The sequence below is a fragment of the Dyadobacter sp. BE31 genome (assembly GCF_031457695.1).
GTDB lineage: Bacteria > Bacteroidota > Bacteroidia > Cytophagales > Spirosomataceae > Dyadobacter.
On sequence record NZ_JAVDXA010000008.1, the window covers coordinates 115,344 to 230,686 of the forward strand.

The 115,343-nt window shown below is 50.6% G+C and carries 95 protein-coding genes and 1 tRNA gene (2 of these 96 cut by a window edge); 52 read left to right on the plus strand and 44 right to left on the minus strand.

Features of this window, described 5'->3' with window-relative positions; all coding sequences use genetic code 11:
• The 5 genes from J2Y43_RS30430 to J2Y43_RS30450 form a co-directional block, all read right to left on the minus strand.
• Positions 1-2, minus strand: a 2-nt sliver of a protein-coding gene (locus J2Y43_RS30430; protein WP_309992427.1) for a fumarylacetoacetate hydrolase family protein. It extends 862 nt beyond the left edge of the window; only 2 of the gene's 864 nt are visible here; the start codon is cut by the window's left edge — 2 of its three bases fall inside, at positions 1-2; its stop codon lies off the left edge, out of view.
• Positions 3-259: 257 nt separating this feature from the next.
• Positions 260-1,045 carry a luciferase family protein gene (locus J2Y43_RS30435; protein WP_309991642.1) on the minus strand — a complete coding sequence of 262 codons (786 nt, stop codon included), beginning with the start codon at positions 1,043-1,045 and terminating at the stop codon, positions 260-262.
• A gap of 89 nt (positions 1,046-1,134) precedes the next feature.
• A complete protein-coding gene (locus J2Y43_RS30440) occupies positions 1,135-2,121 on the minus strand; it encodes a helix-turn-helix domain-containing protein (protein WP_310226723.1) in 987 nt (328 codons plus the stop codon).
• A gap of 377 nt (positions 2,122-2,498) precedes the next feature.
• Positions 2,499-2,582: transfer RNA gene (locus tag J2Y43_RS30445), tRNA-Leu, on the minus strand.
• A 115-nt stretch (positions 2,583-2,697) separates the two neighbouring features.
• Entirely contained in the window at positions 2,698-3,942 is a 1,245-nt protein-coding gene (locus tag J2Y43_RS30450) for an ABC transporter permease (protein WP_309991650.1), read from the minus strand.
• A gap of 180 nt (positions 3,943-4,122) precedes the next feature.
• Between J2Y43_RS30450 and J2Y43_RS30455 the strand changes: the two genes are divergently transcribed.
• From J2Y43_RS30455 to J2Y43_RS30490, 8 genes are all read left to right on the plus strand, one after another.
• Positions 4,123-5,409, plus strand: a complete 1,287-nt coding sequence (locus J2Y43_RS30455; RefSeq protein WP_309991654.1) for an asparagine synthetase B — start codon at positions 4,123-4,125, stop codon at positions 5,407-5,409.
• A 188-nt stretch (positions 5,410-5,597) separates the two neighbouring features.
• Positions 5,598-6,842 carry an efflux RND transporter periplasmic adaptor subunit gene (locus J2Y43_RS30460; RefSeq protein ID WP_309991657.1) on the plus strand — a complete coding sequence of 415 codons (1,245 nt, stop codon included), beginning with the start codon at positions 5,598-5,600 and terminating at the stop codon, positions 6,840-6,842.
• Positions 6,843-6,844: 2 nt separating this feature from the next.
• Positions 6,845-8,287, plus strand: coding sequence for a TolC family protein (locus J2Y43_RS30465; RefSeq protein ID WP_309991661.1), 1,443 nt, complete (start codon positions 6,845-6,847; stop codon positions 8,285-8,287).
• Between the two features lie 183 nt (positions 8,288-8,470).
• A complete protein-coding gene (locus J2Y43_RS30470) occupies positions 8,471-9,133 on the plus strand; it encodes an ABC transporter ATP-binding protein (RefSeq protein WP_309991664.1) in 663 nt (220 codons plus the stop codon).
• Positions 9,134-9,299: 166 nt separating this feature from the next.
• Positions 9,300-10,544: an ABC transporter permease gene (locus J2Y43_RS30475; RefSeq protein ID WP_309991667.1), complete on the plus strand. Its 1,245-nt coding sequence runs from the start codon at positions 9,300-9,302 to the stop codon at positions 10,542-10,544.
• Positions 10,545-10,648: 104 nt separating this feature from the next.
• Positions 10,649-11,815: an FtsX-like permease family protein gene (locus tag J2Y43_RS30480; RefSeq protein ID WP_309991669.1), complete on the plus strand. Its 1,167-nt coding sequence runs from the start codon at positions 10,649-10,651 to the stop codon at positions 11,813-11,815.
• A 188-nt stretch (positions 11,816-12,003) separates the two neighbouring features.
• On the plus strand, positions 12,004-13,377 hold the full coding sequence (locus J2Y43_RS30485) for a sigma-54 dependent transcriptional regulator (protein ID WP_309991672.1): 1,374 nt from the start codon (positions 12,004-12,006) through the stop codon (positions 13,375-13,377).
• Positions 13,374-14,660 carry an ATP-binding protein gene (locus J2Y43_RS30490; protein WP_309991675.1) on the plus strand — a complete coding sequence of 429 codons (1,287 nt, stop codon included), beginning with the start codon at positions 13,374-13,376 and terminating at the stop codon, positions 14,658-14,660. The genes J2Y43_RS30485 and J2Y43_RS30490 overlap by 4 nt, the downstream gene beginning before the upstream one ends.
• A gap of 5 nt (positions 14,661-14,665) precedes the next feature.
• Here J2Y43_RS30490 and J2Y43_RS30495 read toward each other — a convergent pair whose 3' ends face one another.
• Genes J2Y43_RS30495 through J2Y43_RS30515 form a run of 5 tightly spaced genes read right to left on the minus strand, consistent with a single transcriptional unit; the run spans position 14,666 to position 19,981 of the window.
• Positions 14,666-15,679: a phosphotriesterase gene (locus J2Y43_RS30495; protein ID WP_309991678.1), complete on the minus strand. Its 1,014-nt coding sequence runs from the start codon at positions 15,677-15,679 to the stop codon at positions 14,666-14,668.
• A 51-nt stretch (positions 15,680-15,730) separates the two neighbouring features.
• The gene (locus J2Y43_RS30500) at positions 15,731-16,930 is read right to left on the minus strand and encodes a site-2 protease family protein (protein ID WP_309991679.1); all 1,200 of its coding nucleotides are present in this window, start codon (positions 16,928-16,930) and stop codon (positions 15,731-15,733) included.
• The gene (locus tag J2Y43_RS30505; protein ID WP_309991683.1) at positions 16,920-17,555 is read right to left on the minus strand and encodes an HAD family phosphatase; all 636 of its coding nucleotides are present in this window, start codon (positions 17,553-17,555) and stop codon (positions 16,920-16,922) included. Before J2Y43_RS30505 ends, J2Y43_RS30500 begins: the two co-directional genes overlap by 11 nt.
• An 8-nt stretch (positions 17,556-17,563) precedes the next feature.
• Positions 17,564-18,520, minus strand: a complete 957-nt coding sequence (locus tag J2Y43_RS30510; RefSeq protein ID WP_106599223.1) for an acetyl-CoA carboxylase carboxyltransferase subunit alpha — start codon at positions 18,518-18,520, stop codon at positions 17,564-17,566.
• 39 nt (positions 18,521-18,559) lie between these two features.
• Positions 18,560-19,981 (minus strand): MBL fold metallo-hydrolase, encoded by a 1,422-nt coding sequence (locus J2Y43_RS30515; RefSeq protein WP_309991691.1) that lies wholly within the window; start codon positions 19,979-19,981, stop codon positions 18,560-18,562.
• A 199-nt stretch (positions 19,982-20,180) separates the two neighbouring features.
• On the opposite strand from J2Y43_RS30515, the gene dacB reads away from it, so the two are divergent.
• Together dacB and J2Y43_RS30525 are read left to right on the plus strand one after the other, a co-directional pair.
• Entirely contained in the window at positions 20,181-21,659 is a 1,479-nt protein-coding gene (gene dacB / locus J2Y43_RS30520; protein WP_309991694.1) for a D-alanyl-D-alanine carboxypeptidase/D-alanyl-D-alanine-endopeptidase, read from the plus strand.
• A 233-nt stretch (positions 21,660-21,892) separates the two neighbouring features.
• A complete protein-coding gene (locus J2Y43_RS30525) occupies positions 21,893-22,759 on the plus strand; it encodes a hypothetical protein (protein WP_309991697.1) in 867 nt (288 codons plus the stop codon).
• Positions 22,760-22,867: 108 nt separating this feature from the next.
• Here the strand turns inward: J2Y43_RS30525 and hslV are convergent, their stop codons facing one another.
• From hslV to J2Y43_RS30580, 11 genes are all read right to left on the minus strand, one after another.
• Positions 22,868-23,410, minus strand: a complete 543-nt coding sequence (hslV, locus tag J2Y43_RS30530; RefSeq protein WP_015815054.1) for an ATP-dependent protease subunit HslV — start codon at positions 23,408-23,410, stop codon at positions 22,868-22,870.
• A 106-nt stretch (positions 23,411-23,516) separates the two neighbouring features.
• Positions 23,517-25,214 carry a pyruvate dehydrogenase complex dihydrolipoamide acetyltransferase gene (locus tag J2Y43_RS30535; protein WP_309991703.1) on the minus strand — a complete coding sequence of 566 codons (1,698 nt, stop codon included), beginning with the start codon at positions 25,212-25,214 and terminating at the stop codon, positions 23,517-23,519.
• Positions 25,215-25,447: 233 nt separating this feature from the next.
• A complete protein-coding gene (locus J2Y43_RS30540; RefSeq protein ID WP_309991706.1) occupies positions 25,448-26,194 on the minus strand; it encodes a glycosyltransferase family 2 protein in 747 nt (248 codons plus the stop codon).
• Positions 26,194-27,138, minus strand: a complete 945-nt coding sequence (locus J2Y43_RS30545; RefSeq protein WP_309991709.1) for a D-2-hydroxyacid dehydrogenase — start codon at positions 27,136-27,138, stop codon at positions 26,194-26,196. Before J2Y43_RS30545 ends, J2Y43_RS30540 begins: the two co-directional genes overlap by 1 nt.
• On the minus strand, positions 27,135-27,953 hold the full coding sequence (locus J2Y43_RS30550) for an aldolase/citrate lyase family protein (RefSeq protein ID WP_309991710.1): 819 nt from the start codon (positions 27,951-27,953) through the stop codon (positions 27,135-27,137). Before J2Y43_RS30550 ends, J2Y43_RS30545 begins: the two co-directional genes overlap by 4 nt.
• Positions 27,950-28,744: a class I SAM-dependent methyltransferase gene (locus J2Y43_RS30555; protein ID WP_309991713.1), complete on the minus strand. Its 795-nt coding sequence runs from the start codon at positions 28,742-28,744 to the stop codon at positions 27,950-27,952. The genes J2Y43_RS30550 and J2Y43_RS30555 overlap by 4 nt, the downstream gene beginning before the upstream one ends.
• Positions 28,741-29,472 carry a class I SAM-dependent methyltransferase gene (locus J2Y43_RS30560; RefSeq protein ID WP_223408625.1) on the minus strand — a complete coding sequence of 244 codons (732 nt, stop codon included), beginning with the start codon at positions 29,470-29,472 and terminating at the stop codon, positions 28,741-28,743. The genes J2Y43_RS30555 and J2Y43_RS30560 overlap by 4 nt, the downstream gene beginning before the upstream one ends.
• Positions 29,473-29,582: 110 nt before the next feature.
• A complete protein-coding gene (locus J2Y43_RS30565) occupies positions 29,583-31,280 on the minus strand; it encodes a DUF6044 family protein (RefSeq protein ID WP_309991717.1) in 1,698 nt (565 codons plus the stop codon).
• A 12-nt stretch (positions 31,281-31,292) separates the two neighbouring features.
• On the minus strand, positions 31,293-33,080 hold the full coding sequence (lepA, locus tag J2Y43_RS30570; RefSeq protein WP_309991721.1) for a translation elongation factor 4: 1,788 nt from the start codon (positions 33,078-33,080) through the stop codon (positions 31,293-31,295).
• 126 nt (positions 33,081-33,206) lie between these two features.
• On the minus strand, positions 33,207-34,232 hold the full coding sequence (locus J2Y43_RS30575; RefSeq protein WP_309991724.1) for an HTTM domain-containing protein: 1,026 nt from the start codon (positions 34,230-34,232) through the stop codon (positions 33,207-33,209).
• 32 nt (positions 34,233-34,264) lie between these two features.
• Positions 34,265-34,621: a hypothetical protein gene (locus J2Y43_RS30580; RefSeq protein WP_309991727.1), complete on the minus strand. Its 357-nt coding sequence runs from the start codon at positions 34,619-34,621 to the stop codon at positions 34,265-34,267.
• A 165-nt stretch (positions 34,622-34,786) separates the two neighbouring features.
• On the opposite strand from J2Y43_RS30580, the gene J2Y43_RS30585 reads away from it, so the two are divergent.
• Genes J2Y43_RS30585 through J2Y43_RS30615 form a run of 7 tightly spaced genes read left to right on the plus strand, consistent with a single transcriptional unit; the run spans position 34,787 to position 41,586 of the window.
• Positions 34,787-35,398 (plus strand): TetR/AcrR family transcriptional regulator, encoded by a 612-nt coding sequence (locus J2Y43_RS30585; protein ID WP_309991730.1) that lies wholly within the window; start codon positions 34,787-34,789, stop codon positions 35,396-35,398.
• Positions 35,399-35,456: 58 nt separating this feature from the next.
• Positions 35,457-36,743, plus strand: coding sequence for a TolC family protein (locus tag J2Y43_RS30590; protein ID WP_309991732.1), 1,287 nt, complete (start codon positions 35,457-35,459; stop codon positions 36,741-36,743).
• Positions 36,744-36,761: 18 nt separating this feature from the next.
• Positions 36,762-37,697 (plus strand): HlyD family efflux transporter periplasmic adaptor subunit, encoded by a 936-nt coding sequence (locus J2Y43_RS30595; RefSeq protein ID WP_309991735.1) that lies wholly within the window; start codon positions 36,762-36,764, stop codon positions 37,695-37,697.
• Positions 37,697-38,608 carry an ABC transporter ATP-binding protein gene (locus tag J2Y43_RS30600; RefSeq protein ID WP_309991738.1) on the plus strand — a complete coding sequence of 304 codons (912 nt, stop codon included), beginning with the start codon at positions 37,697-37,699 and terminating at the stop codon, positions 38,606-38,608. Before J2Y43_RS30595 ends, J2Y43_RS30600 begins: the two co-directional genes overlap by 1 nt.
• Positions 38,609-38,615: 7 nt before the next feature.
• On the plus strand, positions 38,616-39,362 hold the full coding sequence (locus J2Y43_RS30605; protein WP_309991741.1) for an ABC transporter ATP-binding protein: 747 nt from the start codon (positions 38,616-38,618) through the stop codon (positions 39,360-39,362).
• Between the two features lie 2 nt (positions 39,363-39,364).
• Positions 39,365-40,471 (plus strand): ABC transporter permease, encoded by a 1,107-nt coding sequence (locus tag J2Y43_RS30610; protein ID WP_309991743.1) that lies wholly within the window; start codon positions 39,365-39,367, stop codon positions 40,469-40,471.
• Positions 40,468-41,586, plus strand: a complete 1,119-nt coding sequence (locus J2Y43_RS30615; RefSeq protein ID WP_309991746.1) for an ABC transporter permease — start codon at positions 40,468-40,470, stop codon at positions 41,584-41,586. The genes J2Y43_RS30610 and J2Y43_RS30615 overlap by 4 nt, the downstream gene beginning before the upstream one ends.
• Positions 41,587-41,763: 177 nt before the next feature.
• Here the strand turns inward: J2Y43_RS30615 and J2Y43_RS30620 are convergent, their stop codons facing one another.
• From J2Y43_RS30620 to J2Y43_RS30645, 6 genes are all read right to left on the minus strand, one after another.
• Positions 41,764-42,777 (minus strand): zinc-binding alcohol dehydrogenase family protein, encoded by a 1,014-nt coding sequence (locus J2Y43_RS30620; RefSeq protein ID WP_309991749.1) that lies wholly within the window; start codon positions 42,775-42,777, stop codon positions 41,764-41,766.
• 9 nt (positions 42,778-42,786) lie between these two features.
• Complete coding sequence (locus J2Y43_RS30625; RefSeq protein WP_309991752.1) at positions 42,787-43,575, minus strand: SDR family oxidoreductase; 789 nt, start codon at positions 43,573-43,575, stop codon at positions 42,787-42,789.
• Positions 43,576-43,615: 40 nt separating this feature from the next.
• Positions 43,616-44,872, minus strand: coding sequence for an L-fucose:H+ symporter permease (fucP, locus tag J2Y43_RS30630; RefSeq protein WP_309991755.1), 1,257 nt, complete (start codon positions 44,870-44,872; stop codon positions 43,616-43,618).
• A 135-nt stretch (positions 44,873-45,007) separates the two neighbouring features.
• On the minus strand, positions 45,008-45,754 hold the full coding sequence (locus J2Y43_RS30635; protein ID WP_309991758.1) for a LytTR family DNA-binding domain-containing protein: 747 nt from the start codon (positions 45,752-45,754) through the stop codon (positions 45,008-45,010).
• A gap of 175 nt (positions 45,755-45,929) precedes the next feature.
• Positions 45,930-46,955, minus strand: coding sequence for a cytochrome d ubiquinol oxidase subunit II (locus J2Y43_RS30640; protein ID WP_309991761.1), 1,026 nt, complete (start codon positions 46,953-46,955; stop codon positions 45,930-45,932).
• Between the two features lie 225 nt (positions 46,956-47,180).
• Positions 47,181-48,488: a cytochrome ubiquinol oxidase subunit I gene (locus J2Y43_RS30645; RefSeq protein WP_309991764.1), complete on the minus strand. Its 1,308-nt coding sequence runs from the start codon at positions 48,486-48,488 to the stop codon at positions 47,181-47,183.
• 171 nt (positions 48,489-48,659) lie between these two features.
• Between J2Y43_RS30645 and J2Y43_RS30650 the strand changes: the two genes are divergently transcribed.
• Both J2Y43_RS30650 and J2Y43_RS30655 read left to right on the plus strand, forming a co-directional pair.
• Entirely contained in the window at positions 48,660-49,910 is a 1,251-nt protein-coding gene (locus tag J2Y43_RS30650; protein WP_309991766.1) for an alpha/beta fold hydrolase, read from the plus strand.
• 1 nt (position 49,911) lies between these two features.
• Positions 49,912-50,049, plus strand: a complete 138-nt coding sequence (locus J2Y43_RS30655; protein WP_309991769.1) for a hypothetical protein — start codon at positions 49,912-49,914, stop codon at positions 50,047-50,049.
• Here the strand turns inward: J2Y43_RS30655 and J2Y43_RS30660 are convergent.
• From J2Y43_RS30660 to J2Y43_RS30670, 3 genes are all read right to left on the minus strand, one after another.
• On the minus strand, positions 50,037-51,026 hold the full coding sequence (locus tag J2Y43_RS30660; protein WP_309991772.1) for a 3-hydroxyacyl-CoA dehydrogenase family protein: 990 nt from the start codon (positions 51,024-51,026) through the stop codon (positions 50,037-50,039). The two genes, J2Y43_RS30655 and J2Y43_RS30660, sit on opposite strands and share 13 nt — an antisense overlap.
• Positions 51,027-51,151: 125 nt before the next feature.
• On the minus strand, positions 51,152-51,349 hold the full coding sequence (locus J2Y43_RS30665; protein WP_223408664.1) for a CsbD family protein: 198 nt from the start codon (positions 51,347-51,349) through the stop codon (positions 51,152-51,154).
• A 153-nt stretch (positions 51,350-51,502) separates the two neighbouring features.
• Positions 51,503-52,774 carry an AGE family epimerase/isomerase gene (locus J2Y43_RS30670; protein ID WP_309991775.1) on the minus strand — a complete coding sequence of 424 codons (1,272 nt, stop codon included), beginning with the start codon at positions 52,772-52,774 and terminating at the stop codon, positions 51,503-51,505.
• 206 nt (positions 52,775-52,980) lie between these two features.
• Here J2Y43_RS30670 and J2Y43_RS30675 point away from each other — a divergent pair, with 206 nt between their 5' ends.
• Together J2Y43_RS30675 and J2Y43_RS30680 are read left to right on the plus strand one after the other, a co-directional pair.
• Positions 52,981-54,699 carry a PHP domain-containing protein gene (locus tag J2Y43_RS30675; RefSeq protein ID WP_309991777.1) on the plus strand — a complete coding sequence of 573 codons (1,719 nt, stop codon included), beginning with the start codon at positions 52,981-52,983 and terminating at the stop codon, positions 54,697-54,699.
• Positions 54,700-54,800: 101 nt separating this feature from the next.
• A complete protein-coding gene (locus J2Y43_RS30680; protein WP_309991780.1) occupies positions 54,801-55,982 on the plus strand; it encodes an ATP-binding protein in 1,182 nt (393 codons plus the stop codon).
• 15 nt (positions 55,983-55,997) lie between these two features.
• On the opposite strand, the gene J2Y43_RS30685 is transcribed toward J2Y43_RS30680, so the two are convergent.
• The gene (locus tag J2Y43_RS30685) at positions 55,998-56,930 is read right to left on the minus strand and encodes a LysR substrate-binding domain-containing protein (protein WP_309991783.1); all 933 of its coding nucleotides are present in this window, start codon (positions 56,928-56,930) and stop codon (positions 55,998-56,000) included.
• A gap of 49 nt (positions 56,931-56,979) precedes the next feature.
• Complete coding sequence (locus tag J2Y43_RS30690) at positions 56,980-57,819, minus strand: KilA-N domain-containing protein (RefSeq protein WP_309991787.1); 840 nt, start codon at positions 57,817-57,819, stop codon at positions 56,980-56,982.
• A gap of 184 nt (positions 57,820-58,003) precedes the next feature.
• Between J2Y43_RS30690 and J2Y43_RS30695 the strand changes: the two genes are divergently transcribed.
• From J2Y43_RS30695 to J2Y43_RS30710, 4 genes are all read left to right on the plus strand, one after another.
• The gene (locus J2Y43_RS30695) at positions 58,004-58,228 is read left to right on the plus strand and encodes a hypothetical protein (RefSeq protein ID WP_090148710.1); all 225 of its coding nucleotides are present in this window, start codon (positions 58,004-58,006) and stop codon (positions 58,226-58,228) included.
• Between the two features lie 121 nt (positions 58,229-58,349).
• Complete coding sequence (locus tag J2Y43_RS30700; protein WP_309991792.1) at positions 58,350-58,922, plus strand: RNA polymerase sigma-70 factor; 573 nt, start codon at positions 58,350-58,352, stop codon at positions 58,920-58,922.
• Positions 58,923-58,928: 6 nt separating this feature from the next.
• Positions 58,929-59,918 carry a FecR domain-containing protein gene (locus J2Y43_RS30705; protein ID WP_309991794.1) on the plus strand — a complete coding sequence of 330 codons (990 nt, stop codon included), beginning with the start codon at positions 58,929-58,931 and terminating at the stop codon, positions 59,916-59,918.
• 14 nt (positions 59,919-59,932) lie between these two features.
• Positions 59,933-61,753 carry an STN and carboxypeptidase regulatory-like domain-containing protein gene (locus tag J2Y43_RS30710; RefSeq protein WP_309991798.1) on the plus strand — a complete coding sequence of 607 codons (1,821 nt, stop codon included), beginning with the start codon at positions 59,933-59,935 and terminating at the stop codon, positions 61,751-61,753.
• Between the two features lie 77 nt (positions 61,754-61,830).
• On the opposite strand, the gene J2Y43_RS30715 is transcribed toward J2Y43_RS30710, so the two are convergent.
• The 3 genes from J2Y43_RS30715 to J2Y43_RS30725 are packed head-to-tail and all read right to left on the minus strand — an operon-like array spanning position 61,831 to position 64,450.
• A complete protein-coding gene (locus J2Y43_RS30715; RefSeq protein ID WP_309991801.1) occupies positions 61,831-62,616 on the minus strand; it encodes a hypothetical protein in 786 nt (261 codons plus the stop codon).
• Between the two features lie 22 nt (positions 62,617-62,638).
• Positions 62,639-63,466 (minus strand): exosporium glycoprotein BclB-related protein, encoded by an 828-nt coding sequence (locus tag J2Y43_RS30720; RefSeq protein ID WP_309991804.1) that lies wholly within the window; start codon positions 63,464-63,466, stop codon positions 62,639-62,641.
• A gap of 12 nt (positions 63,467-63,478) precedes the next feature.
• Positions 63,479-64,450 (minus strand): T9SS type A sorting domain-containing protein, encoded by a 972-nt coding sequence (locus tag J2Y43_RS30725; RefSeq protein ID WP_309991807.1) that lies wholly within the window; start codon positions 64,448-64,450, stop codon positions 63,479-63,481.
• Between the two features lie 321 nt (positions 64,451-64,771).
• On the opposite strand from J2Y43_RS30725, the gene J2Y43_RS30730 reads away from it, so the two are divergent.
• From J2Y43_RS30730 to J2Y43_RS30740, 3 genes are all read left to right on the plus strand, one after another.
• A complete protein-coding gene (locus J2Y43_RS30730) occupies positions 64,772-65,872 on the plus strand; it encodes a hypothetical protein (RefSeq protein WP_309991810.1) in 1,101 nt (366 codons plus the stop codon).
• Positions 65,872-66,741, plus strand: a complete 870-nt coding sequence (locus J2Y43_RS30735) for a lysophospholipid acyltransferase family protein (protein ID WP_309991813.1) — start codon at positions 65,872-65,874, stop codon at positions 66,739-66,741. Before J2Y43_RS30730 ends, J2Y43_RS30735 begins: the two co-directional genes overlap by 1 nt.
• A 156-nt stretch (positions 66,742-66,897) precedes the next feature.
• The gene (locus tag J2Y43_RS30740) at positions 66,898-67,383 is read left to right on the plus strand and encodes a CHRD domain-containing protein (protein WP_309991815.1); all 486 of its coding nucleotides are present in this window, start codon (positions 66,898-66,900) and stop codon (positions 67,381-67,383) included.
• 92 nt (positions 67,384-67,475) lie between these two features.
• Here the strand turns inward: J2Y43_RS30740 and alaS are convergent, their stop codons facing one another.
• Complete coding sequence (gene alaS / locus J2Y43_RS30745) at positions 67,476-70,136, minus strand: alanine--tRNA ligase (RefSeq protein WP_309991818.1); 2,661 nt, start codon at positions 70,134-70,136, stop codon at positions 67,476-67,478.
• A 282-nt stretch (positions 70,137-70,418) separates the two neighbouring features.
• Between alaS and J2Y43_RS30750 the strand changes: the two genes are divergently transcribed.
• From J2Y43_RS30750 to J2Y43_RS30830, 17 genes are all read left to right on the plus strand, one after another.
• Positions 70,419-70,805 (plus strand): hypothetical protein, encoded by a 387-nt coding sequence (locus tag J2Y43_RS30750; protein WP_309991821.1) that lies wholly within the window; start codon positions 70,419-70,421, stop codon positions 70,803-70,805.
• Between the two features lie 154 nt (positions 70,806-70,959).
• The gene (locus J2Y43_RS30755) at positions 70,960-71,682 is read left to right on the plus strand and encodes a sigma-70 family RNA polymerase sigma factor (protein WP_309991824.1); all 723 of its coding nucleotides are present in this window, start codon (positions 70,960-70,962) and stop codon (positions 71,680-71,682) included.
• A gap of 84 nt (positions 71,683-71,766) precedes the next feature.
• Complete coding sequence (locus J2Y43_RS30760) at positions 71,767-72,825, plus strand: FecR domain-containing protein (RefSeq protein ID WP_309991827.1); 1,059 nt, start codon at positions 71,767-71,769, stop codon at positions 72,823-72,825.
• Positions 72,826-72,984: 159 nt separating this feature from the next.
• Positions 72,985-76,527, plus strand: a complete 3,543-nt coding sequence (locus J2Y43_RS30765) for a TonB-dependent receptor (RefSeq protein ID WP_309991830.1) — start codon at positions 72,985-72,987, stop codon at positions 76,525-76,527.
• A 16-nt stretch (positions 76,528-76,543) separates the two neighbouring features.
• Positions 76,544-78,391, plus strand: a complete 1,848-nt coding sequence (locus J2Y43_RS30770) for a RagB/SusD family nutrient uptake outer membrane protein (RefSeq protein ID WP_309991831.1) — start codon at positions 76,544-76,546, stop codon at positions 78,389-78,391.
• A gap of 17 nt (positions 78,392-78,408) precedes the next feature.
• A complete protein-coding gene (locus tag J2Y43_RS30775) occupies positions 78,409-81,570 on the plus strand; it encodes a SusC/RagA family TonB-linked outer membrane protein (RefSeq protein ID WP_309991833.1) in 3,162 nt (1,053 codons plus the stop codon).
• Between the two features lie 10 nt (positions 81,571-81,580).
• Positions 81,581-83,377, plus strand: coding sequence for a RagB/SusD family nutrient uptake outer membrane protein (locus J2Y43_RS30780; protein WP_309991835.1), 1,797 nt, complete (start codon positions 81,581-81,583; stop codon positions 83,375-83,377).
• Positions 83,378-83,388: 11 nt separating this feature from the next.
• Positions 83,389-84,354, plus strand: coding sequence for a DUF1735 domain-containing protein (locus J2Y43_RS30785; protein WP_309991838.1), 966 nt, complete (start codon positions 83,389-83,391; stop codon positions 84,352-84,354).
• Positions 84,355-84,929: 575 nt separating this feature from the next.
• Positions 84,930-87,983 (plus strand): TonB-dependent receptor, encoded by a 3,054-nt coding sequence (locus tag J2Y43_RS30790; protein ID WP_309992430.1) that lies wholly within the window; start codon positions 84,930-84,932, stop codon positions 87,981-87,983.
• A gap of 36 nt (positions 87,984-88,019) precedes the next feature.
• On the plus strand, positions 88,020-89,687 hold the full coding sequence (locus J2Y43_RS30795; RefSeq protein ID WP_309991841.1) for a RagB/SusD family nutrient uptake outer membrane protein: 1,668 nt from the start codon (positions 88,020-88,022) through the stop codon (positions 89,685-89,687).
• Positions 89,688-89,896: 209 nt separating this feature from the next.
• On the plus strand, positions 89,897-93,094 hold the full coding sequence (locus J2Y43_RS30800) for a TonB-dependent receptor (RefSeq protein WP_309991844.1): 3,198 nt from the start codon (positions 89,897-89,899) through the stop codon (positions 93,092-93,094).
• A gap of 27 nt (positions 93,095-93,121) precedes the next feature.
• A complete protein-coding gene (locus tag J2Y43_RS30805) occupies positions 93,122-94,948 on the plus strand; it encodes a RagB/SusD family nutrient uptake outer membrane protein (protein ID WP_309991846.1) in 1,827 nt (608 codons plus the stop codon).
• An 88-nt stretch (positions 94,949-95,036) separates the two neighbouring features.
• On the plus strand, positions 95,037-95,933 hold the full coding sequence (locus tag J2Y43_RS30810; RefSeq protein ID WP_309991850.1) for a sugar phosphate isomerase/epimerase: 897 nt from the start codon (positions 95,037-95,039) through the stop codon (positions 95,931-95,933).
• 115 nt (positions 95,934-96,048) lie between these two features.
• Positions 96,049-97,416, plus strand: coding sequence for a DUF1080 domain-containing protein (locus tag J2Y43_RS30815; protein ID WP_309991852.1), 1,368 nt, complete (start codon positions 96,049-96,051; stop codon positions 97,414-97,416).
• A 126-nt stretch (positions 97,417-97,542) separates the two neighbouring features.
• Positions 97,543-98,883, plus strand: a complete 1,341-nt coding sequence (locus J2Y43_RS30820) for a Gfo/Idh/MocA family oxidoreductase (RefSeq protein WP_309991857.1) — start codon at positions 97,543-97,545, stop codon at positions 98,881-98,883.
• Positions 98,884-98,902: 19 nt separating this feature from the next.
• Positions 98,903-99,940 (plus strand): PmoA family protein, encoded by a 1,038-nt coding sequence (locus tag J2Y43_RS30825; protein WP_309991860.1) that lies wholly within the window; start codon positions 98,903-98,905, stop codon positions 99,938-99,940.
• A 77-nt stretch (positions 99,941-100,017) separates the two neighbouring features.
• Positions 100,018-100,497 carry a DUF6934 family protein gene (locus J2Y43_RS30830; protein ID WP_309991862.1) on the plus strand — a complete coding sequence of 160 codons (480 nt, stop codon included), beginning with the start codon at positions 100,018-100,020 and terminating at the stop codon, positions 100,495-100,497.
• Between the two features lie 178 nt (positions 100,498-100,675).
• Here the strand turns inward: J2Y43_RS30830 and J2Y43_RS30835 are convergent, their stop codons facing one another.
• Positions 100,676-101,119 carry a cupin domain-containing protein gene (locus J2Y43_RS30835; RefSeq protein ID WP_309991865.1) on the minus strand — a complete coding sequence of 148 codons (444 nt, stop codon included), beginning with the start codon at positions 101,117-101,119 and terminating at the stop codon, positions 100,676-100,678.
• Positions 101,120-101,325: 206 nt separating this feature from the next.
• Here J2Y43_RS30835 and J2Y43_RS30840 point away from each other — a divergent pair, with 206 nt between their 5' ends.
• The 3 genes from J2Y43_RS30840 to J2Y43_RS30850 are packed head-to-tail and all read left to right on the plus strand — an operon-like array spanning position 101,326 to position 103,952.
• Positions 101,326-101,739, plus strand: coding sequence for a Dabb family protein (locus J2Y43_RS30840; protein WP_309991867.1), 414 nt, complete (start codon positions 101,326-101,328; stop codon positions 101,737-101,739).
• Positions 101,740-101,760: 21 nt separating this feature from the next.
• Entirely contained in the window at positions 101,761-102,147 is a 387-nt protein-coding gene (locus J2Y43_RS30845; RefSeq protein ID WP_309991869.1) for a helix-turn-helix domain-containing protein, read from the plus strand.
• Between the two features lie 56 nt (positions 102,148-102,203).
• A complete protein-coding gene (locus J2Y43_RS30850; protein WP_309991871.1) occupies positions 102,204-103,952 on the plus strand; it encodes a glycoside hydrolase family 9 protein in 1,749 nt (582 codons plus the stop codon).
• A 7-nt stretch (positions 103,953-103,959) separates the two neighbouring features.
• Here the strand turns inward: J2Y43_RS30850 and J2Y43_RS30855 are convergent, their stop codons facing one another.
• On the minus strand, positions 103,960-104,166 hold the full coding sequence (locus tag J2Y43_RS30855) for a hypothetical protein (RefSeq protein WP_309991873.1): 207 nt from the start codon (positions 104,164-104,166) through the stop codon (positions 103,960-103,962).
• A 121-nt stretch (positions 104,167-104,287) separates the two neighbouring features.
• Between J2Y43_RS30855 and J2Y43_RS30860 the strand changes: the two genes are divergently transcribed.
• Positions 104,288-105,646 carry an acyl-CoA dehydrogenase family protein gene (locus J2Y43_RS30860; RefSeq protein WP_309991875.1) on the plus strand — a complete coding sequence of 453 codons (1,359 nt, stop codon included), beginning with the start codon at positions 104,288-104,290 and terminating at the stop codon, positions 105,644-105,646.
• A 23-nt stretch (positions 105,647-105,669) separates the two neighbouring features.
• On the opposite strand, the gene J2Y43_RS30865 is transcribed toward J2Y43_RS30860, so the two are convergent.
• The gene (locus J2Y43_RS30865; RefSeq protein ID WP_309991878.1) at positions 105,670-107,052 is read right to left on the minus strand and encodes a hypothetical protein; all 1,383 of its coding nucleotides are present in this window, start codon (positions 107,050-107,052) and stop codon (positions 105,670-105,672) included.
• Positions 107,053-107,217: 165 nt separating this feature from the next.
• Here J2Y43_RS30865 and J2Y43_RS30870 point away from each other — a divergent pair, with 165 nt between their 5' ends.
• Positions 107,218-107,583, plus strand: coding sequence for a hypothetical protein (locus tag J2Y43_RS30870; protein WP_309991881.1), 366 nt, complete (start codon positions 107,218-107,220; stop codon positions 107,581-107,583).
• Positions 107,584-107,648: 65 nt separating this feature from the next.
• Positions 107,649-108,095, plus strand: coding sequence for a GNAT family N-acetyltransferase (locus J2Y43_RS30875; RefSeq protein ID WP_309991884.1), 447 nt, complete (start codon positions 107,649-107,651; stop codon positions 108,093-108,095).
• Positions 108,096-108,164: 69 nt separating this feature from the next.
• On the opposite strand, the gene J2Y43_RS30880 is transcribed toward J2Y43_RS30875, so the two are convergent.
• Together J2Y43_RS30880 and J2Y43_RS30885 are read right to left on the minus strand one after the other, a co-directional pair.
• Positions 108,165-108,557 carry a hypothetical protein gene (locus tag J2Y43_RS30880; RefSeq protein ID WP_106597959.1) on the minus strand — a complete coding sequence of 131 codons (393 nt, stop codon included), beginning with the start codon at positions 108,555-108,557 and terminating at the stop codon, positions 108,165-108,167.
• A 118-nt stretch (positions 108,558-108,675) separates the two neighbouring features.
• On the minus strand, positions 108,676-109,431 hold the full coding sequence (locus J2Y43_RS30885; RefSeq protein ID WP_309991890.1) for a lysophospholipid acyltransferase family protein: 756 nt from the start codon (positions 109,429-109,431) through the stop codon (positions 108,676-108,678).
• A 141-nt stretch (positions 109,432-109,572) separates the two neighbouring features.
• Between J2Y43_RS30885 and J2Y43_RS30890 the strand changes: the two genes are divergently transcribed.
• A complete protein-coding gene (locus tag J2Y43_RS30890; protein WP_309991893.1) occupies positions 109,573-110,562 on the plus strand; it encodes an acyl-ACP desaturase in 990 nt (329 codons plus the stop codon).
• 85 nt (positions 110,563-110,647) lie between these two features.
• Here J2Y43_RS30890 and J2Y43_RS30895 read toward each other — a convergent pair whose 3' ends face one another.
• From J2Y43_RS30895 to iolE, 3 genes are all read right to left on the minus strand, one after another.
• The gene (locus tag J2Y43_RS30895) at positions 110,648-112,639 is read right to left on the minus strand and encodes a gliding motility-associated C-terminal domain-containing protein (protein WP_309991895.1); all 1,992 of its coding nucleotides are present in this window, start codon (positions 112,637-112,639) and stop codon (positions 110,648-110,650) included.
• Positions 112,640-112,804: 165 nt separating this feature from the next.
• Positions 112,805-114,253 (minus strand): S41 family peptidase, encoded by a 1,449-nt coding sequence (locus J2Y43_RS30900; RefSeq protein ID WP_309991898.1) that lies wholly within the window; start codon positions 114,251-114,253, stop codon positions 112,805-112,807.
• A 360-nt stretch (positions 114,254-114,613) separates the two neighbouring features.
• Positions 114,614-115,343, minus strand: the 3' portion of a protein-coding gene (iolE, locus tag J2Y43_RS30905; RefSeq protein ID WP_309991901.1) for a myo-inosose-2 dehydratase. The gene runs 173 nt beyond the window's last position; 730 of the gene's 903 nt are visible here — the last part of the coding sequence; the start codon falls outside the window, past its right edge; the stop codon is at positions 114,614-114,616.

Sequence of the window (115,343 nt, forward strand, 5' to 3'; positions counted from 1 at the left end):
ATCGAAGTCTGAGATTGCGCCCAAATCGATTGGCTCATCAGCAATAGCAGGCAATAAATTGCGATTTGTGTCTTCATACAGTATGGTTTGGTTGATCTATTAATGACAATAAACCCCTCAATGCAGCTTTACTTTCCCAATTTTCCAGGTACCTATGCTATCCCGGCACATACCGGCTACCCAACTTCCTTTTAAATCATATGCAACCGAAAAATGTTGCAGGATCTGTTGATCAGACAAGGTTGAATCGGTCAACGCCTTAGTTGGTGGTGCGCAGGGAAGAATATAAAATAGCGGCTTCCAGTATTTTCTTGATGGTTACTAACTCCCCCTCTGTTCGAGGAGAATACACCATCATATAGGTTGACGGTAATTGGCTTCCAGGCTTATAGATTTGCCCGGCTAACCCGTGCAACTCGCCCCAACCTTTTTCCAGCACTTCTTTGGTATCACTGGGACTCAACGAAAAATGCATCGATCCGTCGGTTGGGTGCAGATGGCCTACTTCGGCATGCGTAGCCGTTACGACGGTCTTATTGCCTTTTGTGCTGTCATTGAGAAACACCGCATCATTATGCCGCTCAAAATAACTCTTCTGGATGTGTACCAATGATTTGTTTTGTGCCACGACTTCATCAAAGAGGGCTTTTTGTTTGTCACGGATGGCCGTGTTATTATGCTGGTCGGTTTGCCGGTGAGGAATGGCAAACGGCGCAATCGTTGGTCTGGCTCCTGTACGCTTAGGCAAGTCCCTCAGCGTTTTTACATCGCCGGTTGCACCCATTTTGCCCACGAGCTGGGAAATATCTAATGGGTTTCTAAGCTTCTTATTCAGGCTTTGCAGTGTACGAAAGCCTTCTACCGTGTGAGGTAGTCCACCTACGCCAAGAGCCACCCAGCTCTGGTATTCTTTAAACTCTTCAGGAGTTAATTGGGCTTTAATCGTGTCCAAGTCAGTTGGGGTGGATTGGCCGTCAGGCTTGCTTTGGGCCACTACACCGTTGACAAATAGCAGGAAAAAGATTGCGGCAAGTTTGCGGATCATGGTTCGATTGTTTTCTGACCACAAATTTCCTTTTAGAAGTTTGCATAGAGCTAACACGATTTACGGTTATGCTTGTCCTTTTTACGGCTTTAGACCTGGTGCCGCGCGCGAAACTCGAGGGGTGTCTGCCCTGTTTGCTTTTTGAAAAATCGATTGAAATAGGATACGTTGTCAAAACCGAATCGGTATGCAATCTGGGCGACCTGGTCATCGGAGTGCAATAAAAGAGCTTTGATTTCCAGCATCATTTTACGTTGTACATGAGCGGATGCCGGTAAACCGCTGACCCGTTTAATTACTTCGTTCAGATAATTGGCACTGATCCCTAGCAAGTCTGCCAGCAAGGAGACCGAAGGCATTACTGACTGCTGGCCGCTGACCAACTGAGTTACATACTCATCCAGAACATTCCTAAATCGATTTAACAGAGCTTGATTGGCTTTCTGCTCAGCGGGCAGTTGCCCCATTTTTTGGGTGTATAGGCGGCGAATTTTATGAAGGTAAACTGCCAGCAGCTTTCTAACCATGCTCAATTTGTCGGGCAGTTCGGAGTACATTTCCCGGATCATTTCCTCGGCCAGCTGCCGGAGCTGGTCAGCCTCTGTTTGATCTAATGACAGGAGGGTATCGCCTGCTAGGGTGAAAAAGGGATATTGGCTGTCAAACCCAGAATGAGTCGAATCGACATCTGCAAATTCCTGAGTAAAATAAATAACGGTTCCATATAATCGACCTTCCCGCTCCCAGGATTCTAATTTCCCGGGATAGCTAAAACTTAAACAGTTCTGCCCAATTGATTGCCTGGTATTCCCGGCAGTGAAGGCTAGCTGAGAGTTGGTAAACAGAATAATCCGATAAAAATTGGATCGGTATAAAGGCATCACTTTCAGCTTGGTATCGGGCTGCTCTTCCAGGCGCATACACATGATCTGCGGATGCAGGGGTCGTCCTAATCCGTAGGCGTTAAAAAAATCTGTGATGGAATAGATAGCAGGGATAGGTACCACTGGCGTATAAAGCTCTTTGCGTTGGTTTCTGGTTAGTCTGTCGAACTTGTTAAGGTAAGAATTAATCATGCACCTTACTAAACGTCCCATTTCTCAACTCAGAGTAAGCTTTGGGAATAGCCTATGAGCGCATGAGGCCTTAATCTCAGTTAGCCATCTCACATTTCAATGGTTCAAAAACTTTCCGTCCGCTGATTTACTGAGACAGGCATTCATGTCGAACCGGAAATGCAACTCAGTTCGTAAGTATATCTGATTGTTATTCAAATGAATATGTGTTTGTGCGCTATCTCGATTTCGGAGTTTTGCGTGAAAAGTCTTGCTTAGTTCCCACAACCGAAGTCGAATCAAAATGGCGACAAAACAATATCTTGCGAAGTTTTAATTGTAATTTTTTGTGCTCGAAAACACAAAAAAGCCCCTCAGCTTGCGCCGAGGGGCTACCGTACCCAGAGCCGGAGTCGAACCGGCACGAGTGTTACCTCATTGGTGTTTGAGACCAACGCGTCTACCAATTCCGCCATCTGGGCATTGATCTGCTGGGTTGGGAGTGCAAAAGTAGGCAGAAAAAGAGATTAAGCAAGTCCTTGATGCAAATTTTTGCAAGATTTTTGTGACAAAATTCAGGGCTCGCTGCTAACCCGCTTATTCATAGCGCAATGCCTCGATCGGGTCCAGGCGAGATGCTTTGATGGCCGGGTAAATACCCGAAAGCACACCTACCATCACGCATATGGCAATACCGACAGCCATCCAGAGCCACGGGACTACGAAGGTGGCGTTTTCACTGATAACGCCCGTAATGGAGTTTCCAACGATGATGCCGAGGATCAAACCGCCGATACCGCCGAGAATACAAACCACAATGGCTTCGATGAGGAACTGCATGCGGATTACGCGCGGCGTAGCGCCAAGGGATTTGCGAATGCCGATTTCACGCGTCCGTTCGGTAACAGATACGAGCATGATGTTCATCAATGCAATGGAGGCACCGAGCAGCGTTACAGTGCCGATCACGAATCCGCCGATGCGCAGATAACCGGTGATGTTCGCGAAATCCTTCACCATCGCGTCAGCACGGTCGATGGTAAACGAATCCTCTTTGCCGAGTTCGTCGTTGCGGATACGGCGCATCATGCCGCGGGCCTCTTCTACGATCATATCGCCGTCGGAAACATTGGGGGCAGAGGCTGTGATGTTGTAGGTGAGCGTGCGGTTGGCGGCGAGGCCGCGGCCGTTTTCCAGCGGGATGAGGATGAGCCGGTCAGAGTTGTTGTTGCCTCCCAGCGAGCCTTTTTTGTCCAATACACCTATTACTTTATACCGGCTGCCCATGAAGGTAATCTCCTTGTTGAGCGGGTCGTTGCGTTCGAAAAGTTTGCGCGCAATTTCCTGGCCCAGTACTGCAACATTCAGGGATTTTTCGAGGTCATTCTTGTCCAGATTACGGCCGAGGCTGATCTTGTAGCCGTTAATGCCCAGGTACTGGTCGTCGGAGCCGACCACGTTGCTGTTCGGGTTGGTTTTGTTGCTCCGGTAGTTGACTTGCACAGCACCGGCAATGTCCGCCGAAAGCGATGCCGTGGCCTGATACGTTGCTTTGAATTTGTCGGCGAAGGTTTTGGCCTGGCGGTAGGTGACTGCGGGATATTGCTTGCTGCGGCGGCCTCCGCTACGGAAATCGTCGTCCACGCGGTTGCGGACGGTGAACGTGTTGGCACCTAGGTCGGCGAAACTGCTGTTAACGGACCCTTGAATGCCGTCGATGGCCGTAAGTATTCCTACGAGGGAGGTAATGCCGATGGCGATGATCATGGCTGTGAGTACAGTCCGGAGGAGGTTACTTTGGATCGAACGCAGGCCTTCTTCGATGTTTTCGCGTATAATCATGGCATGTAAAGGTGGTGCACCAGAAACAGGTTTTGGTCGTTAGTAATAGTGTCTGTATGGAATCCGCACAGGGTTTGAAATGCGGCCGGACGCCGGAAACCGGTACGAGTTTTGTGGCAGATTTCGGAACGTGCCGGATTCTTTATTATATTTAATCTTTACCTGAATGTAAAACTGCGCATGAAAGTCGAAAGAATCAAACCAGTGATACGCCTGTATATCCCGCTCGTCATTTTTTTGATCAGCTCGCTGAATGCTATGGCAAACCGCCTGCTGATCCCGATGGATGAGTCGCAAAAGAACCATTTGAAGGCTTACGGCATATCTTTCTGGATACTGAAAAACTATGAAATGGAAATGGACTGGCTCCTCAATTACCGGGGCGGCAGTTTTATGGTAGCTTACAATCAGCAGTTTGCATCTGAAATGACCGTGCGCGGCGTAAGCTTCGAGGTGATTTCCGAAGGACAAGCCGGGCAGATATTAAACCAGATCAGTTCGCCGGATGTGAATATGGACGCGGTGAAACTGCAAAAAGCACCCCGCATTGCGGTGTATTCTCCCAAATCCAAGCTACCCTGGGACGACGCGGTGACGCTGGTGCTTACCTATGCTGAGATTCCCTACGATGTGGTGTATGATGATGAGGTGTTGAACAATAAATTACCCGAATACGACTGGCTGCATTTGCACCATGAAGATTTCACGGGGCAGTTTGGCAAGTTTTTCCAATACAAAGATTATCCCTGGTACCGTGAGCAGAAAAAGGAAGCAGAAGAGACTGCTACCAAGTTCCAGTTCAACAATGTGCCGCAGATGAAGCTGGCCGTCGCCAAAAAGATCGCCGAGTTTGTGACCGGGGGAGGTTATATGTTCGCCATGTGCAATGCGACGGATACTTTTGATATCGCACTGGCCGCCGACGGCGTGGATATCGTGGATGCCATGTACGACGGCACACCCGCAGATCCGACAGCGAATGGAAAGCTGAACTACAACAATTCATTTGCATTCCAGGACTTCAAAACGATTCCTTATCCGTATGAAATTGAGTTCTCGGACATTGATAACCAGCCCGACGAACGGGGTATGATCGAATCGAACGACTTTTTCTCGCTTTTCCAGTTCTCGGCCAAATGGGACCCGGTACCGAGCATGCTCACTCAAAATCACCAGACCATCATCAAAGGTTTTCTGGGACAAACCACTGCATTCAAAAACCGGTTGATCAAACCGGAGGTAATCATCCTGGCGGAGAACAAAAATGCCAAGGAGGCGCGCTACATTCATAGTACGCATGGCAAGGGCTTTTTTACATTCTACGGCGGCCACGATCCGGAGGACTACCAGCACCGTGTGGGGGAAGAGCCGACCGATTTGAACCTGCATCCGAACTCGGCCGGCTACCGGTTGATCTTGAACAACATTCTTTTTCCGGCTGCGAAAAAGAAAAAATTGAAGACCTGACCGAAAAGTTAACAGCGGAAGAAATAAGTTTGAAATCACACTGACCGTGCGTTATCGCACGGTTTTTTTGTTTTATGATTTGATGTAATTGTCTGATTTGTAATTTGTTATGTATTGGCACGGATTTCGGATAAATGAAAGGGTATTAGCCATGAATTTTTCCATTGAAAACCTCCAACCAGACCTACATGGATCGGGAAATTGCACCGGAATATGTCAAGCAAACCAGGAACCGCCGATGGGTGATCATCGGTGCCGTCGTCATCGGGCTGGCAGTTCTGTTTTACTTTTTTAAGAAATCGCTTTCCAGCACGCTCGAAAGTGACCGCATGAGGACCGGTACCGTCGAAACCGGCGACGTCGAAAACACGCTGACTGCTTCGGGAGAAATCATCCCGGCCTACGAGCAGATCTTCACGAGCCCGATCCGTGCGAGCATTAAGCGCATACTGCTCACGCCCGGAACGCGTGTGAAGCCCGGGCAGCCGATTGTTGAACTCGACAAATCGTTGACGGAGATCGAATTTGAACGGTACAAAGACCAGCTCGAACTGAAAAACAACGGCATCGACCAGCTGCGGATGAAGCTTAACAAGAATTTGTATGATGCAGAGATTAATGACAAGATCAAATCTCTGAATATCAACAAACTGAAAGCGGACTTTGAAGACGCCAAAAGGCTGCAAAAAGTGGGTGGAGGGACTGTCGAGGACATTACTCGCGCCGAGAATGCACTGAAAATCGCGGAACTCGAAAAGAAGCAGCTGGAAAACGACCTTCGGTATAACCGCGAATCGATGGGAGCCAGCTTGCGCGAGACTGAGCTGGGTGCGCAGATAGAAGGCAAAAACTTGCAGGAATTACAGCATAAGCTCAAAATGGCCGACATCATCGCCGATCGCCCGGGCGTGCTTACCTGGGTGAACGAGAATATCGGATCGTCGGTAAATGAAGGGGAAATGCTGGCCAAAGTGGCCGATCTGGGTAGTTTTCGGGTTGAAGGGAGCTGCTCGGATGTATATGCGGATCAGGTGAAAGCAGGGCTCGGGGCCATTATCAAAATCAATGATGTGCAGCTGCGCGGGGTAATCACGCAGGTGAAGCCGGCTGTGAAGGATGGCGTGATTGGCTTCACGATCCAGCTCGACAATGCCCGGAATGAATCGCTCCGGCCCAATATGAAGGTGGAGGTGTATGTGGTTACAAGCAAAAGTGCCCAGACACTGCGCGTGGCGAATGGCCCCGCGTTTACAGGTAAGCGGAAACAATATGTGTACGTTCTCGAAAACGGCAAGGCACACCGGCGGGAAATCGAAACAGGCCTTTCCAATTTTGACTATGTCGAAATCAGAAGTGGCCTGAAAGCGGGGGATAAGGTAATCCTGACCAATATGAATGATTACGAACACCTGGAAGAGCTAACCATTCAGTGATTATGAGAAAACTTTTCCTCTGGATTTTCGTAGTGCTTTCCGGCACCGTTTCGGGGCAAATCCGCAAGTTGACGCTCGAAGAAGTGGTGCAACAGTCGAAGGAGCAATCCATTGCCTCTAAGCAGGCAGTGACGCAAAAAAAGACCAATTACTGGCAGTTTCGTTCGTTTCAGGCCGATTACAAGCCGCAGCTGAGCTTACTGGGCACAGTTCCGGGTTTTACGCGGTCCTATATTCAGGTAGTGCAGCCTGATGGTACAGTCTCTTTCCAGCAGGTTTCGAACAACAATTCGACGCTCAACCTGTCGCTCAGCCAGAGTATCGCGCTTACCGGCGGTACGGTTTATGTGCAGCAGCAAATGCAGCGTTTCGACGATTTCCAGCGTGATGTGACACGTTACAACGGCATTCCGTTTGAAATAGGCATCAAGCAGCCATTGTTTCGATTCAATCCCCTCAAATGGGATCGCAGGATATCGCCTTTGAAATACCAGGAGGGCAACCAGCAATACATCCAATCGCTGGAACAGGTGGCGCTGGATGCAACCGGTTTTTATTTCGACTTGCTGGTCTCGCAGGTGAATTTGCAGATTGCCGAGAAGAACCGGAGCAACAATGATACGTTGTTTAAAATCGCAAAACACAAGTTGGAGCTGGGCAAAATCTCCCAGAATGACCTCTTGCAACTGCAAATGGGGCTGCTTACCGCCCAGAAGGACCTCGCTTCGGCTCAGCAATCGGCGGCCGTGGCCTCGCTTAAATTGAAAATGTACATGGGCTCGCGCGATGAGCGGGAACTGGAACTGGGCATCCCGGCAGAAGCCAGTGAATTTGCGATTGATCCCCGGGTTGCCCTCGACGAGGCATTTGCAAACCGCTCTGCCTCGGTGGCATTCCGGCGAAGGCTGCTCGAAGCCGAGCGCGATGTGCAGCAGGCAAGGAAAGACAACGGACTGAATGCGACGCTGAATGCCACTTTCGGGTTGTCGAACCAGGGTAGCCTCCCGCGCGATGTGTACGTGAGCCCGCAGGACCGCGAGTTTGTGGAGCTTCAACTCACGCTGCCGATCCTCACCTGGGGGCGCAACAAGGCAAGAACCGAGGTAGCCCGCGCTGCTCAGGAATTTGCGCAGCAATCGGTGGAGCAGGATAAGCTTACCTTTGAACAGGAAATATTTACCCAGGTAACCCTTTTACAAATGCTGCAAAAGCAGGTAAAACTCACGCAGGTCGCCGACGGCATCGCCGCCGACCGCTACCAGATCGCCAAGGAGCGTTTCATCCTCAGCGATCTCAGCGTAACCGACCTCGGCATTGCCACGCAGGAAAAGGACATCGCCCGCCGTGACTACATCCTGGCATTGCGGGATTACTGGCAGGCGTATTACAGCCTGCGGCTGCTGACGCTTTATGACTTTGAGCTGAACAGGAAAATTGCGTATTGACCGCCGACCACAGACCACCGACTGCCGATCGCATGCGAGTATCATTGAATTTGATTTTATAATTAAAAGATAAAAAGCAAAACAGCTGGCTTGACCTGCATCGCAACAGACTACCATTCGGCGGTCGGCGGTCGATGGTCGGCGGTCATAAAATAAAACATCCAACATTAAAGTACCAACGCCATGATCAGACTCCAAAACGTAGAAAAAGTTTACCGCACGAGTTCCATTGAGACATTAGCTCTGAACAACATCAACATCGATGTGAAGAAAGGGGAGTTCGTGTCTATCATGGGACCTTCGGGTTGCGGGAAGAGTACCTTGCTGAATATCATCGGGCTGCTCGATGCGCCTTCGAAAGGACAAATCGAGATCGACGGCTCGCCGGTGGAGCGTTATACCGACAAACACCTGGCCGAATTGCGCAACCGCAAGCTGGGCTTTATTTTTCAGAGCTTTCACCTGATCAATGATCTATCGGTGATAGATAACGTCGAAATTCCGCTGCTTTACAGGAATACGTCGGCCAGGCAGCGCCGCGAGCTTGCACAGGCAGCATTGGAAAAAGTGGGGTTGAGCAACCGCATGAAGCATTTTCCCAAACAACTTTCGGGTGGACAGAAGCAGCGCGTCGCCATCGCGCGGGCGATCGTGGGGAACCCCGAAATCATACTTGCCGATGAGCCCACGGGCAACCTCGACAGCGCCATGGGCAACGAAATTCTGGGTATTCTTCAAAAGCTGAATAGTGACGGCGCCACCATCGTAATGGTCACCCACGACGAAGCGATGGCGAAAAAGACCGACAGGCTCATCAGGCTGTTTGACGGCACGCAGGTGAGTTAGGGGCCGCAGGCCCCGACCGCCGACCATTGACGGCCGACGGCCGATCGCAAATATGCGACCACAGGAGGCCACTTATAGCAAGAAAACAGGTAATCGGCGGTCAGCGGTCGGCCGTCAATGGTCGGCGGTCAACCCATCCAATTGCTACTATATAAACATTAACGCCATGCTCTCAAACTACATAAAAATCGCCTGGAAGGTACTGCTGCGGCATCCCTTCTATACTTTCATCACGCTGTTCGGCATCACCCTTACGTTGACGGTGCTGATGGTCGTGACCTCTTTCCTCGACCATCTTTTCGGGGCGCATTATCCGGAAAACAAAAGAAGCCGGTCGCTCTACATTGCCAGCATCGTTCAAACCGATTCTGCGAACACCACCATGTCGTCGGGGCCTGCATCTTTCGAGTTTCTGACCAAGTATGCCAAGTCGATTAAATCGGCTGAGCGCGTCGCAATCATGAGCAATTTCAGCTTTTCGAATGCTTATACCAATGGGAAGCGGATCAAGCTGAACACCAAATACACCGACGTCGATTTCTGGTCGGTGACCGACTTTGAATTCCTCGAAGGCAAGCCTTACGACGAAACGAACATCCGCAATGCCGACCATGTGGCGGTGATTACGGACGCGCTGCGCGACCAGTATTTTGGCAGCGATGCAGAAACGGTGGTGGGAAAAACGATCGATATCGAAAATATCAATTTTCGGGTGATAGGGGTAGTGAAAGGAAGCCCGCCAACGAGGGTTTACACTTATTCGGATGTTTATTTTCCCTATACCGCGCCCAAAAGCAACTATGAGAACAAGGGCATCCGCGGGCGGTTTGCAGCCATTGTATTGACCAAAAACAAGGGTGACCTTCCGGCTGTGCAGGCGGAGTTCGATAGCTACGTGTCCCGTATCCCCCGCTCGGAATATTCGGACAATAATCGGTTCAATGTTCTAATCGTGAAGGCCGATACCTATTTTGACCATTTTCTCAATATGTTCACCAGAAGCGAAAAGGACCGCATTGCATTGTATGCGATCGTGGGGCTGGTGCTGCTGATGATCATGGGACTGCCGGCGGTGAACCTGGTGAATGTCAACATCAGCCGCATTCTCGAACGCGCTTCGGAAATCGGCGTCAGGAAGGCGTTCGGAGCCCCTTCGAAAGCGCTTTTGTGGCAGTTTATCATCGAAAACGTATTCATTACCTTCATCGGCGGTGCATTTGCGCTCATCCTGACGCTCGTGATCATCCATTTCATCAATTCCAGCGGGTGGATTGCCTACGCCGATCTGACGATCAACCTGCCCGTATTCCTGGTCAGTGTGTTGGTATGCCTTGTTTTCGGACTATTGTCGGGCGTTTTACCAGCTTTCAGAATGTCGAAATTGAAAATAGCGGAAGCGCTGAAAGCTTGACTTAACCAGGGCTTTGAATTACAGCGGCTCCAATGCGGCCACTCAACATTCAGTCATCGCTCCGGCGACCCGGTCAATCATTCAATCATTAAAAATTGACTACCATGCTACGACATCTTTTTAAATTAATATGGAATAAAAAAGGCACGCATTCCCTGCTCATTATCGAGGTATGGGCCGCTTTTATGGTGCTTTTCGGCGTACTCACGCTCATTGTTTTCAACCTGCGCAATTATTTACAGCCCATTGGCTTCCAATACGAACAGGTATGGAACCTGGAATTGTCTTCCAACCAGGATACCACCGATGTCGCCGCGAAATTGCAGCGGACGATGCAGCGGGTAAAGTCGTATTCAGAGGTCACCGCTGCCAGCCGCATGAGCAGCAATACGCCCTTTTCGGCCAATCAGATCGGTAATTCGGTAACTTATAACAAGGTCAGCGTAGGCGGAGATTTTTATTACACCGACACCGAACTAGCCAAAGTACTTGATTTACCTCTTAAAAAAGGACGATGGTATGCTGAAAGCGACCTGGCCGGTAAGTTCATTCCGATCGTGATCAACCAGGTAATGGAAGACAAGCTGTTCCAGAACGAGTCGGGCCTGAACAAGGTCATTAAGCGCGACGACAAGACCATGTATAAGGTGGTTGGTATTGTAGACAAGTTCAAGGCGAAGGGGCTGTTTATGTCGGATAATCCCGCACTTTTTCAGATTTTGGAGAAAAACGACCGTTGGAATTCGAATATTCTCATTAAAACCAAACCGGGTACGGACGCGAACTTCGAGGCACGGCTGGTGAAGGACGTTGCGATGATGCTGCCCGGCTGGGGCGTGGAAGTGGGGTATCTCAAAGATTCGCGCAAGAATCGTGAAAATCTGACCCTTGTGCCTGTGCTTATTTTCCTGATTGTGAGTGGATTCTTGCTTACGAATGTCGCATTAGGCCTTTTTGGTGTATTAAATCTGAATATTGCCAAACGCAAGGGCGAAATAGGTCTGCGTCGTGCCATGGGTGCAACGGAGGCCGGGGTAACGGGCCAGTTTCTCGGCGAGATATGGGTGCTGGCGACATTCAGCCTCGTTATCGGCCTTATTTTTGCCGTCCAGTTCCCATTGATGAATGTTTTTGACCTGGATAAGGAAATTTACATCATCGCGATGTTGGCCGCCGTCGCCGTAATTTATATCATTGTAACACTATGTGCCTGGTTCCCCAGCAAGCAAGCCGCCACGATACACCCGGCTGTCGCTTTGCATGAGGAATGACCGCCGACTGCCGACCGCGGACCGCCGAATAGTGGTTTGTGAAAGTCATGTGTTGTCATTTATAGTCAGGTATTGTTATTTGTGATCCGCTGACTACTCGCTGACAACACATGACAATATCTGACAGCAATTCCTTATTCGGCGGTCAGCGGTCCATGGTCAAAATACATCGTTCATAAAACACTACCATGCTCCTTATCGTAGACGACGACCAGGCCATCCGTACCTCCCTGTTGCTTCTTTTGAAAAAGGAGGGCTTTGAAGTTCGTGGGGCTGGGTCGCCGGAGGAAACATTTGAAATACTGAAAGCAGTGACGCCGAAGCTGATATTGCTCGACCTCAATTTCTCGATCGAAACATCGGGACGGGAAGGAATGCATTTGCTGCAACGGATAAAAAAACACAATGCCGCTATTCCGGTGATACTGATTACCGGCTGGGGAACGATCGATCTCGCGGTGCGGGGAATGAAGGAAGGTGCCGCCGATTTCGTGACCAAGCCCTGGCAGAACGATTACCTGGTCCAATCCATCCGAACGATCCTGAACCTGGCCAAACCGGCGCAGCAGGCGGGAAGCCGGCGGAAGTTAGACCAGCAATACCATTTTGAAAACATTGTAGGGGAAGATCCGAAGCTGCTCGCCATCCTCGAAACCATTGGCCGGGTTGCACCCACGGACGCGCCCGTGCTCATTACGGGCGAGAGCGGGACAGGTAAGGAACTCGTTGCCGAGGCCATCCACCTCAACAGCCGCCGCAAAATGCGGCCGTTCGTGAAGGTGAACCTGGGCGGTATTTCTTCCACCTTGTTCGAAAGCGAGCTGTTCGGGCATGTGCGGGGCGCATTTACCGATGCTAAAACGGACAGGATGGGCCGTTTCGAAATGGCGCACCGGGGCACGATTTTCCTGGATGAGATCGGCGAACTGGACTTGTCGAGCCAGGTAAAGCTGCTCCGCGTGTTACAGGAGCGTACATTCGAGCCGCTGGGAAGCAGTAAGAGCCGGACAGTGGACGTGCGGGTAATATGTGCTACCAATCGTAATTTGGAAGAAATGGTGGCGCAGGGCACATTCCGGGAGGATCTCTATTACCGCATTAACCTGATCACCGTAAAATTGCCCGCATTGCGGGAACGGCCCGACGATATTCCGCTGCTCTCCGCGTTTTTCGCCGATAACCTGAAAACCATTTACAACCGGCCGGAACTGAAAATCAGCAATGCGGCTTTGAAATGGCTTAAAACATTACCGCTGCAAGGGAATATCCGCCAGCTCAAAAACCTGGTGGAGCGGACAGTACTCCTTGCCGGTGGCAATATGCTCGATATCGACGATTTCCAGCGTAACCTGCATGCCGGTAATGCGGCGTCCGCACACAAGCATGTGCCCGAAGTTGGCAGTATTACATTGGAGGAAATGGAATACCAGATGATCGTACGGGCCATGCAGCATCATCAGAACAAGGTAAGTAAAGTGGCCCGTTCGCTGGGGATTACCCGCTTTGCATTGTACCGGCGGTTGGAGAAATTCGGTATCTCGTTTGATTCGGAAGAAGTATGAGGTTGTCCACGAAAACGAAATACATTGCCTACATCGCGGCACTGCACCTGGTGCTGGTCCTGCTGGTTTACAAACTGCTATTTGAGAATAAGGCCCTTTTTATTGCCTCGGAAGTGTTTTTGCTGCTGTCGGCAGGCATGTCTATCATTCTCTACAACAATTTTATGCAACCTATCCAATTTGTGAAGTCCGGAATCGAAGCTATTAAGGACAAGGATTTTTCGATCAAATTTGTCCCGACAGGCAAAGGAGAGGTCGATGTACTGATCGAGGTTTATAATATGATGATCGACCAGCTGCGCGAGGAGCGGATCAAGCTGAACGAACAGCATTTTTTTCTGGAAAAACTCATCGAAGCATCGCCGATTTCCATCATTATTCTCGATTACGACGACCGCATCGAGTCGCTCAACAGCAAAGCAAAAAGCCAGTTCGGGCAAGATAATGGTTCATTAATGGGGAAGAAGCCCGAGGAAACCGACCTGCCATTACTCGCTGAACTCGCCGGCCTGCTGGACGGGGAATCCAGGTTGATCAAAACCAATGGCATTGCTACGTTTAAGGCGCAGCGCTCACATTTTATGGACCGCGGCTTCCGGCGGTCGTTTCTGATGATTGAGGAGCTGACTAACGAAATCCTGGAATCGGAGAAGAATGCTTATGGGAAGGTGATCAGGATGATGGCCCATGAAGTGAATAACACCCTTGGCGCCACTGATTCGATTTTGCAGACAACGACGCATTTGTTGCCGGACTCGGATTATGGCGATATCAAGGACGCATTGCAGGTGGCGTCGGAGCGGAATCAGCAGCTCACGCGCTTCATGCGTAACTTTGCGGACGTGGTGCGCCTGCCCGCGCCTGTACACGAACGCACGGATATGGGTGCGCTGACGCGCGACGTGGCTGTATTCATGCAGAATGCGGCTTCTATCCGGAACATAAAAGTGATAAATGAATCGCAGGAAAACGTATTCTGGCAGGTCGATAAGGGGCAGATGGAGCAGGTATTGATCAATGTGATAAAGAATGCCGTAGAAGCCTGCGAGAGCGGGCAGGAAGTGAGGGTCAGCGCGACGAACGAACGCCTGGCCGTCCGCAACAATGGAAAACCGATTGACCCGGATGTGGGCACCCAACTGTTCAACCCGTTTTTCAGTACCAAACGGGATGGGCAGGGCATCGGCCTCACATTAACCCGCGAAATACTGGGCAACCACGGCTTCGATTTTGCATTGGAAACCGGGCCCGATGGCTGGACGGAGTTCCGCATCAACAAATAGGAGTGTCAGGCTTTGCGCACGTTGATTGCGAAGGCCTTGGCCGGGTTAGCGACCATTAATGTGTGAATATCGGCTTCTGTAAATCCATTAGCCTTCAATGCGGGGACCAGCTTGTCGGATATCGTCGTAAAGCCCCGAAACTCGCCTCCATCCGGTTCTCCGGGACGGTACCAGCCCGCATCTTGCGAAATGAGCACCTGGGCGAGGCGTCCTTTGCTTTTCAAAAAAGTAAGCAGGTTCACGTGTTTGCTGATATTCTCCGCATTCACACCGTCGAGGCTGATCCAGCAGCCGCTTTGACCTACATTTTCAAGCTCCTCCGCGCTCCCGCTCGCATGTACCCACACGAATGCGGACGGATGCACACCCGATTTTTTCAGTATTTCAATTGCCTCGCGTGCCGGCAATGCAGGCCCCGTGTGGGAACATATGGTGAGCCCTGTTTTCAAATGCGTGAGTGCCGCGGCCCTGATCAGCTTTTGATGAAGTTCTGACAATGCACCGCTATTGACACCGGTTTTGATGAATCCGGGATGAATGCCGGAGCCTTCGATGCTATCCTCGAACTCGGCAATCCAGCGGCTTGCCAATTGCTCCGCGGTTTCAGTAAACGCCCATTTGGGTAAATACTTATTATCCGAAGCACCATAGTACCCGGTATTGGTCAGGATATTCAGGCCCGATTGTTCAGAGAGTTTTTTCAACAAAACCACATCCCTGCCAATGAATGCAGGGGTGCATTCCACCAGCGTTTGAATGCCGCGTTGTTTGATTTCGAGTAAATAGGGCAGGACTTTGCGGATTACCTCATCATGCTTCCAGCGATCCGGCGAAATCTTTTCCGCGCCGATAAAATCGACCAGCACGTGTTCATGGATCAGCGATTGGCCGAGCGCTGAGGCGGCGATTTTCCCTTTGACAGAATAGGTGTAAGGCTGCTCCGCAACGTCGCCGCTTGCCATGATGGGTGTCGCGGCTAGCGTGGTCAGGAATTGCCTGCGGGAAATGTGATTAGCCATATTACCTTTTGAGAAAGGAAATAAAAGATAACCAACGCGTCGATCTCCTACTTACTCAATAATAATAAACGGCGTAGGACTGAAAGAAATCACGAAAATCACAAAGGCGACGATGCCCAGAATAAACCGCGGAGTGTCGAGCGGCGTGTTGTCCTCAGTGTCGGGATGGCGGATGCCAAGAAAACGGCCCAGGATAAACACGAACGGCAGCAAATTGACGGAGCCTTCCCAATCCGGGCGGACGTAGCTCAGGGCAAACTGGCCGACGACGATCAGCAAGCTGATCATCAGTGCTGTCGACGGGTTATCGAATGCGCGTTTGAAACAGATGTAAAGGAAATAAACGTAAATGGCGAGATAGAAAAGCCGCTCGTAAAATACGGCGTCGCTACCGGTCGCGAAAGACTCGGTGCGGAACACGCCCAGGCCCGCATAAAACGCAAAAATGCCAAACAGAACCGGTGCTACGACATTGAAACGCTTCTTGCCGATCATACCATAGAGAATATGGCCTCCATCGAGCTGGCCGATGGGTATGAGGTTCAGCGAAGTGAAAAACAATGCCAGGTACCCCGCAAAAAGATAGGGGTAGTGGATGATCTCGTACGCGTGCGGCAAGCGTGCCGGGTCGGCCACGTAGTTTTTGAAAAACCAGAACAGGATATTGTCCCCGAGCATCAGGTTGCCGGCCGGATTTTCGTAAGCAAATTGAGGGTAATTCAGTCCGAAACGCTCGTATTCGGGGTGGATCTTGAAAATGTAGTCCGGCGGAGGCAAATGGGTGAAACCATACCAGAGCACTACCAATGCTGCCAGAAAGCCTGCCAGCGGTCCGGCGATGCCGATATCAAAGAACTTGACGCGGGATTTAACCACTTCCTTGATCCGGATGAATGCGCCCAGCGTGCCGATACTCTGCGAGATACCAAACCACAATGGAATGTAATAAGGTAGCGTAACCTTCACTTTATGTGCTTTCGCAACGAAGTAATGGCCAAATTCATGGATCGTAAGGATCAGCAGGAATGGTATCGAGAAATGAAAACCCTGGATGAATTCAGCCCAACCCATCGGTTTGGTGGGAATGGGCACTTCCTTACCGTCCGGTTGGCCAATCAGGAAAAACAGCATGTCGTAAACGAACTCGAATATGTTCCCGAACATCCATTCGGCACCGGCCATCGTCGTGGTGATGATGGTGATGATAAAAAGGGCTGCCTGGATGATGTGGGTTCGTGTGTTAGACTGCATAGTCTTTGAGGTATTCCAGAATAGTAACCGGCTTTTGGACATGGATGGTTTCGATACCGAGCTGCGATGCGCTGCGGATATTGTCCGCATTGTCGTCGAGGAAAAGCGTTTCTTCCGCTTTCAGACCGGCTTTGGCCAGCACTTCCTGGTAAATACGAGGATCGGGTTTCATCAGGCCCATTTCGTAGGAAAGAAAAACGATTTCGAACAAATCTTCCAGCTTTTCAATGCCTGTCGATGCTTCCAGGATCTTGTTGACCTGTGTAATATGGATCGAACTGGTGTTGCTGAGCAGGAACAGCCGGTATTTTTTCGCCAGCTTTTTGAGCAGTTCCACGCGCTCAGGCGGGAGGTCGAGCAGCAGGCTGTTCCAGGCGGTATCGATGGCTTCGTCCGACAAGTCAGGAAAATTCAGGATTTCGCGCACATAGTTCCGAAACGTGGGTTCGTCCATCAGGCCGGTTTCAAACTGGCGGAAAATCTCGCTCTCTTTGAAGATCGTGAGGATCTCGTGCTGTTCCCGCCCGCTCAGATCGGCGAATGACTTGGAAGCAATGGGAACGTCGATGTTGAGAATGACGTCACCGAGGTCGAAAATGATGTTCCTGATTTGGTCGTTTTTCATGGATATGCTTACGCTTCTACTACCACGCCCATTGCACAGAATTTATCGATACGCTGATCGATGCGGTCCTGCTCGCTGATGGCGCCGAGTTCGGCAATGTTTTCGAGAATTGTTCTTTTCAGCTCTTCGGCCATCCATTTGTGGTCGAGGTGGGCACCACCCAGCGGCTCGGCGATAATGCCGTCTACCAGCTTGTAGTTGGTCATATCCTTCGCCGTGATTTTCATCGCTTCGGCAGCCTGTTCCTTGAAATCCCAGCTTCTCCAAAGGATCGCCGAGCAGTTTTCAGGGGAAATTACCGAGTACCAGGTGTTTTCGAGCATCAGCACGCGGTCGCCGATGGCAATACCCAATGCACCGCCGGAAGCGCCTTCGCCGATCACGATACAGATCACGGGCACTTTCAGCATAAACATCTCTTTCAGGTTGCGTGCGATCGCCTCGCCTTGTCCGCGCTCTTCGGCTTCCATGCCCGGGAATGCACCCGGCGTGTCGATCAGCGTCACAATAGGCTTATTGAATTTCTCGGCCAGTTTCATCAGGCGCAAAGCTTTGCGGTAACCTTCCGGGTTCGGCATACCGAAGTTCCGGTGCTGGCGCTGCTTGGTGTTGCGGCCTTTTTGCTGCCCGATGAGCATGAACGACTGCCCTCCGACATTGGCCAGACCACCGATAATGGCCGGATCGTCGCGCACCTGGCGGTCTCCGTGCAATTCGATAAACTCGTCGCAGATCAGTTCGATGTAGTCAAGCGTGTAGGGGCGATCGGGGTGGCGGGAGAGTTGCACACGCTGCCAGCGCGTGAGGTTTTCAAATATTTCTTTTCGAAGGTTGGTGATGTTGCCTTCCAGCAACGCAATGGCGTCCGAAAAATCCACATTGTTTTCATTCGCCAACGCTTTCATTTCTTCGAGCTTGCGTTCGAGCTCGGCCATAGGCTTTTCAAAATCGAGGTATGTTCTCATAATTCAGGTTCTGTGATTAGTGGGCGGGATCAGGTGAGGTCAGAGTTCGTAAGTAGTGCCCCTCAACGGCGTTTCCACCGAATGATAGCCGATTTCCTGGATCTTACTTTGGAACTCAGCCATGCTTTGCTGCTCTCCGTGGACGAGGAAAACACGTTTCAGTTTTTCCGGATCCTGCATTTTTACAAAATTAATTAAGTCGTTTTGGTCTCCGTGGCCGCTAAATACGTCAATTTTTTCAATATTAGCCAAGACCGGATACTGCTTTCCGCGAATAGAGATCGTGTCCTGCCCGTTCAAAAGCCGCCAGCCAAGGGTTCCTTCGGAAGCATAACCGATCATCAGGATCGTCGCATAAGGATTGCCGATATTGGCCTCCACGTGCGCTTCCACGCGCCCGCCCTGCACCATTCCCGACGACGAAATGATAATGCAAGGCTCGTTATAGTTTGAAACGGCACGGCTCGCATCGGCGCTTTCGAGGTAGATCAGGTTTTCGAAATCGAAGAGCATATCGTTCTCCTCCTTAAAGTCGCGCGCCTCCTTGTTCAGCATCCGTGAATGCTTTTGGTAAACCTTCGTGCTGCTATGGGCCAACGGGCTGTCGGAAAATACTTTAATGTACGGAAATGAGCGGTCGAGGTACAGCTTGTTGAGCGTGTAAAGCAATGCCTGCGTCCTGCCGACACTGAATGACGGGATAATGAGCCTGCCCGGGATATCGATACAGGTGCGTTTGATCACATCCGCCAGGGTTTCTACCGTTCCGCGCTTGTCTTCGTGCAGGCGGTTGCCGTAAGTCGATTCGCAAATCAGGTAATCCACCTGCGGGATTTCCTGTGGGTCGATCAGCAGCGGATAGTTTTTGCGGCCGATGTCGCCCGAAAAGCACAGCCGCTTTTTCTCACCATCTTCATAAACCTCCAAAACAATATGTGCCGCACCCAGCAAATGGCCGGCCGCATAATAGGTAACCGTCACATTGTCGGCAATGCGGTAGCGCTGCCCGAATGCCACGGGCACGAAGTTGTCCATCGCCTCGATCACATGTTTTTCAACATAGTAATCCATAGGCACTTCCCGCTTTTTCTTACCGCTTCGTTTTTTGGAGTTAACGCGTGAATTGAGGCGCTTCTGGTGCAGGTTGGCCGCGTCTTTCAGCAAAAGCGACGTCAGGGCCATGGTAGGCTCGGTACAAACCACCCGTCCTTCGAAACCTTCCTTGTACAGGTTCGGAATGTTCCCTGAGTGGTCAATGTGCGCGTGTGTGAGCAGTACGGTGTTGATCAGACTGGGTTCAAACGGGAAAACGCTCTTCTGCTGTTCATATCTTGTTTTCTTACCGATCTCATCCAGATCAAAATCGGAGCCGCAGTCGATCAGGATGCGGTAGTCGTCCGATTCCAAAAGGAACATACTACCTGTGACCTGCTGCGAAGCCCCCCAAAATGTCAATTTCATATAAATAGTATGGGGTGAAAGCTATATTGCATTTTTCATCTGGCGGAAAAATCAATATCACTATTGTCTCATTTCTTTGTAAACTACTAATCGTTTGTCTAATATCTTACAAAAGTACCAAAAAAACAGCCTGAGAAACGGACATTAGTTACTAGATTAGAAGAAGCGGCATAAATTTTGTGCCTGGCGAATATTTAATATGATGAGAACCACCCTTCTTTTTCTTTGCATACTCCTGACAGGCCGCGCGGCGTCGGCGCAGCTCATCGACAGCACCGGACTGATCCGTTTCAGCGATGCCGTGCTCGAACTGCAAAACAGCGAATTCATGCGGAGCGGCTCGCTCGCGGTGAGTATAAAGGCCGTAAAAGAGGGTAATAGCGTATTTGCATTGAATGCGGAGCGTTCGCTGCCTTCGGCGTCCACCCTGAAACTCGTATCGACGGCAACGGTCCTCGCGCTCTTCGGCGGTGATTTCAAATTCCAGACTTTCCTCGAACACGACGGTGTGCTACGCGGCGACACGCTTGCTGGGAACCTCTACATTCACGGAACGGGAGATCCGTCACTCGGAAGTGACCGGTTCAAGGGTTATCCTACGGCATCGGAAATGATCAGCCGGTGGGTCGCGGCGGTGAAAAAGGCGGGCATTAAATACATCAAAGGCAAAGTCATTGCCGATGCTTCTTTTTTCGATAAGGAAGCTGTCGCGAGTACGTGGATATGGGGCGATATGGGAAATTACTATGGTGCAGGCGTCCAGGGGCTCAACTTCAACGAAAACCTGTACCGGGTAAAATTCAAACCCGGCGTAGAACCGGGAGATCCCACGACCGTCGTCGGTACGGAACCTGCGATTCCATATTTGTCTTTTACCAATCAGGTTACAACCGGTGAGCGCGGTTCGGGCGACCAGACGATCATTTACAGCAGCCCGCTCGGAAACAATGTGCTGCTCACTGGCACGGTACCGGCTGGCAATGCGGTTTTTACGGTAAAAGGCTCCATTCCTGATCCGGCGTGGTACACTGCCTACGCATTGAAGAATGCATTGTCGGGCAATGGAGTGGTGGTAGCAGAAGCGGAGCCTGTACCGGGCAATGAAGGGTTGCTTACGCCCAATCCAAAGAAGATTATCGACGAGTACAAATCGCCGCCATTGCGCGAACTGTGCCAACAGGCCAATTTTTGGAGTATTAACCTCTTTGCCGATGTATTTTTCAAGCAATCGGGCAAGCGGCTTTCGGGCAGTTCGGGGTTCGACGACGCGGCAACGGCCATTACCAGCTACTGGTCGGTGAGGGGAGCGGATTTGAGGGGGTTTTATATTAAAGACGGGAGTGGGTTATCGCCTTCCGGCTCCATCACCGCCGGTAGCCTGACGGACATTCTCAAGCTGGCCAACAAGGATGTAAGTTTTAAGGATTTTTACCAAAGTATCGCCATTCTGGGACAAAACGGAACGGTGCGTAATCTCGGAAAGGGCTCGCGCGCGGCGGGTAATATGCATGCGAAGAGCGGGTCTATTGAGGGTACGCGGGCGTTTGCGGGGTATGTGAATGCAAAATCGGGCGCGTTACTGAGCTTTACAATCATCGCGCACAAGTACGTGCCGGGGAGCAATCGGGTTATTTCCGATTCGCTGGTGAAGCTGATGGCGCTGATGGCGGAGTTGTGAGGAATTGTAATTGTTGTTACATCCCTGACGGGATTCCATTGAATTTGGATTGCGCCGTTTTCTACCAATGTTACGTGCCTAACGTCACTCGTAATGCAAGTGAAGAGTCGCGTTAGCGACGTAATATTGGTAGAAAAGGGAATGTATACGGTTTGAACTGAAATGCCGTAGGCAACTAACGTCAACTCGAAAGCACCTCTAAGAGAACTGATGAAGTCTAACCAAAGTATAAAATGAAACACCATTTCGGCGACCATTTGGACAGAACGGGCGATTATTGGACAATCGTCCCAAATATCGAAAGGTATTTCCGGGGGCTTCCTGCCGACATGGAAAACAAAAGCGCCGTAAAAATACTGACGATCAACAAACATCAGGAGCACTGGACGCAGGTCTTGGATTTGCCTAATCTGGAAGAACTGACGCTACATGACCCGAACAAAGAGCAGGTTCAGGCTGTTCGAAGACTAAGTCATTTGAAAAGGCTACGATTATCATTCTTTCGCGCGACCGACATCGAGTTTATAGGAGATCTGACGGATTTGGAAGAATTGGTTCTGGAATATGTATCCGGATTTTCAGACCTCACACCGCTTTCGAAATTACCAAAACTGAAATCTGTGCATTTTGAAAATCTTCGAAGGGTTTCAAGCTTCGACGGGTTACGCGGATGTGACAGTTTGAGGTATTTGCATATTGATGGCACACTTGATTGGAACCAACCAATTGAAAATTTTGAGTTTCTGAGGGAATTACCCAAGCTCGAAGTCTTTTCCTTGGGGTTCGTTACTAACAAGACAGAGTATCCCGCGTTACTTCCGGTTTTACATTTGCAAAATCTGAGTAAGATAAGGGTAGGCAGGAATACGTTCAGTACCAGGGAATATGCATTTCTGCAAGCAGCGTTGCCGAATGTAGCCGGGGCCTCGTTTGATCTCTGCTGGGCCTACAATGGTAAGTATGAATTCCTTGGCAAGCGGGCAGGTTTTGTGAAAATTGATAATCCGACAGCAAGCGAGCGTTGCGGTGAATTTACCAGTATGTTTGAGAAAATGAAGGAGGAGGCTGTCCGCCTTATCGAAAGCTACCGAGAAGGTTAGAACAATATCCTGGAATTACGTTCGCGTATTTTGTATGCGGAATGTTCGGACCGGCCGGAGGCCTGCGAATAGGAGGCACGAAGCGGGAGCTTCGCGCCATCCGTTTCACTACTGAACTACTTTCTCGATCACCAGATTGTGATTGGTATAAATGCAAAGATCGGCCGCGATCGTCAGCCCTTCCCTTACCATTTCTTCTGCACTCAAATGCGTAGCGTGCTTTTTCAATGCCTGCGCAGCCGATAATGCAAAGTTCCCGCCGGAACCAATGGATGCAATGCCATTCTCGGGCTCCAAAACATCCCCGGTTCCTGAAATGACCAGGATTTCATCCTTATTAGCAGTAATCATCATCGCTTCGAGCTTGCGCAGGTAGCGGTCGGTGCGCCAGTCTTTGGCCAGTTCAATGGCAGCCCGCTTCATATTGCCGCCGTAGCCATTCAGTTTTTCTTCAAAACGATCCAGCAAGGTGAATGCATCGGCCGTAGAGCCAGCAAAGCCGACGAGTATCTTGCCGCCTTGCAGCGTGCGGATCTTTTTTACATTACTCTTGGCAACCGTGTTGCCCATTGTAGCCTGGCCGTCCGCGCCTAGTGCGACAGTTCCGTTGTGCAATACCCCGAGGACGGTAGTAGCGTGTATTTTCTCCATATTGATATTTGAATGCAAATGTTTGTCGCGTTTGAAACAAAACCCTCAGAAAACAAAAGTGCCAGACCTTGCGGGCCTGACACTTTTTCATGCATTTGTATTGGGGTTAAACCAGCATGCTCATTGGCTCTTCCAACAGTTTCTTCACTGTCAGCAGGAATTGAGCTGCGGTAGCGCCGTCTACCACGCGGTGGTCGGCCGAAAGCGTTACTTTCATGATATTGGTCGGGTAAACCGTTCCATCTTCCTTGAAAGCAGCCACTTTCTTGATCGCACCGATCGCCAGGATACAAGAATCCGGCGGGTTGATGATCGCTGTAAACTCGTCTACACCGAACATACCTAGGTTCGATACCGAGAATGTATTGCCTTCCCAGTCTTTCGGTTGCAGTTTTTTATCTTTCGCTTTGCCGGCCAGGTCTTTTACTTCACCCGAAATGGCAGAAAGCGTTTTCTTGTCAGCCTCACGGATAACAGGTACCAGCAAACCTTCGTCCACTGCCACGGCTACACCGATGTTGACATAGTTGTATTTACGGATCTTGTCACCCAGCCATGCGGAGTTTACGGCAGGATGCTGCTTCAATGCCACGGCGCAAGCTTTGATCACCATGTCGTTGAAAGAGATTTTCGCGGTAGCCACTTCGTTCAGCTGCGGGCGCAATGCCATAGCCTTGTCCATGTTGATTTCCATGGTCACGTAGAAGTGAGGCGCAGTGAACAAGCTTTCGCTCAGGCGGCGCGCAATGGTTTTGCGCATTTGCGAAATTGGAGTATCGACAAAATCTCCCGTCGCAGGTGCAGAGGCAACAGGTGACGTTTCCGCTTTGGCAGCAGCCGGCGCAGCTTGTGCCGGAGCGGCAGCCGGAGCCGATGCTTGTGCAGCAGGTTTGAACTCGTCCACATCGCGTTTTACGATGCGTCCGTTGTCGCCGCTTCCTGAAACTTCGCTCAGGTTAATGCCTTTTTCGTCGGCCAGGCGTTTTGCCAATGGAGATGCTTTTACGCGCTCGTTGGAATCTGCCACTGAAACGGCTTTCTCTGAGCCATTTACGGCTGGTGCCGATGAAGCTTGTGCAGCGGCACCCGGTGCCGGCGCAGCAGCAGTTTCAGCAGGTGCTTCGCCATTTTCGCGGGCCAGCAATGCTTCCACGTTCGATCCTTCTTCACCGATTACCGCGATGATCGCGTCAACAGGTACAGCATCGCCTTCTTTAATGCCTACGTAAAGCAGCGTGCCGTCTTCGTATGCTTCCAGTTCCATCGTAGCCTTGTCGGTTTCAACTTCGGCCAGGATATCACCTGATTTTACTTTATCGCCTACTTTTTTCTGCCAAGAAACCAGCGTACCTTCTTCCATGGTATCGCTCATTTTAGGCATGCGAACTACTGCAGCGTTGATTTTCTCGGTAGAAACGGCAGGTTTCACGGCCGGGGCTGCCGCAGCAGGGGTGGGTTGTGGTGTTACTGTTTCAACAGCAGGAGCAGCTGGCGAGGCAGAAGCAGCCGCAGGAGCTGATCCGTTTCCGTTGCTGGCACCGTCGAGCAGCGATTGGTAATCTTCGCCCTCAGCGCCCACGATCGCCATGATACCGTCGATAGGTACTGCGTCGCCTTTTTTCACGCCGATATATAGAAGGGTACCGTCCCAGTAAGATTCGAGGTCCATGGTTGCCTTGTCGGTTTCCACCTCAGCAATCACTTCACCGGATTTAATTTTATCACCTACTTTTTTGTGCCATTCCGCGATAACACCTTCTTCCATGGTGTCGCTCATCTTGGGCATACGAATTACTTCTGCCATATCGCTTGTTAAGGTATTTTTTGTTCTTGGTCGAAATTCAGACTTTGGTCAAAATTACAATAAAAGGTGAATAGGAGAGATGTTTGACATTATAAAATTGCCCCTCCTGGTAGTTGAAGCCCTCGCTCGGGAAATTCATCCTTCTTGTAATGCTTGATAATCAGTGTGGTATGGCGGTTTGGAGCGTTTTTATCAATTTGCTACGCCTCAAACAGCATCCTCGCAACGTGCTTTCACTGCTTTCGGGCGATATATAAATGATCGGCCAAAAGATGTGAATTTAGCCATTCAGCAGCTTCCGGGCCCGGTTTTGGGACTGGAAGCCGAAGGGTACGGAAAAAGCTGCGGGCGACCCGCATGCGTTTTCTGAAAGTATAGGAAGTTTCGCCGAATGCATTCCCCGGGCGTTCCACGGTTACCGTGGCGCACTGCAAACCTGTTTTGGCGATCAGCCCGATAAGGTAGGGAGCATGGGGCAAATAGGACGTGAAGCCACCTGTCGCATCCTTTCTCGCTACCATGAAAAGCCCCGCATTCATCGGTATTTTCCTGCGAGAGAACCAATGTACCATTCCTTTGAAAAAATAGGAGGTAAGCAGCCGTCCGGGCGACTCATACTTCCCCTGGCGTTTCCCGAACACTACATCTACGCCCGGTTTTAATGCGTTGATCAGCGTGGGCAGGTTTTCAGGCTCGTCCTGCAAATCGGCGTCCATTGTGGCAACGAGTTCTCCCTTCGCAAATGCCATTCCGGCGATCAACGCGCTGCTCTGGCCGGCATTCCTTTTCAGATTAACAATATGATAGGAGACTGTGGGCGGCAGTTGTTGAAGGATAGCCAGCGAATGGTCGGGAGAAGCGTCATTGACATACACGATTTCACATGAAACCGGAAGCAATGCAGCCACCTGACTGATCCGCTCGTGCAGGGCCGCCAGCGTGGAAGCACTTTTATATACAGGAATAACAATGCTGATCATCAATAGCCCTTTTCGTAATTGACGACATTCAGCAGCGTTTCTCCGCGCATGTAGCGTGCGAGGTTTTCTTCAAAAAGCGGCTGCCATTTAAATTCCGGTCCTTCCAGGCTGCGGCCTACATGCGGGGTGATCAGTATCCGCGGTTCCGCCCACATCGGATGCGAGGCAACTAACGGCTCCTCTTCGAATACGTCCAGCCCGGCACCGGCGAGTTGGCCTGCTTGCACCCTTTCGAGTAATGCATGGTCGTCGAGCGTGCCACCCCTGCCGATGTTGATCACAAATGCCCGGTTAGGAAGCTGGTCCAGAATAGCCCCGTTTACAAAATGGTGTGTTCCCGGAGTTTTAGGAAGGCAAATGATCAGTGCATCGGTATCGGGCAGCTGGGCCTGCCAGTTTTGTTGCCCAAATATTGAAATGCCTTGTGCCTCTGAGTCTTCGGGTTGGTTTCTTACCGCGGCAACATGTCCGCCCATTGCTGTAATCAGCCGCGCGATCTCCTGCGCAAGGCTGCCCCATCCCAGGATCAGGCACCGGCTGCCATGCAATGTGCGTAACCTGTGCCGCTGCCATGAATGTGCATTCTGCTCGTCGCGCAGCAAATGAATATTGCGCAAGAGCGCCAGCAAAAGCGTGACGGTATGTTCGGCCAGCTCGGCGTCGTACACACCGCGGGCGCAGCTAAGGGTAACAGCCTTTTCGAGGAGCAGTTGTTTTTGGGTTAATATAATATCTACTCCCACAGAATTGGATTGCATCCAGCGGAGCTTCCCGGCAAAGGGAAGACTTTGGATAAAATAGCGGTTGCCCAGCACAATCTCAGCGTTTGTAATAAGCTTCTGCGCTTCTTCCAGTGAATGTGCAATGGCTATTTCCTGATCCGGCGCGGCCTGTTGCAGGCGCTGCAAGTGTGCCTGTACCGGGTCATACATCAGAAGGATCATGCGTGGTGCGGATTGGTGGTCCAGCTTTCAACCTGCTCGCGGAAAGCCTGGAAATCTGCGGACACTTGCTCCCCGGGCCGCCTGCGTGCTTCGTCGTACGCAGCCCGGATGTGATGGATCATGTGTTCCATGCTGTGATGGGCGTAGTCTTTAATGAATGTGCGGCGCAGAAAGCTGAAATCGATGCCAAGGCGGGCATATTCATTGATCAGGTATTTGCTGGCGATCGGCTGGCCGTTAGGCGGATAGGTTACACCTCCCGCACCGAGCGGTATAGCGAACTGCTCTCGAATGTCGGTTACCGTGCCATTCATGAGCGGAACGAAAATGTTCCTGCTGTTTTGCTGGATATGCAGGTCGTTGAGCCCGATATAGGCCCTGCGGAGTGGCAATTTGCTGAGTTCGGTGACGCAGTCGAGTGCCGAGGTCGTTTCAATGAGGATATTGAACCCGGCCCGCCCGCCGATCATTTGCAAGGTGTCACGTGCTTCGGCAACCGTCCTGACCATCGGCAGGAAGATCTCATCGGCCCCCGCGCGCAATGCGAGCTCGACCTCCTCATAAGTGTACTCGGGTGAGAAGCCGTTGATCCTGCAAATCAGTTGGCCTGCCGGCGTCACTTCCCGCACACGACACAGATCTTCATACGTGTCATAATTGATCTGTGTATCGAAATTCTCCTGCCTGAGCTTCTTTCCCTGATTCTCCCAATCGACGATGATGCCGTCCACGCCCGCTGCGATGGCCGTTCGGACGATCGCCGGGTCGGTCGAGAATAGAAAGAGCTGGAAATGGTTGTGTAAATTTTGCTTCACAAGGCTCTTGTTTTCTGTGCAACGATCAGGCAACTGGTCCCAAATGGGATTCTTGTTTTGTTTCGTATGGCATTTACTTCCCAGCCCAGCAGGCGTCTCAATAAACGCGCGGTGGCAGGGCGGCCAGCCATATGTTCGTTCCGTTTCTTTTCCGGAGTGTTATCTTTCTTAATCCCGAATTTTTCGGGCAATACGCGCGCGAACCACATAGGTGCCCACACGAGCGAGAAGAAATAGGTGGCGTAAGTGACCTTAAACCCAGCCTCTGCAAGTAATGCGGAGAGTTGTTCGAGGGTGTACCGCCTGAAATGCCCCAGCTGCACGTCGTTTTCGGACCACAGGCTCTGAAACGCGGGTACTGTGAGCATGATCCGCCCGTCGGGAGTAAGCAGCCGGTTAATATTTTCGAGAAAGGATTTATCATCGCTGATATGCTCCATCACATCGAAGAACCCAGCCGCCGGGGCTGTTCCATTAACTTTGGCTACGTATTCCTCCAAAGTATTCTGGATCGTCGACCGGATCCCTCTCTTCCGGGCATTCTCGATCCCGGTAGCGTAGGGTTCCACCAGCGTTACGTTGTAGCCCGCGTTCTGCATGGCCAATGCGGTAATGCCGTTGCCGCCTCCGATGTCCAGGAAATCTTTGGGAAAACCATTCGCCTTCATCGCCTCGACCAGGCATCCGTTCCGGTGCTGATACCAGAACGACATGTCTTCCATTTCGAAACACACCGAGTTGCCGTCGTCCGGGTAGGAAACAAGCCACTTTTCTCTTTTTTCTTCAATCATCTTTTTTCTGCTGTGATGATCTGGAATGGCAGAAAAGTGTTCAATCCCGGGATTTTTTCCAGGACCGGTTCGCTTTTCTGGCCCAATGTAGTATTGGAGAGGAAGGGTGGGTAAAAACCAAATCTTTTCATTTTCAAATTCTTCCAGCCTGCATAATCCATCGCACTGAACAGCTTCTTTTTAGTCATGTCCGCCACGCCTTTGTCCCCTTCCCACGACATATCCGGTGTGAGTGCGATTTGCAGGTAATAAAGCGGGTTGTAGGCGTTCGGTTCGAGAAATACGAGCTTTCCGCCCGGTTTGCATATCCGGTACATGGCCTGGAAACAAGCATGCAGGCTGTGGAAATGATGCAGGGCCATGAAACCCATTACCACATCGAACTGGTCGTTAAGCTCCTCGGGTGCATCCAAAATGTCGGCGGCGTGGAGCTTGACAGGGAATTTGTTGTCGTTATAAACCAATAGCTGCTGCAAAAGGAATGGCGACAAATCGAGCCCCTCCACCCGGTAGCCCTGGGCCAAGAAGTTCAGCGTGTACTTCCCCATTCCACAAGCCACGTCGATAATCCTGTCGGATTTTTTAATCCCCGCAAAATCGATTACTTCCTTCACATGCCTGCGCACGTAAGGCGAAGAAACCGGGATCATCGTTTTTTTGATCTTATGCCCGAAGTAGTCGAGCTGCTGATTGTTGTGAAATTTGATGTTGGAGACTACGATGCTCATAAAGAATGGGGATCTTTTGGTGTGTGAATATACGCAAAAATGTCCCCAATGGGCAACGCGTGAGCGATGACTTTTTAACCGGTAATAAATAATTTTCGGTTACATATACGTCACTGATTGTTAATGACTTCATAAAGACTCACATGCCAAATCGCCGAACGGAATATCGCCAGTTTGCGCAGGCCTGATTTTTCGGGGTTAGCGATGTTTTCCACAGACAAAATATAATTGCAGCCCAGGTTCCGCAGAGCCTCATGCGAGAGTGTAATCTGGCGCGCGGAAGGGGCCTTGCCGCGAGTCATATGCGTTTCAAAATAGGGTAGTCCCTGATCGTAGACGACAATACTCTGACTCCCCCAAAAATCGAAGAAGCCCCGGTTGTTACCGTTCTTTTCGAGTTCGTCGGCGATGATGTTGCGGAACTGATGTTTGTAAGGAAGCGGATAGTTGCTCGAATATCCGTCGATCGTCCACATGCCATTGTACTGGGCCACTGCCGGCGGAATGCCGATGCTGGCCACTCGGTAGGTCTCTACCGGCTTGCCAATCGCCGTTTTGATATTGTCAAACATCCTCTCGGCATAGTAATCCTCGTAGGTAAATATGTAGTGATAAGGAACAATGGAGACGAATTTTTTGACGAAGCGTTCGTAATACGTAGGCTGGTAGGCGAAGCAAACCGCAAGCTGCATGACTGCCACCACGGCCAAAACCCGACTTTGATAGCCGGGAGCGATCAGTAGCAATGCCTGCGCAGCCGCAATATGCCAAAGCAATTGCAAAAAGATATGAAACCTTTCCAGGCTGAACATCCGCAGCAGATCGGAGTTGTTCCGAAGCTCCACCAGCGGTTCCCAGTTAAGGATAGCAATATAAAAGCAGATCAGCGTAATAATGCCGAGTGTGATAGTGAGGCTTAGCGGCAATTCCTTTTTGCGAACGATATGTACAGCATAAACAAGGCACACAAACGGCAGGAGTACGAACGTGTGCAGCGACAAAGCCACATCCACATTCCCGAGCAGGAAATACCGGGCGAATATCTTAAAGCAAACACCCAACGACACCGGAAACCGCCGCATCTCCATCCGGTGCGACACAAATCCTTCGCCTCCGAGTAAATTCTGGATCAGGTCGATCTTCGTGATCAGATACACGCCCAGCAGGATCACAAAAGCCAGCAGCAGCATTTTGACAGGGCGTTTCTGAATGAAATCCACGCCGATCAGTACGCCGAATGCGAACAGGATAAACACCCCCGCAGACTGAAAGTTGGAGGTAAACGGAAACGCGCCCAGGATCAGCCAGTTCCAGATGGCCGGGCTGCCTTTACGGATATTCAGGATGACAAACAACAGGAGCGGCTGGCCTGCAATGCTCAGTCCCCAGGTCGGCAGGAAGGGAGTAAATGCAAATGATAAAGCGAGAAAGGCCGAAACAGGCTCGTTAGCTCCCAAATGCCGCCTGCAAAGCAGCCACATGCCGATCAGCGCGACGCCGCTGATAAAGACATTGTAGAACTGGAAAGCGGTAAAAGTCGGCAGCAGGAGATTGAGCCAGTAATACACATTATAAGTGCTCACCAACGTGAATTTCGGCACCCCTCCCATAAAGGGCTCGATGATCGCGTATGGGGGCGCCCACGCATAGGCTTGCTGCGTGGCGAGCCGGTACCACACCACAAACGAATCGAGGGAATCGAAAGCGTTGAAGAATGCCCCCGGCCCGAGGAAGATGGTGGGTGCATGATAAAGCAAAAATACCAGCAATAACCCTCTGAGGTAGTACTGCTGGTATTTTGCTTTCATATCGTGGAATTACTAGTTGATCTTCAAAACGGCCATAAATGCTTCCTGCGGAATTTCTACACTACCCACCTGGCGCATCCGCTTCTTACCTTTCTTCTGTTTTTCGAGGAGCTTGCGTTTACGGGAAATATCACCGCCGTAACATTTGGCCAAAACGTCCTTCCGCATGGCTTTCACGGTTTCACGGGCGATGATTTTCTGTCCGATGGCTGCCTGGATGGCAATCTCGAACATTTGCCGCGGGATCAGCTCGCGCAGCTTTTCGCAAAGCTTTTTACCCCATTCGTAAGATTTTGAACGGTGTACGATCGCCGACAATGCATCCACTGCCTCGCCGTTCAGCATCACGTCGAGTTTCACCATGTCCGATTCCTGGTAACCTGCCAGTTCGTAGTCGAGTGAAGCGTAACCGCGGGATATTGTTTTCAGTTTATCGAAGAAATCAAAAACCACCTCGGCCAGCGGGATGAGGAATTGCAGCTCCACGCGTTCGGCAGTAAGGTAAATCTGGTTTTTGAGGATACCCCGCTTGTCCATACACAGGTTCAGGATCGGGCCGATGTAGTCCGATTTAGTGATGATCTGTGCATTGATGTACGGCTCCTCGATGTATTTAATATGGTTAGGCTCAGGCATTTCCGACGGAGCGCTGATATTTAGGATCTTGTCTTTGGTAGTCAACACACGGAATTGTACGGATGGTACCGTCGTGATCACGGTCATGTCGAACTCGCGTTCCAGACGTTCCTGCACGATCTCCATGTGCAGCATTCCCAGGAAGCCGCAACGGAAACCAAAGCCAAGCGCCGCGGAAGTTTCAGGTTCCCAAACCAATGCCGCGTCGTTCAGCTGCAATTTTTCCATTGCCTCGCGAAGCTCTTCGAACTCGCTGGTGTCAACCGGGTAAATACCGGCAAAAACCATGGGCTTAACCTCCGAGAAACCTACGATCGCTTCACTTGCAGGGCGGTCGATATGCGTGAAAGTATCACCTACCTTCACCTCCTTGGCTACTTTGATACCCGAAATAAGGTAACCTACATCGCCGCATTCCACCACTTGCTTGGGGATTTGCTGCAAACCGAGGGTTCCGATTTCGTCGGCAATATATTCCTTGCCCGTCGCCATGAACTTCACTTTATCGCCTTTCCTGATGCTGCCGTTTTTCACACGGAAGATTACCTCGATACCGCGGTAAGAGTTGAAAACCGAGTCGAAGATCAATGCTTGCAACGGGCCTTCCGGATCGCCCACAGGGGCAGGGATGCGTTCTACGATCGCGTTCAGGATGTCCTCGATGCCGATGCCTTCCTTACCGCTGGCAGGGATAATGTCGGAACGCTCGCAACCCAGCAAGTCCACCATTTCGTCTTTGATTTCCTCGGGCATGGCACCGGGAAGGTCGATTTTGTTCAGAACGGGGATGATTACCAGGTCGTGGTTGATCGCCAGGTAGAGGTTGGAGATCGTCTGTGCTTCGGTACCTTGCGAGGCATCTACGAGCAGCAATGCGCCTTCGCAGGCAGCGATCGAGCGCGAAACCTCGTAGGAAAAGTCCACGTGGCCCGGCGTGTCGATCAGGTTAAGTATATATTCTTCTCCTTTATAAACATAGTTCATCTGGATCGCGTGGCTCTTGATAGTGATGCCGCGTTCACGTTCCAGATCCATATTGTCGAGCAATTGCGCCTGCATTTCGCGCTGCGATACAGTTTTGGTAAATTCCAGCAGACGGTCCGCCAGGGTACTTTTCCCGTGGTCAATATGGGCAATAATGCAAAAATTACGGATTTTCTTCATGAAAGTTGTTCCTATTCCAATGCTTTGAATATATAGTTCAGGTCAAAGCAATCACAAAATTACGAGGGTAATTAATATTTCAAGACGTTTTCAAACAGAAGTTCAAACTAAAAATGACAAGCGTGCTCACACACCGGCAGGCGAAGGCGCTCGTCTCGCGTGCTTCCGCTGCGGCCACGCGTAGAGCCAGCACGCCGCCACCACGACTAAGGTTAGGGGAATTAATTGGCCATAGCGCACCATAGCGGCAGTCAGGACGGTCATGGACAACAACATGGCAGGGTGTGCCATATAATGCAGGCCTGTTCTGATCCAGCGAATCGGCGACTCCTTTGCATTCCCGGCACAGGGGCTCATTTGCCTATTAAAATCCAGCAGCGTCAGCCATTTGACGAGCACGCTGCTGTGCAAACGGTTATCGCAAGCCAGTCGCTGCGGCCATGTGAGCAGCGAACCGTAGGCGGTAACAAGCGCAAAGAGAAACGGCCCGAATGTCATGTGCATTAACAATACCATAGGTAAATGCAAAACAAGCGCCAAGAGCATGGCATAAATGACGGTTGCCCGGCGGAGCAGGAGGATAGCGATACTGATTTGCAATACAATAACCCCGATCCCCATCATCTGGGACAAAAAGCCACGCGGGAACATCCCGGCGGCTTTTATGTAGGATGGTATCTGATGTTTGGTCACCAAAAGGGTTTCCATACTGGCGCCGGTCCACCAATCGGGATCGAAAACCTTGTTCAGGTCGGCGCCGAGGTACAGTACCGCAAGCTGAAAGCGGATCAGGCTCGTGCCTGTGACATGGTTGCTAAGCGCGGTGCACAGGAACACGCAACCTGTAAAAAGGTGGGCCACGGAGATGCATATCTGGCAGGAAAGCAGCCCGGTGACAAATGCCAGCCCGACACCCAGCGCGCCAATACGCACAAAACGCGAAAACAGGAGCAAACCGATGCTGCTCAGGAACAGCAGCCTGACGCCGAGATTGAACTGCTCGTCGGTACCAAGTTGGTCCAGCAATTCAATAAGCGGATAGAACCTGCCGCCGCCCTGGTTGCCATTGAAAGGGAATTCTCCCGTCAAAAGCAGATAGATAGCCAGCATTCGCACTGCGAGCACGAGCTCCGGAACGACGGCCTTTCCCATAACATAGAAAGGATTAAGATGGCGCATAGAGCTCAGCGACTGGCTTTCCACAGATAGGTTTGTTCCGGTGCCCCGTTCCGGCGATAGGAGATCCTGACGCTGTCGGGATGGGCGGAGGCCTGTGCTTCCACCGAATTGACGAGCCGCCTGATGTTACCCGGCGCGTGGGCCTCCCAGTGGGTTTGAGCTAACCCGTAACGGGCCTCGACGGCCTGCTGGTCCCAGGTAACGCCGTTCTCGAAAGCGTCGATCCGGTAGAAAACCTGCGTGGTATGCGGCGCCCAGGAGATCGTCCGGGTGTCCTGCATGAGTTCGTACAGTGTGTTAATGACTTGGGCCGACAGAAAGAGGATTCCGGGAAGCCATTTTTTGAAAGATAATGAAGTCATGAGTGCGCGATAGATTTACGGATCATAGTGCTATTGAGGGTTGCCGTATTTTTTTGTAAAAGTTAATGAAAAGAGTATTAACCAAAATATTTAATCATTTGATTAAATATTTTGGTTAAACCGAAAATCGCATTTACCTTTGAAGCATCAAACGGAAATTGACTGATGGCGAAAGCAAAAAAGGCGGAGTTGGATCTGAGCACGGAAGAGAAGATCAAGGAAGCGGCGAGCATTGTATTCACCAAAAAGGGGTATGGCAATGCACGCACGAGAGATATTGCCGAGGAGGCGGGTATTAACCTGGCGCTGCTGAACTACTATTTCCGCAGCAAGGAGAAGCTATTCCAGATTGTAATGGCAGAGCGGATCGACAAGCTGTTCGGCGTACTCGGCCCGGTGCTAAACGACGAGTCGACGACGTTGGAGGAGAAGCTGGAAAAGATCACCGAGAGCTACATTAATATGCTACTCGAACATCCCGACCTGCCGATTTTTGTGCTGAGCGAAATCCGCAACAACCCCGAGCAGCTTTCAAACCGTTTTCAGGCCCGGAAGCATCTCACCGAATCGGTCTTTATCAAACAGCTGATGACGCGCAGAAGTGATATTAACCCATTTCATTTTCTGATGAACCTGTTGGGAATGAACCTGTTCCCGTTTGTAGCAAAGCCGGTGCTCCAACCTATCCTGGGCAATGAAGAAATGTACAGGCAGCTGATGGAGCAGCGTAAAAAGCTGGTTCCGGCATGGATGAAGCTGATATTGGATCAGGGTTAGCAGCCCTATTTTTTTGCATAGAAATTAATCAAATGATTAAATAAATCGAATAAATAAAATGATTAATGGATTTAGAATCGCAATACTAATCAGTGTATTGGCATTGACAGCCATGCATTTGCGTGCGCAGGATGGGCCGCTGACGATCCGGGAGGCTTACCAGCTGGCCCGGAAGAACTACCCGATGATCCGGCAGCAGGGGCTGATCGAAAAGACGCGAGATTACTCGGTGAGCAATGCTGCGAAGGGCTATCTGCCGCAATTCACCGTGCAGGGGCAGGCCACCTACCAATCGGCCGTGACGGAATTTAAACTGCCTGTTTCCCTCCCGGGCGTCGAATTCCCGAGCATTAGCAAAGACCAGTACAAGGTTTATGGCGAAGTAAACCAGACGATTTACGACGGAGGCAATGTTCGTACGCACGTACGCTCGCATGAGGCGAATGCGCAAGTGGAATCGCAGAAACTGGAAGTGGAACTGTACAAGCTTAATGAGCGGGTGAACCAGCTGTTTTTCGGCGTATTAATGCTTGATGAGCAGCTGAAACAGAACGATTTGCTGAAAAAGGATATCAATCTGGGTATTCGCAAAGTACAGGCGCTGATCGACAACGGGACCGCATTCAAAAGCAATGCAAACACCCTGAAAGCGGAACTGCTGAAAGCCGACCAGCGTGCCATCGACTTGAATGCGAGCCGTAAAGCGTACCTCGAAATGCTTGGAATGCTGATAGCGCAGCCGCTGAGCGGCTCGGCGGTGCTGGAAAAGCCGGCGAACCTGACGGCAGGAAGCGATATTAACCGGCCGGAGCTCAAATTGTACGACGCCCAAAACCGCAGTCTGGATGTTCAATCACAGCTGCTGGATGTTCGTAACCGCCCGAAACTCAACTTTTTTTTCCAGGGAGGTTACGGCCGGCCCGCGTTGAATATCCTCAGCAATGGCTTCGATCCTTATTACATTACCGGGCTGCGGCTGAACTGGTCGCTTTCAGGATTATACACCATTAAGAAAGACCGTGAGCTGATCCGCAACAACCGGGACGCCATTCAGCTTCAAAAGGAGACATTTCTTTTTAATACCAATCTGGCGGCCAAACAGCAAAACGCAGAGCTCGACCGTTTCAGCCAGCTGCTGCAGACGGACGATGAGATTATTACGCTCCGCGAAAGCATCAAAACCACAGCCGCCGCTCAGCTCGAAAACGGTGTAATCAACACCAACGACTTCCTGCGCGAAGTGAATGCCGAAGATCAGGCGCGATTGAACAAGATCCTGCACGGCATTCAGCTGCTGATGGCGCAGTATAGCCTGGATAACACCCTGGGAACCAACATTGAATAAGCATTTAAATACAAGCACATGAAAACCTATTCTTATCTGATCATATTGGCTGCGGCGATGGCGGCCTGCAATGGAAAAGAGAACCCATATGACGCTTCCGGGACATTCGAGGCTGTGGAAACAATCGTGTCCGCCGAGGCAACCGGCCGCATTATGGCGTTGAACCTGGAAGAAGGCCAGGAACTCAAAGCCGGGCAGACCGTGGGTTATATCGATAGTTTACAATTGTCGCTGCGCAAAAAGCAGCTCGAAGCGCAGATCAGGGCTACCGGTAGCCGCGTGCCCGACATTGCGGCGCAGACAAACGTTTACAAACAGCAAATAGCCGTGTCGCAGGTGCGCCTCGATAATCTGCTGCACGAGCAAAAGCGTGTTCAGAGTCTGTTGAAAGCCGATGCGGCAACGCCTAAGCAGCTGGACGATATCAATGCACAGGTGGAAGAATTGCAAAAGCAACTGGACGTGATCCGTAAACAGGATGCAGCGCAAACATCGGTTTTGAAAACACAAACCTCCGGCCTGCGGGCGGACGTGCAGCCATTAGTTGTCCAAATCGAGCAGATTAATGATCAGCTCGCCAAAACGAAGATTGTCAACGAAGTGAATGGCACCGTGCTAACGAAGTATGCGGAGGCCAATGAAGTTGCGGTGGCGGGAAAGCCTTTGTACAAAATCGCTGACCTCTCCACAATCATCCTGCGTGCCTACGTGACGGGTGACCAGCTGACGGGTATCAAGTTGTATCAGCAGGTTAAAGTGCTCGTGGACAGCGCAGGGGGGCAGTACCGTGAGTTGCCGGGGACGATCGAGTGGATCAGCAACAAGGCGGAGTTCACGCCCAAGACCATTCAGACCAAAGATGAACGTGCGAACCTGGTTTACGCGGTGAAGATCAGGATGAAGAATGACGGGTATTTGAAAATAGGCATGTATGGCGAAGTCGCATTGAAATAATGGAAGCGGTTGTTGTCAAAAATCTGGTCAAAACTTACGGTAAGGAAACGACCGTGGCAGTGGACGATGTGTCGTTTTCGGTGGACAAGGGAGAGCTTTTCGGGTTGATAGGACCCGATGGTGCAGGCAAAACCAGCATTTTTAGGATGCTGACCACTTTGCTGCTGCCGGATAGCGGCTCAGCGACAGTCGACGGGCACGATATCGTGAAGGATTTCAGGCAGATACGAAGTTCGGTAGGGTATATGCCGGGTAAATTTTCGCTTTACCAGGACCTTACTATTGAAGAAAACCTGCATTTCTTCGCCACCGTCTTTGGCACGACGATCGAGGACAATTATCATTTGATCAAAGACATTTACGTGCAGATCGAGCCATTTAAAAACCGGCGTGCAGGAAAGTTGTCGGGCGGGATGAAGCAGAAACTGGCATTGTGCTGTGCATTGATACACAAACCCACCACATTGTTTCTGGACGAACCTACCACGGGAGTCGACCCAGTTTCGCGGAAAGAGTTTTGGGAAATGCTCCGGAGGCTGAAAGAACAGAATATCACGATCCTCGTTTCGACGCCCTACATGGACGAAGCCTCTCTTTGCGACCGCATTGCACTCATCCAGGGAGGAAAAATATTGTCCATCGACACGCCACAGGGCATCGTAAACAGCTATCCCGACCCGTTGCTGGCCATTAAAGCCAACGAAATGTATCAATTACTGAAAGCGCTCGAAGGGTATCCGGGCATTCTGAACAGCTACGCTTTCGGCGAGTACGCGCATGCAACGCTGCGCGACGCGCATACGGACCCGTACGCATTGGAGGCGTACCTGAGGGAGCGCGGGCTTACGGGTGTGGAACTGAAAGAGGCGGAGGTGACGATAGAGGATTCATTTATCAAATTATTACATTAAAACCGCCATGATGCAGGACGACAAAGTGATAGTCTGCGAGAAGCTTACCAAGCGGTTCGGAGACTTTGTAGCTACCAACGAGATTACATTCGACGTACATAAAGGGGAAATCTTTGGTTTCCTCGGCGCAAATGGTGCCGGCAAAACCACTGCCATGCGCATGCTATGCGGCCTTTCCGCTCCCAGCTCGGGTAAGGCGATTATTGCGGGCTATGATGTGTACACCCAAACCGAGCAGATTAAGAGGAATATCGGCTACATGAGCCAGAAGTTTTCACTTTATGAAAACCTCACGGTGCTGGAAAACATCGAGTTTTTCGGGGGAATTTATGGTCTTTCCGATGAGCGTATCAAATCCAAAACAGAAGAATTGCTTCAACGGCTTGGATTGAAAAGCGAGGCAAACAAGCTGGTGGGCTCGCTGCCATTGGGCTGGAAGCAGAAGCTGTCTTTTTCGGTAGCTGTGTTGCATGAGCCCAAAATCGTGTTTCTCGACGAGCCTACCGGTGGCGTGGACCCTGTGACCCGGCGGCAGTTTTGGGATATGATTTACGAAGCGGCCCATAGCGGCATTACCGTTTTCGTGACCACGCATTATATGGACGAGGCAGAGTACTGTAACCGTATATCCATCATGGTGGATGGCAAAATGGAAGTCCTCGACACGCCGACAAACCTGAAAAACAGCTTTCACGCGCGGTCGATGGACGAGGTGTTTTATCAGCTCGCGCGCGGCGCAAAAAGAGGGGATTAGTTATGAAACAGTTTCTCGCGTTTGTCAGAAAGGAATTTTACCACGTGCTCCGCGACCGCCGCACGCTGCTGATCCTGTTTGGGATGCCCATTGCGCAGATATTGATCTTTGGCTTTGCATTGACCAACGAAGTGAAGGATTCCGAAATCCTGGTGGTGGATTATGCCAAAGATAATGCCTCGCAGGAGCTGCTCACGAAGATCGGTTCGAGCCGGTATTTCAACATCCGACAGGCAGCACTGAGCCATAACGAGATATTGGGCACCTTTCAGAAGGGTAAGATCAAGGCTGTGGTGGTGTTTCCGGCCAATTTCAATGAGGATTTGCTGCACCACAACAAGGCCCAGATCCAGATCATTACCGACGCCAGTGATGTGAATACGGCGAACATGGTCACCAATTACCTGTCGTCGATTATCATGGATTACCAGAACCAGCTCAATCAGAACCTGGAAATTCCTTACCGCATTACACCCGAGGTGCGAATGCTTTATAACCCGCAGCTCAAAGGCGCTCACGGTTTCGTACCGGGCGTGATGGCGCTGGTACTGCTGCTGGTTTCGGTAATGATGACCGCGATTTCTATCGTCCGCGAAAAGGAGACAGGTACGATGGAGATCCTGCTCGTATCGCCATTCAAGCCGGTGCTCGTGATTTTTGCCAAGGCATTTCCCTACCTCGCATTGTCGCTCGTGAACGTGACGGCGATTTTGCTGCTCAGTGTTTTTGTGCTGGACTTGCCGGTGAAAGGAAGTGTAGCACTGCTATTCGCGGAAAGCACATTGTTTATCATCACTTGTCTGGCGCTGGGTATTTTCATATCCATTAAAACCTCCTCCCAACAAATCGCTATGCTTATCTCACTGATGGGTATGCTGTTGCCGACGATGATGTTCAGCGGATTTCTGTTCCCGATCGAGAACATGCCTGTACCGCTGCAGGTGATTTCCAACATTGTGCCTTCCAAGTGGTTTTACATTATCGTCAAATCAATCATGATCAAAGGGTTAGGGTTGGCGGCGCTTTGGAAAGAGACGCTGATTCTGTTCGGTATGACCGTGTTTCTGCTGCTGGTGAGTTTGAAAAGCTTTAAAATCCGTTTGCAATGAGGACATTAAGATTTCTGTTACGCAAAGAATTCAGGCAGATTTTCAGAGATAAGGCCATTGTGGCGATGATCTTTTTTATGCCGATGGTACAGCTGATATTGATGCCGCTCGCAGCCGACTATGAGGTCAGGAACATCAATTTATCGGTGGTCGATCATGATAAATCGTCCTATTCTCAAAAGCTGATTTCTAAAATTGTAGCATCCGGCTACTTCCGGCTTACGGGTTATAATGCGTCGTTCAAAGAAGCATTCGGCCTGATCGAATCCGATAAGGCCGACCTGATCCTCGAAATCCCGCACGATTTTGAAAGAAACCTGATCCGGGAAGATCACGAGAAGCTTTTTGTGGCGGTGAATGCGATTAACGGTACCAAAGCGAGCCTGGGAGGGTCTTATTTGGGGAGTATTATCGGGGATTTTAATGCGGATATCCGGATGCAGCTTGTTACTCCGCCGCGGTTCAGTCAGTTTCCGGTCATCGATGTGGTGGCTTCCAACTGGTTCAACCCGGTTTTGAATTACAAAGTGTTCATCGTGCCGGGCATTCTGGCGATCCTGGTTACAATGGTGGGCGGCTTTTTGTCGGCATTGAACATCGTACGGGAAAAGGAGATCGGGACGATTGAGCAGATCAACGTGACGCCGATCAGGAAGCACATTTTTATATTGGGGAAACTAATCCCCTTTTGGGTGCTGGCAAATATCGTTTTCACGATCGGCCTGCTGGTAGCGCGGTTTGTGTACGGGATTGTGCCGGTAGGAAGCTTGCTGACGCTCTATGCATTTATTTCCGTGTATTTGCTGGCTGTTTTGGGTTTTGGTTTGCTGGTATCGACGTTTTGTGATACCCAGCAGCAGGCCATGTTCATCATGTTCTTTTTCATGATGCTGTTCATCCTGCTGGGAGGGCTGTTTACGTCGATCGACAGCATGCCCGAATGGGCCAAGCTGATCACGCGCGTCAATCCGGTGCGTTACATGATCGAGGTCATGCGAATGGTCATACTCAAAGGCAGCAGCTTTGCGGATGTATTACCGCACGTCGGGGTAGTTGCATTAATGGCAGTGATTCTTAATGGCTGGGCCATTCTGAATTATAAGAAGACGAATTGAGTTATTGACCGCCGACCGCCGCGTTTTTGGCCTTCGGCCGACCATGGACCATCGACCGCGGACCATTATTTGAATATTCGATGCAATGAAGATTCATGATCTATTTGTCCATGGTCCATGGTCTATGGTCAGCGGTCCTTGGGCGGCGGTCAGCCGTCAGCGGTCGACCGAAGCCCATCAATCCATCTCCACCATCGCCTTAATAACCCCATTCGCCGGGTCGAGCCAGCTTTCGAATTCATCCTTTACCTGCCCGAATGCTACACGGTGGGTGATGTATGTTTTCGGATCTACCAGACCGTTTTTCATGCTATGGATCACATGTTCAAAATCGGCGCGGGTGGCGTTTCGGCTGCTCATCAATGTCGCCTCGCGCTTGTGGAATTCGGGGTGGCTGAATGCGATTTCGCCTTTTTGAAGACCTACCAGCACATATTTTCCTCCATGGGCCAAGTACGCGAATGCAGTGTTAATGGCACGTAAATTACCGGTCGCGTCGATGACAACGGTGGGCATATCGCCGTTTGTGATTTCCGCCAGGCGTTCTCCGGCATTTTCATGAAGGCCATTGATGGTGTGCGCTACGCCGAGGCGCTCACGGCAGAATGCCAGGCGCTGGTCGTTGATATCCAGGGCGATCACCTTTCCACCGGCGATGCGCGCGAATTCCATGGTTCCCAAGCCAATAGGCCCTGCTCCGACGACGAGTACGAACTCATCCTTACGTACATCCGCGCGGCGCACGCCATGCGCGCCTATTGCGAGCGGCTCCACGAGCGCGAGCTCATCGAAACTGAGTCCGTCGCCGTGCACAAGCGAGTAGGAAGGGACGGAGAGGTATTCCACCATCCCGCCGTCGATATGCACGCCCGACACTTTCAGGCTGGTGCAGCAGTTGGGACGGCCATTTCGGCAGGCAACGCATTTGCCGCAGTTGAAATACGGGACGAACGTTACTGCTTCGCCTTTTACAAAACCCGGCGCATCGGTTTCTACGATCTCGCCGGCCAGTTCATGACCGAGTATCCTTGGGTAGTGAAAGAAAGGCTGTGTGCCCTCATAGGCGTGCAAGTCAGTTCCGCAAATGCCTATTCTTTTAATTTTCAGTATGGTATGTCCCGGGGTGGCTACCGGCGCCTCGGCTTGTTCGTAGGAGAACGAGCCGGGCGTGGTACAAACGAGTATTTCCATTGATCGGTATCAGGAATTGGCCAGTGCGCGATCGAGGTGGACATAGCCGCCGTCGACATAAATGAGCTGTCCGGTAGTATGGCTGGATCTCTCCGAAAGCAGGAAAACGGTCATGTTCGCGATTTCTTCGGCGGTTGTCATGCGGTTTTCCAATGGGATATTCGCCGTGATCGCCGCCAGTTTCTCTTGTGGGTTAGGCAGGGTTTCGATCCATTTTTCGTAGAGCGGCGTCCAGCATTCGGCAACGATCACCGAGTTCACGCGAATGCCGTATTTGAGCAGTTCTACCGCCCACTCGCGGGTCAATGCATTGCGCCCGCCGTTGGAAGCGGCATAAGCCGACGTTCCGCCCTGGCCGGTGTCCGCGGTTTTGGAACTGATATTCACGATGGAGCCTTTGGAAGCTTTCAAAGCCGGCAATGCGTAATGTGCCATCAGGTAGTAATGCACTACGTTTTTGTGCAAAGAGGCGATAAAGCCTTCGTAGGTACCGTTTTCAAGCCCCACACCGTCATTTACCCCGGCATTGTTGACCAGACCGTCAATCCGGCCATATTTTTCCAAAACAGCATTGACTGCCTTTTCGGATGCCTCAGGCTGGGTAAGTTCGGCCGCTACCTGAAAAGATTCCTTACCTGCCGCCGCCAGCGCGTCGACTACCTTTTGGTTATCTTCCGCGTTTCGGCCTACGATCACGGGAATCGCACCTTCGGATGCCAGCACATGTACGATGCCCTCACCGATACCTTTGGCACCGCCGGTCACGATGACCACCTTATTTTGAAGTTTTAAATCCATTATGATTAATATAAAAACTTATAAATGAATAGCTTATCTGTCAATGCGACGTGCTTAGCGTCACACTTTTCACGGAGCTGTTACGGATCGCGAAGTATAGTACTACGAGAAAACACACCGCAGGGACTATGTAAGCTGTTTGAATGGACGAAATATCCGATACTTGCCCCATAATTACCGGGAAAAACGCACCACCCACGATCGACATGATCACGAGCGATGAGCCGATTTTGGTTTTTTCACCCAATCCGCGGATACTCAATGCGAAGATCGTCGGGAACATGATCGACATGAAGAATTCGACGCCTACCAATGCGTAAACCGAGAACATGCCGTCGGTAAGTACTGCAATGATGAGCAAAACGATATTGGCAACGCTGTAAATCGCCAGCAAGCGGGGAGGAGCTACAAAACGCATCAGGTAAGTACCAATAAACCGGCCGATCATAAATGCCAGCAACGCACCGGAAAGCAGATATGCAGCCGTTTTTTCATCGATACCAGCCACATGGTCGGCGAAACGGATAAAGAAGCTACTGATACACACCTGCGCACCCACGTAGAAGAACTGCGCTGTGGTACCCAGGATCAGGTTCTTCTCGCCCCAGATCGAGCCGCTCGGTTTTTGATCTGCTACTTCTTCTTCCTCCTTGATTTCAGGCAACGAAGTACGCCAGATCATCACCGCTACGAACAGTACGACCAATCCGATCAGTATAAATGGGATCTGTACCGATGAGGCTTCCTCATTCAGATAGGCATTCAACTGGTCGGGCGACATGGCCTGGTGCTCGGCTTCGCTGAGCGTTTTACCGGAAAGGATGAATTTGCCGCCCATTAATGGTGCCAGAAACGCTGCCAGGCCATTAAATGACTGGGCAAAATTGAGTCTTTGTGTAGCCGATTCGGGATCGCCGAGCACGGTAATGTAAGGGTTGGCCGCGGTTTCGAGCATCGTCAACCCGCTCGCGATCACAAACAATGCAAACAGGAAGAACCCGAAATGCCGCATTTCGGCCGCGGGATAAAAGAGAAACGACCCGGTGGCAAAAAGCAGCAATCCAAAGGCGATACCCGCTTTGTATCCATACTTTTTCATGAAAAGCCCCGCGGGCAATGCGATCAGGAAGTAGGCAATGTAGGAAGCGGAGTCGATCAGCGCTGATTGGAAGTCGCTGAGCTGACAGGCTTTTTTTAAATGCGGGATCAGGATCGGGTTGAGATTAAGGGCAAAGCCCCATAGAAAAAACAGTGACGTGATGAGGATGACAGCCAGCCGCGTCTTACGATCGGTCATAAAGGTTAAAAATTAATAGATGCAGGAACGGCTGTAAAGTAAAACAAAACAATGCAAAGGAATTCTATTTTTTTAGGGGGAAATACTTCTTTGCCCCATAAATATTCCGATACATTGTTTTGCAAAGGCTGGATTTCAGATGTTCAGTTGCCGTTGGACTTCGTCCTTTTTCCTGCGAGATACCTCAATGCGCGAGCCGTCGGAGAGGATGATGAATTCGTTGTTGTTACTGATCCGGATGATATGGTCGAGGTTGACCAGGTGGGATTTATGGGTCCGGATGAAACGGAACTTGGCCAGCATATCCTCGAAATGTTTTAGCGTTTTGCTCGCGATGAACGGCCGTTTGTTGATCAGGTGAATGATCGTGTAGTTCCGGTCGGCTTCCAGGCGAAGGATTTCATGCACCAAAAAGAAGAAAACGCCCTCGCTTGAAGGAACCGCCAGCCGGAAATCCTTCACATCCCGCTTGTCGATATTGGCGGCCAGGTTTTCGAACAGCATTTTGCGCTGCCGCGAACTCTCGTTTTTCGTGTTGTGCCGCTTCACGGCCTCTTTCAGATCTTCCGGACTAATGGGTTTCAACAGATAGTCCAGCGCACTGAACCGGATCGCCTGGATGGCGTACTGGTTGTGGGCCGTAATGAAGATCACGTCGAAATCGGGGTTGTTGGGGAGCTGTAAAAAGTCGAACCCGTTCTGGTGGGGCATCTCTATGTCGAGAAAGACCAGATCGGGCTGATAGAATTCCAGTACGCCCCTGGCTTCTTCCACGGATGCGGCAGTTCGTACCTCGTTGATTTCGGGCACAAAGCTGATGATAAGCTGGTGCAAAACATTGCGGGCTCTTGGCTCGTCGTCGATGATCAGCGCTTTTATCATAGTGGGTATGGTGTTAAAATACCTTGTGAATGCAGCTCACCCGGCTGCGATTTTTTCACAAAGTATGATAACGGGCACAACCGAGCTTATTCCAATGTCCGTATGGTACCAAACGGTTATTGAAAGGAACGACAGCGCCAAACCAACCCGATTTTGAGTGCTTTTGAAGGTGATTTTAGTGGGCTTGCCCTTCGTAGCCGACGGGCTTTTTCTGGAAGCTGTAAATCAGGTAAAAAAGCGCAGGCAGTATCAGAATGCTACCGAGCAGCAGCGCCCACGCCAGCGCCTCGATCGTTTTCTCCTGGCCGGCGTGCTCGGTGAGCGACAAATAGCCGCCGCCTTTGAGAATAACGATGTTGGGAAAGTGCCGGAAAGTCGTGGTAAGGAGGATCATCGTCACCTGGAAACCCGCCAGCGGCCGCAGCAGGCTGATTTTTCCCTGGTAGAGCAAAGTCCACATCCAGATTAGCGAGAGTGTAGCCGAGAGAATGGCAATGCGGCCGATCCAGTTTCCGAAAACCCAGTCGAACAGCGGGATATGCTCGAACCACGCGGCAGCAAACACCAATGCCCCGCAGACAACCGCCGCGATATTGAAAAACTGCGCTTTATGTGCAAACCGTAGCCGCTCATGCTCGACATCCGTTTCGCCGATCAGGTAAACCGATGCCAGGAAGCCGCAAATAGATACAGTGAACAGCCCAACTGTGACCGAAAACCAATGCAACCAGCTGAAAATATAGGCATCCAGGAAGGAATCGGCCTGTGGATCGATATGTCCGGATACTGCGCTGCCGGCGATGATACCCAGAAAGAGCGGCGTTGTGAAACTGGAAATCGCAAAGATGGTATTGTAGAGATGCTGCATATCGTCTACCACGGCGTCATAATGCCGGAACGTGAAGGCCGTTCCCCGAGCAATAATACCGATCAGCATGATGGTTAGCGGAATATGCAGGTTTACCGACATGGTTGAATAAATCACCGGAAACCCGACGAACAGGATCACAATCGCGATGATCAGCCACATGTGATTGGCTTCCCAGATAGGCCCAATGGCAGAGTACAACGTTTTGCGGGTAACCTGCTTGTTTTTCTGCGAGGTAAAAAGTTCGATAATCCCCGCGCCAAAATCCGCCCCGCCCAGCAGCAGGTACAACAGGATCGACGCCCAGAGGTATGTGATGACGATGTAAAGCATTTTAATTTTGAATGATTGAATGAGTGAATGATTGAATGAGTGAATGGTCAGGTGTTGTCAAGAATGGTCAAGTGTTGTGAGAAATGGATCGTCGGGTGTTATGTTTTAACTGGTTCCTGACAATTTCATGACAACTCATGACATCATTCGATCATCGCTCCGGCTACCCGCTCGGTCATTCAATCATGCGAAATTGCCCTCATTCACACATTGACCCATCACTCATTAAACATCGTACAACTCCCCAACCATTTTAATCTGCCGGTAGAGCATGAATACTACAAATGCGGCCAGTGAGGCGTAAATGGCGGTGAAAAGATAAAATGAATAGGCGATGCCGGGCATGGGAGTAACGGCATCGGCGGTGCGCATGATGCCGTAAATGATCCACGGTTGGCGGCCCACTTCGGTCACAGTCCAGCCGGCTTCAACGGCTATGAAACCCAGCGGAGTCGCTATGGCGAACAATTTCAAAAGCCAGGGCTCCTGCAACCACTTTCGTTTTTTCCATAATGCTGTAAAATAGAGTACCGAAACGAGCATCATGGCCATACCCATCCCAACCATGATCTGGAATGCATAATGCGTCACCGCGACCGGCGGATGGTTTTCCTCCGGAATACGGTCGAGACCCGTTACTTCTGCCGTGAAATCACCGTGCGCGAGAAAGCTCAGGAAACCCGGCAGCTTGATCGCGAAGTCGACCTTTTTTTCTGTCTCATTGGGAATGCCCCCCACGATCAGAGACGCCGATTTTTCGGTATGGAAATGTGCCTCCATCGCTGCCAGCTTTGCAGGTTGCCGGATTGCCACATCCTTGGCGGAAATATCACCGCTCAATGGTTGCACGAGCGCTGCTGCGCAGCCGAATACTGCGGCGATCGTAAACGATTTGGTATGGAAAAGTACATTGTTCCCACGCAGGATCATCAGCGCGTGTACACCCGCCACTGCGAAGCCCGTGGCCGCGAATGCGGCGATCGTCATGTGCAGCGCCTGCGAAAACCACGCTTCGTTGAACATCGCCGCAATGGGGTCTATGTTAAGGTATTGTCCATTCAAATGTTCGAAACCCGCCGGACTGTTCATCCACGCATTGGCGGCCACTACGAGAATCCCCGACGCGAGCCCGCTCACACCCACGACTACCCCCGTGAACCAATGGAACCACGGATTGAACCGGTCCCAGCCATAAAGAAAAAAACCCAATGCGATCGCTTCAATAAAAAATGCCGTTCCTTCCAGGGAAAACGGCATCCCGAAAATCGGCCCGGCGTGTTTCATAAACTCCGGCCATAAAAGCCCGAGTTCGAACGAAAGCACCGTACCCGATACCGCACCGGTTGCGAAGAAAATGGCAACGCCCTTGCTCCAAGCTTTGGTAACGTTTTTATAGACAATCTGGCCGGTTTTGAGATAGTAGTAGTGGGCAACCGCCATAAAGAACGGCATAACCATTCCGATGCAGGAAAATATAATGTGAAAGCCCAGGGAAAGGGCCATTTGGGATCTGGCGGCTATGAAGTCGTTCATGGGAATAGATTTACTGAAAAAATACCTTTTTCCGGGTTAGGAACAGCTGCCAAAGGGTATTTCAAAACTAGTCAAGACTTTCTAGAAGAACCATCATTTGCACTAAAATGATCGGGTTTTTGGCCTTTTTTTATCAAAATGTTTCAAGCGTTAAAAATAACCATGAACAGGGTGAAAAAAATCATTGCCATACTGCTATTGCTGGCCGGCGGCACCAGCGCGCAATTTCAACAACCATGGCTGATCGATGCCCGGCATATCCGGGTCGATACCCTGCTTTGGGACCTGAACGAGCTCAGCAAGGCCCCGCAGTCCCGCTGGCTCGATGACACCAGCGTCGTACGATCGCTATTGTACAAAAGCGTCGATTTCGAAGGAAAACCGACGGAGGTGTTTGCCTACTACTCCAATCCGGACATCGTTGCCGGTCGCCCCACGACGAACCAGAAGTTTCCTGGCCTGGTACTCATTCACGGTGGAGGGGGAAAGGCTTTTCGTGAATGGGTCGAGAAATGGGCAAATGAAGGTTATGCGGCCATTGCGATGGATCTGTCGGGTAATGGCGCGGACGGTAAGAAGATAGAGCAACCCGGGCCTGAGCAATCGAATGAAAACAAGTTTCAAAAGATCGAAAAAGGCAGTTTGAAAAATGTATGGACGTACCACGCCGTGGCGAGCGGCATTCTGGCGCATTCGTTATTGCTAAGTTTCCCGGAAGTAGATCCGCTGCGTACCGGTGTGACCGGCATTAGCTGGGGTGGCTACCTTACCTGCCTGGTGGCGAGCCTGGATAGCCGTTTCATTGCCGCCGCGCCGGTTTATGGCTGTGGTTTTTACGATGAATCCGATGTTTTCAAACAAAACCTGAATGCATTATCGCCATCGGCCAAAGGGCGTTGGATGAAGTTCTTTGACCCGTCGGCTTACCTGGCGTATTCCAAGCCATTTATGTTTTTTATTAATGGAAACAAGGATAAGCACTATAATGTGGGGCCTTACATGAAAACCTATGAGTTAAGTAAAAACAAACAGATCTGCATTATCCCGAACATGCCTCACAGCCATAAGGACGGTTGGGCGCCTGTTGAAATCCGTACCTTTTTCGATGGCGCATTAAATGGTAACCCTCGCCCGTTCGTGACGGCGAGTACCATTAGTTTGGATAAAAATCAGTTAACGGTGATCCTGAAACCTGTTGCAGGCAAGCAAGTAGCCTCCGCGGAGTTTTATTATACCAATGATCTTACCTCTGACAACGAGCACCGCGTATGGCAGCACAGCCCTGTGACGATCGATGAGGACACGCAAACGATCGTGCAACCCATCCCGAAAGAAGGCTATAAATATGCCTTTTTCTATTTGAAGGATACGGATGGGATTTCCGGGACGACGGTGTTTTTGAAAGACAGCAAACTCGAATAATATGGAAAACGAGGAGATCGAAAATCAGGAACTCGAAGACCAGTTATTGCTGGAAATTACGCAAGAGCGCGATAAAGGTGATACAATTTCCTATGACGAATTTTGCAAAGCAATGGGATGGAATAATCAAGATTCCTGATTCTTTTTTTCAGCCAGCCGCCGCTTCACAATATCCCCGGGATATTTCAACGCCAGCTCGCGAATATCATAAGTAAACTCTTTAAAAGTTTCTTCCCAAACCTCCGCTTCGCCTGGCTCGTATTCATAAAAGCCGTGTGAATTGAGTATCCCTTTGCCGCCTTCGCGCACGACCTTGTCGATCAGCTCGGGTACTTGGGTGCTGTTGTTGAGCGTGGGAAGGAGGTTTTTCATCACGGTATGGTAGGCCGGCACGCCGGTGAGGTCCATCCAGCGGAACACCCCGACGAGCGTCATGAAATACCCTGCATTGTTGCGGCAGGAGCGGTCGACGTCCTCAATGGTGGCATATCCATTCTCGACGAGGCTGATCGCCTCACGGTACATGGCGTACATCAGGCGGTTGGTGATAAAACCCGCAATGTCCTTCCGAACCAGAATAGGTTCCTTGCCCCACAAATGCGAGAGCTCGTACAGGTATTCCCCGTTTTGAATGTCTGTATCGTCGCCGCAGATGATTTCCAGGAATCGGGTCGTGTGCGCGGGCTCGGTCCAATGCAGGCCCAGGAACCGCGACGGGTGCTGTGTCAGTTTTTGGAGCTGACTGATCGGAATAGCCGAAGTGTTGCTGGTAAGCAGCGCGTCTGGTGCAATCTCTTTCTCGATCTTCTGATACACCGCATTCTTGATATCGATGTTCTCGATCGTGCATTCATTAACAAGCTTGCAGGGATAGAGTACTGAATAGTCTTCCGTAATGATCAGTTTCCGCAAATAATACTCCGGCTCGTTGTCGATGATCCCGTTTTGCCAGGCGTTCTGCAAATGTTCACGGATTCGGCGTTCGGCGTGATCGAGATCCGCAGGAATGGGGGCTACTGCCGCCACCGGGTGGCCGGCGATGAGCAGACAGGTTACGATGCTGCAACCCATTAAACCAAGACCAACTATGCCGACAGGGATTTCATTTGGATTCATTTCAGAAAACGGATTTAGGATTTAATGCAGGTAATATACTGTTAAAAACGTATCCCGGCAGCCGGTTACTACAAAAAAGCCCCGGAATCAACGATTCCGGGGCTTATATCGACCTGTGTCAGGATCTAGTTCGACCAGTTATTCACTTCACGTTCCACTTCTTCTCTGGTTTTACCGATCCTCTTCTGAATTTTTCCAAGAAGTTCATCTTCTTTTCCTTCTTCATAAAGCAGGTCGTCGTCGGTCAAGTCAGCGTATTGTTGCTTGAACTTTCCTTTGAGTTCGTTCCAGTTACCTTTAACTTGCTGTGTGAATGAGCTCATGATTGTGTGGTTTTAAGTTTGATAATGGCGCCTTTTCAAGCGCTTTATATACTATCATTTTAAAGAACCATTCCAACGCGCAAACCGGCTTGCTGGCCGCATTTGGCATTCATCACTGAGCAAAAATTTACACGGAACGTCCCAAAAGCGTGGCTAATTGCTTCCAATCAGCTTATCCAGGCGGACGATCCCCTGTACCATAGAGCGCACCGAGTGATAATTGACCTTCCACGAATGGCTCATGTGCTTCCAGATAGGCTCACCCTGGCGTGTCAACAGCGGCAGCCACTCGCCAACCGAATGGTGGATCATTTTATCAATTACGAAACGGTGGGTAGCGTCATAAGCTCTCAAATACTTTTCGTCGCCGTAAACCCGGTAAGCATCGAGCATACCGATAATAACTTCGGCTTGCTGCCAGAATTCCTTTTCGCGGTCGTACACCTCGCCTGAGTGAGAGCCTTCCACGTACACGCCCCCGAACTCCCAGTCGATACCATATTCCACCGCATGGTCGTAGGATGCCTTCAATTGGTCGTGGTATTCGTCATAAGGAATGCCGGCGATGTCGAGTGCGTGCATGAGCAGCCACGCAAACTCCACGTTGTGGCCATAGCTGGTGTTGTCTTCGGCAGCGCTCTTCACACCATCCTCGGTGAAACGGTCCCAACCCCAGATAATGTCAAATTTGATCTGAGGCGCCACAGTCCAGTCTTCCCAGAACTGCGGAATGCCCGTTTTGTATTGCGGGTGCATGATTTTGTTGATCAGCAAACGGATAATTTCAACGAGCTTACGGCGATGGACCTGCTTGCCTGACGCTTCATATAAGGTAGTGAATGCCTCCATGAGGTGCATGTGCGCATCGAGCGTTTTGCGGTCGCCGCCCGCCGCGCCGGGGCCTTTGAGGTCCCAGTTGCGGTGGAACATTTCAAAATAGCCGCCGTAATAGGTGTCTGCTCCGTGTTTTTGTAATAAATCAAAAACCTTTTCGGCATATTCGAGTCCGCGGGGATCGCCGGTGGCCAGTGTGTATTCAGCCAGACTGTAAATTGCGAAACTATGTCCGTAGACGATTTTTTCGTCGATTTTTACATTGCCCTTGCGGTCCATCAGCCAGTAAAACCCGCCATATTCATTGTCCCACATTTTGTTGATCAGAAAATCCACCCCGTGCCGTGCGATTTCGGCATAGCGGCCTTCGCCGTAACCTGCACGGTGCGCCGAAGAAAATGTATAAACCGTGCGCGTCTGTGCGATGAGCGACTTCTCGTCCTCGCCCGAATCGTTGCCTGCATTATCGAAATGGGTTATAAAGCCGCCATTTTCCTTGTCCACAGCGCGGTTTTCCCAAAAGGGGAGCAATTCGTTTGTCAAATGCTGGCGAATTTCCTCGCGGTAGCTTTTCAATTGATCTACATTCATTGGTCTAAAATATGGTCAGAGTTTTGAAATGGTTGTTGGATATACTTTCACGAAGCCGGGGGCGGCTATTCGGTTCAGGTTAATTATCACTATAAATATTTTTTTGTGGAATATTTACTCTGCGAAGGCATTTCCTGCGGGTCGTGTGCTTGCAAATGCTGATCCATACTTCGTAATTCGCAGAGAATTCATCAATCCCGATCCCCATGAGTAATTCTGAAATCGTAGAAGTCCTTGAACTAACTGCTAAGCTGCTGGAACTTCATAATGCCGATCCTTTCAAGATCAAAGGCTATTCCGTAGCGGCTTTTTACCTGGATAAATACAAGGAAGGCGAGCTGCAATTCATGACCGAGCAGGAACTCACCAAATTGCAGGGGGTTGGGAAAAGTACGGCTACCAAAATCGCGCAAATAGCGAAAACCGGCACATTCCCGGAACTGGAAGAGCTGATCGCCAACACGCCGCTGGGGGTGATGGAAATGTTCAATATCAAAGGTATAGGGCCTAAAAAGATCGCCGTTTTGTGGCAGGAACTGGGTATAGACAACCTGCATGAGCTGGAACTGGCGTGTTTGAACGGCACGGTTGCCAAAGTCAAAGGTTTCGGGGCCAATACCCAGCAAAAGATCCTCGATTCGCTGGCATTCCTCAAAGACCAGGCCGGTAAACTGCGCATGGATAAAGCCGAGGCCGCCGCGAACTCGATCATAAATGAATTAAAGAAGACATTCGAGCAGGTAGAAGCGGCGGGCGAAATCAGAAGGAAATCAGAGGTGGTGGAAACGATCCGGATTCTTGTCGGAACCGACTCTCCGGCACTTCTTCAAAATACGATTGGCTCTATCGGGCTGTTGGTGCAGGATGAGAAGAAATCCTCTCCCTTTGTTTGGCGTGGCAATATCCAAGATGTTGCCGTGGCCATCGAAATCGTGGCGGTGAAACCGGAGAGGCTGGTGAATGAGCTGTTTCTTGAAACCGCCGGTGAGGATCACCTTGGGTTGGCAGGGACTTCGGGTAACACCATCTGGCGCCACGCCTATTATGAAACCGCCGATACCGAGCATGCGATTTACGAAAAAGCGGGGCTACCCTACATCGTGCCCGAAATGCGGGAAGGGGCAGGAGAGCTCGCGTGGGCGGAGACGCGTACACCTGATCAACTGGTGACCTGGGATGATCTGAGGGGCATTTTGCATAACCACAGCACTTATTCTGACGGTCAGCACACCCTCGAACAAATGGCAGTCTATTGCCGTGAACTGGGTTTCGAATACCTCGGTATCGCCGACCACTCTCAAACAGCCACTTACGCACAGGGATTGAAAGTGGAAGACGTGGAACGACAGCATGAAGAAATCGCCCGATTAAATGCACGTTTCGCATCCGAAAACCCTGCAAAACCATTCAAAATACTGAAAGGAATAGAATCCGACATCCTCGGCGACGGCTCGCTCGATTACCCGGCGGATGTACTTGCTTCGTTCGATTATATTGTGGCTTCTGTTCACAGTAACCTTTCGATGACTCTCGAAAAGGCAACAGCCCGCCTCTTGAAAGCCATCGAAAACCCGTATACCACTATTTTGGGACACCCTACCGGCCGTTTGCTTCTTTCCCGCGAAGGCTATCCGATCGACCACCAGGTAATTATCGACGCCTGCGCCGCCAATGGAGTAGTGATCGAAATCAACGCTTCTCCCTGGCGTCTCGACCTCGACTGGCGGTGGATCGCCTATTGCATGGAAAAAGGTGTCATGCTAAGCATCAATCCTGACGCCCACGCGATGGAAGGCTACCTGGATATGCATTATGGCGTAGCAAATGCAAGAAAAGGGGGATTGACGAAGGATATGACCTTTAATGCGCTGAATTTGGGGCAGATCGAAGAGTATTTGAGAGGCCGGGCTGCTAGAATAGGTTAACGGTTTTTAGAGTGCGGTTATAAAATAGTTATACTATTTTTAAGATATGGTTGTGAAATAGTATAACTATATTTGCAGTGCACTTTAAAAGTAGTAAACCTATGTTTGTCACACGCTACATTTATCCCAAACTTCTGGCCCATTCGACCAAGCGACAAATCACCGTTCTCACAGGAATGCGGAGGACAGGGAAGACAACACTTTTGAAGCAGTTGATGGCGCAATGTGACATCTCCCAGAAACACTATTTCGATTTAGAGCGGATAGATGTGCGTGCGCTCTTCTCCGAACCGAACTACGAAACCATTGTTCAGGCGCTCAGCCGCCAGGGAACGGATTTTTCGAAGAAAGTGCTGATATGCATCGATGAAATTCAGCTGGTACTCAACTTGCCCAGTGTGCTCAAATACCTGTACGACACTTACGATGTTAAGTTTATCGTCACCGGTTCGAGTGCCTATTATATGAAGAGCCAGTTCTCCGAGTCATTGGCCGGGCGAAAGAAAATCTTTGAAATATACCCACTGACTTTTGGCGAACTATTGGCATTCAAAGGAGTGCAAGTGGGTAAGGTTGATGTTCAGAAGGCAAGCAAATTTGTTACTTCCGAATATGAGCGTTTGAAAGGCTATTACAACGAATTCATTGATTTTGGTGGCTTTCCAGAGGTAGTTTTGGCGGATTCAGCGGAGGATAAGCGTGATTTGATCAGTGACATTATTAGCTCATATATCAACTTTGACCTGACATTGCTTTCTGACATTCGTAGTCCAACGAATCTGTACAAGCTTATCAAACTGCTGTCGGTGCGCATTGGGACTAAACTGGATATTTCAAAATTGACAAGTCTGACCGGAATGGCGCGACAAACGGTGGAGAATTATCTGGATCTTCTTGAAAAGAGCTATTTAATTAGAACAATCCCTGTGATTGCAAATAGCCCGGACCGCGAAATAGTGAAAGCAAAGAAGATTTACTTTCTCGATAATGGCATTGCGTCGCTCGCTGGTGAGCTCAGCAGCGGGTCGAAATTTGAAAATGCCGTTTTCAATCAGTTGATGCATCTGGGGGAAGTCGCTTACTATCAGCTTAAAACCGGCCGCGAAATTGACTTTATACTCGATCAAAAGCAGTGCTTCGAAGTGAAGGAAACCGCTACCGAGGCCGATTTAAAGAATACCGCATCACTGGCCAGGAACCTCGATATTAGCGAGTCGTATGTGATCGGCAGACATCCCGTCAGAGTGTTCGAAGGGTTTATATGGGGAGGCTTTTTGCAATAAGGCCTCCCATTTTACCTATAAAACTTTTACCTCCAAATCCTTATTCAATATCCCCTCGGGCAAATGGGCCATGATGCCCTCCCGCAGTGCGTCGATCAACCGGGCCTTCATTTGTTCGCGGTTGACGACCAGGCATACCTCGCGCGCGGGCTCGGGGAAGCGGAAATGGCGGATGTGCTTCTGACGTTCTTCCGACAACTCCATAACGGCCATTTCGGGCAGGATGGTGATGCCGCCGTTGCGTTCTACCATACGGATGAGTGTTTCGATGCTGCCCGAGCGGTAACTAAAACTGCTCCCGAACTGACTGCTGCGGCTTAGCTCGCACAGGCGCTGGATCTGCGTGCGGAAGCAATGGCCTTCTTCGAGGAGCCAGAGCTCATTGGGTTCAATGTCGGTCGGAAGGATGTATTGTTTGGAATACAAGTCCGTTTTTTCGGAAACGTAGGCGTAAAAGCGCTCCTTATACAATGGGATTTCCTGCAAACTGTTTTCTTCGGAGACGGAGGCAATGATTCCGACGTCGAGATTCCCCATTTTGAGCGCGGTAATAATGCGATCCGTGATCATTTCGGAGACGTGAAGTTTAATATCCGGAAAATTGGAGATAAACGGATTCACGAAATGGGGCAGCAGATAGGGAGCGATGGTCGGAATGACGCCCACGTGCAGCTCTCCGGAGAGGTCGCCGTTAAAATGCTTGGCGATTTCATTAATCCGCGACGTTTCCCGCAAAATCACCCTCGCCTGATCGATGATCTCACGTCCGACGCTGGTAGGAACAATCGGCTGTTTGGTCCTGTCAAAAATCTTGACCGAAAGCTCCTCCTCCAATTTGCGGATCATCATCGAAAGCGTAGGCTGCGTCACATTGCAATGCTCCGCAGCCTGAATGAAGTGACGATGGTTGTCGACTGCGACGATGTATTCCAGTTGCTGGATATTCATTGTTTGTTAATGATTTCTATAAATTTCATTTATGCAAAGGTAATAGTTATCACTTTGATTGATTTAATGGAAGAGGAGCTTTTTGTAGTGATTGGTTTGTAACAAGTGACTTCATTTGAATAATCGCAATCCTGTTTAATTCAATAGCTCTCTCAACTGCCGGTCGTCCCTGACCGATCAGCATTGCATTAATGCTTTCGAGATTAGAAAGTACCACGAGCTGTTCCAGCGTAGCCGAGTCGCGGAGGTTACCGCGGTTCGGATTGATTTTCACCCAGTCACGAGCGGTCATACCAAAAAGCGCGAGGTTCAGAATGTCGGCTTCTTCGGCGTATATCTTACTGATAGCGATGGGATCGAGCTCTTTGGGGATCAGATTTTCTTTGACTGCGTCGGTGTGGATCGTGTAATTGATCTTCGCCAGACTGCGCCGCAAATCCCAGTCGAGTTGCAGGCGCTTGTTTTCTTCGTCTTTTAACCGCTGGAATTCTTTAATCAGATAAAGCTTGAAAGATGCTGAAATCCAGGAGGCAAATTCGAATGCGATGTCTTTATGCGCAAACGTTCCTCCGTTGTATCGTCCCGATTTTGACATGATACCGATCGCATTCGTCTTCTCGACCCAATGTTTTGGGGTCAACACAAAGCTGTTACCCCCGGCTTCATTTTTAATATACTCGAAATCGAGTAGTTTAAAATTAGGATTGTGCATTTGCTCCCAAAGTCCGTTGAATTCAATAGTGAACCTGTTACGCATCCAGTTTGAAATTACCAGACCCGGGGCTCTATCCTTTTGCCTTGCGATATCCGTCAAGGAAATGAAATCACCATGTTCGCGGGTCAGCACGCCAATCTCCTGATCATTAACAATAAGCTTCTGATTTTTCATTTGGAAGAATGTTTTGGTTGATACATTCTTCTTTTACGACAGCCGCTGCAAAAGGTCACAGCTTGTAGTAGCATTAAATCCTCATTAAACTTACTTCTTCCAAGCTTCGTCCCGCTTGCATTTCCCTCAGGAATTGTAACTTAGCCCCACTTTAAAATATCGCTCACATAAATTTTTGTCAACTATGAAAAACCTGAAAGCATGGATGTTGCTGGCTCTTATGGCGGTGGCGACACCGATTTTTGCACAGACTACGGCAGAAAAGCAAAAAACAGAAGCGAAACTGAAAAAGGACGGTACCCCTGATAAACGCTACAAGGAAAACAAACACCTTAAAAAGGACGGTACACCCGACAAACGCTATAAAACCAACAAAGCCGATACGACCAAGGCAGCGAAGAAAAAGTAGAAGTCGAGAACATTAGCCCGAATATTTTTCGGCAAAATTTAGGGTAAGCGCCCGACCGGTTGTCAATATATCGTACAACCCGAGTCGGGCGCTTATTTTTTTACATAAACCAGTCGGTGCAATGAATGCAGCCTTAGCGGATGACCACGTAACGGTTTTGAGCAGGGACAGGGAATCGGAGTTTGAGAAGGTTTTTAAGAAACATTTCAAAGGGCTGCATGCCTATGCCTGCACTATTTTGAAGGACGATATCATGGCCGAAGAGATGGTCCAGAATGTATTTTGCAGGTTGTGGGAGAAGACCGACCACATCGATATCCGCGAGTCGGTCAGCGGCTATTTGTACCGGTCGGTGTACCACGAGAGCCTGAACTACCTCAAACACCTGAAAGTACGGGAAGCGCACCGCGACTACACTTTACAGCAGGAGCAACAGAGCGCCAGTGCTTCGCAAGCGCTCGAACTATCCGAGCTCGAATCGCGCTTGGACATCGCATTGCGGGAGTTGCCCGAGAAGTGCCGGACGATCTTCCAAATGAGCCGTTTCGAAGAATTGAAGTACCAGGAAATCGCCGACCGCCTGCAATTGCCCGTCAAAACGGTCGAAAACCAGATGGGAAAGGCATTGCGGCTTCTGCGGGTCAAACTGGCCGATTTTCTTCCGGCGTCCTTTTTACTTTTTTTCCTCAGCTGATCAGTCATGAAAACAGAACACAACCCGAACATAGATGAATTGCTGGTGAAGTCGATGCTCGACGAGGCCAGCGTTGCGGAGCAGATCGAGATCAAGCAATGGCTGCTCGACGACGACGATAACCAGCGTTACTTCGAGCATTTTGAACTCATCTGGAACGAAAGCAAGCGCCTCGCCCGTATGAGCACCGTGGATGAAAATGCCGCTTGGGAACGCTTCAAAACACGTACGAGGGCGAAAGAGCAGGAGGCGGAGGTACTACCCATGTACCCCAAACCGGTATTCCGAATCCTGCGAATGGTGGCGATGGTGCTCATGACAGCCGGCGTGGGCTGGCTGAGTTACCTTTTCTCGATACGCAGTTCCTCTCATGAAATGCTGACGGTCAGGTCGGGTACGGAGACACTCTCCGATACGTTGCCGGATGGCTCGGTCGTGACCCTTAACAGGAAGTCGAGCATCACCTATCCAAAGGATTTTGAAGGAAAAACACGCGACGTGCAGCTTGCCGGTGAAGCGTTTTTCGACGTAAAACCGGATAAATCGAAACCTTTTGTTATTTCGGTGAATGATGTGACGGTAAAAGTGGTCGGTACTTCTTTCAATGTAAAAGACAATGCGGAGAAAACGGAGGTCATCGTCGAAACCGGTATTGTAGAGGTTTCCAGGGACACGCAGCGGATACGCATTACTCCCCGGGAAGAAGCTACCATCGTGAAGGCGAGCGCACAAATGCATAAGGGCGTCACCTCGGACGAGTTTCATAATTACTATCGCACCCGCAGGCTGTTTTGCGACGGTACACCACTCTGGCGGCTGGTTGAAATCCTGAATGAAGCTTACGAGGCTGATATCGTGATCGGTAACGAGCGGCTGAGGAACCTGCCCATCAACACCACTTTCGACCAGAATTCCCTTGAAAGTATCCTGGGCGTTGTGAGCGAAACCCTTTCACTTAAAGTTGAACACCATGGTGACAAGATCATTTTGAAATAGCCTTATCTTTCGGGATGAATCAGAATTCTATATTCCGTACTGTTTTAAGGCTGGCTGTGATATTGATAATGACCCCGTGCGGGAGTTTTGCGCAGCAGATTCTGAATAAACCGGTTGATATCTCTGTAAAGGGACAGCCGGTTTCTGCTGTTTTGAAAACCATGAGCGAGCAGGGTAAGTTCTATTTTTCCTACAACAGCAACCTCATCGCGGGCGACAGTCTGGTTACATTAAATGTGAGCCGGCAGCCGGTGAGGCAGGTACTCGACCAGCTTTTTTTCAACAGGTTTCAATACAAAGAAAAGGGCGATTACCTGATCATTCTGCCGGGTGTGAAGGAAAAGTCGTTCCATATTACTGGACTTATTCTGGATGATGAGACGGGGAAACCGGTCGATTATGCGAGTGTGTATTCGCGGCAATTGCTCGTGTCGACACTGTCGGAAGACGACGGAGGTTTCAGGCTGCGCATTAAGGAACGGGCTTTTCCCATTTACCTCACGGTTAGTAAGGTAGGGTACGGGGATACGACGATGGTCATCAACAGCACAGAGGAATCGGCGCGAACCATGCGGATACAGCCCAAAGCCGTGGATCTCGATCCGCTGATTGTACGCTATTCGGAAGGCGAATCCACCTGGCTCGGCCGCCTGTTTCTTTCCCAGCGCCTACGCGCGCAGAGCCGGAATATCGGTCGGTTCTTTGTGGCATTGCCGTACCAGGCATCGCTTACGCCCGGGTTGGGCACGCATGGGCGCATGAGCGGACAGGTGGTCAACAAGTTTTCGCTAAATATTGCGGGCGGATACACAGCGGGTGTTAACGGAGTCGAAATAGCCGGAGGCTTTAATATTTCGAAGGAGAATGTTCGCTATGTGCAGCTTGCAGGGGCTTTCAATGTGGTATCCGGGCATGTGAATGGTGTGCAAGTAGCCGGTTTCAGTAATAATGTCCTGGATTCGCTGCATGGAGTGCAAATCTCCGGGTTTAGCGGCATGGTACGCAAGCACGTGGATGGTGTGCAGGTGAGCGGTTTCCTGAGCAGGGCAGGAGGAGGCATTGTCGGAGCGCAGGTTACAGGAGCTATCGGGCTGATCCGTAACGGAGGCCACGGCGCGCAGATTTCCGGCGGGTACAATCAGGTGCGGGGTGTTTTTGAAGGAGTACAGATTGCCGGCGCCGCGAACAACGCCCGCGACTCGGTCCGCGCGACGCAAATTTCCGGCGGGCTCAATATGGCCAGGAATATCAAGGGTGCGCAGCTGGCGCCATTCAATTATGCCAAAGTAATGCGGGGCGTGCAGATAGGCATCGTCAACATCGCCGACAGCTCCGCTGGTGCGAGTATCGGACTTATTAATATCGTCAGGAAAAGCACTTCCAACATTTCGGTATATGCGACGGAGGTTGCGCCGGTGAATGTGGCTTGGAAAATGGGAACGCATAAATTTTACAGCTTGCTGATAGTCGGGACCGGTTTCAGCGGAACGGAAAAAGTACGGACATTCGGCGCAGGTATCGGGCGAGAGTTCTTTCCGTTCAGAAAAACGGGTTTCTTCGTGGAAATACTGAGCCAGAACGTGTATCAAGGCGATTGGGAGAAAGTACCATCGCTTTCCCGTTTGCAGATCGCTGCAACTTACAAGGTCGGGAGGAATTTCCTGCTATTTGCGGGCCCGTCCTATTCGGTGTTTGACAGCGATGGCATAGAGGCTAAGAAAGGGTACAAGTCATTCCCATTGTCTGGCTACCCAAACATCGATCTCGGAAGCAAGAAAGTGAGTTCCTGGATCGGCTGGCAGGCAGGTATCAGCTGGCGGTATGGCAAATTGTAGAGGTTAAATACAAAAAGAGGGTTTCCCGCGATGGGAAACCCTCTTTTTGTATCATTAACCAATTATTTAGTTACGTATTACAGTTTCCTGACAGACCATACAATTCCGTTAGTGATACCGGTGCCCCCCAGGTTGAGGTTGATGGTGAGGCCGTCGGCTACATATTGGAGATCCAGGACGTCGCCGGCGTTCAGTGGGAGGTCGCCAGCCACCACCACTGTACCGCTACCCAAAATCGCCCGCAAAGTTAGAACCAGAGCTACATTGACGTTAAGAATAGGAAAGAGTCCCGTCAAAGTTTCCGTACCGTTCACACGCAAGGCTATCCTTGGATCTACGCTGGCTCCCAGCGCAACCGAAATGGCCGCGGTGGTCGTGTAGTTGACAGTCGCTGATATGCGGTACCTGCCTGTTGCCGGCACGGTGTAAGTTCCTGCTGCGGTATTCAGGCCTGCTCCGTCGGCATATAATTGGTTGTATCCCGTAATCGCGCTGTTTGCATTGACGGTCAAAGAGCTCAACGCGGCGGTAAAGCCCGCAGGAGAAGCCGCAACACCGTACATGAATGGTTGCCATGTGGTTCCGTCAAAATACCAGAAGCCGGCAGCACCGTTGGTCTGATAAACCAGCAAGCCGGTAGCGGGGCTTGCAATACCAGTGCGTTCGGTATCCGTCATACGCGGGATCAAAAGCCCCTTGGTCGTCGATGTCACATCCAGCTGTGCGCTGGCGTTCGGAGAAATTGTACCGACACCAACCTGCGCATTAGCCGCCAGCACGACCAGCGCGAAGAGAGCTGTCAGTAATGTCCCCTTCCATTTTGAAGGGGACAAGAAGACATTTAAGATATAAGATCTTTTCATTTAGAATGCGTTTTTGTAATTCTTAGTTGATGCCGACACCCGCACTGACGTATCCGGTTACTGTGTTAATAAGGGAAAGTCCTGTTGCGGTAGCCGAGTAAACGAGTAACAACCTTGTGCCCGCAGTTACCGGAATATTCAGGCCGGTGGTCTGTCCGGAAGAGGTAGAGCCGATTGACACTATAGCGGTCAAGCTTGGTGCGAGGGTTACGGATGCACCGGGAACTGGTGCAAAGCTATTGCTACCCGCAGGTGCAGAATACAATTGAGCCTGTACGGTAACTGTGGTACCTACGAGGGCCAGAGCAACCGTATTGCTGAAAAAGCCGGCAATGGACGTAATTGTGCCGTCCCGTGGCACGGAGAAGGCCATGTTGGTGAGGGTCGTGGCGTCGATCAGACCTCCAACCAGCGACACGCCCGGGGTGTTGATTCCAAAGCCTACTACCGAAGTGGTACCGACCAAACCACCCAGGATGGTCGTCATCACAGCAGGAGTACCTGATGCGTATGGAATGATGGCGCCTCCGCCGGCTGCCGCGGTGCTTTTCAGCGGAACCCACTCTGAGCCGGTGTAATACCAGAAGCCGGCATCTCCATTGGTTTGATATACAAGCAAGCCGGTAGCAGGGCTAGCAATGGCTGCGCGCTCGGTATCAAGCATGCGGGGAGTCAATAATCCTTTGGTTGTCGATTGAACATCCAACTGAGCGCTGGTATTCGGCGAGATAGTCCCAATACCAACTTGCGCATTGGCAACGAATGCAGACAATGCGAGAAGCAGAGTCAGGATTGTCCCCTTCCATTGCAGAGAGGACGGAAGAACGTTGAAAACATATAGTCTTTTCATGGGAATGCAGCTTTATTGTTTAATGATTTTGATAACCTGAGTCTTGCCGCTGGCGGTCTCAACCTTCACCAGATAGGTGCCGGCAGGGTAGTTTTTCAAGCTAACCTCCTGGCCTGGTTTAGGTTTCGATAATTCCATAAACTGGCGACCCGTCAAGTCGGTCATTTTTACACTAGCGAGCGCTTCCTTGGAGCCGATAAGCAGCTTGTCCACCACCGGATTCGGGTAGGCACTGATCAGCCCAGCAGATCCAAGCCGTATGGACTGGATTTTACTGTAAGCAAAAGTGCCGTCAGTGTCCACCATTTTGAGGCGGTAATACTGCGTGCCATAACGTTCCGCCGCATCGTCGAACGAATAATCTCGTTTGGAGTTGCTCGTGTTCGCTGCATTGATGATGCCCAGTTTGTTCCATTTTTTCGCATCCTCACTTTGCTGAATTTCGAAGAAATCGCTGTTTTTTTCGTCGGAAGTCTGCCAGTAAAGTACCGTTGCATGCTCCACCCGTTTCAGGTCGAAGCTTACCAGGTTGACAGGCAATGCATTTTCCTGTGCAGCAGTGAGCGACGTGAAATTGGTAAGCGGCAGGGTGTTGGAAATGTAATGCTGCCCTACATTGACGGTACTTCCGGTGGTCGATACAAAATTGGCATTGCCATGAGTGAGTTGTAACGTGCTCTCGACATTGCCGTTAAGCTCCGAAGCGCGGTAGAAGAAACCCGCGACGCCTGTAAAATCCATCGGCGTAGTAAAACTGTAAACCCTCGCGATACTGGGCGGAGAACCCGGAATCGGCGTAGGGGAGATTGTAAGCGTTTGCGATGCGATCGTGAAATCGACGCTGGGGAGCAGCGTTAGACTGTCGATAAAAACTTGCGTGTTCTGGCCGATAAAGAAACCATCAGTTCCTGCTGTAAACTGTGCGTGTGCGGCCATTGTTGGAAGTAATGCCAACTGGCAAAAAAGCAGATAGCGTTTCATCATAGTGATCTAGATTAAGTGTAAAAGGAAAACGTGATTAATGTGATAAAGAACTAAATGTATATAAATATTTGAAGAATAATTGAGTTAGCAATAAAATTATTTCTACTGATATAATATTCAATGTGAACCTAATTTGTAGAGATATATTTAGTATTTGGTTAAAAGGACTACTGCTTGGAGATATTTTTTAAAAGATTTTTAGGGTAACCAGCATTCCGGTTGTCGGTTTAATGCATACGGTTTCTGACCGATCGATTTGAAGGCCTGCAATGAAGTCGGGGAGCGTGTGCATTCAGACATTCATTTTCAAATGCATTACCCATGAAAAATTTGCTTTTTAATCCATCCCGTCTATTCTTCATCAGCACACTACTGATCACTTGTTCATTTGGCGCAATGGCCCAGCGCGATAGTTCCGCGGCGGTACATATCGGTTTCATATATCCTGTAAGCTCCAATGGCAAGCATGCAGCGTCCATCACCAACCGATTTTCGCTCCACGCCATCGCCGGGCTTTCCAAGGCCGAAACAGGTGCGTCCATTGCGGGTGTGGCCAATGTGGTGAAGCAAAATGTAAGCGGAGGACAAGTCGCAGGTGCTGTGAATGTGATCGGAGGCTCGGCCAGCGGTGCACAAATCTCGGGCGTCGCCAACGTGATCGGCGGAGGAGCAACGGGTGTCCAGCTGGCTGGTTTCTCCAATATTACGGGCGGAGAAGCCCGTGGGGCGCAGATAGCGGGCTTTTTAAATCTTGCCGAAGCGTCGGGTGCGGCGCAGGTAGCTGGTTTTGCGAACATTGCCAAAAAGGACGCGAAAGGTTTGCAGCTCGCCGGCTTTCTCAACAAAGGCGGTGATGTGAACGCCCAGGTTGCTGGTTTTGCTAACGTCGCCAAAAAAGTGAAGGGCATTCAGCTGGCCGGTTTCATCAATATTGCCGACAGCAGCGATTATCCGATCGCGATCTTCAACTTCATCAAAAATGGTGAGAAATCGGTAGCGCTTACCATCGATGAAACCATGACGGGCATTGTGTCATTCCGCTCGGGCGGGCGCGTGCTCTACGGGATCGCGGGCATAGGTTATAATTTTAAGGATAATCCCAAAGCGATGTATGCGGCGGAAGGTGGTTTGGGAGCACACATCCCGTTGGCCAGCAGCCTGCGAATTAACCTGGAAGCAGTCAGTACCACGCTTACTGATTTCCACGGAGGCAGCTACAACAAGAATTCGCTTCGCGTGCTGCCGGCACTGAAGTTCGGCGGTCGTTTCGAAGCATTCGCGGGCCCGACACTCAACTATGTGTCCTATGATCGCGAGAATGACTATGATTTTATCAAAAAGTACATCTGGAAGAACAACAGTTCCAAAGACTTCCAGGGACTATTCGTAGGATTTAACGTGGGCATGCAGTACATATTCTGATGCGAGCACTCCGGTTCAGGCTGGCCCTATGGGGCTGGCGTTCCCTGTCGGACCTGATCTTCCTGGTCCTGTTCAGGGTTTGGCCTTACCGCCGCAATATCGTGCTGCTGAACATGGCCCGCTGCTTCCCGACGCGCTCGGAAAAAGAGATAAGGCAAATGGTTACCGCTTATTTCCGCCATCTCGCCGATCTCATTGTGGAACCGTTGATGATCGGCGGGGTGGCCCGAGGCAGCCTGGGGAAGTTGGTCAGCTATGAGAACACGGCGCTGATCGAGCGGCTTTTGCGCGAGAAAAAACATATCGTGTTGATGGCCTCGCATTATGGCAGTTGGGAATATCTGCTGTCGCTCCCGTTGCAAACCGATTGCCAGGTACTGGCCGCATATTCGCCGGTTTCCAACAAATGGATCAATAGCCGGCTGCTGAAATTGCGGGGGCGCTTCGGGGCGGTGATGATCCCGAAATCGGAATGGTACCGGCGGACGTTGGGCTGGAATGCGGAATCATCCGCCATTTTCGTCACTATCGCCGATCAGCGGCCGCCGGAGTCGGGCAAATATTACCTCAACTTCATGAACCGGAAAACCTTCGTGCAGTCGGGTGCGGCGCGCATTGCCGTGCAGCGCGATTGCGCTGTAGTGTACCTGGACGTCACCCGGCGGGAGCGCAATGCCTACGATTTCAGGTTCCGGCTCATCACGGCGCAGGCGCGCGAGTTGGGTGAGGCGGGTATAATGGAGCATTACTATAAAGCCCTGGAAAACACCATCGAACGGCAACCGGAGTTTTGGCTTTGGTCGCACAACCGTTGGAAATTCCACTCGCGGCAGGGCCAGAAGCCGGTCAATGCCTTGAAATTGTTGTAATATTCAGCAAAGGGTAGGCTCTTTTCCCCAATAGTGGATTTTTTAATAGTTTTTGTAAATAATTGGAATACAATGTATTGTGTAAACTAGGTTCGAAAGGGAACCATAATTTTACCTGGCGGCGGTCAAACCAATTTTTTACTAAAACAAAGCATTATGAGAAAATTAGCATTCATGGGTGTGTTTGTGATCGCCGGGATGGTGGCAGCATGTAATGACGACGACAATCCGACAGACCCAACTCCCGTGTTGCCCGAGCTGAAAGTGTCCACGACGCTTTCCGGTGCAAACGAAGTACCCGCTAATCCATCAACAGCTACCGGTTCAGTAGATGGTACATTAGATCAGGAGACGAGGATTTTGAGCCTCAACATCATGTACAGCGATTCCGCGGCATCGGATTCAACGGGCGCCGACTCGCTCTTTGTACCAACCGGCTGGCACATCCACAAAGGATCGCCAGATTCTACAGGTGCAGTAGTGATCGACTTCGGCACCGATTTCAAAACACCCTTCGCATTTAAAGATACTCTTACCGAGGCACAAGTGGCCGACCTGAAAGCAGGCTTGTACTATGTGAATATTCACACAGCCAAGTATCCTACCGGCGAGATCAGAGGTCAGCTCAAAGCTGAGGAATAAATCCTGATTAGGCATTCGCGCAGTGCAAAAAATAAGAGCGGCTCCTGAGGATGCCGCTCTTTTGTTATGAGCTGATAAGTAGTAATCCTTGTTTAGAACAGGCCTTTCGCTTTTTCCAGCGCAATATCCAGCCCGCTGGCATCGGAGCCGCCCGCAGTAGCGAAGAATGGCTGGCCGCCGCCGCCGCCGCGGATTTCTTTCGCGAGGTCTTTCACGATCTTGCCTGCATTGAGGCCGGTTTCCTGCACGATATTTTCGGCAATGAATACCGAAAGCTGCGGCTTCCCGCCGATCTCGGCGCCAAACACGGCGATCAGGTTTTCGACCTGGTCACGCAGCTCGTAGGAAAGTTGCTTCAACGAATCCGCGCTGGGCACATCCACTTTCTGCACGATCAGGTTGAAAGTGCTGTGCGTTTCCATATTCTCCACCAATGTGGTTTTCAATGCCTGGATTTTCTCGTTTTCGAGTGCAGCAATTTTTTTCTGCAACGTCGAGCGCTCTTCGATGAGGCTTTCTACTGCTTTGATCAGGTCCGTAGGGCCTTTGAGGAGGTCTTTGATTTTATTCAAAGTCTCTTCCTGCTGGCGCATCAGTTCCAGTGCTTTCTCGCCGGTTACGGCTTCCACGCGGCGTACACCTGCGGATACCGAACCTTCGGAAATGAATTTGAACACGCCTATCTCACCCGTAGAAGGCACGTGCGTACCGCCGCAAAGCTCGAAGGAGAATTTCGGATCGAAAATGATCAGGCGTACAAAATCGCCGTATTTCTCACCAAAAGTAGCCGTAGCCCCCGCATCCAGCGCTTGCTGAATGGGTACATTACGTCTTTCTTCCAATGCGATGTTCTCGCGGATCTTCTCATTCACGCGGTCTTCGATTTTGCGCAGTTCTTCGTCGGTCACTTTCGAGAAGTGGGCAAAGTCAAAACGCAGTACTTCGTCGTTCAGAAACGAACCTTTCTGGCTCACGTGCGTACCCAGTACCTCGCGCATAGACGAGAGCATCAAATGCGTAGCCGTATGGTTCGCTTTGATTTTATTGCGACGGTCAATGTCGATTTTGGCAGTGATAATGCCGGCTCCCGACAAAGCCTCGTCCAGGTTCTTGTCCCGTGAAATATGTACAAAAAGGTCGTTCTCCTTTTTTGTATCTGCAATCGCAATCCTCCTTCCTCCTTCCTCCTTCCTCTCCGAATTCAGAATAAGTTCGCCTGTGTCTCCCACTTGTCCACCCATTTCGGCATAGAAAGGCGTGCGGTCGAGTACGATATGGTATTCTTCGCCAGCCTTGGTTTTCACCTTGCGGTATTTCACAATATGGCTGTGCGTTTCTTCAAAATCATAACCTAGGAATTCCACGCCGTCCGATTCGCGCAACTCGATCCAGTCGGTCGCTTCTTTGGCTGCATCCTGGCGGGAGCGTTTTTTCTGCTCGGCCAATGCATCCTGGTAACCGGCTTCGTCGATCTGGAAGTTCTTTTCGCGTGCGATCAATGCAGTGAGGTCAACCGGGAAACCGAAGGTGTCACTCAGTTCGAACACTTCGTCACCCGGAATAGTATTGAGGCCGGTCTCTTTTAGCCCGGAAATAATGCTGTCAAGTCTTTTCAAACCTGATTCCAGCGTGCGCAGGAAGCTCTTTTCTTCTTCCAAGATTACACGTGTCACAAATTCTTCCTGGTCTTTCAATTCTGTGAACACATCCTTGAACTGCTCGGCCAACACCGGCACCAGCTTGTGGAAGAATGGCTCCTGGAAGCCCAGGTAAGAATATCCGTAACGCACCGCGCGACGGAGAATGCGGCGGATCACATAACCCGCCTTTACGTTAGAAGGCAGCTGGCCGTCGGTAATCGCGAACGATACCGCCCGAATGTGGTCGGAGATCACGCGCATGGCAATGTCGGCGAACGGCTCGCCGTTCTGTCCGTATTTCTTGCCCGAAAGTGTTTCCAATACGCCAATCGTGTTTTGGAAAACGTCGGTGTCGTAGTTCGATGTTTTTTGCTGGATAGCCATGCAAAGGCGTTCGAAGCCCATTCCGGTATCGACGTGCGTCGATGGTAGGGGGATCAGCGAGCCATCGGCTTTACGCTCGAACTGCATGAATACCAGGTTCCAGATTTCCACCACTTGCGGGTGGTCGTTGTTCACGAGCGATTTACCGGATACTTCGGCAACCTCGGCTGGTGAACGCAAATCGATATGGATTTCCGAGCACGGCCCGCAAGGACCGGTGTCGCCCATTTCCCAGAAGTTATCCTTTTTATTACCCAGGATAATGCGGTCTCCGCCTACAATGCCCTTCCAAAGATCCCAAGCCTCCTGGTCGAATGGTACGCCGTCGGCTTCGTTTCCTTCAAATACAGATACGTACAGCCTGTCTTTCGGCAGCTTATAAACCTCCGTCAGCAGTTCCCACGCCCAATTGATCGCCTCTTTTTTGAAATAATCACCAAACGACCAGTTGCCGAGCATCTCGAACATCGTGTGGTGATAGGTATCAAAACCCACATCTTCCAGGTCGTTGTGCTTTCCCGACACGCGCAAGCATTTCTGGGTATCCGCGATCCGGCGCGATGGAGGTGTGCCGTTACCGAGGAAAAAGTCCTTGAACTGCGCCATCCCCGAGTTGTTGAACATCAGCGTGGGGTCGTTCTTGGCAACCAATGGCGCCGAGGGTACTATTAAATGCTCTTTGCTGCGGAAAAAATCAAGAAAAGCCTGACGTATTTGATGCGAGGTCATTGTGTCTGTTTTGGTACTGCTAAATCCAATATGAAATTGGGCGCAAAGGTACACAGTTGCATTGAAATTAAGTTACTACGGCTCTGCATATTCCAAATTTTGGGGTACCCCACAGTACAGGATGGCTTTTTTTGAAATAATTTTCTAACTCCCTCAAAAGTGAGTATAAACCCTGAAACGCCTCCTTTTTTAGACATAAAGCTTAACAAACAAATAATACCCTGGATAGTCTAAATCCGGATTTAAGTTTGCTAAGCCCTAAAATTCAATCTACTAATATCGATGAAACCGTTTTCAGAGTTATCGGCTGAGGAGTTGGCAATGGAAAACCTCTTCATAAGATGGGTACGGTTTCCTGATGATCCGCCAATCCGCTCGTTTTGGGAAAACTGGATCCTCAAATATCCCGCGCAGAAGGATACCGTCGCAAAAGCCCGCGAGCTGGTGCTGATCGCCTCCGACTGGAAGCCCGACGGCCTTTCCAGCCAGGATGTGAACTCGATATGGGGCCGGATCATGAGCTCTCTCGACATCATGGGTGATCGCGATTCGAGAAAGAATGCACAAGATGGTCCGGTAAGTGGCCTCTCGGCGGGCAACATCGTGCTGATCCTGATGTCGGTCACATTTTTGCTCTTTATCTTTTACTTTATATTAGGGAATCACTAAGCCCGCCTTCCCTTCTGTTTCTGATTTTATTATTTCCTGAAAAATATTGACTTTTTTAAGGGTGATTGGAGAATTCTGCGTCACCTAAAAATCATTGTGCAGTTACATATTGCCAATGATTGCCTGAACCGAAAATTAGCCAATCTCAGCGAACATGGAAGCTTTAAACCTGACCAACAACCGGAAATTGAACCCGGCTGACGCCGCCGCGTCCGAACCTGTCGCGCCTCAGCCGTCCGGGCAGCCGGTCTCACCCCTCTGGAATATGCTGAGGGCAGGGAGCGGGGAAGCTTTCGAACAGATTTTCAGGCATTATTATCCGTCGCTGCTCAACTACGGCCTCCGTTTCAATAAAGACGACGAAGAAGTGAAAGACTGCATTCAGATCCTCTTCATGAATATCTGGGAGCGAAAGGCGTTTCTCGGCAATTCGGATTCCATCCGGAATTACCTGCTCGCATCGCTTCGCCGGCTTATCCTCAAACGGGCAAAGGCAAACCCCATGACCGTCGCACTCGAAGAGGACGATTCGCTTTTTCACGTCGAACTATCGGTGGAAATGCAGATGATCCGTGATCAAACGCTCAAGGAAAATGTGCTTTCATTGCAAAACGCGATTCAAAACCTTCCGGCGAGGCAGAAGGAGGCACTATACCTGCGTTTTTACAATGAGCAGTCGTTCGGTGAAATCGCGCTGATCATGAATATTTCTACCCGGGCCGTTTACAAGCTTATCTACAAAGCCTTGGATGCATTGAACGAAGAACTCGCGCCCCAGGGACGCGACGTACCCTTTGTGCTCGGCGTTTACATGGCATTACTGGGTGCCGGAAGTGTTATGGGAGAGGGCGTAGAAGTTATTAAGGAGTTTATGTAAAAATTTTTGCAAAAAATTTAACCGGTCGAGGGTCACTCTGTATTTATTCTGGCTTTATCAAAGTAAAGAATAAATATTATCCTATTGGAAGCGCACAAATACGACCGGTTTGGCTACAAGGATTTCGTCCTCGACGACGATTTTCGTGCGTGGCTCAACGGCACCGCCCCCGAAAAAGACCATCTGTGGGAGAAATGGCTTCTCGCCAACCCGTCCCGCCAGGCAGAAATTGAAAAAGCCCGGAAAATTGTCTTTGCCCTGCATTTCCAGGGTAAACCCATTCCGGATCACGACATCGGGCAACAATGGAAACGGCTCGAATCTTCTATCGCCGCCTCCGAAGCTGCGATAGAAAGCGAAACGCTGCCCCGTCGAATTACGCTCACCTGGATTTGGAGACTCCTCGCTGCCGCGTGTGTGGTGGTTGGGGCGTTTTTCTTCGTGAACCGCTACCTTACTGGGCATCATGCCCCGGCGTCGGCCTACGTGCCGGTGGAACATAAAGCCGCAAACGGTCAGCAGCGCAAGCTCCTGCTCCCGGATGGTACCCGCGTGACGCTCAATGCAGGTTCCTCCATTTCCTATCCCCAGGAATTTGAAGAAGATGTCCGGAAAGTGAGCCTCTCCGGCGAGGCATTCTTCGATGTCAAGCGAAATGAGAAGCAGCCTTTTGTCATCACGACCGGCGATGTAGTGACCAAAGTCCTCGGTACTTCATTTAATATCAGCGCCTATCCCGAAAACAAGGCCGTACAAGTTGCAGTGGTGACCGGTAAGGTGAAGGTGAATGCCCAAATAGGCTCGGAGGATCAGAATGCATGCGTTTTCCTGAGCAAAAGTGAAATGGCGACCTTTCAGAAAGAAGCCGGCGAGCTCATCGTGAGCACCTACGACGAAAAAGAGCAGATTGGCTGGAAAGACGGCATGCTATACTTCCAGAAATCGGATTTCCACTCCACCATCCTTAAACTGGAACGCTGGTACGGCGTGAAGTTCGATGTGGCGCCGGGCGTACGCATGGATACCGACTGGCGGTTCAGCGGGAAGTTCCAGGATAAGCCGCTCGATTACATCCTCGGCGTGATGAGTTATCCCGGCCGGTTCTCCTACAAGATCAACAACAGCATTGTCAAACTTCAATAACCGAAACTACCGTATGAGGTCCGACACCTCCTGAAAAAAGAACCGGTAACCATCGCTGATTACCGGTCCGTGTGACTTTCCCGTGCTAAGAGTTGGCGCTCAATCAGGTAACGGGGAAAGTCACGTGTAATGAACGTGAAATTCAAAACGATCAAAAATATGCAATATAAACTACTACGACAAATTGTAGCGATGTCTAGGTATGCGGTTATCGGGACGGTTTTGCAATGCATTTTCGCGGGTTTGCTGTCGGCTTCCGACGGCAAGGCCCAGGAGCAGAGCATTGAGAAAATCTACATTTCCATCGACCTGCACAACGTGCCGCTGGAAGATGCCTTTGTGGTGATCAACGACAAAACCAATTTCAATTTTCAGTACGATCACAAACTCGTACAAAACAAAACGGTTGACCTCAGTTTTCCGCAAGCGAGTGTGGGGAAGCTGCTACGGCATATTTCGGAGGAAACGAGCCTCAGTTTCAGCCGGGTCAACGAAACCATTTATGTTTCCAATGCCAAAAGGCATGCCGTGACCGAAGTGCTCAACGGGGCTTCGGTGTTCAAGGCATCGGCCACGGGCAAACCCGAGGCATTTGCGGGTTCTGCTGAGGCCTATCATGCACAACGGCTCCGCCAGGTGATGGACAATGCCATTGCTTCATTGACCGTGACGGTAACCGGTGTGGTCCGCGACGAAAACGGGATCGGCCTGCCGGGTGTGAACGTCGTCGAGAAAGGGACCCTCAACGGGCTTTCGACGGATACTGAGGGTAAATACAAAATCACCGTTACGAATAATGCTTCGATGTTGGTATTCAGTTATATCGGGTACGTTTCGCAGGAAATACAGGTGGCCGGCCGCCGGTCGCTGGATGTGAAGCTCGTGCCTGAAAACAAGGCGTTGGAAGAAGTAGTGGTGGTGGGTTACGGCACGCAGCGTAAGGAGAGTGTAGTAGGAGCTATTTCGCAGGTCGACAACAAGGCTCTCATGCGCTCGGGTACGTCCAACGTGACCAACGCGCTCGCGGGCAAGCTTTCGGGCGTGCTCACGATGCAGCAGAGTGGTGAGCCGGGCAGTGACCACTCCGAGATCGTGATCCGCGGACTTTCGAGCTGGAACGGCTCGCAGCCGCTGGTGATGGTGGACGGCGTGGAGCGCGATTTCCGCGACATGGACCCCAACGAGATCGCGACAATATCGGTATTGAAAGATGCATCGGCTACGGCCGTTTTTGGCGCGAAAGGGGCCAACGGGGTTATTATCGTGACGACCAAACGGGGGACGATCGGTAAACCCAAACTGGATTTTACAGCGTCTTATGGTCTGGCAAAGGCTACCCGCATTCCCGACCACATCAGTTCCTACCAGACGATGTCGATGTACAACCAGGCGCTGATGAACGGCCAGCAGTTCACCGACCTCATTCCGCAATATGCATTGAATGAGTACAGGAATCCTTCCACGCCGCTCAACAGTCTGCGCTATCCGGACGTGAACTGGTTCGATCTGATGACAAAACCATTTGCAACGAATGCAAATGCCAATTTTAATGTGTCGGGCGGGACCAACTTCATCAAGTATTTTACATCATTGGGCTATTCCTACCAGGGCGATTTTTTCAAAGCTTATCACGAGGGCTACGACGACACCAGATATTGGTACAACCGCTTCAACTACCGGACCAATATCGATTTTAACCTGACACGCTCGACGACCCTATCCCTGAACGTAGGAGGTGAGACGGGCATCAAAAACCAGCCGAGCGGTACACCGTGGCGTAATTTGTATTCGACGGGGCCGTCGCGCTACCCGGCTTATTTCCCGGCCTGGGTGCTCGAACAGGTACCGGATCCCGATTATCCCAACGACAGCGGCGACCGCCTTGCGATGAACTTCGGCGAGTTTACGGGCAATCCTTACACTTCGATGAACCAGGGTTCTTTCGACCGCTATCTCGATTCCAAGCTATTTACCGACCTGATCCTCGATCAGAAACTGGATTTCATTACGCCAGGGCTCACCGCGAAAGGCAAGGTTTCGCTGAGTACCTATTATAAGAACCTGTCTTTGACCGGCCGTTACACATTCCCGGAATACCAGCTGAATTACGATAAGATCGGCACGGAGGAAAATCCGTGGTTCCGTGCCGGACAGGGGAACGAGGTATTTCAGCAAACGCCGCTCGATATCAATGTTGGCGCGCTCGAAGGCGGCTACTATAAGGATTTATATTATGAACTGTCGGCCAACTACAACCGGTCGTTCGGCAAACATAATGTAAGCGGGCTGGTGCTCGTGAACCGCCAGCAGCGCGACCGGGAAACGAGTTTTCCGTATTACAACCAGGGCCTGGTAAGCCGCGGCACCTACGATTACTCGGGCAAATACCTGCTTGAAGTGAATGTGGGCTACACCGGTTCGGAGCGGTTTGCTCCCGGTATGCGGTATGGCTTTTTCCCGTCGGGGGCAGTAGGCTGGGTCGTATCGGAAGAGAAGTTCTTCAAGGAACGCATCCGCTGGATCAGCAAACTGAAATTGCGGTATTCGGATGGTAAGGTGGGAAGTGACATCGCGACCAACCGATGGCTGTATTTGAGTGATTATTTCAAAGATAATGCCGGATATATTCACGAAGACCTCGGTCCGAACCTCGTTTCACAATGGGAAGAAGCCCGGAAACGGGATTTTGGTATTGAGCTCGGACTCTGGAACGATACTTTCACCTTCGGCGTCGATCTGTTCGACGAGCGTCGCAAGAAGATGCTCCTCGACCCGCGAAGTGTGACTATGCTGGTGGGTAATTCTTTCAAGGAGCTCAATCTTGGACGGCTCAAAAAGCACGGTATCGAGCTCGAAGCGGAATATCGTAATAATACCGCATCGGGCCTCAGCTATTTTGTGAAAGGGTTGTTCGGTTTTAATGAAAACCGCATTCTGTTCAAGGACGATCTCCCTTATGCCTATGATTACCAGAAAGACGCAGGCAAACCGCTCGGCGCGCAGCTCAGCGGTGTGGAACTGACGGGCAGTGGCTACTACACTTCCGTTGATGATATTCATAACAACGTGTCGGCCATTGATTTGCAAAAACTGAATGTAGGCGATTACAAATTCCTCGATTTCAACGGCGACGGCAAGGTGACCAACCTCGATAAGTACCCGATCCCCGGCTCCGACTATCCGCCCATTACTTATTCGTTTTCGGCAGGGTTTTCCTGGAAAAAGTTCGATTTCAACTTCATGTTTCAGGGTAATGTGGGCAAATATGTGGAGTTCAACCAGCCCTATGAAGTGGAGTTTATCAAAGGCGACTGGCGCGTGCATGCCTCGCAGCTCGATTACTGGACGCCCACCAATCCGGGTGCGAACCATGCCACCTTGCACTACTCCGGCGGCGGGAGCACCGATAACCTTTTTTGGGGCGGCGGCGAGGCCGACAGGGGTTTTGATATCATGATCGAAAACCGTTTCTGGCGCAACTCCAACTACCTGCGTCTGCGGGAGGTGTATGCATCATATACATTCAATTCCAAATTCCTCCGGCGGGTGATCGGCACCTCGAACCTGGTGTTTTTCGTGACCGGCAATAACCTGTGGACCTTCACAAAACTCATTGAAGGCGATCCGGAAAGGAAGGATTTTAACCAGGGTTTCTATCCCCAAATGACCAGTGTAAAATTTGCCATCAGGGCGGCATTCTAACCCAAACCAACAGACGATGAAAAGATTAATTACGATACTGTGTGTACCGGTGCTGTTCATTTTGCTTTTGGCGTCGTGCGTAGAAGACTATCTGGACAAAGCGCCGGAGTCGGGGCTGACGGAGGCGGATGTTTTTTCCAAATATGAAAATTTCAAAAAGTTCTTCGACGGCATTTATGAGGGCAATAAACTAGACGGTACCACCTGGCGTGCCTATAATATTAAGACAGGCTATTCACTGTATTTCGATTTCTGGGATCAGAAATATACCATGGAGGCGCTCACGGATATGAGCGATATGGGGCGGGTAATGGATGCGCAGGTGATCAAAAGCGGCCAGATTTCGGCGATCATTAATAAAATGACCTACGACCCGTCGCGCCGGCCCATCCTGGGGGCGATGTTCGCCATTATCCGCAAGTGCAACATGACATTGAAAAACATCGGGATGCTCAAAGACGCCAGCCCGGTAGATATCAATGATTTCAAGGGTCAGGCGCACTTTATACGCGCGTTTGCGCATTTCGAGCTGTTCCGGTTATGGGGGCCTATGCCTTACCTTACCAAGGTGATCGGGCAAGGAGATGAATGGGATATTCCAAGACTCTCGAAACGCGAAACGCTGATCCGTATTGCCATGGATATGGACTCGGCCGCCGCCTATTTCGAGCAGGCCGACCTCATGCGCCGCGACCCGGGTCCCGGCGTGGCAGGACACCTCAACAATCCCGAACAAAAACGCCCGACCGGCGTAGCAGCGAAGGCATTCAAAGCCCGCGCATTGCTCTACGCGGCAAGTCCCCTGAACAACGAACAGGGCAATGCCGACTGGGAGGCAGCCGCCAAAGCCAATTGGGAGGCCATTCAGATCGCCGAGAAGTATGGCTACGGGCTGCTTTCGCTTGCCGACTACAAGAAGAATTACATAGGTACCACCTATTCCAATGAACAACTATGGGCATGGTATGCCGGTACGAAAACCTATAACGACGGTACTTTGAACGGCCAGATGAACGGAGTTTTCGGAGGTGGGAAAACGGGCTGGTCGGGAGAATGCCCTACCCAGAACACGGTTGATAAGTTTGAAACCAAATGGGGGGAGCCATTGAATACTCCTGCTGACCGGCAGGCCGCCGTGGCCGCAGGGCATTACAGCGAGCAGGATCCCTACAAAGACCGCGACCCGCGTTTTTACATTGACATTATTTATAACACCGCACCGGTGCCGGGTTACGGTAACGCCAAGATCTACTACGAAACCAAAGACGGCGCCGCGGTATACGGTCAGTTGCTGGACCAGTCTTACGCAGGCATTACGCGCACGGGCTACTACGAGCGCAAGACCTGGGGCGAGCAGAGTGTGAATAACAAAACGACCCCGCAATATACCGATCCGCTGATCCGCCTTGGAGAGTTGTACCTCAACTACGCTGAGGCTGCCAACGAAGCCTACGGCCCTAATGGCGCGGCTCCCGGTTCGTCCCTCACCGCCTTGCAGGCACTCAACCGCATTCGCACGCGTGCAGGTATGCCCGACGTGTTGCAGGCCTATACCGGTACGAAGGACAAACTCCGCGACCGCATCAAGAACGAGCGTACTATCGAGCTTTGCTTCGAAGGCGGGCATTATTACCACGATATCCGCCGCTGGAAAGACGCCCCGAAAGTGATGGGCGGCACGCTCTACCGGATGGACGTGGAGAAAGTGCCTGCAAGCACCACTTACCCGACAGGCTTCAAGTATACCCGGATGCCGCTCTCGGCAGATCGCCAGACGCGCTGGAAAGAAGCCATGTACTATCTGCCGTTCAACACGGAGGATATGTACAAAATGAAAAATTTCGTCCCCAACGAAGTCTGGTAACCCGTAACGCTCAATCGATGATGAAAAAAATAATCCAGTATACAGCGCAGGCGGTTATCGGAATGATCGTACTCTGCCTGCTGTGGGGCAGCAATGTGCTCGCCCAGGACAAGCCGGCCAAAAAACCGAAACCGGTGAATGTAAGTCTTAAAGTGACCGACGAAAACGGTAACCCGATCCCGAATGCCTCGGTGGTGGTAGGCGAGGGGCAGATCCACGCCGAAACCAACGAGAGCGGCGATTTTGACTTCCAGGCATTGCCTGAGGACTTTGTGACGGTTTCGTCCTACGGTTACAGCAAATCGGTGTCGCTCGTGGGCGATATTGTAACCAACAGCGTGGTGGAACTGAAAAAAGCCAAGTTGTTTGCCACGGCCGATGACGCCATACCCATGCCTTTTATGAATATGCCGAAACGGCTGGCAACGGGAAGTTATGTGACTCTAAAAACCGCAGATCTTGAAAAGTATCCTACCAACGACCTCCGCAATGCATTTTCGGGGCTTGTTAATGGTCTGGAAGTAGTGGAGCGCGATGGCTCTCCCGGGCTGACGGCCGAGGAGGAGCTGGGTAATTTCAGGATCACGGAAAAGATAGGCCTCGCTACACGCGGCCGCAGCCCTATTTTCATTATCGACGACATCCCGACCGACATTACTGAAATGCCGATAGACCCGCAGGAAATCGAGTCGGTCACAGTCATTAAGGACATTGTAGGTAAGGCCATGCTCGGGCCAAGGGGCGCGGACGGCATTATTTACATTAAAACCAAAAGAGGGAAAGTTAATGAACGGATCCTGAGCGTGAATGCTGAACAGGGCGTGAGTGTGGTCGACAGGTTCCCTGGCTGGGCGTCGGGTGCGGAGTATGCCGGGCTTAATAATATGGCGCGCACCAATAGTCTGCTGTCGCCGCTTTACAATGAAAATGATATTGCCGCCTACGCAAAGAATGATCCGTACGATCTCTATCGGCCGAGCGTCGATTTCCGGCGGATGATGCTGAAAGATTCGAAGCCTTTCACGCGGGTAAACCTGTCGTCGACCGGTGGCAATGAAACCGTGCAGTACAATGCCTACCTGGGCTACAACGGGGAAGGGGATATTTACAAAATCGGCGGCAAGTCGGACTATAACCGGATTAATGTGCGGTCGAACATCGACATTAAAATCAATCCGCTGATCAAGGTCAAATTCGACTTCTTTGGCGGGCTTGCGCTGCGCCGCTCACCCAATTATGGGTATAACGCCAATTTCACGAGCGACGATTTCAACACCAACACCGCATTGGACCTTGTGGAGTTCAACAGCGTCATTAACGACATCACCAACACACCGCCGATCGCATTTCCTGTGTACGCGGCATTTGGGGATAATGCGGTGGCACCGTGGTATGGGGTGAGTTCCAACTATAAAGCCAATCCGATCGGTAACCTCATGCACAATGGCTATTATACGGAAACCGGCCGGACGGGCGCTTCTAACCTCACTTTCGACTACGACTTGAAAGAGCTCGTACCGGGCCTCAGATCGACGACCTATGCCGGGTTTAACCTGTTCAACAGCTTGCGGATCGGAAAGGCCGAGGATTACATCGCCTATATAGCCACACCCGGCAAAACCGACGCCGGCCTGGATACGATCAGGCTCTCAAAAGTACACGACGGTGTGGATATGGCTGGTCAGGCGAAACTGCACGATTACTATTCGCAGCGGTTTGTGGTTTATGAAAACCTCAGCTACGAAAAAAGCTGGAACGTACACAGCATTCAGGCGGGGCTGACCTATTACCTGGGCAAATTGTCGCGTAACGGGATCGAAGAACCCCAGCGCCAGCAGAATGCCGTGTTCAATGGGGTGTATTCGCTGAAAGACCGGTATGTGTTCCAGGGCGTGCTTAATTATGCCGGTACTTACAGTTTCGACAAAGGTAAGCGGTACGCATTGTTTCCTGCGGCCGGCGTGAGCTGGGTGATTTCGGAAGAGGGCTTTTTCAAAAATCTGAAAGGCATCGATTACCTCAAAATCCGGGCGGAAGCCGGGATGCTCGGCTATGAAAGTTTCCTGCCACCGTTCTATTATCTCGACCGCTGGGGCGTGAACTCTACCGGTTCGGCATTCGGGCCTTATTCGACCGGGCAATGGTTTGGCAGTAATACCGACAACCTGGTTTACCGCACCTCGCCCGGCCGCATCGGTAATCCCGATTTGACCTGGGAAAAAAGGAAAGAGTTCAATATCGGCATCGACGGTTTGTTTCTGAAACGCAGGCTTTCGATTGAAATCAACTATTTCAATAACCTGCGCGACGGAATCGTGTCGCAGCTGGCCAATACCGTGCCGCTGGTGGCGGGTATTTCCGGTGCGAGACCCTGGTATAATTACAACAAAGTCAGGAGTTTCGGTGTGGAGACTGCAATGCAATATACCGAACGCCTGGGAGAACTCCGGGTTTCGATCGGCGGCAATGCCACCGTGCAGAACAGCAAAATCCTGAAATGGGACGAACCCAATTTCCGCTTCGGTTACCAGACGCGCATTGGTACACCTTCCGATGGCTACTGGGGGCAAACATACATGGGCAAGTTCGCCAGTGACGCAGAAACCGATGTTATCCCGCAGATTTATGATGAAGACCTCAAAGCGGGCGACCTGAAATACCGGGATATGAATGGCGACGGCGTGGTAGACGACAATGACCAGAGCCGGATCGGTCACGTGTCGCCCCGGCTGACCTACGCATTAAGCCTGAAACTGGCATTCAGGAATCTGGAACTTACCGCCATCGGTACCGGCCGGGCATTCTATCAGATTCCTTTCACCAATAAGTACTTCTGGAATGGCTGGGGGGATAACAACTACTCCGATTTCGTGAAGGAAAACATGGGAGGTCAGTATCCGCGGCTTACCTATTATAAGGTTAATAACAACTTCGTGTCTTCGGATTTCTGGCTGCGTGATGGCGGGTTTTTCAAAATTCAGAACGTGGAGCTGGCCTATAATGTGCCGGTCAGGCTGGGTAATATGATCGCTGCGCGCGGCATCCGCGTGTATGTACGCGGGGCCAATGTGCTCACATTCTCCAAGATCAAAGGGGTAGACCCGGAGTCGGTGAATTCGGGCATTTCCGCCTATCCGTTGTTCCGCACGTTTTCAGGAGGGGTTAAACTGACATTTTAAAGCCAGAGCTATGCATTTGAAATCATTTTGTATCAAAAATATCTTTTTCCTAACCATCGCCGTGCTGGGGCTGGCGTCGTGCGTTGACTACCTGGAACCTTACCCGAATGGCAACAGAACCACGGACGATATCTGGAAATACCAGGATATGGTACAGGGGCTTGTGGGGCAGTGCTATGATAACATGACCCGCAACTACAACGACAATGAAGGCGTTTTCCTCGACGGTGCTACCGACGACGTGGTCATTACGAGCACCACGCATCCGCTCAACCGCCTCGCAGTGGGTGCCATGCCCACCAGCCTCGACCCGTTCAGGACCTATTGGGACAGGGATTACCGCTCTATTTATCTTTTGAATCTTTTCCTCAAAGACCGGCGGGGATATAATACCCGCTTTCTGGTGGACCCGCACCTCGACAGCCTCGTTAAAAACCGGTTGCAGGGCGAAGCATTTGCATTGCGGGCGTGGTTTCAATGGGACTTGCTTCAAAAGTTCGGTGGAATGGCCAACGGGCAGCTGATGGGCTTCCCGATCGTACTGGACCCGGTGGATATTAAAGCGGAGACGAATCTCGCGCGCGGCACGTACGACGCCTGCGTGAAGCAGATCATCGCCGACTGCGATTCGGCCTACAAATACCTGCCCATTGCCCATCGTGATTTTCTGGTCAAGAATGTCAACGACCGTGCTTACGCGGGAGGGCGCTATTGGGGGCGAATGGACGGCATCACCACGCGGGCGATCAAGGCATTGGTATACCTTACCTGGGCCAGCCCGCGATTCAACCCCTCGAACGACATGACGCGCTGGGACCTCGCCGCGCAGAATGCGAAGGAGGTGATCGATTTCAAAATGAAGACCGACGCCGTTACCAATGGCTTCAATGCAACAAAAGCCGTAAACTGGTTCGATCCGAACTTCCCGGGGATCATCTGGGCGTCGCGCTATAACAATGCGAATGATGCCATGGAGCGGATGTTCTACCCCGGCGGTTTCCAGGGTACCGGATCGGTAGGGGCCACGCAGGATCTGGTAGACGCATTTCCGATGAAGAATGGTTACCCCATTACCGATCCGCGCAGCAAATACGACCCGGCCAATCCCTACGCCGACCGTGATCCCCGTTTTTACGCCACGATTTTTCATAACAATGCCAAAGCCGTGAAAATCAATAGCGATAAAGTGATGTATACGTTTGAAAACTGGCAGAATGCGAAGGATGCCGCCGGTCCGGCGGTGAACAGCCGTACCAATTATCATATCAAGAAAATGGTATTCATGGGATTGAACTGGTCGGATAATTCCATCAACCGCCAGCCGCATTCGAAATTCTTCATTCGCTGGGAGCACATGCTGCTTGCGTTTGCGGAGGCTGCCAATCAGGCGGAAGGGCCCGAAGGGGGCAAATACGGTATGTCGGCCAAGGATGCGATGGAGTATCTACGTAAGAAGGACAATACCGATGGGGGAAAAGGCTTTGCCACCGATCCTTACCTCGCCGAGGCGGCATCGAAGGGAAAAGCGGTTTTCGATGGGTTTATCAAAAATGAAAGAAGAATCGAGACCTGCTTCGAAGGCATGCGGTTTTTCGACCTGCGTCGCTGGTCGACCAATCTCACAGACCTGAACAAGCCCGTACGGATGGCGAAAATTACCCGTAATTCGGACGGGAGTTTTGAATATAAACTCGACGAAGTGGTGGAAGCGCGGTCATACCGATCTGCATTCCTGCCGATTCCTTATGACGAAGTGCTTAGAATGTCTAACCTGGTACAAAACGATGGCTGGGAGGCCTGGAAATAAACATGAATGCTATGAAAAAGAGAATTGCCGTCGCCCTCGGGCTCACCATGGCACTGAGCGCTTGCTATGACGATTACATCAAGGATTTCGATTACACTTCGGTCTATTTTATGTACCAGACCAACGCGCGCACGTTCGTGGTGGGCGAGGGGATGAGCATTGAGGTGGGCGCTGCGCTGGCAGGCGTGCGTGAGAACAGGCAGGACAGGGTGGTAAGCTTTCAAATGGATGCCGCGCTGGTGAATGCGAATGCACTGGAAGCGATGAAGGCCGGGGCGGCTTACATCCGGGAAGCAGTGAGCGGCGTCGATACGCTGAAACCGCTTCCTGCCGACTACTTCACTATTTCTGATAATTCGAGAATGGTGATCAAGGCCGGCACGCATATGGGCTCGGTGGTGATCAAGGCCGATTCCGCCCGGTTTCTGAAAGATGCCGCAACGATCCGGGCCGGGTATGCGATCCCGTTCTACATCACCTCGGCCGACGCCGATTCGATTGTTCGTGCCAAGCGTTCGGCAGTGGTGGCGCTCAAATACGAGAATATGCTTTTTGGTAACTACTGGCATGGCGGTGTTACCACCGTGAAAGACGCCGCGGGTAAAGTGGTGAAAACCGTGAAGTACTACACGACGATCCCGTCGCCGGAAGCCAAAATTTTCAAGCTGAAAACCGTAGCGCCCGATGCGCTCGTGACCAACATGATCAGCGACCAGGAGGGTTCCTTTAAAATTACACTCGACGGAAATGCCATTAAAATCAGCAAAGCCGATGGTTCTGCCGTCGATGTGAAGGCCGATGGGGCGAGTATTTTCAACCGTGCGAAGCTGTTACAGGAGCGGAAACTGTTTTTAAGTTATAAATATGAAAATGAGGATGGTACCACTTCTTTCGCGCAGGACACACTGACATTCCGGAACCGCATCCGCGACGGTGTAAACGAGTGGCAGGACGAGAACCCGGACCATTACAAATAGGTGTCAGATTACCGCTTCATCAGCAAACCGGGTGCCATATTTGCTTGGTAATACTCTTACTTAATATTGTTTAAATGCAATATTTGGAAGTGGTATTACCAGCGGATATGGCATTTTTGTATTCGTTTGTGCAAATATTTTATAATAAAATATTGGAACGAGTCTATTTTGGCAACGTTCCCGATAACGATTGCATAAATAAACTTCACCGATCGTTTTCAATTTTCTTCCCGAATCTCTATTCTCCGAAAGATTTCCGAATGGTACTTTTAGTACAATAAATAGGCTTATTGGAATTGTTCAAATGAGCTTATGACCGGAATCGAAAAGTGCCTTATCATCCCTAAGCCTCTTTCCAGATAAAATATTTTAACAGATTAGTTACAAATCTGTGTTAAGTAACCTCATGTTTATTTGTAACTATTTATGGAAAAAATATAATTATTTTGTAGGGGTAATCTATCAAGTGATCGTCAGAATTGACAGTTTATGGTGAACTACTATTAATGGTTAAACAATCAATGCGTATGAAAAGAAACTTTACAAGTATTGGCCACTGTATGATGCGTTGGGCAATGGCTGGTGCGGTGATGACGGGTTTTACAGGGCAGGCCTATGCAATGAGGCCTTCAAATCCGACCATCAGGGTTATCGACAGGACAGTTTCAGGAAAGGTGACATCCGTAGAGGACAACCTTCCGGTTCCCGGTGTTTCGGTAGTACTGAAAGGAAGTAAAAGCGGTACCAATACCGATGCCGACGGAACTTTCAAGATCAGTATTCCGGAAGACAATGCGGTCCTCGTGTTTTCAGCAGTAGGTTTCGTAACGCAGGAAGTTACTGTTGGAAATAAAAGCGTGGTGGACATTGTACTTGCCAGCGATCAGAAAATATTGACGGAGGTCGTGGTTGTGGGTTATGGTACGCAAAAGAAAAGCCAGTTGACCGGCGCGATTTCGTCGGTTGGTTCAAAAGAGATTAATGAAATGCCTATTACCAACCTCGGGCAGGCGCTGCAGGGACGCGCGGCCGGGGTGGACGTAACGCAGTCGGGTTCGAAGCCGGGAACGGTGCCGAAAATCCTGATCCGCGGCCGTCGCTCGTTCAATGCGGGTAATGATCCACTGTATGTGGTAGATGGTATCCCGTTGGCTGGGGGCTATGAAGATATTAACCCCAACGATATTCAGTCGATGGAGGTTTTGAAAGATGCAACCGCTACGGCGATCTACGGTTCGCGCGGTGCGAACGGGGTAGTGATCGTGACCACCAAGCGTGGTGGCCTGAAAGGTAAAACAACTGTCAGCTACGATGGTTATGCGGGAGTTTCCAAAGCACTCGATAAGGTGAAGCTTTTTAACGGCGCTGAATTTGCCGAGTTCGTGCGGGAAGCGTACCGTGCCACAGGCGGATATAAGGATGCTGCCGGCAATGCCATTCCGACAGGCGTGATCAATGCAGAGGCCGACGCGAAAGTGGCGGTATTGGGCGGTGACCCCAACGTGGCCAAAGGTATCGCTAATGGCACCAGCACCGACTGGCAGGACCTCGTAGTGGGCACAGGCATGATGCAGAGCCACTCCGTGGGCATCCAGGGCGGAAGCGACCGTACCCAGTTCTATATTTCGGGCGGCTATTTTCGGGATAAGGGGGTTGTGAAGGAGGCGAACTTCACCCGTTTCTCGCTGCGTGCGAATATCGACCACAATGTGAACAAATGGCTGAAAGTCGGTCTTTCTTCCTACATGATGAACAGCATCCGTAACGGTGAAAACCTGAATACCTACGGGATGACGATCAACCAGAACCCGCTCGCGGTGCCATATGACGAAAACGGCAAGCTGATTTTCTCACCTACCAACGACGCCTTGCTGACCAACCCGCTCGCGGAATTGGTGAAGGGAGCGCAAGTAGATCAGATGAAGCGTTATCGCATTTTCAACAGCCTTTATACGGAGTTCAGTATCCTGCCGGGTTTGAAATACCGCGTAAACTTTGGTCCGGACTTCAATATTTACCGTTACGGACGTTTTGTGGGCTCTATGACCAACGCGAGAAAGGGCGGTGATGCACAAGCCAGCACCGGCAATGCAATCGGTTTCAACTGGACGCTGGAAAACATTGTGAATTACTCCAAAACTTTCGGCGGCAAGCACAACCTGAATGTTACTTTGCTACATTCTATCCAACGCGACCGCACCGAAGCATTCACATCGTCGGTGCAAGGGGTGCCTGTTGAAACGCAATCTTTCTACAACCTGGGCGCGGCAACAACCGTATTCTCTCCCGGTAGCGGTCTGGTTGAATGGACGATCAACTCGTTCATGGGACGTGTGAACTACGACTACAATGACAAATACCTGGTTACTTTGACTATGCGTCGTGACGGGTCGAGCCGTTTCGGTGAGAACAGCAAGTATGGTAACTTCCCGGGGATTGCGGTAGGTTGGAATATCGGAAACGAGGATTTCCTCAAAGGCGTTAGCTGGATCGACCTTTTGAAAGTACGCGCAGGATGGGGTAAAGTGGGTAACACTGGTTTGGCCCCTTACCAGACACAGGCGTTCCTTGGCCGTACCAGCTATGCATGGAACACAACGGCGGCGTACGGTTACCGCCCCGGAACGATCGGAAATGCGGATTTGCGCTGGGAATCATCTGCTACTGCCAACGTAGGTCTCGATTTCAGCCTGGTTCGCGGACGTGTACAAGGTTCATTGGAGTTTTACCAAACCAATACCACCGACTTGCTTTTGTCTGACCAGCTTCCGGGATCGATCGGTTTCAACGCTGTTACCCGCAACGTGGGCGAGACACGCAACCGTGGTATCGAGTTGGGTATTACCACTACGAACGTCAACACCAACAGCGGTTTCAAATGGACCACAGACTTTACATTTACCAAAAACACGGAGGCTATCCTGTCGCTTTATAATGGAAAAGTGGATGACCTGGGTAACGGATGGTTCATTGGCCGTCCATTGAGCACGGTTTATGATTACCGGAAAATAGGGATCTGGCAAACCAACGAAGCGGATGCTGCGAAAGCGGTTAACAGCGAAGTAGGTCAGATCAAGCTGAAAGACATCGATGGCGACGGCAAAATCAATGCGAACGACCGCGAGATCATCGGCTCGGACGTTCCTGATTTCAGCGCAGGTATTACCAACCGTTTCAATTTCAAAGGCTTCGATTTCTCGTTCTTCTTCTTTGCACGTGTAGGCAACCTGATCCGCAGCGAGTTCCACAGAAACAATAACGCGCTGGCCGGCCGCTATCAGCAAATGAAAGTGGATTACTGGACGCCAAACAACCCGACCAACGAATTCCCCCGCCCGAAAAGCAACCAGGAGTTTCCCGTTTACGGCAGCACGCTTACCTATTTCGATGGAACATTCGTGAAATTGAGAAATGTGAACGTAGGTTATACATTTACACCGGAAATGTCGAAAAAACTGGGAATGGAGTCGCTTCGTCTGTATTCAAGCATCCAGCAGCCGTTTATCTGGGCAAAATACCGCAGCAAATACAACGGTGTTGACCCTGAAACAACCGGGCTTGCAGCAGGTGGAACAGGTGTTACCCCCGCAACGATGGTGATCACTTTCGGTTTGAATGCGAAATTCTAACGGCCTGGTTTTGAAATTTTTAAAAGATACTGACAAATGAAAAATATAAGAAAATCGATAGTGGTGTGCGGCATGGCGGCGCTGATGCTGGCAGGGCAGGGGTGTAAGGATGTGCTCGATGAGAACATCATCTCCGGTGTAGGCAACGATTATTTGAATACTGCCAAAGGATTTGAGGATGGTGTGAAAGCTGCTTACTCATCGCTGCGTTTTTACTACGCAACCCAGCAAGGACTGACTTTGACCGAATATGGTACGGACATCTACGCAACAGGTGCCGATGGCGGTTACAAAGGCTTCCATTTCTACGACGGCCAGCTGAACCCGACAGTGGATTACCTGGCAACGACCTGGGATGAGCTTTACAAAGGGATTAACACTTGTAATGCAGTGATCGAACGCGCTCCGAATGTGACCGGTGTTGCGGATAATGTTAAAAAACTGCGTGTTGCCGAAGCCAAATTCCTGCGCGGGCATTATTACTATCTCCTGCACCAGCAGTATGGCGGCGTGGATCTTCGTCTGACGGAAACGGTGCTTCCTACGAAGGAAACCAAGCGTGCAACGGATGGGGAAATGTATGCGGCCATTATCAAAGACCTGAGTGATGCGGTTAACGATCTGGAAGCAAAAGCACAGTCGAGCGATTATGGCCGCGCGACCAAGCCTCATGCGCAGGCGTTGCTGGCGAAGGTTTATCTTGCAAAAGGGTATTCAACCGAAAAAGCAGCAGACGATTTTACCAAAGCAGCTGACCTTCTGAAAGAGGTTTCTACCAAGTACGGTTACAAACTGCTCGACGATTTCTCGGCTGTATTTGATGAAAACAACCAGAACCACTCCGAGGTAGTATTTGCCGTGCAATACACTACCGACGCTTTGACGAACGGAACGGGTAACAGCTTGCACCTCTATTTCGGGATGCAGTACGATGTGCAGCCGGGGATGAAGCGCGACGTGTACTGGGGCCGCCCATTCAAACGCTTGAGACCGACCGAATACCTGCTGAACACCGTCTTTGCCGACCGGGTCAACGATTCGCGCTACAAAAAGACTTTCCGTGATACATGGTTGTCCAATAACCCCGGAACCTACAATGCGGCGTCATTTGATGATTCCAAAACCAAAGTGACGTTTGCGGCTGGTGATACGGCGATCTTCATTCCAGGTTACGAAATGACCAAAGAGGTACGTGCTACGAAAAAATACCAGGTGCTTGTTCCCAGCAAATACTCGGAAGCATTGTTCCCGACCTTGCAGAAGTTCTTTGATTCGAAACGCCCTGACATGACTTACGAACCAGGTAGCCGCGATTATTACGTGGTGCGTCTGGCAGACGTTTACCTGATGCTCGCGGAGGCTTTGCTGCAAACGGGCGATAAAGCCGGCGCTGCGGAAGCTATTAATATGGTGAGATACCGTGCGGGCTGGCCTGGTAAAAAGGACAAAATGCTGATCGATGCGAAGGATCTTACGATGGAAACAATCATCGAAGAACGCGCACGGGAGCTTGCTGGCGAGCAAACCCGCTGGGTGGACCTCAAACGCTGGGGACTGCTTGTGGAAAGGGTAAAAAAATATAACCCGCAAGCTTCTGCGATCCAGGCTTACCACGTGGTGAGACCGATCCCCCAGACGCAGATCGACCGCAGTGCCAAGACATCGGATGGTAAGTCGGTATTCCCGCAGAACACCGGATATTGATCTGATCTCAGTTTGGTTTTAGTAGGATGGTTGCCTCGTGCAGCCATCCTTTTTTTGTTTTTGGAAGGGGCGCCAGAAAAAAAAACTACCGGAGAATCAATGGCACTATCCGGTTGAAAATTAGGACTTAATCTGCGTGCGGGCGGGCTGGAATGGGTGGCGTCAGGGTGGTATATTTCACTCATAACATCATCTTAATCCACTTACCTATGCACATCACAAAAGGATTTTTCACCTCCTTGCGACGCATGAGCGGAGTATGCATATGTGCGATATGCATGCACCCGCCGGTGCCCGCCAGTGTCGTCGCGAGCCCGGTCGCGAAGCTTGGCCATGTCATGCGAGCCGAGAAAACTGTTACCGGTACCGTTTTGGCCAAAGATGGAAATACACCCATACCGGGTGTAACGGTCGTTGTCAAAGGGACCAACCAGGGCACGACAACCAATGCGGATGGGAAGTATACCATCGAGATCGCCGGCAATTCAGCAATACTCGTGTTTTCGGCCGTCGGATATGTCACACAGGAACAGGAAACGGGGAATGCGAGTGTGGTTGACATTTCGCTGGCCACAGACCTGAAAACGCTAAATGAAGTCGTGGTAGTTGGCTACGGAACGCAAAAGAAACGGGACCTCACAGGTGCGGTATCACAGGTTAATGCGACACGGCTCGAAAACGAAAACCCGCAATCGGTGCAGGATGTGTTGCGTGGGAATGTAGCAGGTATGAATGTCGGGTTTTCCAGTTCCGCGAAAGGAGGCGGGAATGTCTCGGTGCGCGGTCAGAACTCGATCAATGCAGGATCCACCCCATTGATCGTACTCGACGGTACCATTTACTATGGTGGTTTGGAAGACATCAATCCCAACGATATCGAAACCATCGATGTCCTCAAAGACGCAAGTTCTTCGGCGGTTTTCGGTGCCAAAGCGGCCAGCGGCGTTATCCTGATCACTACCAAAAAAGGGAAGGAAGGCAAGCCGCTGATCAATATCAACAGCAACTTCGGTTTTGCCGAAGTTGCTAAAAACCAGCCGGTACTGAGCCCGCAAGGCTTCATCAGCTGGCGGCAGGAGGTAATGCGGAACATCAATGCCACCGCCGAGCCCGCGCGCTTCGCCGATCCAAACCATCTTCCGGCCGGTGTAACTCTCGACCAATGGCTGGCTTTCGACGGCTCCACGGGCGATCCCACGACGGTTTGGCTCCAACGCCTGGGAATGCAGCCCATAGAAATCCAGAATTACAAGGACGGCAAAAGCGTGGATTGGTATTCCAAAGTATTTCAGAAAGGTTTCCGTCAGGATCATACCGTGAGCCTCTCAGGCCGTAACGACCGCATTTCCTACTATATGTCTTTGGGATACCTGAATAATGAGGGCATTGTGGTGGGCGACAAGTATAGCACGGTCCGCGCGCGGCTGAACCTCGAAGGCAAAGTGAATAAGTTCCTTTCGGTGGGAATGAACACGCAATTTGCGCGGCGTGATGAAAGCCAGGTACCTGTAAACTATGACCTGGCTCGGACCATTTCTCCCTGGGGCTCAGAGTTCGATGCGAACGGAAATTACGCCTGGCGGCCCAATGGCGAGGCCAGCGGCGGCAACCACCCCTATTATGCCCGCCAGTTTATCAAACGCGATCAGGGCGCCCAAACATTGAATTCCGTTTTGTTCGCCAAAGTAAGCCTGCCTCTCGGGTTTACTTATCAAATCAATTTTACGCCCCGTTTCGACTATACACACCGCTATAATGCCGAATCTGCCAAGCACGCCGAATGGGCTGCCGAGGGCGGTCGGGCGTCGCGCAAGGATTCGACCGTGTTCAACTGGCAGGTTGATAATATCCTTAAATGGAACAAAACCATCGCGGGAAAGCATCAGATCGACCTTACTTTCCTGGCTAATGCCGAACGTTTCAGAAGCTGGCGCGACAGTATTTCCAACAAAGGGTTCGCTCCGACGGACGTTTTGGGTTACCACAACATCCAGGCGGGCGGATTACCGGTCGTTTACACCGACGACCAGACTAGCACCGCCGATGCATTGATGGCCCGGCTGTTCTATGCATTCAAAGACAAATACATGCTCACGCTATCGAGCCGGCGGGATGGTTATTCCGCATTCGGGCAGAAGAACCCGCGGGCTGTATTTTCGTCGGCGGCGTTGGGCTGGGTATTTACCGATGAGGGATTTTTGCATTCCAAATGGCTGAGTTATGGAAAGCTGCGGATTTCGTATGGGAACAATGGTAACCGCGATATCCCGCGGTACGATGCCCTCGCCGACCTTACGAGCGGCAAATACCTGCACGTGAAGCCGGATGGAACGGTATATCAGGTCAGCCAACTCTACGTGAGCCGGATGGCAAATCCGAATTTGAAATGGGAGAAAACCAATGCGCTGAACGTCGGGCTCGACTTTGCATTGTTCAACAATCTGGTGGACGGCAGTATCGAGTTTTATAAATCGACCACCAAAGATTTGCTCGTAAAACGCGCGCTGCCCAATGTGTTGGGTTTTGACAACGTTTGGGATAACCTAGGCGAAGTGCAGAACAAAGGGCTGGAAATCAGTTTGAATTCCAACAATATCCGCCGCGAAAACTTCACCTGGCGCAGTACATTCAACTTCCAGCTCAACCGCAACAAAATCGTTCATTTGTATGGTAACATGGTCGATATCAAAGACGGGAGCGGTAAAGTAACTGGCCGCAGGGAGGCCGACGACGTTACTAATCGCTGGTTTATCGGTCATGCGCTCGACGAGATCTGGAACTACCGCATCCTGGGCGTCTGGCAAAAAGAAGAGGAGGCCGAAGCAGCCAAATATGGCGTGAAACCAGGTGATTTCAAGTTGAAAGATGTGAATGGCGACGGCAAGTTCACCAGCGACGACAAGGAATTTCTTGGCTATACATCGCCGCGATTCCGATGGACGTTCCGGAACGAGTTTAAACTCTTCAAGAGCCTGGATGTTTCATTCATGATCTATTCTTACTGGGGACAGAAAGGTACATTCAATCAGATGAAGAACCGTGATGGCTTCGTAGACCGCACCAGTTCCTATGTATTTCCTTATTGGACCGAACAAAACCGTCAGAACGAATGGGCAAGACTCTATTCCAGCGAAGGCTCGGCAACAGGCTATGCGGTTTACAGAAGCAAATCCTTTGTGCGCTTCGAAAACCTTTCGGTGGCTTACACACTGCCCAAGGTAGTTTCACAAAAAGTGGCCGTGCAAAACCTGCGCATTTATGGCAACGTCCGCAATATCGGCTTCTGGGCGCCGCAATGGAATTTCTGGGATCCCGAGAATGGAACGAATGGTACAACCAATAACAGCATTTCCACTTCGGTACCAAGCCCGCGCATTTACACCATCGGACTGGATATCACCCTGTAATCACTATCACACAAAACTATATGGATTATGTTTAACCAAACATCAAAATATATACTGGCAATAGGTTTGCTCGGAGCGGGCATGGCGATTACCTCCTGCAAGGAAACCTGGCTGAAACCCGAGCCGCTTTCATTCTACGAGCCGGATCTGACATTTAAAGACCTCGGCGGCTTAAAAGCGACGCTCGTCGCGTGCGAGCGCAACCTGCGGATGGAATGGTACGGCGATGCGATGCCGATGATTACGGAATCTATTTTCTCGGATATCGCCGTGGAAGGGACGACCGATAAATCGGGTCCGGCACAGAACCTGAACCTGCTCATCACCCCTGACGCACAGCTGAACCATATCGATTACAACCGCATCGGCTGGTATTGGCTCGAAGGTTACAAAGGCATCAAGTACGCTAATACAGCCATTTCGCGCATTGATTTACCCACTTATAAAAATGAGCAGGAAAAGAACGAACTGCTTGGGGCGGCTTACTTCCACAGGGCGGCGCGGTACTACCGACTCACACAGCAATTTGGCGATGTGCCGCTCATTCTCAGCGAAATTAACGGTCCCAAGCTCGATTTTCAGACTACCAAACGAGAGGTAATCCTTAAAAAAATGAAGGAAGACCTCGAATTTGCAGAGCAATGGGTACCTGCCGTAACCGACAAGGGAACGGTGAACAAAGGCTCAGTGAGCCATTTGCTCACAAAGGTCAATCTGGCATTGGGACTGTTTGACGATGCCATTAAATCCGCGACGAATGTGATCGACGGCGGTACGCACAAGCTGATGACCGCCCGGTTCGGAGCTACTGCCAATGATGCGAGCCGCAACGTGATTTGGGACCTGCACCGGCCGCAGAACAAGGCCATCGCAGCGAATACCGAAGGGCTAATGCTGGTGATCGACCGGCTGAATATCGAGGGTAATGTCGAGGGGGGCATGCTCATTATGCGGAACGCTGTTCCATTCTGGTTTAACAATATCAACACCCCGAATGGAAACCGAGGCACGATAGACACATACGGTATTGAGATTGATCAGGTTGTGAAGTTTGGTCGAGGGATCGGACGTTTGCGCCCAACCGATTATTCTCAGAACCAGATTTGGGATGATAAAAACGACCTGCGCCACGCGCCCGGTAACTGGACGCGTATGGAGGATATTCTGTACAATAATCCAGCCATTAAAGACAAGGACAGCTTTTACGGTAAGAATTTACAGCTTAAAAACGCGGAAGGCGTGGTGCTGACGATTGACACGATACGCTGCTGGTTCGACTGGCCGAACTACAAACTTTTCATAGAAGACCCGACGCGCGTCCAGCCCCAGGGCGGAAATTCGGACTGGTATGTATTCCGGCTGGCCGAAACATATCTCCTGCGTGCGGAAGCCTATGCATGGAAAGGCGATATGGCGAAAGCCGCCGACGATGTGAATACGGTACGGGCCCGTGCCAACTGCGCTCCGCTCGCTGCCGGCAAGATCAATATCGGTACCATTCTCGACGAACGCGCCCGCGAACTGTATTTCGAAGAGCCCCGCAAAACCGAACTCACCCGCATTGCCTATATTTTCGCCCAAACCGGCAAACCTGCGCCGAACGGTAAGACGTACAGCCTCGACAAATTCTCGGATGACAATTATTTTTATGACCGGGTCATGGAGAAGAACGATTTTTACAATAAAGGAGTAAAAACACGCCACGCCGACGAATACACCATGAGCCCTTACCACGTGTTGTGGCCCGTTCCGCAATCGGCTATCGACGGGAATACGCAGGCGAGGATCAATCAAAACAAGGGATATTCGGGGTATGAGAAGAATGTGCCTCCACTGACAGAGCTACCGAAATAAATTCACACGCAATGGCCCGTAGATAGCGGGTCATTGTTGTTTTATATCGTCTGGAAGTTATGGATTTTTACATTAATCTAAACCTGAAATGAACAGACGGAATTTTCTACAAAACACTTCGCTTGCGATGGCCGCTACCATGGCAGGCACCGGCTGGCTCGAAGCCGCTATAAAAAAGGGTGATATTAAAATCGGCTATTCGGCCATCACCTGGGGTGGTAAGGACGAACAAGCCATGGCCGACCTGGCAGGACTGGGCTTCAAGGGCATTCAGCTGCGGGCCAATACCTTCGCACCGTATCGTAGCAAACCCTCCGAGCTGAAAGATGCTCTGGTAAAGAACAACCTTACACTTTGCATGTTTTCGAGCGGAAATGTAGAGATCGACCCTGCGAAATTTGAAAGTACCGTGGATACGCACGTAGCGCACGCGAGCTTTGTGAAGGCATTGGGCGGTAGTGCCATGCAGCTTACGAACAGCCTTCGTCCGAAAGACCGCGCGCCGTCGGTGGAAGAGCTGAAAAAGTTGGCACAGGTGATGAATGAAGTGGGTAAGCAAACGGCAGATCTCGGCGTGCAGGCGGTTTATCACAACCATATGAACCAGCTCGGTGAAACTCCCGAGGAGGTGGATGTAATCGTGCAGGCCATGGACCCGCGCTACATTAAACTTTTGCTCGATATCGCGCACTACAAGCAGGGCGGCGGTGAACCGCACGATGCAATTATCAAATACAAAGACATTCTGCACTCGCTGCATTTGAAAGATACCAAACCGGCCGAGACCAAAAGCGGCTACAAGTTCGTGGAATTGGGCCAGGGCAGGGTAGACGTGCCGGCGGTTTTCAAGGCTTTGGACAAAGTGAAGTTCAAAGGCTGGGCAGTTGTGGAGCTGGATGGCGTGCCTGATCCGGAGAAATCGCCATTGATTTGCGCCGAAACCAACAAAAAGTACATCACTGAGGTTTTGAAATATCCATTGTAGTCCGAACTGGATTTGTAGGGGTATTCCTATTAATATTTCGTTATAAATGTAATAACTGATATTAGATAGGAAACCCTTTCGCATTTTTCAGTTATTCATCATTTTAATCAGCACAATGAAAAAATTCCGATTACCGGTAGTCGCTATGGCCGCGTTCCTGCTCAGCGCTCCGCTCCAAGCCCAGAAGTCAAAAGGTGGCTGGGTAGACCTTTTCAACGGCAAGGATTTGACAGGCTGGAAACAACTCAACGGCCAAGCCAAATATGAAGTGAAAGACGGGGCTATTGTGGGTACTTCCGTGATGGGTACGCCCAATTCATTTCTTACAACCGAAAAAGACTACGGAGATTTTATCCTCGAACTCGATGTTAAAGTCGATAACAAACTGAACTCGGGTATTCAGATCCGCAGCTTGTCGAAACCCGATTATATGAATGGCCGTGTACATGGTTATCAGGTAGAGATCGACCCTAGCGACCGGGCCTATTCCGCGGGTATTTACGACGAAGCGCGTCGCGGCTGGTTGTACCCGCTCGATTTGAATCCGGAAGGCAAAAAAGCGTTTAAAAGAGATGTCTGGAATAAATACCGCATCGAGGCGATCGGTAACTCGATCCGGACTTTCCTGAATGGTGTGCCCGTGGCGCACGTGGTGGACGATATGACGCCTGTGGGCTTCATATGCCTGCAAGTGCACGCGATCGGCAGCAAGGAAATGGAGGGTACCCAAGTGAGCTGGAAGAATGTACGTATTAAAACCACGAACCTGAAACCAAGCCCGGCTACGAACGTTCGCATTGTAAACCTGATCCCTAACAACCTCGATGCTGCGGAAAAAGCGCAGGGCTATTCGTTGTTGTACGACGGCAAATCGGTGGATCAATGGCGGTCTTACGGCGGTACCGACTTCCCTACCAAAAGATGGAACTATAACGACGGTACTATTCAGATTTCGAAATCGGATGGCTCAGAAACCGGTAATGACATTGTTACCCGCAAGCTTTACGGCCCGGCATTCGAATATGAATTTGAATTTAAACTTACCGAAGGCGCTAACAGCGGCGTCAAATACTTTGTTGACCAGAAATTCAATTCCAATGGCAAATCGGGTATCGGCTGCGAATATCAGGTGCTCGATGACGAGCGTCACCCGGATGCGAAACTGGGCAAGAATGGCAACCGTACCATCGCTTCGTTTTACGACGTGATTCCCGCCGACCGTCCCAGGAATGCGGTGAAAAAGATCGGGGAATGGAACCAGGGCCGTATTGTGGTGCAGAAGGACGGTACCGTGCAGCATTTCCTGAACGGCTATAAAGTAGTGGAATATGTACGCGGCTCCCCGCAGTTCAAGGAGTTTGTGGCAGGTTCGAAATTCGCCAAATTTGATGGTTTCGGTCTTTCGCAGGAAGGTAACCTGTTGTTGCAGGATCATGGTGATAATGTGTTTTTTCGGAGCTTAAAAGTAAAGGAGATCAAATAGCCCGATTCGACCGAAAAAAGGTAAAAAAATACAGTAGATAAACGGGCGTCCGACATTTACAAACGATTGCCCGCAAATCGGAGTCAAAGGCAGTCAAAAAGTCAAATTTTATTCAAATCCAATATCATGACCAGTAGAAGGGATTTTCTTAAAAATGCAGCCCTAGCTTCTGCGGGTGTCGCAGTAGGCACCAATGCTTTCAGTGCGGCCAGCTACCGCCGTATCGTGGGAGCGAATGATCGCGTAAGGGTAGGTATCATCGGTTTCTCGGACCGTTTCCGCAGCTCGCTGGCACCTTCTTTCTCGGATCACGCCAAGGAACTGAACTTTGAGTTTATGGGTGTTTCTGACCTTTGGAACCGCCGCCGCGACGAAGCGGAGGCATTCATGAAAGGGAAACCCTATGCCGCCAGCGAATTTGTAAAAGCACGCAATAACGAAGAGTTGCTTGCCCGTAAGGATGTGGACGCGGTGATCATCAGTACAGCAGATTTCCAGCACGCATTGCATTGTGCGGAAGCGGTAAAATCGGGCCGCGATGTGTATGTGGAGAAACCGTTTGCCGAAACCCTCGAAGATGCGAAAGTGGCTTTGAAAGCGGTGGAAGCTTCCAAACAAATCGTGCAGGTAGGCTCGCAGCGCCGCAGTGCTCCCAACTACTGGGCGGCTTATGAATATATCAAATCAGGTAAATTTGGCGACATTACTACGGTTGAAATGACCTGGAATGTGAACCAGCCGGGCCGTTGGAGACGCAAAGACCTCGTCGCACAAATCCGCAAAGAAGATACCGACTGGGACCGCTTCCTGATGAACCGTCCGAAAGTAGAATGGAACCCACGCTACTACCTTGAATTCCGTTTGTTCTACCCATATTCATCAGGTATTCCGGGACAATGGATGGCGCACCAAATCGATACCGTACACTGGTTCTCTGGCCTTGACGCGCCACGCAATGTGGTGGCTAACGGGGGGATTTACACTTGGAAGGACGGCCGTACCAATGTCGATACTTTCAGCGCGGCATTCGAATACGGCCCGTTCGATGATAAGAGCAAGGGCTTCCAGGTAATTTATTCTTCCCGCTTCAATAACGAGGCTGGCGGCGTGAAGGAGTACTACTATTCCAATGGCGGGATGATCAACCTCGACACGAATAAGATCACTTCCGAAGGCGGCTTGAAAGAAAAAGATGCGAAAGGAATGGGCATGCAGGCGAATTTGCTTCCCGAAATGTCGCTGAAAACCGGCGAGAAAATCGCGACAGATGCCAACACCGGCGCTGACCCGATGACTTCGCTCCACATGCGTAACTGGATGGAGTGTATCCGCAGCCGTAAGGAAACGAATGCACCTGCCCGCGTCGGTTTCAACCACTCGGTGGCCAATATTATGGCTACCCAGGCACTGCACACCGGCAAACGGGTGAACTGGGATCCGAAGAAAAAGGAAATCGTGCTTAGCTAACATTTTAAAAGATCGAACAGTGAATTTAAAACATACTGCTTTTGCACTGACCGCCGTAGCCTTTGCCGGAAGCGCATTCGCGCAGAAGGTGGATCTCGTACGGAACGATAAGGATAAAAAAGTGGAGGTGAAAATCGACGGGAAGCCGTTTACGGCCTACTATTATCCGGGCGAACAGAAGCTGAAAAAGGCTGTTCTATACCCGGTAATGACTGCGAAAGGCACGGTGATCACCCGTGGTTGGCCGCTGGATCCTCGTGCAGGCGAGCGCGTAGACCACCCGCACCATGTGGGTATCTGGCTCAACTATGAGGATGTGAATGGTAACGACTATTGGAACAACTCCGACGCCGTGAACCACGAAAAGCGCGCTTACGGGACCATTATCCATACCGGCATTACCTCTGTAAAAAGCGGTAAAGACAAAGGCGAGCTCACCGTCACCGCCGACTGGGTGGATAAGAACGGAACGCCGACTCTGAAAGAAGTGACCAAATACACTTTTAGCGGCAAAGGTGATACCCGCATTATCGACCGTAGCACTACGCTCACAGCGGTATTGCCGGAGGTAAATATGCCCGACGTAAAAGATGGTATGTTCGCGATCCGCGTAACACGCGAACTGGAATTGCCTTCCAACAAGCCTGAAATCTTCACCGACGCCAGCGGTATTGCTACCAAAGTGCCTGCATTGAACAATGAAGGCATTACCGGTAACTACCGTAACAGCAATGGCATAGAAGGCGAGACGGTTTGGGGCAAGCGTGCGATCTGGTGTAATCTCACAGGGAAGATCAAGGACGAGAACATCAGCGTAGCGATGATTGACCACCCCAAGAACGTCGGTTACCCTGCCTACTGGCACGCGAGAGGTTACGGATTGTTCGCCGTGAACCCGCTGGGTATGAAAGCGCTCAGCGATGGCAAGGAAACGCTCAATTTTAAATTGAAAAAAGGCGAATCAACAACCTTCCGGTACCGTCTGGTAATTGCTTCCGAGCATTTGAAAGATGCTACACTAAACGACCTCGCAGCCGCGTACGCGAAGACGGAATAGTTTGTATACTAGCAGATTGAAAGGGTAGCCAGCGACTTTTCGCTGGCTATTTTTTGTTACCCTTAAAGTCGCTTAGTATGGATTTGGAGCACTATGAAATTGAGAATTTAGATGAGCGCACCTTTCGATTTTTCAGCATCGGATCGAAAGGCAAATTTGAAATGCGGGTAAAGTTTTCCTACGTTTGGCAAAATACCTATAACCTTGGATTCGGGGTACTGGATCCGGTGACAGAAGCGCTGGATGACTTGATCGAACTCAAGAATGGCGATAGCCAAAAGATATTGGCAACCGTAGCCAATACAGTACTCCTCTTTCTGGAACAATTTCCCTTGGTACGCGTCTACGCAAGGGGAAGTACCAGATCGCGTACACGACTTTATCAAATGGGTATCAATAAGATTTTACCACTTTTGAACGACTATACGGTAACTGGATACAAGGTGAAAAGCGGTCGTTACGAACATGCCGATCGACATGGGCAATGGGGTGAGATTGAGCTGGGCGTTGAGTACGATGCGTTCTTGATTTATAAGGAACAAATGTATATCTTGTAATAGGCAAAAGGAGATAGCTATGTCGGTAATTGAAATCAATAAGATTAAAGTGAAGCGGGCTGCCGGGCCAATCGTCCGTCCGGTTAACGAGAACGAATTCTTCGAAAAAAAAGCTGAGGAGGCGAGGCGTTTTCTCGAACTAAACCCACCTCCCGATCACCTATTCAAAAAGAAATAGTCATTTCTCCATTGTCCCCGGCGAGTGCCAGCTGACAACATGGTAAGTCGCAGGCGTTTTGCCTACGTTGCGGACGGTGTGCATTTGATTGGAGGCCTGAAAAATGACCGAACCGGGGCCTACCTTCTTTTTCTCTCCATTCACAAGCGCCTCCACGGTGCCTTCCTTGATAATAATCACTTCTTCTTCCTGATGCTTGTGGGGCGCATGTGCGGCTTCACCGGGATTCAATGTGGTAACGTGGCATTCAAGTTCGTCGGTCGTAGCGGTCGTGGAGCGGAAAAAAGTCCTCACAGAGCCGATGGCAGTGCCTCTTACGGCGATATTGTTCCAGTCGAAAGCGGTTGATTCAAGAATGCTGCCTTTGGGTTGGGCGATAATGCAAGTCAAGGTACAACAAACAGAGAGGGTAGCGACGGTAAGGTCTCGTTTAGTGATTTTCATAATAGGGGGTATATTGAGTAGTTTTAGTAGAAAGACTTCTATCCGGCATGTTTACCTTGAATATTATGTCAAAATAATTTTAATTTTTATTGATATAGTCTTAAAACAGATGTGTGCATGCCCCGGTGTTTTGATAATGGGTAAATAAGCATTATCCTTGAAGCCTGAACGCGGAAAACTCTCGGCGTTCGTTTTGCGCTCAATTCATGGAAGATCAATCAAGAAGGAAGTTTCTGCAAAATGCGGGAATGGCTTCACTCGCCTCTGTTGCCCCTGTCATCGCCGAGCCGGAAAGGACCAGGGAGTTATTCGTTCATCATGTTTTCTTTTACCTCAAAGAGCCCAACAATGCCCAGCACGAGGCGCAGCTTCTGGAAGGATTGCATAAGCTGGCCAAGGTTCCGACGATCCAGTATGTGCATATAGGAAAGCCGGCGGTTACGAATCGCTCGGTGATCGTGAAGGATTATACGATTTCCTGGATGTGTTTTTTTAAGAATATCATTGAAGAAGAGATATACCAGACCCACCCCATCCACCTCGATTTTATCGAACATTATGGTCATTTGTGGGAAAAAGTAGTGGTCTACGATTCTGTGGGGCCGAAGAAGGTGGATTAAATGCTTCGAAGGAGTAATGCTATGAAAGAGAATTTCAAGGAAAATCACCCCGAATGCCGGGAAATGATCCTGCCGGTACGGGACGCGCTCGATGTGATCAGCGGAAAATGGAAGATTTCGATCCTTATTGCCATGTCCCTGGGCAGCAAGAGGTTCATGGAATTGCAGAATGCCATACCGAATATTACCCCGCGTATGCTATCGAAAGAGCTCAAAGAGCTGGAAATGAACCTGCTGGTAGAGCGAAAGGTGTACGACTCCTTCCCGCCCGTAATCGAGTATGAGCGCACTGCACATGCCCGCACGCTCGAACCGCTGATCGAGGAGCTTCGCAAATGGGGAGAATACCATCGGCTGGTGATCACAGGTACCAATATCGAACACCCCGTAAAAGAATTACAGGATTGAGGTAAAGTTGCCCATCGGGAGACTTTGTGATCTTGAAATAAATCTGTTTAAGTATAATGAAGTTACTCCCTCGTTTAGCGGCTTTGCTGGCTGCTGTTAGCTTGTATTTCTCGCCTGCGTGCGCGCAGCAACATTCGGATGCGATCCGGCTGAACCAGGTCGGATTTTACCCGGCTGCACCGAAGGTAGCGGTTATTGTAACAGAGACGGGCGGTGCATTTGAAATGAAGGAGGCTAAGTCGGGGAAAACAGTTTTAAAAGGTGCGCTCGGGGATGCCCGGACGAGCCAGCATTCGGGGAAGCACACGCGTCTGGCGGATTTCAGCGCGGTACGAAAGCCGGGAACCTATGTGATTGAAATAGCAGGATTGGGAAAATCGGCCGCATTCGCTATTGGCGGCCGCGTCCATCGAAATGTCGCTGAGGCTGCATTGAAAGGATTCTATTACCAGCGTGCTTCAATTGATCTCCCCGAAAAATATGCAGGCAAGTGGGCGCGTCCTGCGGGGCACCCCGATGAGCACGTACTCATTCACGCATCGGCGGTTTCAGACGGGCGGCCAGAGAATACTGTAATTTCTTCGCCGAGAGGTTGGTATGATGCCGGGGATTACAACAAATATATCGTCAATTCCGGCATTACAATGGGAACACTGCTCTCGTTGTACGAAGATTATCCGCTCTATTTTGAAGATTTCAATACCAACATTCCTGAGAGTAATAACGGTGTGCCCGATTTGCTGGACGAGGTTGTCTGGAACCTGCGGTGGATGCTTACCATGCAGGACCCCGCCGATGGCGGTGTGTACCACAAGCTTACCAACCCGCGTTTTGATGGGACGATTATGCCGGATGCCGCGAAAAATCCACGCTATGTGGTGCAAAAAGGCACCGCGGCAACGCTCGATTTGGTAGCGGTGATGGCACAAGCTTCGCGGATATTCAAAAACTTTGACAACAAATTTCCAGGCCTGGCCGACTCGTGTGCGACGGCGGCTGTGAAAGGCTGGCAATGGGCGCAAAAGCATCCTGAGGTGATATACAACCAGGGTGCGATGAACAAGGAATTTGATCCCGACGTAGCCACAGGTGCTTACGGCGACCGCTCTGTGAAGGACGAGTGGATTTGGGCCGCGTGCGAAATGTATGCCACCACAGGTAAACCGGAGTACATCCAAAACATTGATCTGGAATTGCAGCAACCCATGGCTTTGCCTACTTGGAGCCAGGTGAAAACTCTGGGGTACTACACATTGCTCCGTTCGGCCCAGACCCTGAAATTACCTGTCGGACAGTCCGAGGCGTTGCGGAAAAACATCCTGAGTTATGCGGGCAACCTCGTGACCGACCTGGAAACCCAACCATTCCATACCGTAATGGGCAAAACTGCGCAGGACTACGCCTGGGGAAGCAGTTCGGTGGCGGCCAACCAGGGCATCGCATTGCTATATGCCTACCGGCTGTCAAATGACAAGAAATACCTGCACGCAGCGTTGGATAACCTCGACTACCTGCTCGGCCGCAATGCAACCGGCTATTGTTTCCTGACGGGCTTTGGCTCAAAGCGTGTCATGCACCCGCATCACCGCCTTTCGATGGCGGATGGAGTCGCGGACCCGGTGCCGGGTTTGCTTTCCGGCGGACCTAATCCAGGGCAACAGGATAAATGCGCCGGTTACCCGAACAAATTTGCGGACGAGTCGTTCACCGATAGCGATTGTTCATACGCTTCCAATGAGATTGCCATCAACTGGAATGCACCCATGGTTTACCTCGCCACCGCATTGGAAGCAACAATGAAATAAGCCGGGTTCAGCCCTTCTTGCCCTTTACCGGAACCGTTTCTGGCGTTTCATTATAACCCTTTTTTTGGGTCATATTCACCTTCTCCGATTTCCGGATGGATTCCTGTTTGAGGAGTCCCGAAGGTTTCAGGCTATCGTCCCTTTGTTTCGACTTGCCTTTTGGGCCGCCCTGGCTAGGCGAGCCGCCTTCTACATTGTTGGTTTGCGTTTTCATGGTTTTCAGGTTTTGCTTGATCCTTGCAAATTCCGTTCCTGCTGGCGTTACTTTTTTAATGCTTTGCAGTAGAACGGCCTGCGGGGCCGACTCTTTATCACATCACAATCCAACAAACCAGATGAACCTTTTCAAATCGATTTCTCAGATACGTGATCTCCTCAAATCCATCGATATCGAAGCCGTTGCGAAGCTCTCACGCAAAGTAGACCTTAACCAGTTAATGGGAGCCGTTTCCAAAATGAGTGAAGAGGACCTGGGTAAAATGCTGAAATTCATGCAAGCCGGTGCAGGTAAAAAGAAAGAGCCGCCCATCGTGAATGGCGATTTTTATGAGCTCGGCGCTACGCTCAATCCCGAGGAACGTGAGATCCAGCTCAAAGTGCGGGAATTTATGGAAACGGAAATCCGGCCGATTGCTAACTACTATTGGAACAATGCGCAGTTTCCCATGCACGTCATACCGCTGATGGCCAAGCTGAATATCTGCGGCCTTACTTACCACGGCTATGGTTGTGCCGGACGGTCGGCGTTGCTGGAAGGGTTTATCGCGATGGAAATGGCCCGCGTCGATTCGTCCATTTCGACGTTCTTCGGCGTGCATAGCGGCCTGGCGATGGGTTCGATTTACCTGTGCGGCTCGGAGGAGCAGAAACAGCAATGGCTGCCCGTCATGCAGCGTATGGAGCTGATCGGCGCTTTCGGGCTTACCGAGCCTGAGGTAGGTTCCGGTGCCGCGGGCGGGCTCACCACCACCTGCAAGCGGGAAGGTGATGAATGGGTTATTAATGGGCAGAAGAAGTGGATCGGTAATGCCACTTTCTCCGACATTACGATTATCTGGGCGCGTAATGTGGACGATAATCAGGTGAAAGGGTTTATCGTACGCAAAGGAAATCCCGGTTTCAAAGCCGAGAAAATGGAGGACAAAATGGCCCTGCGTACCGTGCAGAATGCATTGATTACTTTGACTGACTGCCGTGTGCCGGAAGCCGATCGGCTTCAAAACGCGAACTCATTCAAAGACACTGCCAATGTCCTGCGTATGACCCGTGCAGGAGTAGCGTGGCAAGCGGTTGGCTGCGGGCGTGGTGCGTACGAGCTGGCTTTGAAATACACCATGGAAAGAAAGCAGTTCGGGCGGCCGATAGCCGGTTTTCAGTTGGTACAAGACCTCCTGGTAACAATGCTTGGCGACCTCACGGCCATGCAGACGATGGTTTACAGGCTGTCCCAATTGCAGGATGCGGGCGATCTCGCCGACGAGCACGCGTCGCTCGCGAAGGTATTCTGTACGTTGCGTATGCGCTCCATCGTGGACCATGCGCGTGAGCTGTTCGGGGGCAACGGCATATTGCTCGAATACGACATTGCCCGCTTCGTGGCCGATGCCGAAGCCATTTATTCTTACGAAGGGACTAAAGAAATCAACTCGCTGATTGTCGGCAGGGCAATTACAGGGGAGAGTGCGTTTGTATAGTGTGAAAACAGGTACATGGGCCGCTATAATGTGCCTGTTTTCATTTTGTTAAGGCGTATTTCAAAAGATTCGTAGGCCATACCGGAAACCTTCTGCGCTTCTACCGCTTTGGTTTGCCATTCGATGGCGTCTTCTTTTCTGCCCAGTTTATAAAGTATGTGTGCATAGGTATCAATAAAGTTCGGGTCACCCAGCCGATACGGGGTGGCAGCATTTGATCTTTTGGCGTTGGATAAGTCCATTGATTTTTTTGACCAGGTCAATGCTTTTTCAAGCAATTCCTTATCACGCGTCAGCTCATAGAAATGATAGGCGTGTTCATTGAGTTCCAGATAAATGAACTGGGAGGGCGGCGCTATCGCCATGGACATTACAGTCATACCGGGCTCCCGCTTGCCGCGCTTAGACGTAAAAGATGCTTGCTGCGCCTTAAAGGCCGCGTCGTCCATGGCATTGAGCGAATCGACCGTGAGCGGCAAGTACTTGTTTTCAATCAATTTTGCGGCGTTTTCAAAATATCGTTGCGTATCGGCGATCCGGTAGTAGTATTTAACCATCCATTTCATCGAATCGATTTCGCCTTGCCACCGATTCTTACCCTGGGATTCCCTGGCAAATGCTGCGATTTGCTTTGCCATTTTATCGTCCCGCTTATGCACCGCTATACGGAATGAATTTTGAATGATTCCATCATTCATTGCCTTGCGGTCGTCGGGTTTGGCTGAATTGAATATACTGTCGGTTATCGATTTTGGTGTTTTGCTTTTGATGGTCTGATAGGCCAGGCTATTTACCGCGGGGAAAAATTCAAATATCCCTTTGACAATCTGAAAATTGCCAAGCGAATCGGGACTGAGTGAGGCAACATATTCGTCGAGAAGGTCATCGATTGCCATAGACGATTCCTGTTTCTTAACCATATATTCCCTCATGAAAGCGGATGTACGCACACCTGCTTTGTACTCTCTTTCGTAGTCGGGCAATTGCTTTTTCCCTTTGCGATCGAGTGCCAGTTCCGCACCGTTTAAATAAGTATAGGAATCGCCGGTAGAGCCATTGTTTACATGCAGGATATTTCCATCGGAATCTACATAGAGCGACATCAGCGAACTCATTATCCGGAACTTCTGTGCCAGATTTTGACCGTTAAAGGTGCCTACATTGCAGCGAATGGAAATGAATTCTTCGTCGAAGGTCTTTTTAAGGATAGGGCTGCTAAAACCCATGGAAGCTACCTCGTTACACTGGACGCATTCACTGTTTTCGAAATGGATAAAAATAAGCTTATCCTGTTCTTTCGCTTGCTTGGAGAGTTGTCTCCAGGGTGTATTGGTATCGATGAAAGTAATTTGAGCGCGACATTGAAAAGAGATTATCAGCGCAAATACCAGTATAATTTGTCTCATTGACAACCGGATTGAAGTGTTTTTCAAATGTAATTTAAATTTTGTAACCGTATGTTAAAATAATATAAATGTTGCATCAGCTATACGCATAGAAGACGCAAGCTTTTACAACTGTTTTTGCAAATAGCGTGTCTCATTTTCAAATTAATACTCCATTCCCGACTCATGAAAAAACTTCTCCTTTCTCTTTTTCTGGTATTTGCATTTTCGTGCAAAGAAAAGACAGTCTCGTCGACCCTCGAAGTTTGCGGTGTAAAGGATCCGGTTCGCAATCTTCCCTGGCTGAAAGCGAAGATCGACTCGTTGAAGACGGAAAAACAGGATCATATGCTCACGGTGACGGTCGGGGAGTACAAAGGCGAAATCATTTTTGATTACACCATGCTTTATATGTCTTGCAACATTTGCACGGTGTTTCGCTGCGACGGCTCTCGCGTCGACCTTTCGAAACTGACACAAGAAGAAATGCAGGAATTTATGAAAACGGTCCGGGGAGATACACGAGGTCCTGTAATCTGGCCGCAGAAGTAGCCCGTAATCTTGCCTTTCGGTAGCGCAGGGTGTAATTTGTGGCGCTCAACTCAACCCGTTACCAAATGCATGCACCCATTACCATCCGTCGCGCATCTGCTGCCGACCGCGAGCTCATTTATCATATGATATGCAGCCTCGAAAATACGATTCTCGACCGGACGGGATTCGACGCGGCTTTTGATCGCAACGTTGCAAACCCGAACATTAGTTACTTCCTCGCCGAATTGGACGGGAAGCCCGTTGGAATGGTAAGCTGCCACATTCAGCCGCTCTTGCATCACGCTGCGCTGGTTTCGGAGATCCAGGAAATGTATGTCGAACCGGAATATCGTTCGCAACAGGTGGGAAAAGCATTGATGGAGCACGTCACTGCATTTGCAAAAGGAGAGGGGGCCGTTCAAATGGAAGTCACTTCACGTGCCACGCGGGAGCAGGCGCACAGGTTCTACCAGCGCGAGGGGTTCGAAAAGTCGCATGTAAAGCTGGTCAGATATTTCAACAACGAATAAAAAAGCACCGGGCCAACGTCCCGGTGCTTTTTGCATTACCCTAAACCTTCAACTATAACCTTTAAAATCTTAGTATCTGTCTCTGTGGCGACCATCGCGGGACCAACGGTCTCGGTCGCGGCTCAGGCGGCGGGTATCCGACATCAGCTCGTGCAGGTCGTTGCGGAGAATTCTTTCCTCACGGTTCGATAAGCGGCCGTGGCGGGCAAAGTGGCGTTCCTTGTCTTCGATGTTTTCGTAGCGGTTCATGAGCATGTTCGCCTCACGGGAAGTGAGGGTTCCCCATTGCACACCGTTGGCTATATTTTGTCGTGCTTCTCTTTGAAGTCTGTTGATGTCAGACATTCTTTCACGGCTGTAACCGTCGCGGTAGCCGTCACGATCGTAACGGGGACCATATTGGGCGGAAGCATTGGTGAATCCTAATGCGAGAACCACTGCGGCAAAAAGTATCTTTTTCATAACCCAAAAGTTTTAATGTTTGTGGGTTAGAGGGCTACCGGCCGCAGAGGTTTAAAAGGGGATTGTTAACGATTGTTAAGCCTATATAAGGCCTTGAATGCCAATGGGGAATAAGAGATCAGGATCTGACGGCAACCGATTCTGGCTGGATTACCTTCCTGATTTCTTCCTGGGTCTGCGCCAGTACTTCTTCCACTTTCCTTCCGGCAGGTTCAATGCCGGGGAGCACTGTGAAACTTAATTTGCAGAATGATTTCAGGGGGAAAATGCCTTTTGGATTCATTGCGCCTGTGCCGTCGATCGCAACAGGAACGATGAGCGCGTCCGGAGCGCGTTTGAGCAAAGTCGCTACTCCGCCCGATTGGAACTGTTTCATGTCACCGCTGGCGGTGCGGGTTCCTTCGGGGAAAATAATCGCCGAAGCCTTTTCATCATGGATCAGCTTGCCGAGACGCGCGATTTCGGTAATGGCTTGCTTGCCGTCTTTGCGGTTGATCAGCGCCGCGCCGCTCTTGCGCAGGTTATAGGAAATGCTCGGAACGCCCTTTGCAAGCTCAATTTTGGAAACGAATCGCGGGCTGTATTTCCGCATATACCAATAAATGGGGGAGATGTCGTAGCTGCTCTGGTGGTTGGCTACGAATATAAGCGGCCGGTCGTTGGGCAGCTGGACAAGGTTTTTGAGCTTGATACTCGCACCGGTCAGATAGAGGCCGAATGTGAGGGAAAAATTAAGCCAGTCGACCGACACTTTGTGCGCCTTTTTGCCGAAGACGTTGAATGCGATGACCTGTATAACGTGAAAGACTAATAGGGTAATGCCGAAATGGATCAGGTAGAGGGCACTCAGAACGTAATCGAGGATTTTTTTCATTCTTATTTTTTTTGCAAAAATAGTCTAAATCTGTTTTGGTTACTCCAAATTCTAAAACGCGAAATGACAATTGTCATTCAAAACTTACGTATAATTCACGTTATTTGTAAAATAGTCAATAGTGTTTAAATCGAAATACCAATGGATATTACGCTTTCAGCTGAAAGGCTTGAAGTAATGAAACATATAGGCAAAGACCTCGACGGGCTGATTGGAGAATACCTGAAACCGATCGAGGAAAACTGGCAACCAGCTGATTTTCTGCCTGATGCCACCCGGGAGAATTTTTTGCATGAAGTGAAGCTTTTGCAGGAAAGCTGTCGTGATCTGCCTTATGACTACATTGCCGTGCTGATCGGGGATACGATTACGGAAGAGGCGCTGCCTACTTACGAATCCTGGCTGGTGGACGTGATCGGCGTCAACCAGGTCGATGAGCCGGAATCCGGCTGGGTGAAATGGGTACGTGCCTGGACGGCCGAGGAGAACCGTCACGGCGACTTGCTCAACAAGTACCTCTACCTCTCGGGCCGCGTGAATATGCGTGCGATGGAGGTTTCTACACAGTACCTGATCGCCGATGGTTTCGATATCGGCACCGACCGTGACCCTTACCGGAACTTCATTTATACTTCATTCCAGGAGCTGGCTACCAACGTTTCGCACCGTCGCACGGCCACGCTCGCGAAGAAATTCGGGAATCCGCATTTATCGAAAATATGTGGTGTGATCGCTTCCGACGAAATGCGGCACGCGAAGGCATACAAAACGTTCGTAACCCGGATTCTGGAAGTAGACCCATCGGAGCTGATGCTGGCTTTGGAAGATATGATGAGGAAGAAGATCGTGATGCCGGCGCATTTTATGCGGGAAACCGGTGTGAAAATGGGCGAGACTTTCTCCCACTTCTCCGACGCCGCACAACGCCTGGGCGTATACACAACGCTGGATTACATTGATATTCTGGAAGACTTGCTGAAAGAATGGAATATCGGCTCCGTGCGCGACATGAATGAGAAAGCGGAAAAAGCGAGAGACTATCTGATGGCCCTTCCCGCGCGCCTCAGAAGAATCGCCGACCGTACCCGCATTCCGGATCTGGAATATGAGTTTAGCTGGATAAGCCGGTGAAAAATTACATCGGCTTTCGGCTGTCAGCTATCGATGTTGTGATCACCACTGCGATAGCCGACTGCCGAAAGCCGATGGCTGAAAATTATTGCAACAACATCACCGCTCCCTTCTTGCTGATGACCTTTCCTTTGGTTGATACTCCCTCGATTTCCCACACATAGTTGCCCGAAACGGCTGTACTGCCGTTGAAAGAGCCGTCCCAGCCGGTGTTGAGCTGGTTGGTGAAAAAAACTACCTGTCCCCAGCGATTGAAAATGCGGAAGTAACGGATCGATTCGATGTCGTTCACGACCGGTACCAATACTTCGTTCCTGCCGTCGCGATTGGGGGAGAATGCGGTGGGAATGATAATGCTCTCCTGCCGTGTAATGGACAGGTTCACCTGGCCGGTGCCTTTGCAGCCCGTCTCCGATACGACATCTACCGTATAAGACTGATTTTCGCGCAAAACAGCCACCGGGCTCTGAATATTAGCGTTGTTCAGGCCGATTGCCGGCGTCCAGAGAAACGTGGCCGCGGCGTAATTGCGGATCTGGGGCGAAGTAGCATTGAGCTGAAAAGGGACATTATATTCGATCAGGGCGTCGGGCGTAACATTCACTTCGATTTTAGGGGATACCGTGACGAGCACCGTGTCCGTTTGGGTGCAAAACCCCTTGGTGGCAGTAATAACATATTCCGTAGTAGTTTCCGGATTAGCCACTGGCTCCAACACGCTGGCATTATCCAGTCCGTTTTGCGGGACCCACGAAAACGCCTGGCCATTGCTGGTAGTAGCAAGCGCGACAGATTGCCCCGTGCAAAGGGTGGTATCCGGCATGGTGCTGAGGATAATATCGCTGGTAAATGTCACATTAGCATCCTGCCCGGTGGTGCAGCCGTTATCGTCCTTAACAAACACCCTGTAACGACCTGCCGGCACCTGAAATGTGTTGGACGCGAGGAAATTGACAGAGTCGATAGAGTAGTGGTAGGGCGAACTACCGTCCGCGGCCGTAAGCTTAATAGTACCATCGGTGCCGGTATCGCAGCTGCCCGACGCCACTTCGGCTGTGAGCGTCGGCTTTCCGATGACAATCTGCTTGCCGTTTTCGAGGGTGTTGCCGCAAGCCTGGCTAGTGACGGCAAGTGTAACATATTTTGGACCACCGGTTGGCCATTTCAATACGTAGGGGCCCATTCCGGAGCCCGAGATAACCTGGGCACCGTCCCAACCCCATTTGAAATCATAGCCCGTGCCGGGTGCCGGAATAGGTCCGGTGTATTTTACCTCGACGTTTTTTGAAGGGTCGCAATCCGGACTGGAAGTGATGGAAAAATCCGCATACGAATTGATGTTGGCCTCAAAGCAGATTTCCGCAGCGGATTTATTCACCGCTGCTTGCGGAAAATACTCCCGCCGAAAAGACAGGTAAGCAATATTCGCTTCTCCTGATTCACAGGAAACTACATTATCATCGCGAAAAACGTAAATCGGCACCCCGGCTCTACCGACGTAGTTTTTATCGGCGTCGATGAAGCTGGTAAAGAGGTTGTTACCGACATAGATATCCATTCTTCCCGTGGCGCCGTCGCGCGTGAAAGTCAGCAGGTAGTAAGTAGCGGAATCAAAATAAGGGCACTCTCCGATAGTGCCGTTCGGAGATAATTCCAGGCAATGGCTGTTACTTCCGGGAGTTGTTTTGAAATAAATACCTTCATCGCGGGTGCCGTTCGAAAAATCGATGATCCTAGCCCTGGTTTGGCCCCAGTCGGTCACTTTCAGGTAAAGCTGAATGGTGTAGGATTCGGAAACGAGCCCGTCGGGATTAGGGTACATTAGTCCCCAGTTCATATTAGTATGATAGACAGCCCGCCGCTCGCCGCAAGGGAGCACTTCCGAAACAGACCTGCCTCCCGAAGTTCCGGCATTGCATGAGCCACCCGATTTCATCTGCACAAGGTTCGGGCCACACTCCGGCTGCGCCACAGTGAATTCGTTTCTAAAACGATAGGTTTGTTTGCCGGTCTGCGCCTGAGCAAAAGGAAGGAAAGAGCAGAAAAAGAAGAGGATATATAAAGCGCTCGCCTTCATATCGTTGCCTGCATACCGAACGTGAGTAAAAACTGGGATTCAAAATTACGGTAAATACAACTAAAACGATGCCAGTTCGCCGCTTTTTTGATGGAACGGGCACAAAACGGACCGGGCCCGCAAGTGCAGGCCCGGTCGAGTGAACAATATGTATGTGAGAGTTTACTATGGGATTGCTCTTACGTTTCCGCGGCGGATCATGAGATTGTCCTTCGTTTTGAGGTCGTCATGAAGCATTTTGCGGAAGCTGTCGACGCTCTTCGTGGCTGCAAGGCGTTGCCCTTCCGGAGCCGGAATCCCCATAATGTCGAGTGCTTTGCGGAGCAGCGTTTCCTTTTCATCGCCGAAAGGCAGATAGGGCACGGTAGAATCTTCTACTTCGTAATCCGGCGTCATACCATTCACTGTGCCGTAGTCCGACTCGCCGTTGGCATTGGTGGTTTGGCCGAGCATGATGTACGCGCCCCATTTCCATCGCTCCTGGTCATCGCTGATCAGCGAGCCGAACAGGTTTTTGCCGGCAGTATGTTCACCGATCTTGATCACGCTCATGTAGGGTTTCAAGCCATTGATAACCAGTTCGCTGGCTGAGGCAGTGCCATTGGACGTCAGCACAAATACGCGGTTCAATGTGCTGCCGATATTGTTCGCTTCATTCAGGAACGAATAGTTGAGTGCATCGGCTCCTTGGGTTTTTTGCCAGTAAGCAGTGTATTTATCGTTCCATTGCTCCTTATAGAAGATTTTAGAGTTGGAAACACCAGTTCCGATGAGGGATGCGAGCGTTTCTGCCGAACTGATATACCCTCCCGGATTGAACCGCAAGTCAAGTACCAGTTCATTGACGCCCTTACTCTTGAAATCCGCGAATACCTGGCGCAGCTCATTGTCGTACTTCGAGGCATCTGTTTCAGTACCCGGTACGAATTGTGTGTAAACCAGATAGCCGATCGTTTTGCCATAGGTTGGTTTTGAAATAACCGTCGAAAACAGAACGGGATCTTCGCTTACCTGAGCCTTGGTCATGGTGATGGTCTGGCTGCTTACCACAATATTGGAACCCGATACTTCCCCCAATGTAAAAGTAGCCGTTTCGTTGCTGCTCATGAGCGCCGTGTAGTTGCTGGAAGTAAGCTGCGTGCCATTCACTTTCATGAGAATATCGCCGCGTTTCAAGCCTGCCGTTTCGGCCGGGCTGCCTTTTACCACGTAATTCAGGAAGGCAGCAATGTTGGACTTCCCGTTATCGATGTAAGACAATGAATAGCTGATCCCGAAAATTTTGCTGATGCCGTTGAACTCGTCCTGCAAGGCATCGATATCGTCGGTAACCATCGAGAACCGATCGACGGTTGTCCGTTGATAGACCAGTTTTTCAAAGTAGTCGTGAGGATCAATAGTGTTATCGAGCGTGCTTTCGGCCGGTAGGTTTTTATACCAGAAATAGGCGTCGTCCATCACATCGTAAAGCCAGCTGTTTATTTCGGGATAATCCGCCGCCGTGGTAGAATCGACTTTTGCGACGGCCGGGTCGACATCCTTGTCTTGACAACCCACCACCGCCAACGCAAATATCAGGACATAGAGAAGATGTAATTGTTTGAAATTTAACATAGTGTTCAGTTTAAAGTAATGCGTAAACTGATTCCATAGGCCGCAATGCAATGTAGGTTAATCGGTAATATACTGCTGTTACGTAGTGTGAGGGGGAAATGTGGCGGTGGGAGATGCTATTTTTATTCAAAAAACGGAGTAACTGCCCCGGGAGAGGCATCCTGTTTATAGAACTACCATTCATAAAACGTCAACCGGCTCCTGAGGAGCCTCCTAAGTTATCAGGAGGCCCCTCCGGAGCCGGTTAAATGGGTGCGTATTATACTATAAACAGGTGGGTCTGCTGGGCCTGTTCCCGCAATTGTTGCTTGTTAAATGCCGCGGACCTTGAATAATGTCGACGCTTGAACTACTGAAATCTTAAATCCCAGTTAACCCCCTGAAAAAATTCCTTGCGATCATAGCGTATTCGAGCGGGTTTGCTTTGGCGGGGTCTTGTTCGGCTTCGAGGACGATCCAGCCGGCATAGTCACTTTTTTTGATGATTTCGAAAAGCGATGGGAAATCAATGCAACCTTCGGGATCGCCCGGAACGGTGAAAACGCCGTTCTTAACGGCCGCCAGAAAGCTCAGGCGCTCGTCATGTACGCGTTGCAACACGTTCGGGCGTACGTCTTTCAGGTGTATGTGCGCCGTGCGGCCGATGTATTTGTTCAACGCGGCTACCGGATCTTCGCCCGCAAAATGGAAATGCCCGCAGTCGTAGTTCAGGAACACGTAGTCGGGATTGGTTTCGTTTAGCAGCCGGTCGGTTTCTTCCATAGTTTGAATGCAGGTACCCATATGGTGGTGAAACGCGAGTTTCATGCCGCGGTCGCGGGCGATTTTGCCGAGTTCATCCAGGCCGTAGGTAAAGCTGTCCCAGTCCTCACGGGTGTTCAGCATTCCTTTACCTTCGAATACCGGAACATCCATCTGGCCCTGGCAGCTGTTGCCGGTTTCGCCGCCGCCGATCACCTTCGCCCCCATTATTTCCAGGAAATCGAGCAGTTTCGTGAAGTTTTCGCGGTTTTCAGCGAAAGATTTCGTCGTCAGCTCGTAGCTATTCCATTGGTTACAGATCTGTAAGCCGCGGAGCCCCAGTGCCTTT

Bases quoted from the DNA above. Each gene is read 5' to 3' on its own strand.
- J2Y43_RS30790 (WP_309992430.1), top strand. From the start codon at position 84,930: ATGGCTGGTGCGGTGATGACGGGTTTTACAGGGCAGGCCTATGCAATG.
- J2Y43_RS30890 (WP_309991893.1), top strand. From the start codon at position 109,573: ATGGATATTACGCTTTCAGCTGAAAGGCTTGAAGTAATGAAACATATA.
- J2Y43_RS30555 (WP_309991713.1), bottom strand. From the start codon at position 28,744: ATGATTGAAGAAAAAAGAGAAAAGTGGCTTGTTTCCTACCCGGACGAC.
- J2Y43_RS30480 (WP_309991669.1), top strand. From the start codon at position 10,649: ATGCTACGACATCTTTTTAAATTAATATGGAATAAAAAAGGCACGCAT.
- J2Y43_RS30485 (WP_309991672.1), top strand. From the start codon at position 12,004: ATGCTCCTTATCGTAGACGACGACCAGGCCATCCGTACCTCCCTGTTG.
- J2Y43_RS30560 (WP_223408625.1), bottom strand. From the start codon at position 29,472: ATGAGCATCGTAGTCTCCAACATCAAATTTCACAACAATCAGCAGCTC.
- J2Y43_RS30435 (WP_309991642.1), bottom strand. From the start codon at position 1,045: ATGATCCGCAAACTTGCCGCAATCTTTTTCCTGCTATTTGTCAACGGT.
- J2Y43_RS30880 (WP_106597959.1), bottom strand. From the start codon at position 108,557: ATGAAAAAGATACTTTTTGCCGCAGTGGTTCTCGCATTAGGATTCACC.
- J2Y43_RS30660 (WP_309991772.1), bottom strand. From the start codon at position 51,026: ATGAATCCAAATGAAATCCCTGTCGGCATAGTTGGTCTTGGTTTAATG.
- J2Y43_RS30750 (WP_309991821.1), top strand. From the start codon at position 70,419: ATGAAACCGTTTTCAGAGTTATCGGCTGAGGAGTTGGCAATGGAAAAC.
- J2Y43_RS30785 (WP_309991838.1), top strand. From the start codon at position 83,389: ATGAAAAAGAGAATTGCCGTCGCCCTCGGGCTCACCATGGCACTGAGC.
- J2Y43_RS30595 (WP_309991735.1), top strand. From the start codon at position 36,762: ATGAAAACCTATTCTTATCTGATCATATTGGCTGCGGCGATGGCGGCC.
- J2Y43_RS30800 (WP_309991844.1), top strand. From the start codon at position 89,897: ATGCACATCACAAAAGGATTTTTCACCTCCTTGCGACGCATGAGCGGA.
- J2Y43_RS30665 (WP_223408664.1), bottom strand. From the start codon at position 51,349: ATGAGCTCATTCACACAGCAAGTTAAAGGTAACTGGAACGAACTCAAA.
- J2Y43_RS30705 (WP_309991794.1), top strand. From the start codon at position 58,929: ATGAAAACAGAACACAACCCGAACATAGATGAATTGCTGGTGAAGTCG.
- J2Y43_RS30490 (WP_309991675.1), top strand. From the start codon at position 13,374: ATGAGGTTGTCCACGAAAACGAAATACATTGCCTACATCGCGGCACTG.
- J2Y43_RS30470 (WP_309991664.1), top strand. From the start codon at position 8,471: ATGATCAGACTCCAAAACGTAGAAAAAGTTTACCGCACGAGTTCCATT.
- J2Y43_RS30770 (WP_309991831.1), top strand. From the start codon at position 76,544: ATGAAAAGATTAATTACGATACTGTGTGTACCGGTGCTGTTCATTTTG.
- J2Y43_RS30850 (WP_309991871.1), top strand. From the start codon at position 102,204: ATGAAGTTACTCCCTCGTTTAGCGGCTTTGCTGGCTGCTGTTAGCTTG.
- J2Y43_RS30740 (WP_309991815.1), top strand. From the start codon at position 66,898: ATGAGAAAATTAGCATTCATGGGTGTGTTTGTGATCGCCGGGATGGTG.
- J2Y43_RS30590 (WP_309991732.1), top strand. From the start codon at position 35,457: ATGATTAATGGATTTAGAATCGCAATACTAATCAGTGTATTGGCATTG.
- J2Y43_RS30545 (WP_309991709.1), bottom strand. From the start codon at position 27,138: ATGATCCTTCTGATGTATGACCCGGTACAGGCACACTTGCAGCGCCTG.
- J2Y43_RS30700 (WP_309991792.1), top strand. From the start codon at position 58,350: ATGAATGCAGCCTTAGCGGATGACCACGTAACGGTTTTGAGCAGGGAC.
- J2Y43_RS30620 (WP_309991749.1), bottom strand. From the start codon at position 42,777: ATGGAAATACTCGTTTGTACCACGCCCGGCTCGTTCTCCTACGAACAA.
- hslV (WP_015815054.1), bottom strand. From the start codon at position 23,410: ATGGAGAAAATACACGCTACTACCGTCCTCGGGGTATTGCACAACGGA.
- J2Y43_RS30720 (WP_309991804.1), bottom strand. From the start codon at position 63,466: ATGAAAAGACTATATGTTTTCAACGTTCTTCCGTCCTCTCTGCAATGG.
- J2Y43_RS30725 (WP_309991807.1), bottom strand. From the start codon at position 64,450: ATGATGAAACGCTATCTGCTTTTTTGCCAGTTGGCATTACTTCCAACA.
- J2Y43_RS30680 (WP_309991780.1), top strand. From the start codon at position 54,801: ATGTTTGTCACACGCTACATTTATCCCAAACTTCTGGCCCATTCGACC.
- J2Y43_RS30495 (WP_309991678.1), bottom strand. From the start codon at position 15,679: ATGGCTAATCACATTTCCCGCAGGCAATTCCTGACCACGCTAGCCGCG.
- J2Y43_RS30710 (WP_309991798.1), top strand. From the start codon at position 59,933: ATGAATCAGAATTCTATATTCCGTACTGTTTTAAGGCTGGCTGTGATA.
- J2Y43_RS30875 (WP_309991884.1), top strand. From the start codon at position 107,649: ATGCATGCACCCATTACCATCCGTCGCGCATCTGCTGCCGACCGCGAG.
- J2Y43_RS30870 (WP_309991881.1), top strand. From the start codon at position 107,218: ATGAAAAAACTTCTCCTTTCTCTTTTTCTGGTATTTGCATTTTCGTGC.
- J2Y43_RS30635 (WP_309991758.1), bottom strand. From the start codon at position 45,754: ATGATAAAAGCGCTGATCATCGACGACGAGCCAAGAGCCCGCAATGTT.
- J2Y43_RS30765 (WP_309991830.1), top strand. From the start codon at position 72,985: ATGCAATATAAACTACTACGACAAATTGTAGCGATGTCTAGGTATGCG.
- J2Y43_RS30640 (WP_309991761.1), bottom strand. From the start codon at position 46,955: ATGCTTTACATCGTCATCACATACCTCTGGGCGTCGATCCTGTTGTAC.
- J2Y43_RS30840 (WP_309991867.1), top strand. From the start codon at position 101,326: ATGGAAGATCAATCAAGAAGGAAGTTTCTGCAAAATGCGGGAATGGCT.
- J2Y43_RS30455 (WP_309991654.1), top strand. From the start codon at position 4,123: ATGAAAGTCGAAAGAATCAAACCAGTGATACGCCTGTATATCCCGCTC.
- J2Y43_RS30885 (WP_309991890.1), bottom strand. From the start codon at position 109,431: ATGAAAAAAATCCTCGATTACGTTCTGAGTGCCCTCTACCTGATCCAT.
- J2Y43_RS30670 (WP_309991775.1), bottom strand. From the start codon at position 52,774: ATGAATGTAGATCAATTGAAAAGCTACCGCGAGGAAATTCGCCAGCAT.
- J2Y43_RS30600 (WP_309991738.1), top strand. From the start codon at position 37,697: ATGGAAGCGGTTGTTGTCAAAAATCTGGTCAAAACTTACGGTAAGGAA.
- J2Y43_RS30830 (WP_309991862.1), top strand. From the start codon at position 100,018: ATGGATTTGGAGCACTATGAAATTGAGAATTTAGATGAGCGCACCTTT.
- J2Y43_RS30625 (WP_309991752.1), bottom strand. From the start codon at position 43,575: ATGGATTTAAAACTTCAAAATAAGGTGGTCATCGTGACCGGCGGTGCC.
- J2Y43_RS30895 (WP_309991895.1), bottom strand. From the start codon at position 112,639: ATGAAGGCGAGCGCTTTATATATCCTCTTCTTTTTCTGCTCTTTCCTT.
- J2Y43_RS30575 (WP_309991724.1), bottom strand. From the start codon at position 34,232: ATGGGAAAGGCCGTCGTTCCGGAGCTCGTGCTCGCAGTGCGAATGCTG.
- J2Y43_RS30805 (WP_309991846.1), top strand. From the start codon at position 93,122: ATGTTTAACCAAACATCAAAATATATACTGGCAATAGGTTTGCTCGGA.
- J2Y43_RS30605 (WP_309991741.1), top strand. From the start codon at position 38,616: ATGATGCAGGACGACAAAGTGATAGTCTGCGAGAAGCTTACCAAGCGG.
- J2Y43_RS30440 (WP_310226723.1), bottom strand. From the start codon at position 2,121: ATGATTAATTCTTACCTTAACAAGTTCGACAGACTAACCAGAAACCAA.
- J2Y43_RS30855 (WP_309991873.1), bottom strand. From the start codon at position 104,166: ATGAAAACGCAAACCAACAATGTAGAAGGCGGCTCGCCTAGCCAGGGC.
- J2Y43_RS30695 (WP_090148710.1), top strand. From the start codon at position 58,004: ATGAAAAACCTGAAAGCATGGATGTTGCTGGCTCTTATGGCGGTGGCG.
- J2Y43_RS30755 (WP_309991824.1), top strand. From the start codon at position 70,960: ATGGAAGCTTTAAACCTGACCAACAACCGGAAATTGAACCCGGCTGAC.
- J2Y43_RS30810 (WP_309991850.1), top strand. From the start codon at position 95,037: ATGAACAGACGGAATTTTCTACAAAACACTTCGCTTGCGATGGCCGCT.
- J2Y43_RS30540 (WP_309991706.1), bottom strand. From the start codon at position 26,194: ATGATCAGCATTGTTATTCCTGTATATAAAAGTGCTTCCACGCTGGCG.
- J2Y43_RS30775 (WP_309991833.1), top strand. From the start codon at position 78,409: ATGATGAAAAAAATAATCCAGTATACAGCGCAGGCGGTTATCGGAATG.
- J2Y43_RS30860 (WP_309991875.1), top strand. From the start codon at position 104,288: ATGAACCTTTTCAAATCGATTTCTCAGATACGTGATCTCCTCAAATCC.
- J2Y43_RS30730 (WP_309991810.1), top strand. From the start codon at position 64,772: ATGAAAAATTTGCTTTTTAATCCATCCCGTCTATTCTTCATCAGCACA.
- J2Y43_RS30780 (WP_309991835.1), top strand. From the start codon at position 81,581: ATGCATTTGAAATCATTTTGTATCAAAAATATCTTTTTCCTAACCATC.
- J2Y43_RS30795 (WP_309991841.1), top strand. From the start codon at position 88,020: ATGAAAAATATAAGAAAATCGATAGTGGTGTGCGGCATGGCGGCGCTG.
- J2Y43_RS30565 (WP_309991717.1), bottom strand. From the start codon at position 31,280: ATGAAAGCAAAATACCAGCAGTACTACCTCAGAGGGTTATTGCTGGTA.
- J2Y43_RS30510 (WP_106599223.1), bottom strand. From the start codon at position 18,520: ATGAGAACATACCTCGATTTTGAAAAGCCTATGGCCGAGCTCGAACGC.
- alaS (WP_309991818.1), bottom strand. From the start codon at position 70,136: ATGACCTCGCATCAAATACGTCAGGCTTTTCTTGATTTTTTCCGCAGC.
- J2Y43_RS30820 (WP_309991857.1), top strand. From the start codon at position 97,543: ATGACCAGTAGAAGGGATTTTCTTAAAAATGCAGCCCTAGCTTCTGCG.
- J2Y43_RS30815 (WP_309991852.1), top strand. From the start codon at position 96,049: ATGAAAAAATTCCGATTACCGGTAGTCGCTATGGCCGCGTTCCTGCTC.
- J2Y43_RS30845 (WP_309991869.1), top strand. From the start codon at position 101,761: ATGAAAGAGAATTTCAAGGAAAATCACCCCGAATGCCGGGAAATGATC.
- J2Y43_RS30690 (WP_309991787.1), bottom strand. From the start codon at position 57,819: ATGAAAAATCAGAAGCTTATTGTTAATGATCAGGAGATTGGCGTGCTG.
- J2Y43_RS30615 (WP_309991746.1), top strand. From the start codon at position 40,468: ATGAGGACATTAAGATTTCTGTTACGCAAAGAATTCAGGCAGATTTTC.
- J2Y43_RS30515 (WP_309991691.1), bottom strand. From the start codon at position 19,981: ATGAAATTGACATTTTGGGGGGCTTCGCAGCAGGTCACAGGTAGTATG.
- dacB (WP_309991694.1), top strand. From the start codon at position 20,181: ATGATGAGAACCACCCTTCTTTTTCTTTGCATACTCCTGACAGGCCGC.
- J2Y43_RS30580 (WP_309991727.1), bottom strand. From the start codon at position 34,621: ATGACTTCATTATCTTTCAAAAAATGGCTTCCCGGAATCCTCTTTCTG.
- J2Y43_RS30835 (WP_309991865.1), bottom strand. From the start codon at position 101,119: ATGAAAATCACTAAACGAGACCTTACCGTCGCTACCCTCTCTGTTTGT.
- J2Y43_RS30645 (WP_309991764.1), bottom strand. From the start codon at position 48,488: ATGAACGACTTCATAGCCGCCAGATCCCAAATGGCCCTTTCCCTGGGC.
- lepA (WP_309991721.1), bottom strand. From the start codon at position 33,080: ATGAAGAAAATCCGTAATTTTTGCATTATTGCCCATATTGACCACGGG.
- J2Y43_RS30460 (WP_309991657.1), top strand. From the start codon at position 5,598: ATGGATCGGGAAATTGCACCGGAATATGTCAAGCAAACCAGGAACCGC.
- J2Y43_RS30465 (WP_309991661.1), top strand. From the start codon at position 6,845: ATGAGAAAACTTTTCCTCTGGATTTTCGTAGTGCTTTCCGGCACCGTT.
- J2Y43_RS30865 (WP_309991878.1), bottom strand. From the start codon at position 107,052: ATGAGACAAATTATACTGGTATTTGCGCTGATAATCTCTTTTCAATGT.
- J2Y43_RS30505 (WP_309991683.1), bottom strand. From the start codon at position 17,555: ATGAAAAACGACCAAATCAGGAACATCATTTTCGACCTCGGTGACGTC.
- J2Y43_RS30475 (WP_309991667.1), top strand. From the start codon at position 9,300: ATGCTCTCAAACTACATAAAAATCGCCTGGAAGGTACTGCTGCGGCAT.
- fucP (WP_309991755.1), bottom strand. From the start codon at position 44,872: ATGACCGATCGTAAGACGCGGCTGGCTGTCATCCTCATCACGTCACTG.
- J2Y43_RS30450 (WP_309991650.1), bottom strand. From the start codon at position 3,942: ATGATTATACGCGAAAACATCGAAGAAGGCCTGCGTTCGATCCAAAGT.
- J2Y43_RS30610 (WP_309991743.1), top strand. From the start codon at position 39,365: ATGAAACAGTTTCTCGCGTTTGTCAGAAAGGAATTTTACCACGTGCTC.
- J2Y43_RS30535 (WP_309991703.1), bottom strand. From the start codon at position 25,214: ATGGCAGAAGTAATTCGTATGCCCAAGATGAGCGACACCATGGAAGAA.
- J2Y43_RS30735 (WP_309991813.1), top strand. From the start codon at position 65,872: ATGCGAGCACTCCGGTTCAGGCTGGCCCTATGGGGCTGGCGTTCCCTG.
- J2Y43_RS30500 (WP_309991679.1), bottom strand. From the start codon at position 16,930: ATGCAGTCTAACACACGAACCCACATCATCCAGGCAGCCCTTTTTATC.
- J2Y43_RS30685 (WP_309991783.1), bottom strand. From the start codon at position 56,930: ATGAATATCCAGCAACTGGAATACATCGTCGCAGTCGACAACCATCGT.
- J2Y43_RS30715 (WP_309991801.1), bottom strand. From the start codon at position 62,616: ATGAAAAGATCTTATATCTTAAATGTCTTCTTGTCCCCTTCAAAATGG.
- J2Y43_RS30525 (WP_309991697.1), top strand. From the start codon at position 21,893: ATGAAACACCATTTCGGCGACCATTTGGACAGAACGGGCGATTATTGG.
- J2Y43_RS30655 (WP_309991769.1), top strand. From the start codon at position 49,912: ATGGAAAACGAGGAGATCGAAAATCAGGAACTCGAAGACCAGTTATTG.
- J2Y43_RS30900 (WP_309991898.1), bottom strand. From the start codon at position 114,253: ATGTTAAATTTCAAACAATTACATCTTCTCTATGTCCTGATATTTGCG.
- J2Y43_RS30585 (WP_309991730.1), top strand. From the start codon at position 34,787: ATGGCGAAAGCAAAAAAGGCGGAGTTGGATCTGAGCACGGAAGAGAAG.
- J2Y43_RS30675 (WP_309991777.1), top strand. From the start codon at position 52,981: ATGAGTAATTCTGAAATCGTAGAAGTCCTTGAACTAACTGCTAAGCTG.